This is a genomic window from Lewinella sp. IMCC34191, assembly GCF_003390935.1.
Taxonomy (GTDB): domain Bacteria; phylum Bacteroidota; class Bacteroidia; order Chitinophagales; family Saprospiraceae; genus Neolewinella.
Genome location: NZ_QNQZ01000013.1, coordinates 1 through 110,996, shown reverse-complemented (window position 1 = coordinate 110,996; position 110,996 = coordinate 1). Strand labels below are relative to the sequence as shown.

Below are 110,996 nucleotides of genomic sequence, written 5' to 3'. Positions count from 1 at the left end.
TGGCCACGCAGATCTCCGCCAGCAGCCCCGGTTCCGGGATGCCTTTATCGATCGGTCGGCTGGGTAAGTCGGCGATGATTACCGTCGTGGAGCCGTCGGCTTCCTCCCGGGCGTACTTCGGCCGGATGCGCCGGATGATGACCAACTTAGCCGGACGATAGTCGAGCGTATCGGTAACTTCCTGGCCGATGCACGCCAGCCCTTCGGTGTCCTGTCCCTCCGGTTCCAGAACGATCTCCTCCACGGGCAGGCCATCCGGCAGCGGATTGCGGCCTGGGTGGGACGGTTTACGTTTGCGCTGGTAAGCTATCCGCTGGGTGACGGCGGCCTCTCCGTCGGCTTCAGCCGGCTGATCCCACAGGGCCATTTGTTCGGGCGCAACCTGGGTGCCAACGAACCGCTCCGACTTGGCGGAGAAGATCATCTTCCTCAGCTGGTCGAACTCGTGGCGCAGGGCGTTATACCTACCCGCCAACTCGTCGTATTCCACCTGGAATACCATGGCTTCCACGGAGCACAAAATACGAAAAACCGCCCTGGATCAGGCCGCGGAAGCGTACCTTTTTACCTGCGCTGCTACTTCGTGGTCGCCGTTTGACGGAGGTGATTTCGATGCCCGCCAGCAGCAGTTGCAGATCGGTAAAGGAGAGCTCCAAACTGTCGCCCTCAGCCCGGGGCAACTCAAAGGTTCCCCGTTCCAGCACCTTATACCAGACCACCCAGCCGTCGCGATCCCAGACTAGCAGCTTGATGCGGTCGCGGCGCTTGTTCAGGAAAATGAAGACATCTCCGCTGAGTAGTGTACCCTGCTTCAGGTAGTGGCGTACCAGTCCGCTCAGCCCGTTGAACCCTTTGCGCATATCGGTGGCTCCCCGGTACAGGAATTACCGTTGGCGGGCGCTAAAACCCAGCATAGCGACGGTCCAGGCGCTCCAACAACTCGACGAGGTGCTCCGGGTTGGTGTCCGCGAACGACAGGCGTAAGCCGCCCGGCAGGCTGACTTCCAGGGCCGCGGACAGCGGACAGCGTAGGCTCACAAAGCCCTCACCGACCGGGGCGGAGTCCGGGCGAGGCCTGGACTTACGGCGCCAGTAGTGAAAGGTCGCGTAGCTGATCCCTTCGTCCGCGCAAAAATCCTTGATTGACTTGCCTGAGGTAGCTTGCCGATCCACCAGGCTGATCATACGGTTGGCTTTATCCATCATTACTTTTGCTGGCAAAGCTCTATTCTCTGATTCGTCCAATAAAGATGCACTTGCTCGGACGCTTACTTTTATCTCAATGCCGGCCAGTAGCAACTGTAGGTTGGTAATGGATAGCTCCGCACTATTCCCCGTGACTTGGGGCGGCTCGAAGGTTTCTCGCTCCAGCACCTTGTACCAGATCACCCAGAAATCACTGGCCCAGACCAGGAGTTTGATGCGGTCGCATCGCGTATTCTAAAAGAGGAAGATATTGCCACTCAGGACCTCATTCTGCCAGATGTGGCGACGACCAGCCGCTTAAACCGTTAAACCCTTTACGCATGTTGGTGGCGCCGCGGTAGAGAAAGTAACGTTAGCGGGTGTTAAAACTCGGCATAGCGGCATTCCAAGCGGGCAAGTAAATCGGCGAGCTGGTCCAGGTTATTACCAATCAGCTCCAACTGGAGACCGCCGGGCAGTTCAACGGTGAGCGTAGCGGCGGTTGTAGCTGAGGCGTCGAGCACTTGAGCGTGATGAAACCATCGCTTGCTTGCAATGTGGTTGATGGGGTGGCAGAGGCACGCCGCCGCGAGTAGTACAAAATGGCGTAGCTGAGGACTGCGTCGGCACAGAGGTCTTTGATCTTCTTTCCCGAGGTGGCTTGCCGGTCCAGTAAAGCATACATGTGGCTGTCTTTGTTCTTCATTGCTTTTTGTGGCAAAGGTCACAGCACGCAGTTGAGAAAACTAGATGCGGTTGCACAGACGCTTATCTTTTTAATACGGGCTGGATATTTGCCAAAACAATTCTGTGAACTATCGCTGGACCACTAGTCGACGATTAACAGTGGTCCCGCCATTAATAAATTGAAAAACGAAAACCCCAGGATATAAATGATCAATCGGAATTTGCTGCCCGTTATAAACTGAGGAGTACGATCCGATCTGCTTACCTGCAGAATCAAATACCTTTAATGAAACTGGGCGTGAATCAGGGTTGGTAAATTCGACAAAAACAGACTCAGAAGAGGGATTGGGATACAATTTATAGCCATCTGAGGTATTGGCTCCAGTTGGCATGCGCATTTCAAGCTCCGCCCTATTATTCGTGCCTTTTTCGTTGTAGATTGAGGTATCTCCAGACAAATATAGAAGCGCTCGTGCATAACTTGCAGCTCTGGAATCATTAACGGCCGCACCTAAAGTGCGGCGATCTGATAATGAGAATTGGAAAAGTTGTGTATTCTGAACTGCTGTCAAACGGGAGAGATTTATCTTTTGCACTTTAGTGAAGTGAAGGAACTCTGTGAAAGATTCTAAGGTGTGCAAAAGCTTTGTAGCCTCGTTGTATTTCCCGTATTTGACTAAAAGGCCATATCCCCGAATCAAAATATCTGGATCATTCATTTGAATGATTTTATTAACAAGCTTATCTAAGTCTGTCGGATTCTTAATATTATGGGATGCTGAATCTAAAGTATATGATATCTGTTTCGATAATAGATATCTATGATCGGATTCTTTTCCCGAACTTTTATTAAGCCAAGCAAGCTGGTCATGTATCTCTGCTATGTCGACCGCTATGCTTATATCTTCCATATTTTCTGATGTTTGCTGATTACAGTAGTCACTATTGTATGAAGTGGAAATAGCTGTGAATCCGGTTTGTGTTGATGGCACTTGGCAGATGGGGGAATTATTATAGTAGTAATAAAAGGGTTCAGTTGCATACGATGTTTCTATGTCTTTGTTGCTTTCGCTAAAGCAATTGTTAGCAGGATTGGTATAACTACCTTGGTATTGATCCACTTTGCCATAAACCCTCACATCGTAATGCGCTGAAACAGAAGTATTAAAGGCGTTGTTCCGGAAAATAGACCCATTGTTGTCATTTGCGTAGTAAATGCCCCTTTTTTGAAGGTAAAATGTATTACAACTTATGACGTTTCTACCAGTATATTGATTTTGGCCGGTTTTATAAACGTATATGGATGGTTCACCTGTTTCGAATAAATTGTTTTCTATAGTGTAACGGGAAGGACCAAGTAATTTTATAGGGTCAACCGCCCTGTTTCCATTGGATGTGAGAAATTCATTGTTATCGATAATTATACCTCCTTCTCCTCCATCAGTCGCATCGGAGTAAATGAAGTTATCGCCGGACACCGTAGATATAAACCTGTTGGGAAGCATACCGCCTGATGAACTTCCTATTTTTAAATAAGTAGCAAAGGGGGAGGTGCTTTTCGCTTCGATATGTTTGTGGCCCGATTTGTATTGGTCAAGTATAAAAGTGTTTCCTCCTAAAAAAGATACTCCCGCGTCCAAACCTCCATATGCTCCAAGGCGTAAATTTTCAAATACACATCCAGAAATCTCTATTCCGTCATTATCCCAGACGGTGATCCCAGCCCCTCCCAAGATCAAATCATTGATGTCGGTGTTTACGAAATAGCAATCAGTAAACTTACTTTTATTTATAAAAGAATAGTTTCCGGATGGATCAGGATACTTCATAAACGCGACTGCCTTCCAATTATCGATGAACTTTGCACGGTCAGCAATATACAACCCCCCCCATCTTGCTACTTGGTCGGCATAAGGAATCGCTGGAATTTCAGTCGAAAGACCTTGCGTTGCGTGTGATATAGTTGTGCCTTCAAGAAGCATTGCAACACCTGCATCCAACGAAGACAAAGATTTATTTGCATTAAGCGTACCGTTTGAATAGTACATATTAGGTTGCTCACGCTTGTTATTGCCGGCCACAAAAATCCCTTTCCATCGAGGATCCGCAGTGCAATAAGGATTTTTTACTCGAGTAATTGTTGAATTACGAACCAAAAGTTTTGCCCCCCTGTTCACGACTATTCTTCCTTCTTCATGCATAGAAAGAAAGCTGTTCGTGATCGTCAACATGCCACCAGTTTTTATCTCAATAGTTTTATAACTTGCGTGTAATTTTTGGTCAATAACGACAGACTGGCCACCATAAACGGTAAATTTCGGGGGCGATGTGTAATTTTGAGCTGCGATCACCGCTTTGTAGGCATTCATATATCCTACGCCATCAAGCAGGTGTGCCCAGTTTGGATCGTTGGCGTTTCTGATGCTATTAGTATTTGATTCTGCTGTCAGAAGATCCTCAATTTCCATAGGTGTAAGACAGGGATTTATATCTAGCATCAATGCCGCAACTCCTGCCACGTGCGGTGCCGCCATAGATGAATTTGCGGGTCCGATAGCGCATACTTGTCCATTTGGGTCCTGTAATCTAGATGAGTTGAGTATTGGTACAATTATCTCCATACCAATATCTTCAATGCCATAGTTGTAGGGTTTATAGGCCCCATCTTCCCATCCCTGACCTACCATTATAACTCCAGGAATGTCTACGAATGGTGTACCATTAGCACCGTTTACAGCAAAAGTTATTAACGAACCACCCCGAGTGATTTCTAGAGCCGCTTCCCTTGCTATTTTGCTGCCGTTTAACCAACTTGTATTAGATACACTAACGGTGATAATCGGATTACCGTCGTAGTGTGCCTGTAACATTTGCTCTACAATACCTGGAGCCCAGCCATAAAGATTAACGTGTGAATTGAATCCCGCTCCAGCGACGCACAGATTGTTGTTCACGATGCCAGCCGCGCCACCAGCTACGGCAGTTCCGTGATTATCACTACCCAAAAATGTGTTTCCGTAAACGCCGTCAATCTTTCCACTTAAGTCCGGATGAGTGGGATGAAAATAGTTGTCTACAACACCTATGGATATGGCTGGTGAACCCTGAGTTAGAGACCAAGCGCAAGGGAGCTGCATATAATCAATATGGTTAGTTGATATAGCTCCAGGATCGTTATAAGAGTATGGACTGCCGCATTCAGGAGTCGGAGGCAATGCACTTGATTCCTGTTTCCCCGATGGATTCCGAATCAAGGATGTAGTAGCGACCACGTTATTCCCTATTAGTTCGGTGGATTCAACTAAGGGGTTCGACTCTAATAGCGACTGGAGTAGAGGATAAATCTTGGGATTGCGTAGGTGGATTCTATTCGTTTTTCTAAGAATACCCCCTTTTGCCCTAGGGAAGGCGACAACTGTCGAATCAGTTTCAAATTTATTGGAAATCTGATTGAGTAATTGGGAGTACGCTGGCTTCGTTTGTAGTACCGCCGGTAAATCTTTAAAAGTGACATATATGCCGGTGTACTGGGGAAGATCAATTTGCGCTTGTACCTTATTAAAAGAAAGCAGGATAGCAATAAATAGGCAAGCCACACAGGAAATGCGGTTCATATGAGTGTAGGTGAGTGTTAGAACTAGGCAATTAGCCTTTTTGCAAGATATACATATTTTGGTTAATCCCGTTGTTCAAGCAATAATTTTTCAGGAAAATTTTGTCGAGTTATTATAGTCCAGTCTATCGTAGCTATAATAATAGCTGAACTGGTCGGCTTGCCCGCGCTGGTAGTGGAGATAGTGCACGTTGCCGGAGATCAAATCGTAGGTTTATTCCAACTTTTTAAGCGCTGCGCAAGGTATACCAGCTCCACGAATTCCTGGATCAGTTGGGATACATTTCCGGCGATGTCGTAGCCGTAGTGGCTGGCAAACGCATAGTCGTCATCCGCCCCCTGACCCGGGGAAAGCTGTTCTGCGTAGGTGTTTGCCGCCACCCGGTTACGTAGCGTAAGCTCCTGGATAGCTACGGGTAGACTCGTCAGGAGGCATTCGGTGTAGTAGGTTCGGATTACCCCGTAGCGCACCGCTCCACCAAAGAAAAAGGACAACCCTCCCGAACGAACAGAGTCCACACGTTCGGATAAGGTATTAGCAGTTACTCCAGCCAATTCACCCACTTCTACTGGGCGCCCCAAATCTTCGTAAAGGGTATAGCTGGCCCGCTCCAGTGAATCCTGCCGGCCGTCGCGGCTCAGCACCGGCCGGCCCAGCGCATCGTACCAGGTTTCCGCTACGTCGCGATCGGGAGCATCACTAAGCGTTACCTCATTGAAACTGTTGTATTGATAATGGGTCAGTAGTTAGTGCTGCGGTAGTATCGTAGTTAAAGCCCTGCTTGGGGGTAGGCTCTCGGTAATCGCTGCCCGGTACTGGCTCACCGCTACGGAATCATTGGCGGGATCCATTAGCGGGGCAACTCCGTGGGGAGGTACCGTCAGGGCGAGGTTGCTGGCCTGGTCGTAGTAGTAAAGGGTATAGTGGTAGGTGTAGGGCAGCCTCGTTACCGCACATCACTGGGCGCGAACTAAATTAGCACAATCTATTCCCACAAAATGGACAAAAGTTAATTCGTATTCTGCCAGATAAACTCACGTTAGTTAAGCCCGCGTTTGTTACTTCAGCACTGTTTCTTACGAGCGGGACAAATTTATTCATATCGGTTTCTAATAAAGATTTGAATTCTAATTCATACTTCTTATCTACATCATTTTTTCCAATAATAACAGAAAATCCACGGTCGTCCGCATTAGTAAGAAGTGAAACAAATCCGTCGCAGCAAACATCCCTGCCTTGGTAGTTATTATCCACTTAGTAATAGCAATTAATAAATTCTATTCTTCTTCAAGAAGGCTATTAAAACTCTTACGTAAAATGAGTGCTCCATCGCTATCCCATAATCGGGATTGCAGTACGGCGTCATCGGCCTCTTGTGTCGATAAATCCAGGTACCGTTTTAACACAAGGACTGCGGTTACTGCCGTAGCACCTTCAGCCTTCAATGCAGCCAAAGCAGAATGCATATCGTCATCTGACGCTTGAAAAGCCCTTTCAAACACCACTATATATTTTCCAATATCAAACATAGCTACTGGCTAATCCAATTTACGTACAATGTCAGCGGTGTGACCAGGGTTCGCTGAAGAGCTATTGGCTACTCTCGTACCGGTGATCCTTAACTCTGAAGCCCCCTCTTTTCTTGCATATTCTTCAAGTGTTCGAAGCAAGCTGACCACGTTCCTAGTCCCGACTTCATTCTTCGCTTCATTAGCAACTGCTCCAACCGGATATATAGCTAACTCTGATACAGTCATAACGCCATCTTTTAGATCAACGTTACCGAGAAACTCAACGGCATAATCACTACTCTCAGCTTTGAAAGTTCCAGCGATTTCATCTGCATTTCGGCCGATCTGACCTGCTATTTTATCGCCTGCAAAACTAAAAGCCTTTGACCCCTTTCCAAATGTCATAACATCAAGAGGAATGAATACCAAAGAAGCACTCATCGAAGCATACTCCCCTTCATCAGCGGCTATCGCTGCATCAAACATGCTGTTCATAACTGAAGCCGAAGAATGCATTAGCCCGATTACCTCGCGTGTAGGCTCAAGATGAACTCCCATTATCTCAGCTACTCCTGAGTTAAACTCAACTGAATGTAGAAGATCCTTAAAGTCCTGCGATAGCGGCAAGCTGTTATTTATAGCGTGGTTGCTTCCTTCATATCCACTCTTAGCTCTGCGGGTACCATGCGCAATTCGGTCTTCCCATGATTTCTTTTTGTTATCAAGTGCCGACTTGAACCAATCAACTATGTCATTGATCCATTGCATCTCCAACCCATCTACATCTATGGCAGCAATTGGTGTATTACTAGCAAATTGATACGGCGTCAGTTCCGGATAGTCCGGACTCAAGGGGTCCACGCTCAGGAACCGACCTAGTTGAGGATTATAGATCCTAAACCCGTAGTCGTAGGCGGTGGTACCGCTGCCCCACTCCCCGTCGCTATCGATTTCTTTTCCGTTGAACGCGTAACGGTAGTCGTCCAGTTGCAGCCTTGCGCTACCCTGGCCGGCGTGATTGGCTTCCCCCTGTCGGTTCAGCTCCATTCCAAAGGCAAAATAGTCCCGGTGACTCACCACGGCCGGTACTCGGTACGTCCGGTCCGTAATGTCAGTATAGTCAACCACCTCCTCGCCAAACGTGCTTACGACGTTGCCAAGGTGGTTGGTCAGTTCGTACCGGCGCAGGCCGAAGGCATCGGCTGGCGTATTGCCCTGTGTCAGCGGTAAATTGCGCACGACTTCCCCCAGGCGCGACGAGCCATAGAGGTAATTCGTCGCTAGCGTGAACGGGTTCACATCGGTGTAATTCCCACTTGCAGTATTGTAGGCTTGCTCACGGGCGTACGTGCTCAGAACCGACCCCTGCGCGTCGCGTACGTAGTAGGTAGTCGTAGCGTTTTCCGGCTCCCCTACTCCACCGTCCTGGCCGGTAAAGCGCCACTTCACCCACCGCTGCTGATCCGGACCGTAGGCAAAGCGGGTAAGGGAACCTGCTCCCTCAGTGTTCTGCTCGCCGGGCGTGATGGCAACCTCCGTTACCTTACCGTAGGCGTTCCAGTCGATGCGACTCTGCTGGTCGGGGTTGATTTCCTGGACCAGATTGCCGCTACGATCGTAAGCGTAAGCGTACTCCCCGTCCAGGAACGGGAAGGGCTGGTACGTTTCGGTTGGAGCACTGCCGGCCCGACTGGCCTGCACGGAGGTAAGTAGGTTAGTACCCGGCCGGTAACCGTAGTTCAAGCGATTGTGCGCTCCACTGACGGTGCCGCTGCCGTCCCCGGCCCGGTACCAGCGATCCAGGTAGCGAACGTTCCCGGCCCCATCGTACGCCGGCGCCTCCACCGCCTTTAGTAGGTGGGCGTAGGCGGGGGAGACAATCTCTTCCGGTCGCGTTTCCTGACCGTAAAACACCTGATTGCCGTAGCGCACACGGTTGAGCTGATCGTACTCGCCGACGAGGGCCGCGGTACGGAAACTATCCACCACCGTCGATTTATAGTGACGAACGATATTTCCGTTGAATAGCTCATGGTCCGGCGGCAGATCGGCATCGAAGGGCGAGTAGAGCCCTCCCCCGATCGGCTCATAGTCCCCGTGAAAGTACTGGTTAGCCCAGCGGTAAATGTCCCGATTATCTACCCAGTCCAGTACGTAACCGGGTTCGTTTCGGAAGCCGTCCATGTTCATATCCTGGCGGCTAGTTTCCTGGTAGTCATCACCCAGCGAACCGTTCAACCCCTTTATCCAACCCTGTAGCGTATAGGCGTAGTCCAATCCCTGAAGTCGGTCTTGTCCCAATACGGTTCTGCGCAGCGGGCCGTGGTCGTAGTACTGATAGGCCGCCTCCCGCTTCCACAGGTTGCTTCCGGTGTAGTTGGTCTCAATTTCGCTGCTGAAGGCCTCACTCAGGCGGTTCAGCTTGTCGTAGGTATAGTAGTAGCTGAACTGGTCGGCTTGCCCGCGCTGGTAGTGCAGATAGTGCACGTTGCCGGAGATCAGATCGTAGGTATACTCCAGTGTCTTAAAGCGCTGCGCCAGGTCCTCCAGCTCCACGAATTCCTGTATAAGCTGGGAGACATTTCCGGCGATGTCGTAGCCGTAGTGGCTGGCAAACGCATAGTCGTCATCCGCCCCCTGAGACGGGGAAAGCTGTTCTGCGTAGGTGGTTGCCGCCACGCGGTTACGGAGCGTAAGTTCCTGGGTAGCTACGGGTAGACTCGTCAGGGGGCTTTCGGTGTAGTAGGTTCGCGTGACCCCGTAGCGCGCCGCTCCACCAAAGAAAGCGGACAACCCTCCGGAACGAGCCGAGCCCACACGTTCGGATAAGGTAGTAGCAGTTACTCCAGCCAATTCACCCACTTCTACCGGGCGCCCTAAATTGTCATAAAGGGTATAGCTGGCCCGTTCCAGCGAATCCTGCCGGCCGTCGCGGCTCAGCACCGGCCGGCCCAGCGCATCGTACCAGGTTTCCGCTACGTCCCGATCGGGAGCATCGCTGAGCGTTACCTCATTGAAACTGTTGTATCGATAATGTGTCAGTAGTTGGTGCTGCGGTAGTATCGTAGTTAAAGCCCCGCTTGGGGGAAGGCTCTCGGTAATCGCTGCCCGGTACTGGCTCACCGCTACGGAATCATTGGCGGGATCCATCAGCGGGGCAACTCCGTGGGGCGGTACCGTCAGGGCCAGGTTGCCGGCCTGGTCGTAGTAGTAAAGGGTATAGTGGTAGGTATAGGGCACGTACCGCATCCGTAGCTTGTCCGTGATGCCCTCCAGGCACTGCCGGCGCAGGGCAAGTTCGAAGCTGTCGACCAGAGCAGCCGTGTACTGGGTGTAGTAAAAGCCGGCCTCTTCTTCGGCGCGGGTCAGCAGTTCCTGCCGACAATCATCCACCGGTGCAGACAGAGGGGGGATTTCGGCGGCCGGATCAGCGCAGATCAAACAGGTTTGCGAAGAATCAATCAGCCGAGCGTAGTCCACCCAGGTGCGGGACCAGCCAAAGGCAGCGTTGAGTTGCTGAGCCTGGAGGGCCGCTACGTCAACACTATCACCACCACAGACCGCGCTGGGCGAACTGCCCAGTTCCTGCAGCAACTCATCGCGCGTGGCACAGAAGCGGCCAGCGGGATTAAATTCTGCCGGAATCACCAGATCCTGCGTCGGGAAGAGACCGGCAGTTTGTCCTTCAATAAAATCACTGATGACTGAGAGCGTCTGCTCGAGGCGAGAGACCGGCATGCGATTGAGCGCCGCCATGGCAGCTATCTGATCCGTCGACAGATAGGTTGTACTTACCGAGGGAGCTTCACACTCGGAGCAAGCACAATCTTCCAGTAGGTAGTCCCACCGGGACTCCAGAAACGTACGGTTTAGCGAGAGCCACATGGGTACCTGCGCCGACCCAATGGTTAACGTGCCGGCGTATTCATCGTACTCTGATGGGGCCGGCGTCGAAATCAAATAGGGGTTGCAATCACCTGTGATGCAAACCGAATCATTGAAGTATGCGGTTACTACCTCCACAAAAGTTCGGTAAGCACCTGGGGAAGGAATGCCTTCCGGAACGGAGGATACCGCGCGCGGTTGCCCCCCGGTCCCAGATCCACAACCGGTAGCACAAATAGCCAGCAACTCATCGATGATGATTGGTATATCGGTTGAATCGATGCCCGAACAGCCACGGAGCTGTTCTTGCCAAATCGGTACGTAATCCGCACACGCGCTCTCACAGCGTTCGTTCTCCGTTTTCCTTAACTGCCCTTGTAGACCAATATAGGGTTCTTCGTTTAGGAGCTGATCTACGCTGCTGGGAACCCCGGCTTGCACTACCTCGGTTTGCGTGGTAAAAACAACCCGGGCGGTATACTGACCGTAGATATCCTGATCGGCAGCGGAGCATCCGCTGGGTGTGCTACAGGGAAAACCCTGGCACGCGGGTTGGTCTAGACACTGCCATTTGGTTCCGTGTATCGCAGTAGAGTTGTTCTGTCCGTAGGCATACTGCTGCTGTTCGATGAAGGTGCTTTTTCGGCTTAGGTACAAGTCGCGTAACATTTGCCAGGCAATGTCCCGCTGGTAGGCCTGTGCGGGATCGGTCGTGGGCCATACCCAATTATTTTGTCCGGTGGGATCGGAGGAAAACAGGGCATTGAGTTGACGCGGCAGTATATTATCCAAGTTGTTCTGCGGCGCACCAGTATGTCCGTACAGCGCAGCTTTAAATTCCGACTCCAAACTACTATTAGTATTAGGTACGAAAAATGCATCGTTTGCCACTAATCGATCCAATGCTGATTTGATGTCAGCTGAAGACATGAGGGAAGCAGACGAGGAAAATCCAAGCGCGGAACTGGCCGATTGATAAGTGTGTATTCCCCTGAGCAGATCATCGAATGCATAACTTGAAACCAGGGAAGATTGATTAGTAAAATCAACGCGCTCTTGGCAGAAGTCCAGGAGCCCGCGCTCTGGATGATACTCAAGCAGCACCCCAACCCAAGCGGTATCGAAGTTTTCTACAAATTGCTGGACGGTAAGATTTTCTACCATCAGGTTGTCCCCGTCAACCAAGACGGTTTCACCGTCCCAATCCAGCCCGGCAAAAAATGGTTTTGAAGTTGCTGGATCAGTTGTAAAAATTGATAGGGGGCTGTTGGGGTCTGCCGTGTAACCCAGCACATCTCCCAAACTGTTGGTTTGAACTACGTAGCGAGCGTACTGACCGGTCGGCTGAACATCACTCCGCATTTGTATAAGCAGAACGTCACAGGGTGAAAGGTAGGTGCAGAAGTCCGCGCAGCTATCCGGTTGCATACCGGCGGGAAGACTACAATCACATTCATAGCATCCACTAGTATCGATCTGGGCGATATAGGCCGCGGTGAATTCCTCGCTCGCTTGCACACAGGAGCCATCCGCTAAGAATTTTTGCCGGGCGGAATCAATCCGGCTTTCACTTAAGCGGACCGATTTGGTGATGTGGTATTCACCTACCCCCAGCAAGAGATTACTCATGTCAAGCTCGCTACCGGCAAAGCAATCACCGGAGTAGTCACCACTTGAACGTACACTATTCCTTTGAAACACGACGGGCAAGCTCGTAAACCCGCTCACCTCATCGGAGCATAGGCTGCTGGCTGAAATTTCCACCGTAATGTCGTAGTAACAGTCAAAACAGTCCTCGGGGGTTGAACAGCATTCGCTATAGGATTCAGCCTCCTCTAAGGCGTAACAAATATCGTAATAACCGTTAGCCGCAACGAGTAGACTAAAGCTAGATTCGACGCGATCGCCGTAGCGTACATTATTTAGTATGCTTACTTCAACCGCATTGCCTGTTAGAGGTGGGGCGGATTCTGACGGGCCACCAAGCGTATAATCATTCTCATCTTGGATACTCAAAATACTGCGATTCAGTGCGGTAGTGTCAATGCCCACATCGTACAATTCAAACCCCTCGTTGGCACCGATGCTGTCAAAATACTCCTCAGTATAGGGATCCGTCCAGGTCTGGCCGGGGACGCGTTCGGTGACGACAATTTCGTAGGCTTGACCATTGGTGGGTAGGAACGGTTGACCCGCAGGATCTAGATTAGGCCGGTAAGTATAGAAGCGCCCCGCATATCCGCGGGCAAACTCGAGCGTGCCGGGAGTCAAGAAGGATAGAAAATCAGCGGGAGTCGTTCGTAAGCGCGGTAAGTAAGTCAGTAAGTTGACCCCGGGGTACAATGTTGGTCGAAAGGTAGTATCGACTGCGATACCTTCCACTACTAAGGTGTCGAGCTGCTCAACACCGACCATGTACCCCCGGCCTACCTGAAGAGCTTTGAGTACGTTGTCCTCCTCGCTGATCTCGGGGATGTATAGCTCAAGTCCACCTAAAGTGTCTCGCCCCTGCACGTAAAGAAGATTATTATCGGCAATTACGGAGGCAAAGACCGAAGCTGGCCGGGCATCACGGGGGGCTACATCCAGTCCTACGAGGTTAAGACCGGGTTGCAAAATGATGGTGTCCCGTACCATCCGCGGTTGGGGGGTAGCCCTTACGTACTGACACGTTTGATCTGAGACCAAACCCTCGCTGTCCGTAGCCGTAAGGCAGACTACATAGGTTCCGGTTTCCGGAAAGGTATACACAGGGCTTTGCTCCGTAGTAGAGTCTAACTCCGCAAATTTCCATTTATAGGATGTTGCGGCAAGGGAAGTATTATTGAAAATAAAGGTTCTGCCGGTAGTGTCGGAGGCATCGACGGTGAAGCCGAAGCCAGCCTGAACTTGTTTGATGGGGATCAGGTTAGGGGGCGATTGCCCAGCCAGAGCGGTGGCAACTGTCCGTCCTTTAGCATCCAAATAACTTACGGTAGCCTGTCCGTTAGGGTCTATGACCATCGTCTTTTGGTAGTGGCTGGCTCTACCTACGTTCACTCCGAACAAACGGTCTAGTTCCCACTGGTTGGGCTTGCCGTAAAAGTAGCGTGTATCGTGTTCGCCAACTTGAAGCCGAGGCCCCACCCCACCCTGTGTCCGCACGCGTCCCGTATTGTCTGGCGTATAGCGGGTAACCGCAAAGGGGTACCCCTCACCATTCGGAACGAATGCGTTCGTACTATCTATACGGTCATTTTCTCGGCTGTAGAACCGGCCAGCACCGGCGTAAGGACTCATCGGTTCGGCACTGCATTCTTCCGTCGATTCTACCTCCTGCTTGCCGTAAACACGGTACGGGCCTTGCTCGGGTTCTCCAAGGGGACGGGCCAGAACGGACTCATCAAACTTCAGTGGATGATCAGCCGTACGTTCCGGATATATCGGGGCCGGCAGCACGGAAACAGCCGGACGTCCCATAGCGTCGTAGATTGTTTGTTGTCCTATCACGAATTCCGTTCTAGGATCCGGCGGTCCATTCGTTTCCCCGTACTGCAGCACTAGATTTTGCCTGCCGCGCATGGTGCCATCTAGATAGCTAACCGCCGGTAACTGTTTTGCATCCTCGGCAAAGTTCGTTGTGGCCTTCCAGTTATATTCCGACTGGTGTCCTACCTCAATGATGGCCGGGTTTAATGTTGTGCCTTCCCACGCCTGCTTTCCATAGCTGCTCCAGGGGGTATATATGCGCAGGCCATTTTCGTAGCTGACTCCGCGATATCTGCCAATAACATAACCTTCACGGTAAAGTCCAAATATCCGGAAAAATTGCGAGGTAGAAGTAAGGCGAGTAGCATTATTTCGGAAGAGATCATCCAGCGTTAAAGTTGTGCCGCCGGGCGAACTAAGAAGTTGGCCCTCCCGGCTGTCGGAGTCATAGAAAGTATATTCAAAGTCGTACTCATCGGCACAATCAATAAAGCTTACCATGGCTACGCTGTCCGGGTAAGGCGAGTTGGTAAAAAACGTTTCCTGGGGAATGGCAGTTACATCCAGACCGCACGGTACGGGGGGGATGGAAACTTCGCCCATAAGGCGCATCCGGGGTGAGGGTTGCGGTAGGGTTGGATCACCATTAAAGGTAAGATTTCGGATCTCAATCTCCATCCGCCGGCTGTCCTGAAATGCAGGAGCCAACAGCGGTGTTTTACCGCCCGCACTGTTGGCATCTACGGTAAGTTCGTAGATTTTCGATCGCGTGGCTGAATTGTGGTATGCATCCCCAATTTTCCAGAACCGGACCTCAATAGTTATCGTGTAAGCGCCAACCTCTACGGGATCTTGACCGTTACGTAATACCTCAAAAACAATCCGATTATCGATTGATGGTGGTTCCGACTGATGCGCATCCGGGCCCTCCAGTAACACATCCTGTACGGTAAAAACCTCCTGTACGGTAAGCGGGGTGCCCTCGATCTGATTGACGAAGGTTTGGCCTACAGCGTAGGGTAGGTAGGCAAAGATTACAGATGCAATTATTAGAAGTAAACGAGACATATTAATGGACGCTTAGGGAAGATAGTGGTAGTGAAAAGTTTAATTGCAATTGGTTGCAGGAGAGCCCATGCCTGAGGCAGGCATCAAACCTCCAATCGCGATGTACACTTTATCAATCTGAGCATTAGCCTCACGGTAGGCGATGTCTACGGTATTATACCCTTGCCGAAGTTCGTAGGAGTTTCCAACTACCTCCTTCCAGGCAAATGTGGAGGAAGCAACCCCCTGAAACCATCTTTGCCAAGCGCCCTGATTTACCCGTATCCAATATGAGTCCGAATCTCCCCCGTTTGGACTTCTAACTCTGGCAAAAAGATTATAAAAGCCCGGAAGTGCATTATCCAAGGTGAATCGGATGCGATTCTCTGGTACATCCGCCGGCGGTGTACTCATCGAGTTTTGCCCGATGTAAACCGAGAACTGCTGGTTCGAAGCCGCGTTATCCAATACGGTGCTGAAGTTATTGCCGACCTCGGCGCACTCAGCCTCAAGCCAGAATACTTCTTGGAGGGGCACATCCGGTGTACAAGAGTAGGCTGAGCCCCCCGGACCGTCGGTTGGTAAAGTACCACCAATAGACAAATAAATTTTTTCGAGATCTGTATTCGGTTCCCGGTACGCAAAATCTATGCTGTTTTCTCCGCTGATCAGATTGAAGGGACTACCACTTACTTCATTCCAGGCAAAAACGGAAGAACGTAAACCCTGATTCCAGTTCACCCAGGCACCGTTGTTGATACGAACCCAGTAAGAATCTGAAGTAGCCGTCGGGGCTCGAACGCGGGCGAATAAGGTATAGCTTCCTGCAATGGCATTGGGGATAATAAACCGCACGCGGTTCTCGGGTAAATCTGGAGGAGGATTGCCCGTCGAAACCGGCCCATTGTACCTTGCATAAATTTCTCCACCCCCGGCGGTGTCCACCCGAATAGTGAACTTGTCTCCAACCGTTGCACAATCCGCAGCCAAGAAAAATTCGTCTTCTTCTACATAATCCCCTTCACACACATCGCCAACACCATCACGATCACCGTCATTTTGGTTAGGGTTGTAATCATTTGGGCAATTATCGTAGCCGTCAGCTACGTAGTTATCGGGTGGGACCTCACCGTAGGCAAAAACGTCTGGGTCGCCATAGCCGTCGCCGTCAAAGTCTGCGTAGAAAATGGGAGGGGATAGTTCTAATGAACCGATCTCGCGGCGACCACCATAGATCGGCTTGTTTATTTGATCACGACTGTCGTCATTTGGATCACCCTGATCTATGATCGGATTACCAGCAACAGGTAGATGAGATAAAGTATATCCTCCATTATTGGCAAGCGGATGCCACTCACTTGGTAAACCCTCCAAGTCCGTTGCTCTTTGCAGAAATTGTCGAGCAGGATCCTTACCAATAAAGTTGTACCCGCCAGAGTTTTTCATTCCATCTGATACTAGGATATCGGGATTAGCGACTGGGCCAATGTTGTTCGCTATCACCGTCCCTGAAATATCTAAATTTGCGGCTGGCTCCTGTTGTGCATAACCGCCGCCATCTGCACTTTGGTTGTACATAATAGTACTCCTAAATATTTCCATTTCCTTACTATTATAAATACCTCCACCAACGACACCACTAGTGTTTCCTGATATTGTAGACCTATCAACTGAAATAGTACTATTATTTACGCCGTGAATGCCACCTCCGCGAGCCTCATTAAGGCCAAGAGCAGAGTTATGCGCTATTGTGGAAGAAGTTATTATTAGAATTCCTCCCGTATTATATAACCCTCCTCCGGCTGAGTAAGAATTTAAACCTGCCCCACCCTTAGTCAAAAAATTATTTGATATTTCACTCCTTTCAATTTGAACAAATGATTCAGATTGTTGAGATATAGCCCCACCAACCTTATTTGCAGAATTATAATTAATTTTGGAATTGTAAATATATAGTGTGTCAGATGGGCCAACGTAGATAGCACCTCCGGCGTCAGCTGCTTGATTGCCAGAAAGTCTGACTGAAGATAAAATAGCGCTTCCTTCGTCAATTAGTAGTGCTCCGCCTCCGGGAACAGAAGCATTCCCATCAATAACACTTAGATACTTAATTTCGACCTGTGCTCCTTGTGTTATCTCAAAAATTCGTGTTGTTGATCCACCACTTATAATTGTTACTTCGTATCCGTTGCCGACAATAAATAATTGTTTGTCGAGTATTATTGGTGATAAAAGATTAATGGAAAAAGAATTAATCATGTCTGAGAATAAGATACTATCTCCGGCATTAGCGCTGGCAACTGAGTTTCTCAATGAGCCCTCTCCTGAATCATTGATTGTAGTAACGACAACATTAGACGCGGAAACAATGCTGCTAATCACACAAATTATACCGACGGTTATTGATTTAATTGTTAATTTTCCTTTGTTCATTGTACGAGTTTGAGATTGATTGTATGATATATTGAGCTTCCGTACGGATCGAAGTACTGTATAAAATAGAGCCCGCGTGGGGCATCGGTTAGATCAAGAGTTATTTCACTAGTAGAATTTGTATAGTCAACAGTATATGTCTTGCCAAGATTATCTACCACACGTACAGCAATTTCACTGTAAGCGCAATTATTTATAGCTGGTATTGTAAAGTATCCACCAGTTACAATAGGTTGTGAAGTGCCACAAACACTAATAGAGTCAGGTGTGCATCTTGTAATGACAGAAGGTTTAAGCTTCCAATTCCCCCCCTCATTTGATGTGATACTTTGTACAAAAGCTTCGGAAGTCATTGATTTTGAAAACATCGAAAAGTCTGTGAAAGACTGTGGGTATAATTGCTTTCTTTTCAAGCAAGGAACATCTAGCCCTATAGGAATTTTTGCATGTAATATTTTAAAGATTCCAAAATTAGATATTACTGAAGCGTGTGTATAAAGCAGACTTTTCTTATCATTTGTATAAGCAATTTTTTGCTCCACCCCATTAGTCAGGGTATCAACTTGATGCGTACTTATAGGGCTGAAATAGTAGTCTGTAGGCGTGGAACGTATAGTGGCTCTAGATACTGTTTGATCGTATATTCCATTGATCTTTAGTTTCAAAATGAAAGCCTCTTGACGTGCACCTCGCGCCGCTGCGTATATTATGCTGGTATCTTGGTGCGTAGTTGATACAATATTGTTTACTGAATAAAGATCTTCAGGCCAAGAAATGTGATCGAGTGGAGTAAAATTAGCTGCCAGAAGCCATAACGATCCGACAAGAGTAGTATCAGAAACCATTGAAGATCCAGAAACAACTATGTTCCCGTTTTCCAAGATTGATAGGTCATGATAATCAACATTTTGTTCCGACACAGCGCACCGAAGAACATTACCAAAAGAATCGAACTCTGTTAATAGACCATGTTGCTTCTCATAGGTGACACTGCCGCAAGCTATAAAGTGCCCGTTAGTCAATTTAACAGAGTTATTGTAGTAAAATGCCGAAGCAGTCTTGCCATTGTGTGAAGCAATCCGATGCATTTTTGAATTCACAAGGCCTTGCTGCACATTGCTGAATCTTGACGTAGTAATGACTCTGGTGGAATCCGTGTCATTGTCAATTTGAGCGCCTAAAACTAGCGTATTCGTATCCTTCTTTGGAAGATATTCAGATTGAGCAATTGGACCAAAAGAAGTAGTATACTCTTCTTTGCTAAAAAGTCTTGTCCAATTTTCAGTACCATCCATTTCTGATACGCTTAATAATATAGGCTGTCCTATATCATCATCAAAGTAATTTGTTTTTCTACCACTTATCAGTATAGTATTATTCGGCATGACCTTGGCATCGTAGAAGTAGCTCCCATATTCTGTCTCATATCTCCAAATTTGTTTTCCACCCGGATGATATTTTACTAGCGCACCATATTGTGGAATGTAATCATGGAACGGTGGGGCTTCAGATGCTTTATTATGAGTACTGAGAATATAATAATACCCATTGCTCTCGAATACTTTTACTGGAATATCATATTCATTCGTTAAATCCATTTGAAAAACACCGCAACATTCATCGTAATTCATATATGCTATAGAATCCGAACTGTAACCCGTTTGAGTAGTGCTCATATTCATCTCTCGCTGATTTGCTGGGAAGTACTGATTCCTATAAATACGAGTGCCATATATTGTCGTCTCAACTTGGCCAATCAGCTTATTTTGGCCTAAAACAATGAGCAAGAATATTATTTTTAAAAAATGTTTCCAATTGTATTGATGGCACATAATTACAAGATTAGCGACTGGAACGATTCTGAGGGGCAATATTGCTGTGCTGTTCGGTAATGGTCATAATGCCTCGCTCCGTTTCCCTTTTTTGACGAATAAGCATACCTTCATCATCGTATTCGTAATACACTGCATAGCCGCGATCGTCCAGTTGAGCCATCAGGCGAAGTGTATGTGGATCATACACATAGCTTGTCATCTCTGATTGATAGGGTTGGACTCTAATGTCGTCGAAGTAGAAAACCTGTGTACCACTGCTACTTTGTGGCGGCTCTATGCGTATGGATATCTGTTCAGCGTTCGCCGGAATTGTTACCGGTACACTTATTTGCTGCCATCCATCAACGATGGGACCCTGCGCATAAGCCAACGCCACGTCAAATGTAGATCCTCCGATCGATGCGGTTACAGATAAATGAGCGGAAGCCGAAGGATTATTTATTCCCATAGCGGTGCCATCAAGGCTCGCAGGGCTACGACCGGACAGAATACTGGTAGATGATGCCACCCAGGCGGATACTAAATAGGTGCTGTCTGCCCGCGGAGCGAATTCTGCAATACAATCGCAATCTTGAAGACCGTCACACCCTCCGGTATCCGGATCACAGTAGTTGGTTGCGAAAGACTGTACAATCGCTGACCCCCCTCCCGTTACAGCAACCGAGTGCTTTCCAGTGTGCGCGACGGAATTCACCACCTGGTCTCGGTAGGCATCTACATCGAGCCTGCTTCCAAGCATCCCAAAATGACGCTCCCAACGTTCATCGCCGGCACCGGGGGTGTACAGGTAATCTTCAAAACCATCAAAACCAATGTCGCTAAATTTAGCGTTTTGCGCTACACTTACGGGAAGTTGTCTTCCGTGTGCATACTGCGCCCCACTATGAATGCCTAGCGCGTCCTGGGTGGAAATATCGTGTCCCTTTTCGTCATATTTGGTGACGCGGTTTTGCAATTGATGACTTGCTCCGTTTTGATATTTTTCACCCTTGAACCAAAATGGCAAGTATTCAACAAAGGTACCGTCGGTATAAATTAGTGGTTGAGTATAGTTGTTTCTAGAATCATCGATGGGAGATGGTCCACTTACTACCGTGGAGAAACCTCTTGGCGTCTCCTTATAGACGTAATTCGCTTGCGGACGCCAGTTGCCACGTTCGCCAAGTAGATAAGGATTTTGATCTCCTGGTTTCCAGTGAGCACATAAATCAGGTGTTTGCAGTTCGAGCCTCATTTCACTTGTCGATACCTGCCGTAGGCCACGCTGAGAACAGTCAATCACAATATCTCCTCCATCCGAACTACAAAGCATACCAGCGTTAGTTACGTGAATATCCTCTACGTGAGTAGTACCGCTATAGCTTCTCATGTGAATGTTGTTTCCATTGTCGAGAAACTCACAGCTTCTAATCTTTACCCATGTTTCGTCATTCTGATATACGCGATATGTATTACTCGATGTACACTCAATATACTCCCATATATCGGCTATCAATAAAAAATCTGCATATCGAAAAAACAGTTCTTCGCAATCCGAAGGGCAAAGTGAATCTTTCAACTCTGCCCAGTTATAGTTGTCGACCGTACATTCACCCTCGTCTACAATAGGATGCCTTTGCACTACATTACTAAATCCAGACTCACAGTTAGACGTAGTGTCTATTGGTGTTCCAGTACTGTAATCAGCGATACTGTCACAAATGAGTGCCCAATCATCTAAGTAAACGGTTGCATTGGAACTCAATACGGAGGTTGAGGGGAGATCAACTGACCACCATCCTTCATCTTGCGTAGGTGGGTTGAGAGAAACGGTTTGACCCGCTTTCGCGTTTACTTGGTTACGGTTCCCGCTAGATAAGATTTTACTGACGTAAGCGTCCGAATTTGTAGGTATCGCTACGGTATTTCCTAGTTTGCCTAGTTCATCTATAAGACGTATGGAATCTTTGTACATGGTCGCATAAAATCTATGGCGCTGCCTAGACGGTTCGCGTAAATAGCAAATGACCTCGTCACCCTCGATCAGATTAGCGACTTGAATGGTATCGGCTACCCATAATCTTCCATCCTTTACTATAGTATTCTGGAATTCTACCCCCTGATTTCGGTAAGCGGCTTGCATTCCACGGTGTGGTTCCATCCAATACGCAGGCAGATTCTGAGTATAGACTGGTTGGTCAAATTCGTTTTGGATACTACTCAAAAGTACTTGTCCAGTCAACCCATCCCAACGGTGGTTAACGGTTGCCAATGAAGATCCGTTGTTGGTGACCTCGACGCGATCGAGAATTCCGTAGCGCCTAATCAACTTAGTTGTCGTAGCCGTACGAACGGAGGTTTCCGCCCGGGTTATCTGGGGGTAGGAAAACACTCCAGCCAGGGGGAACGGAGGAAACGGCAATACGGAGGTCTCACCGTTTATTTGTACACCTCCGCCGAAAGAGTTAGACTCCACTTCGGTGGTTTCCGTCCAAACGTCAAGATCGATTCCCAATAGACCGGTTACGGCGTTGACACCACCCGATCCGGTTTGGTTAACCAAATCGACCTTGTTATTAAGTAAACGGGAGCCGACGCCCCCCGCCGACGGTTGTTCAAGGTAATGGTAAACCGTTGAACTGATTACGGATCCGCCAGCGTCGTATTCGTATGACGCTTTTTGCTTTCCGTGCATATCGTTCGTTTGTATAACAAACCCCTGCGCATAGGCTAGATAGTCTTTTACCCGAGATACAAAGGGCAAAAGCCGTGTGAAGGGATTGATCCGTTTGCGATCCGGCCGTGTCGCTTTGGCAACCACGGGGAAATCCCGTGTAGTAAAGTACTCAAACACCGTGGTTCCCGGCTGGCTTTGTTGGTAAACTTCCTCCAGTTCCGCCGTCACCGTAACCCGAGAATATCCTACTTGCGCGCCCGGATAAAACTGTAGTCCAAGTGGTGCTTCGCTGTAGTAGGTTTCATCGGGTGCTAAGAAGTTTCCCTCGACACTCTTTTCCTGGTTTACGTAAAGCATCTCCTCTTTGCCAATCATCGGTTCGTTAGAGGCCACTCCGCTGCTGATGATTTCCCCGGTGAGTTCATCCTCCCGGGTATAGGTATAGCGCTTTACGTAGCGAGTCTGATCGGGTGCCCAGGCATCATCCAGAATAATTCTACTGACTCTGGATCCATCGCCGTATTTACCAAAATCGGCGTCGGCCAAGCGAACGAAGGATGTCGGTAAGTCCACCGAGCGGGCGTTGTTTCGACCGGTGCGGCGGGCAAAATAATTTTGTAGAGACGTACCGACGTATTCAAATGCCGCGAATAGCTTGGCGGGAGTCCCGTAACCTTCCGTCGGCGCCTCTTCGTAGAGTAACCGAGGCATTTCTAGGCGCATCTTCTCGAGGGCTGCATAGGTAAAGGGATGGTAGGAATTGGACCGCTCGGTCTCGCGGTTGTTTTTAGTGAGTCCACGGAGCCTGAGTACGATCAGGTCTCCTCCGCTTGCGCCGCCTCCCGCTACTGCTTCCAGGAAATCTGGGTCAAAATCCGCATACCCAGTTACGCGTTCCGTCGTTTCTCGGTCGCGGAAAAGAGTCACTGCACTACTAAAATAGAGCTGTTCCACGTCTTCCAAATAAAGACGGCGCAGCTCGTCCCTATCGGGCAGTACACTACCCTCCCTGCCGGGTATGGTCCCAACGTCGATGTATGTATATAAATATGGGACCGTAGCTTTTACCGACTGGCGGTACAAGTCCTCCGAGATCCCGGCTGCGGACGGCTTAAAGCTTTCGCTGAAGCCCGCAATTTTATACATCTGGCCCGCCCGCGAAGCGTGCACGTAGGCGTAATCATCCGCCTCGTATTCAATCTCAATGTTGCCGCCGGAAGGCAGGAGAATTCGCTTAAGGTTCCCTAGGGAAGAATAGGTATCCGCAATCGCTTTATCCTGTACGGAATACGGATAAATTATCGGATCTAACCCCTCGGTTAAAGCCGGTCGTTGGGTACCCCACCGATCCACCAGAAACGGTTGGTAGGTAGCCTTCGTTGTATCCCCTCCAATAACGACATCGGTACGATAATCAAATAAATAAGGATGTTCCTTTCCCCGCTCGTTATCTGCATAGGTGAAGCTAATAGATTGCAGGGTGAGTTTGCCACCACCCGCTGTGGCGTTAGGAAGGTTACCACTGATTTGGCTTGCTGAGCCGGTCGGTGCGTAGGAAAAATGAACAGTCTTTAGGGCATCAGCCTCTACGTTGAACTCCCGGAGGGAGGCAAGGGTGAAGATCTTTATGGAGTCCAACTTTTGCAGTCTGGGCTTTCCCGCTGAGGTTTCTACAACCCCATGCCGGTTCACCGGCAGCGCATCATCCCGGTCACTGGTGAAGAACACCGCGCGATGGGTACGGGAATCCATATGGTGCACGTAGTATATTTCTTTTTCGCCGTACACAAAGCTTGCCTTATCGTCGTCGGGGTCCGCAGAGTTACCCTCGTGCAGTACGGCCCGGTATTCTCCCATGGGTGTTCGCCAGCCCACGTTTGCGTTCTGGTCGTTATTCGTAACCAGCGGGGTGTAGCCGATTTTGAGGTAATCCCCCCCATCGTCCTGCGTAGGACCGTCGTCCGTTCGATCTACGTAGTCCGGCGACAAGGCCGCCGTGAGCAAATGAGCGATGGGATGGGCTGGTGTTTCAATCTGGTCGAAGTAGTGATCGAAACCACGATCGTTGGCGACGGTAATGTCTTCCTCACTGCCCGCATAACTAATGGTGCCAAATTCCGGTGTGGTTTGTGCCCCTTCGGTACTTGCAAGGCTTGAGGTAGGATCCGTATTCTCTGCCGATACACTAAAGGTCACTTCCTCCTTTCGGGTATTGTATACCGGTAGCCCGTACACGAAACTCTGTCCCGAAGGGGAAGTGACGGATATCTCAGAAATGTGGTGCCCCTTTCTTCCCGCCGCCTCACTCCAACGATCAAGGGCGGAATAACTTGGCAAACTTCCAAAATCGCCACTACTTTCGGTCCAGGGGCGATACCGAACGATCCGCTCATGGAGTCCCATTTGCACCGCTTCGGCCGCGGTAAGGTAACTTACGTGGGTGGCGCGCGGGCGTCGGTTAGGTAGCTGGGTAAGGGAGGGGACGGGTTGAACGATGGGGGCACGCGTGGATGTCGACAAGGTCTTTTTGAGGTCTCCCTGTAGCCGTAATCCAAATGTTTTGGTGATGGGCGATAGAATTCCCCTTTCTAAACTGCCGGTGATGGGCTGATCTTCGCCAATGGCCGCATAGTACTCACTGGATAGATGATTGCTGGATTCGCCTACCAAGCGCAAGTATTTAAACTCATCCGCATCGCGGTTTCTTCGAAAGCTTAGTTGGTTGCGCAGACCATTGCCCGCAGTCCAGCCCCCACGGGTATCGGACACTACATTGGCCTCAACGTTGACCGCTGCGTGTACCAGGTTGCCGAACGCACCTTCTACGCCTGCGCTTCCCGATAGGGCACTATTCTGCGATCGGGATGGACGAAATTCGCCCAGGTCATTACGGGTGACTTCAATATTACCGGTTACGCCCATCCCCGATATCGCATACGCATCCGGTGTTCCAAAAGCAATGGGAAGTCGGTGGGTATTTTCATCCAATGCCCCCGCTTTTTCGACGTTGTAGTCCATTACCGCCGCTTCGTCCGTTGCATCTTCCAGGTATAGATAACCGAAAGAAGGTTGCCGGACCACGTTACGCGATAGACGCTGCTCTACGTAGTAACCGGCGAGCCGTGCCATCGTAGCGTCAGGCCAAAAGATTTTTAAGCCTCCACTTACTTCAAAGGTCACCGAGTTGGTTACTCGAGGAAGTTCTCCCACCGGGGTGTAGGTGAACCCACCAAAACCACGTGAAATACTGCTGGATAGTCTATCGAACCCCGTATTAAAGCTAACACTCTGCAATCCCGAGCGTGAGCTAAAGTTGGCCGAAAGACTACTGCTAAAACCCTCCTGCTGAGCCTTTTGCGCAAATGATTTTAAAGGCGTGGGCGATGCGTCATTTTTCTGTTTCCCCTTGCTAAACGGAGATGCAAATTCACCGTTTAAGGCTGCAAGGACATTAACCGAAGGACTTATACTGGTGGATAGGTTATATCCGGCGTAGTTGTTGTACGATAAGTTAATTCCCGGCGATATGCCAAATATGCCAAAAAGTTCAAACTTTATACTCGGAGAAACTCCCGTAGTAATGTTCGACCGCATGTTTCCACGGTGGACTACTTCTTCTCCCCTAAAGTCATCGGGCAGTCCACGCACCTGCCGACTAATCACCCCCGGATTAAGCGTCCACCCCGCACCCACCCAGCTGGCCTCGTCCTCCATCTTATGGTCGGAAGCATAAGTTAAATTGATGGGATATCCACCCATCTCAAATAGCGGAATAGAGTAATTAAAGTTTCCGGTAAATGCGTCGACCAGATTATCCGCCCCTACGATCTGATTATGGCGAAACTCAGGCTGGGTAGGTCCGCCGGATAGGCCATACGCCGGCGTTGCCAAAAACGATTGAAAAAGGAGCAGGGCGGAAAGGGATAGGGCCGTACGCCGCTTAAGTCCGTTATACATTAGGTGGGATGTTTCTGGAGCAGGTTACTTAGTAGATTCCGCGAAGCGAAACTTGATAAAATAGGTGAGCTTACGGGAGGTGTGCATCTCTAGTTGGTACACATTGCCCGGAATCAATGCGAGGTCCGCCGTGGGAATTGCAAAGACGTTTAGACCGGCAACGAGCGAACTAAGGGGGGGCAAATTGTCCATTTGCGCTCCGCCATTGGACAGATCGATAATGCGATAGCTCAAGGCTTTCACCCCTTCGTTGTTATCGAATCCAATGCGTATTGCTTCCGAGAATTGATGGAGCCGCCCGTTTGCCGTCGTTGTCGGCATGGCATAGGCACCGTTTGAAACGACGCGCTCTTCGCCCGCTGGGCGTTCCACGGCAAAGGACCAGACTTGAGAGGATAAAAGCGTCTGCTTGCCGCGGTACAGGGAAACTTTCCAGGCGTATGACTTGCCGAACTCTAAGTCACGATTGCCAATAGGGTAGTACAAAAAACTATGGCCCAAGCCACGGCGGTACAATAGCGGAGGATTGCGCTCAATCGCCTCCGCCGGGCTTTGGCCGTCAAATAGTTCGACCAGGCTTAGCTCGTACTTGAGACCGTTACTGGATAACGAAAATGATTGAATATGCTCCCAAATTAAGGTAGGCTTAATCGATTGAATAACGGCCCCGTCTATGGGAGATAATAAGGATAGCGAAGCGTTGAGAAACGTTTGTTTTTCGAAACAACTCCGCCCCAACCGAGTGCCGTCCAACGCGATAAATTCGTAACACACAACGAAAGCCCCGGAGGTTAGCCGACCGCGAGTAGCCAGGGTACGGGATGCCTCACTTTGGCCAAACTGCGGCTGTCTAATCCACGGAAGCTGCTGCGACATTCGCTGCTCACCGGCACCGAGGTCAAAGGGACGAGTTTGGACTTCAACTACTACCTCCCCGCCGGGCGTCATTAATACGGAATTGACTACTCCACTCACGGTCTGCCCAGAAATGTTGGTAATACCGGCCGCCGTGAGGATACCTACGGTGAGGGGGCCGGCCGGGGGTGAGAGATCTACGAAGGAGACCGTCTGACCGAAAAGAAGGGCCGGTAAACTAACGAGGCAGAGCATGTAATATATATGGGTCATTCCAGGTACTGGATTTACAGTAGAATTATCATAGGTGATTTCGCCAGCTTTGGTAACTATAGATCTGGTTTCGTTTCTCATCGCTGGGGTAAGAGCGGGTGGCTCGGTAGAGTAGGCTGACGGATAGGTAAGCAAACTTGCCGATGGCGAGTGACCAATCCAGTTCAACGCCCCAGGCGGGATGCGCCTCGTAGCTGAGTTTGTCGTACCGCAGATTTCCGCGCAGATTAAGTTTGCCGGATGTTCCCATCCCAACGGCGTAGTAAAATTCTGCCACGCCTGGCTGGTCGCTGAATTCGACCCGCTGCGAGGCGTCAAACTGTATGTGCAGTTGATCAGTAATGCTGGTCTCTCCCGATCCATTCACCGTTAGGCTATTGGTCCTAACGGTCGTAGTGTCCGACCACGTAATCCCCTGGTCTAGATTAGTTAGCCCCGCATAGATGTATCCCGCTTGCCCGAATAGGCCGCGGGATCGCTGGTAGAACACTTGGTAAATCGTATTCTCGGTGAACCCCTCTTTTCCAGTAATTTCGTATCGGTATACATTGGGGGAAACGACTATCTGTAGGGCATCCAGCGGACTAAAGGCGTAGCGTAGCAAGCCATTCGCCCTAAATCTCAAACGATCATCACTGCCCTGCTGCGTTCCAATACCTCCGGATACGGATAGGTTGGCGACCAACCTTCCCCCGAAGGAAGTAGTAGAAAGGACACTCTCAATTCCTTGATAGTCCGTATACAAGTAGGGATTGGCGGGAGAAAGATACCCATTCCCCGTCCGAAACGCCGCCAACTGAAATTCTACTCCGCCGTCATTTCCGTACGTACCTCCTATCCGAAGATTTGCCTGGTTCAGGATATTCTGTATTCTACTGGCTTCCGGTGATGATCCAGCAACAAAATTGTTTGTGGAATAACTGCCTTGAAAGGTGATCCCCGAATGCGTGGATAGTTTAGTTTCGGACGAGACGGAAACAACCGTACTTTGCTGCGCCGCGGACAGCGTTAAAGGTTGGGCAGATCCCTTTGCTCCATCAGCTTTAATCAGGGACATTTCGTACGAACTTCCGTGCTCGTTTCCGTAGCGCACAGCGACGCGACCTATACGTTGACCCGCCACTAAATCGTGATAGGCTACTCCTTCCTGAGGAGTGACCCGCAAAGTAGAAATGCGTTTCCCGACCTGAAATTCGGCTCCAAACGCACCTTTTTCAAAGGCGTAGTCAACGCCCTTAATGGGTAAACCAATACTAGTCGTTGCATCCTGACCAAGGCGTGTGTTCCCCACACTTAGCCGTCGGGTCGCGAGAAAGAGTTTTTGTAAACCTGAAAGCTGATCGGACTTTGCCATTTCTGCTTTGAGGTATGCGTCCCAGTTTTGAACTACCTCGGCATCTAATGAGTCAATCAACCGATCCCCGTCACTTAATGAGACGTTGGGAGTTTCCTGTACTTGCTTGAGGTAGTTATGGTAAATACTATCGAGCTTCACCAGCTGACGCTGTAGTGCTACCAGGCGCAGGCTCTCTTCGTCAAAGTCAATTGGGTCGTAACCGTAAAGTGAATCGGCTACATGATTGGCTTGCTGATGGAGATTCTTGTATTCATCGGTTGATATAAGCCTTAGATATTCGTCCACAAAGACTGACTCATAAGCCTTCTGAATACGGGCGGATGATTCAGCCAGGGCTAGCAGAACTGACTCCTTATTTGGTAGTTCTGCGCTTAGCTGCGACTTTAATTTTTCCGTAAAGGTGCGATGGTCAAAGGAAACTTCAATCCCCGATCTTGGCCTATCGATTCGCCAATCACCTAACAATAATCGTCCGTTGGCTATGAAATCAATGCCCAGTACTTCTTTCGATAATGATATCGATACCGCCGTTTGATTGGTGACATCCCCATAATTGGTTAGTGTGTCGGCTTTTTGATAATAATTATCAATTTGGACGCTACCTCTTGATGAGACTTCTAAAAGAGTACTTATGATAGGCGATGAATTACTGTCGGATTGGGTAGTATAGAGGAGTGACTGAACTTGTCGTAAAGTACCGAACGCCTCCGTGACCGAAGGGTCAGGGTAATCCTGCCCGAAGGAAGGTAAATGGCATAGGAGTATTACTCCCACTGCAATGGGTAGGCGAATAGTATCCAAGGTGTTTTCCCGGTATGGGCTTTATAACTGGTGAGTTTCATATTCAACTCTTAGGATGTGATCTAAGAATTGAATGATGACTCAATATATTTATACGATTTGGAAATTTGGCCGGATGGGCGATAAAATGCCAAACTTTAACATATTCGTTTCGAACATCCGCTCTAAGTCGGGTCTCTAGCGATTACCTGCGGCAGCATCTGTTTATTACCATAGAAAGTGACGTATCCCCAATAATTTAGACCAGTAAATGAGACATCGTTATAATCATCATATGAGAAATGAAGCGTCGTAAGTTCACTGCAGAGTTTAAGGTCGCCGTGGCGGCCATTTCGGAGCAATAAAGTTTAGCGGAGTTGGCTTTAAAGCACCAACTGGCGCCGGCCCAGATCAGTGCCTGGAAAAGAGAATTACTGGCTGGTGGCTCGCAGATTTTTGCCAAGCCCGGCAAGGTCGTCGGGCCGGATCCACAAACGCGCGAGGACGAGCTGCTGCGCATCATCGGTCAACTACAGGTGGAGAACAACTTTCTAAAAAAAACGCTGAAGTGAGCCTTTCCAGTGAGGTGCGCCGTCACTTGATCGATCCGCAGCACCGCCAACTGAGCGTAAGACGGCAGTGCGAGTTATTGTCCGTTTCCCGTGGCGTGCTCTACTTCGCGCCGCGCGGCGAGAGTGCCCTGAACCTGGAGTTGCTGCGCCTAATGGACGAGCATTACCTCGACCATTCCTACAAGGGAGCCCGGCGCATGCATGTCTGGTTGAACCGTGACCGGGGGTACGCGGTGAGTCGTAACCGCATCGATCGGTTGTATTACGGAATTCTAGGTCTACAGTCGCTTCTACCCGGTCCACATACCTCCAGGCGATGTAAGGATCATGCCGTTTTCCCTTACCTGCTACGGGATGTGAAGATTGACCGCAGCGATCAGGTCTGGGCTACCGATATCACCTACGTACCCATGCGCCGGGGAATTTTGTACCTGACGGCCATCATCGACCTGTATAGCCGCTTCGTTGTCCACTGGAAACTGTGTAACTCCATGGAGGCGATCTGGTGGCCGAAGCCCTGGATATGCACCAAGTTACCCCGGAGATCTTCAACACCGACCAGGGGGCGCAGTACACCTCACAGGCGTTCACCGAGTTCATCCTGAGCAAAGGAATTAAGTTGAGTATGGATGGCGAAGGCCGGGCTACGGACAATGCCTTCATCGAGCGACTGTGGCGCAGTATCAAGTACGAGCGGCTGTATCTTCACGAATACGAAACCGGAAAGGAGGTCTATGATATGGTAGATAACTACCTTACCTACTACAATAACCGCCCGTCGGCACTCCTCAATTGGGAACGGTTATCCAGCGGATCGGTACCGGGCCGGCAAAATTGAAAAACCGGCTTGAATGGCCCCCAAACATATATAACTATTAACCATACGTTTTCTTAACCTCTCCAAGCTCGTGGCTTAAGAATTAAGGGCACTTCAGTATCATTCATTTTTGTTGGTAAATGAAGTCTCCTTATATTTCGGGGTCGATAGAATAAGAATCACCCTACTACCGAAGTTGAATGTCTGCTTACAATTCATATTTTCTCAATCATATGCTAAGCTTATCTAGGAGCTCAAAACTTCTTCTATATATTTAGAAAATAACAATTGTGACAACTTGGTGCTGATCCGGTGTATATTCTTATTGGAATTCCCTACCATCAATGTAGCTATCCCATACGAGCAGCTCCTTTTTCCACTGGAGCACTATTTCGTGCTATTTGCCAAACACATTGTTACTTACTATGTACTTTCAAAAGCAATTGTATCATGATAATAGACTTGATTAAAAAATTTAACATCCCTGGATTCTTAGCTATTTGCCTATATGCTCTTTTACCGCATACGGTAGCTGGGCAAATATCCACAAGTAGTAGCGCAACTTTGCAATCCAATACTTCTTCAACAGTAGATTACGATTTTGGAGCATGTTGCGAAAATTTGTGGTTAAGCCTAGATACTACAAGTCAAAAACCAGTAGATATGCTAGATTATGGAGGCCATATTTATATCTTGGCAGAAACATTTGTATGGAACTCTCCTGGGAACTCTGGCAACCAAATTACTCTGACAAAATACACTCCAAATGGAACACCTGTTTGGAAATATAGAGCTGACTTTACGAGCGAAGCAACTGGCTTAACCTATAGTGATAGTGGAGCTATATTAATTAGTGGGAACACATACTCTTCAGATTATTCTACTGGCAAGTACGAGACCGAGTCGCTGGTTATTCGAGTAGATGCAGCGGATGGAAAGGCAGATTGGATTCGCGTTTACGACCAAAGCACTACAAACAATGAATTTACATCTATTATTCGCGGCCCATCTGTGGATAGTAATTCCCAAAGTTTCTATGTATTAGGCCAAGAAATAGTGATCGGAGGACCGAATACTGCCACCATTTATCACGTGGACGAAAATTTCAACTCAATTGACATTGGCCGGTATTACGCGATACCAAACTTAGACATCAATATTAGGTACGGTAAGTGGGAATCCTTGTCGTTACTTGGGAATGGAAATTTATTGTTAGTAGGTTGGATATCTATAAACGACAGTGACCGTACCAATAAAGGCATAATTGTCGAAATAAATCCAACAGGAAGCGTTCAGCGAACAGTGCTTTCAAACGATAATATTCGATTTGAAAATACTCAAATATTGGAAGATGGCAAGATAATTTTATCTGGTGCAAAAGGGGGCTTGTCAAATTTAGAGAATTGTGCACTTTGGCTCTTATCTAGTAGTTTAGAGCCTTATGATGAGATATCCTGGCCAACAACCCTGTTCTTGAATACCATGAATGTTGCCGCTCTAACTCAGAATGACGAGTCTTATGTGTACGTCGCCCTGCTATCCTACTTTGGCGATTTCGAAACCATAATATCAAGAATACGTATTAGGGAAGCTAATGAAAATGAATCATCATCAACTGATGTTCCCAAACCACTACCGAAGGCCATGGCGACTAACTATTTCTTCGATCCGGACATATCATACCAGATGGGTGCTAACCTCTCAAGATTTACAGAAATGGCTAATATTCAGGTTTCCCGTGATAAGCAGCATTTGGTTTACACGCACAGTGGTTTTCACACCCGCGCTGCCACTGACACTCTAATTCCTGAGGGAGATATTTTATGTGCCCGTCTGCCTCTTACTTTAGAACTTGACTGCTTAAAGCAAATCGAATTTAGTACTGAATCGGACAGTTTTATGGTACAGAACTATATAGCTAATACAGGTACAACTAGTTTAAAAAATCCGATCTTACTTCCGGGTCAATGGAATTCTGCAATATCGTTCACTTCTCGATGTTTGCCTGATTTAGTTCAATGTGCCGACGTTTATCCAATTAGAACTTCTGGTTATTTTGAAATACCGGCGTTGGCGAATTGTGATCTGGATACATTGAACGTGAGCGTGGTGGATAACCTTGGGCGCGTAATATCCACTCAACAGATAATGGCATCCGACACATTCGTGGCAGATATTAGAGATAAATCTAAAGGCCTCTATTTCATTCGCTTTTTAGACCCTGTTACTGGTCATATAATACATACGGCAAGCGTGCAACTTATTTATTAAAACACTATCACCACGTCTTTTTTAAAAATTATATGGTGTTGTACAACTACTGATAGGCTGTATAAGAACTAAATTTTGAAGGCTAAACGACCGTCGACTCGCTGCCAATTCAGTTGCATTTCCGCTTATGTACACCAGAAGCGGAAATAAGCTCTACCCTACCCTGCCCTTAAAGCACCCTTTTCCCTATCAATTGGCTTGTTTAGAAGGAGTTGATTTCCTACTTTGTATATGAAACAGGAAACATGCCCCTTTCTGCCGAACTTAAGGATCCCAAAACTGGTGAACGCAAGTACCTAGATCGCGAAGAGCGTCGCGCTTTCCTTGAAGCCACCCAGCAGCAGGAAGCGCGGAAGCAGTACTACTGCCAACTGCTCTACTACACCGGCTGTCGGCTGTCCGAAGCTTTAGCAGTCACCTACAACAGCTTTGACTTCAAGCGGGGCTACGTCATGATCCGGACGCTGAAGCAGGGAAGCCGCGACGGGAAGCCGGTCGATCGGTACCGGGATAACGAACTGCCGGAAAGCTACCTTAATGAGATCCACGGATTCTACGCAACGGTGCGGGGTCGCCGCTGTCGAACCGCTATGGTCGGTTTCCGATCGCATGGCCCGCAACTACGTTGCTGATGTTATGCGCGCTGCCGGCATCACCGGAAAAAAGGCCACCTCCCGCGGACTGCGGCACAGCATGGGCGTCATGCTGGCCATGGAGAAGGCGCCGGTCAGCGTCATCCAGAAGGTACTTGGCCATGCTTCCGTTAAGAACACCATGATTTATCTGGATATCCTAGATGATGAGCGCCGGCAGCTGATTAGCCAAGTTTGGTAATGTATAAACTGATACACCATGAGCACGACTACACAACGTGAGTACATAGGCAACATGATCGCCTTCGAATTCAGTGGGGGAAACAACCTCATCAATGCCACCCAGATGGCACATGCTTTCCCGGCAAAGAAGGTCAACGACTTCTTACGACTGAAGACCACTAAGGAGTTTGTAACGGCCACAATTCCCGTTACGGGAATTGTGGCCGTGAAGTCCTCCGAGTAGTTCAGGGTGGTACCTCTGAATTACAGAGTAACTGGATGGACGAACTTTTGGCCATCAAGTTTGCTGGTTGGCTCAGCCCGGAGTTCGAGATCTAAATGTATGAGCGTATCCGGGAATTGTTAGTCACTGGTCAAACGAGTATTGCTGGTGTAGTTCCGCAATGCAACGTCATCCGGGGCCTGCGCATGATCGTCTCCCAGCTGGAGGAGCAGGACATCTTCAATACTGAAATCCGGCAGGACGTCGACTTCATCCGTGACCGGGTGGATGAGCTCAAGGCCAAGGCGATGTCGGTGGATGATCACTACTATACGGTCGCCGGCTACTGCGGTTTGTATCGCATCCCCTGCCCCCTGCATAAGGCTAAGGAATGGGGAAAGGCGGCTACGTTCCTCAGCAGAAAGAACGGCGTGGAAACCGGAACCGCCCACGATGAACGCTTTGGAAAGGTGCGTACCTACCATGAAGATATTCTTCAAGAAGTTGTAAAATCTTGAGTGATAGTGTCGCTACGGTCGAAGCTACACTGTGGAGGTACTCAAAATAATGAACAGCAGCTTCGCTGGCTGCTTGTCTAGTTAAGGCGTTGTGTTATCCTCTCGTAGGCTTGTCGTACCGCTAGGCCTTACAGGGTAGTATGTATCTAGTTAGTTTCCTCCCCTATCCCTCAGCTCAGCGTTCCCATTTGCCAGACCGGCCGATCTTTGCAGCTTAAGCGCTATGTCATCACTTTAGAAAAATCCGCTATGGGGTTTACCCGACAGTGAGCGAGCCGTCTTAAAAGTGGTACAGGGCGGATCGTGAGAAGCAACAAACCAGGAAGGATAAGTTGCTACTCACCAAAATTGTCGCTGGGCTTTTTTACCGATTTTGAGATGTGAGTGTACAAGCGCAGCCCGGAAATGCTCTGCGATAGCCATTTCAGATTTTCCAGCCGAATCTGTCATTGCTATTAGTCTACCGCTTTATCATTCTTTTATCGGTAGTCAGATTTTTCCCTTTCTTTTCCAGGTATCCCATCCTTCACCACAAATATTTCTAGGAAACTCGAGAATCTTTCTACTAGCTCTGTATAGCGGGCACGTTATGCCTGGAAACAAGTCCAATTCCCTCATTTTACGTTAATTAGGGGATTGCGATCCCCTAATTAACGTTTTGGCATTCTGCTCACCCGTGACAGCGGCGTGGCGGGACCTCCTAAGAAAGCTTTTGCAGATTTACGCCATTGTTTTGGCAAGAAGAATGTCGGATGCTTCTAACCACTTGGTCGCCTCCAGCCAATAGGTTAGGCTCTAGCACCTGCCAAACGGGCCGGCGTGTTTTCCACATCCGATGCGATTCCATCGAGCGAATCGTACCCTTTCTTGGATCAGCTGCGGCCAGTTTCCCTGCAAAACGCGATCAAATGGTACGGTGAAAGTGCGATCAAATGGTACGGATTTGCGATTTATGATCGGATTCTCCATGTCCAATACGGAAGAGCGACTCAAAATGCGATCAAGCGGTAAGGAGTAAAGCCTCTTTTGCGATCACCTGGTTAGATGTTGAAAACTGCTCTTAGCCAGCGCGATCATATGGCACGTTCCAGTGCGACCAAATGGTAAGGTAAAACTTGAATCTGCGATCAGCCGGTAAGGCTTTTGCGATCATTTGGCACGACAACCCTATACACCCTTTATTTTCTTCTTTTAAAATCCTCTATTAGTGCTGTGGAAAAAAGAAAAAGCTAGCTGAGTAATAACTTCTGCACCTGCCATTTTGGCGGGAAGCTGGATTCGCATTTTGCGATCAAATGGTAAGGGCCCAGTCTTTTGCGATCATCTGGTACGGATCCATTTTGCGATCAAATGGTAAGGACTGAATGTTTTGCGATCATCTGGTAAGGCAGATACCATGTTTTGCGATCATCTGGTACGGATTAGAGCAAACCAGTGGGTTCAAGCAGGTTACATCCGTTATCTTTCGCTCGCTACCTGATGCCATCAACCACTAATTTTTGAAGTGCGATCATTTACTAATACTCCACTAATAGTTATAATTGATTGGCATTAATTGCTATTTTAGTGGTAGAGATTACAAAAATTACTGATATCAAACCCAAGTATAATGGCCAGTAGTTTAAAAGTAGCTAAGTACGGTGATGATTCCTCTCCAGTCGTGAGCCGCTACGCCGAGCAGCTGAGGAAAATGAACGATACCTATGGTGATTACGACATCACCTTTGCCCATGCGTCCATGTGCCAGGTATACTTGCCATACCAAGATCAAGACGCAGATCTGTACGAAGTTACCCAGGGTGACCTAACCATGCGTATTCAAGGAGCCCTCTACATGGATCAAGAGACTAAGCAAAGAATGTCACGCGGTGTTCCCTTCGGAACTCGTGCCAGGCTGCTGCTCTATTTGATCAATGAAATGGCCATCATGCGGCAGGAGCCTTCCTTCCAATTGGCCAAGAATTTTAGCGACCTATGCCGCAAGTTGCGACTTCCCCGTACGGGCCGCAGTATGGCCGAGGTTAAGAATCAGCTACACAGACTGTGTACAGCCTCCTTCTCTTTGGAATGGAAGGGAGCCGAATCGCACGGGATTCACAACTTCTTCATCGTCGAATCCATGGTGACGAACGGGAAGTACAAGGACATGGATTACGCCAAGGTGAGAGACAAAACCCGCGGATTCCATATTACGCTCAGCGATAAGTACTTCGACAGTGTAATCAAGCGTGGCGTACCGCTCGACAAGCGGACAATTACCGCTCTTCAGAATAACAGCATGTGCCTAGATATCTACAACTGGCTCACGCACCGCCTCCACCGAATTCCCAAAAATTCGACACCTTTCGTCACTTGGGAAGCAATGAGACAACAGTTTGGACACGGCTTTTCGGACATGTACAACTTCAAGCGCGATTTCCGGAAGAACCTAAAGAATGTAACACTTCAGTACAAAGAAGCCAAGATTGTGGAAGTACCTAACAAAGGGTTCCAGCTACACCAGTCCGATCCTCCGATCGGCCAGAAAATGTTATTTTAAGGGCCTGTCGCCTCACTCAAAGCATGGAACCACGCCGCTTGCGTGGTAGAGTAATTAAGATTTAGGATATGATAGTCCCGAAGCTACCTCATCTGATCGGGTAGCTTTTTTTATGCGTGGGTGTAGAAAAAGCCAATAACTAAGAAGGCTAAGCCCAGGGCCAATTGTAGAGATGCCTCGGAGAGATCACCGTGTAGCAGATCTTGAATACTCGGCCGACGCTGCAGTGATTTAAACTTCCCCAGCGATATTCCTAAAGTGACCCCTCCAACTATGGGGAGCAACCAGTAGGGAGTAAACCCAATGTCAAACACCGCCAGAAGCACGAATACAATCAGCGTGCAAGCGACCAAAGTAGCAGCGATAAGTTCGACTTGACGGGACATGATGGAAGGGGTTTAGTGATCTAGAGGTAATCGTACAACTCAGGTTACTAAAATAAGGAGTAGCTAAATGGGGAAGTTCGCGATCTGTGAGTTTAAACAATGGAACGATAAGGGATGGCGCCGTTATTGCCAATTACTTCTTAAGTCCAGGGGGGGCCTCCCCACTGGGCCGCGCTATCCACTACTCGCCGTGCAGCTCGAACCTGCGGTTTAACCGTTCCTGGCCTCTGGGCCTTCACGCTTGCCGTTCCTATCCCTAAGCCGACGTTGTAGACGCTCCCATTGTCGCTCTCGCTACCTACTCACCCACCCCCCTATACTGTCACGAGCTTTGGTCAAATCTCGCCGCCAGTCCAGGTACCAAGGGGTAGGATCGCAGGTAGACCGGGGCGTGGCGGATCTTCTAAGCCGCCAGCAGTAAATCCGGAGGGTGAGCAATCGAGATTGAAGTGTACTCCCTTTTGCACTTGCACGAAGTTACGGGGCGGCACGCTCCGGAAAGGGTCAGTCGATACCTCCTTCAGCCACCAATTTTTTCGGCTTCGTTCCTCCCCAAAATAATGGGCGGACTGCCCTTGCCTTCCACTCCAGCCGCCCCCGTGCGAAGTGCTGGACAAAAGGAGGACACCTCAATTAGAAATGCCGTCCGGCTCTCCAACAGCCGGCGGCCGAGAAGTCCTAACGCTCCCCTCGATGAGGGGAGTTTCCTTATTAGCAAATACAGTTCAATCACGTTTATCATGGGCTTTATTCCGACCACAGCTGATGTTTCTTTTTTTCTAGGCAAAGGCCAATCCGTTACCCTATCCACCGAGCAAGCCGAGGCAATACAGCACGATACCCTAATGCGAATTGTCGAGGGTGCAGAGGTGTATATAGCGGGCGGCAAGGTGCAGGCAACCTACGACTGGCACGGACGCGGCCAGTGGCAATTATCGCCGGAGTTCTATGAGCGGTACGTCTTCAGGGTCCAAGTAAAGGAAATCGAACGCGAGATAGACAGCGGTCTATACTACCTCAGCCAGCCGGAAGAAACCGCCTTTAAACTGACATGCGGCCTAGTTGGGGAGTACGACGAGCACGACGACTTCTGCTATGTATTACATGGCCACCAGGGCGGAGAGATTGACCGGTACGATAACGTACCCGACCTAGCAGCAGCCGTTGCCGACGAACTAGCAGAACAAAAAAAGTAGGGACCATGCAAGCTAGCTTTAAAATACTAGGAATAACCAACGAGCGAAGCGAGTGCGACCGGTGCGGTCGCACCGCTTTACAAAAGGTGTACGTAATCGAGACAGACACCGGTGAGGAGTTTTCACTAGGAAGCTCATGTATCCGCAAAGCATACCAGATGACTCAGCGAGAAGTCACTAGCAAAGCCAAACAAGACAGACAGCGGGCGGAAGAGGCCGCCAGAGCAGAGTTCAAAGCAACTGCGGCCTATCGAGCTCAGAAATCCTACCTGCACAGCCCACAGCACCACGAAGACATGAAGGCGCACGGTTTCAGCTACGTGAAAATGAAGCTAAAACCGTGGCAAGAAGTACGGCAAACGATAGCCGCAAAACATCGAGTTAATGTGGCGACGATCTAGGCCCTGACAATAAAATTATGGTCCATTATTATTGTAAATAGATTGTTTGTTACTTGAATAATTTGTAACTTAGTAAGGCAGTCAAATAACCCCCCTACCGTGCCAGCGGTAGCTAACCACAATAGCATAGCATCATGAAAACCTTAACGGTTACCTAGCGCATTCAGGAACTTCTACAGTATTCAATGTATGATTTCACCGGCACCGCCGAATTTTACGACCAGTTGCAAGAGGATCACGGGATCCAGACCCCGGGAAATCAGTTGTACCATAATCTCCTCATCGAGGAGATTGCCAAACTACCCGAGGCCGATCAGGTAGCCATCGCCGAGGAAATGCAGTATTGCATCAACGAGGACTACCAGATGTTAAGCGCTGAAGAAATTACGGAGGGACTAAATAACCAGGAAGCCTCCCCCAATACCATCACCTTCGCCCAGCTACTCAAACACGATTTGTACGATCCAGAAGGAACGGCGGAACTCTACGAGTATCTACAAGGACAGTACGGACTTGACACGCCCGATGGGAATCGATACCATTACCTGATCATAATGGCATTTGCGAAGCTGGCCGAATCCGACCAGCTGGAGATTATCGGTAACGTCCGTCACTGCATCGAGAAGGAGGGAATGGAAAAGGACTATCCCCTATGGGTCCGCAGTACAACATCACCCTTCCGGCCCTGCAGCCGTCGCAATACGAAGCAATCACGCTGGAACAGTTTTACCGGCGCCGGAGCCAACGCAAACGACGGGTAGCAAAACGACTATCTAAGAAGGCACCCCTATTTGCCGTCGAACTGATGCGCAGCGAGTTTCCGGAGGTAACTCTGGCAGAGGTTCAGGAAATCATTGCCCGGCCCACCCGCAAAAGCAAGTCCGTCCGAAGCAAGAAGATCGGCCTGAAGAAGTACGGCCGTTACCCTCTATACTTTGCCGCACTGGAACGATACCGTGAGAGCGGAGACGTAACCCATTTAGCCGAAGCCCAGGGTCTACGTAATCGAATGGCCAAAGACTTTCTGTTCGAGATGCGGTGCCAGGGCGAGCGAAGAACCTACCGTCTGCCGGCGACCGCATCACTGCGAACCGTGCGCCAGATTGCCGCACTCAAATTTTCCACTTTCGAGGATCTCGAAGCCCAGTGGGACGAAGTGAACAAGTACGGAATCTAAATCACCGCTGCCGCGGCCTTCCTTCACCTGCTGAGGGGTGAAGGAAGGTCCAAATGGATAATTCTAAAAGGGTCGAATTCGACCCTTTTAGAATTGCCCCAGCGGACAGTCAACCCCATCCAGGTAAAAAGCTAGACATGTCAATCAACCTACCAACCCTACAAGCACTCGCCCGTCCGGATGAAGTTCGGCGCATCATCGGTATTTACAATCAGACCCTAGCGGACTACGCAGAAATACAGCGGCGGGCCGATAGCATGGCCAAGGGCATTGCTTCAATCGGTATTGTAGGAGGTATCCGCCTGGGCTACCGAACGACAACGAACGATCTAAAAACCGGATCCACGAGCCCGATTTACGAGGAACTGAAGGCAAAGACGTGGCAGGCGCTGATTCAGCGAACGGGGTTGCTGGATCGGGTTAGTTCGAAGCGGCAAGAGAAGATGGAGAAGGAGATAATCAGTACACTTTCCCTGCCGGTCACCTACGAGAATGTTCTAGTCGTTCTGGAACAGATCGGCAAATCTTGGGTGGCGGTACACCAAGAGTTAATTCTAGATGCCTTCGGCCATCTAACCAGCAACGCTCGCAACCGAGTGGGCCGGCGCGGTAAGTACGCGACCAACGATGCATACGCCGTTGGCAAGAAAGTGATCCTGACCAGACCGGCGACCCTCAACTACGCCGCTGACCGGCTCCACGATATTGACAAAGCCCTGTGTTTCTTGACCGGTAAAACGTACTCCTACGCTGGCAGTACAGTGAATTGCATCGACAGAGTAGTTCGGTCAAGCTGCGAGGGTGAAAGTCAGTTTTTCACCTTTCGAATTTACTCCGAAACCGTTCATTTGACCTGGAAGAGCGAAGACACGCGGCAGCGATTCAATCGCATAGTATCCAAGCTGCGGCCGCAAACTTTGCCAGGAGAGATCAAAAGATAGTAACGTTTTTCTCTCCCTGAGCCTTTCCCTGAATATTTCAGGTGTCATATCGGCTGGTCCGAAGGAAGTTGCTACTTTAGATCGTTTTTTGAAAAATTCCTCACACGGAGGATAATCAATTCTTTTTGCTATCCGCGGTGGCCGAAACGCAGGGCAGATGCTTATGTGTCCGACGAAGCCGAAATTGAAGGTTGCTTTTGCCACCGATCACCTACCCGTAAATGGAAGCCCCTCACCTACCCGATTCGAATAAGAACAAGTCCCGCCTCACCGTTAGGCAACTCACGGCTGATTTTCTAAGGGACTTCACCGATACTGATCGAGGTGTCTTAGGAACTATCGTTCAACTCACTTTGCATCCTCGCCGAGTAGTGCAGGCTTACCTGAGTGGGGATCGAAGTCGTTTCATCCGGCCTACCCGATATCTTGGATTCGTATTATCAATTAGCGCAGCGGTGTTCTTCATCGTTCAGTACTGGTTCAGCGGTGCTGTGGCCGAAACCATTCTCAGCGGTCTCGAGACGGGTTTCGTTGAGGGCTTGGAGGAGGACTTAGCGGCACGTCAGGCCCGCTATTCGCTAAGTTCCGAGGAAGTAGATAAGTTACGGAAGAGCAACGCCAGAGTGGCCCATTTTTGGAGGACAGGTGTACGGCTGTCAATTAAATATTACTCGGCCGTATTTGTAGCCTCGATTCCACTAGCCGCCTTTGGCCACCGATGGTTTTATCCACGCAACACCTATAACCTTCCGGAGTCAATAGTTGCCTCACTTTACGTGTACAGCCATGCCACTATTCTGGCTATCTTCCTAACCCCACTATGGCTTATCCTTGCCGATAGCCCGATTGAATTGGTGAACCTTCTATGGATGGGTTCCGCTATTAGTTTTCTATATACGCTCTATGCCGTACAGTCAACGTACGGGCACCGATGGTGGGAGTTCTTCGTGCATTTGTTCTTCTGGATGCTACTGTTTGTTTTAATTGCTGTCTTCGCATACAGTGTTGGCTACGTTGGTAGTGCCCTGCGGCGTGAAGACGTTTTTACCTTCCTGCAGAATCATCCATTACGGTTCACGGTCGGACTGCTCCTAATTATTGGTAGCAGCCTATGGTTCTACTTACTCTACAAGTTTCGCCGTACTCCGATCCGTACTACAGATAGGCGAATCATCGCCCTGGGACTAGCCACTTTACCATTTGTTCTGTTAGCCATTCAAGCCTGGGCAACTGGAGGTCTTTAAGCTGGGGTTAGCTTTCACCCAGCACTGAATGACTTACATTCCAGAGTTCGTATAGACTACACCTACAACAAAACACCTTTCACCTATGCCAGAGCAGAAATCAGATACCGAATATGAACGTCTCTTTGCCCTTGACAACGCAGACGAACCCGGTGACCCCTGGAAGGTGGAGCGGTACGGAAAAGAAGGAGAGCCGATCGGTGAGATCCACATCGAGATTCAGATGCCAGTTCGCCGGCGACTAGTTGAACCACGGGTAGGTCAACTAGAGCGGGCAGTTAGAATCTGTCCTACTTGCTATCGGCGGTTGCCGGATGGCTGTATTTGCTTGGATTAGGAAAAGGAGACCGTCATAAAGTTGGCCCACTCTAAGAAGAATCTCGTAGCTCATGCCTTTCGCTCCAGAATTCAAAGTGCTCCCGGTTATATCGCTTCATGTAAACAGGGGCAGTTTTGTAAAGCGAATCGCTCAAAACGTCTTCATATTGTTTCCTTAAGCTATCAAGCAGGCGAATTCCAGGTATTGGAGCCTGCATAGAAGCTTCAAGCAATGACTCTACATCTAATCTTTTGGATTCAGTGAAGTCTATGTTTTCCAAGTTGGCGTTTAGGAACAGGTTTCTTCCTAAAAAGAACCTAGGATCTTTTTCATCCTTTCCATATCTAGGGTCAATAAATATCTGTGAAGATGATCCTTTGGCAGCTCTAAAATACGAATTCCAGGTACTGGCACCATCCATAGTCCTGTCGTATATCTCTTTTATTGATGAAACCTTCGTACTGGAGGTTAAGATATTAGGCTGAATGGACGTCTCCACTACCGAAGCTGCCTTTAAGTTAGCTTGTGTGAAATTAGAACCTTGAAACGTCGCAAAGTCCAAAATACACCGGCGAAGGTCAGCCTCCGTGAAGTTAGATCCAAAAAAATATGAGTGTCCCAAGTAGGAATCTGCTAAGTTAGCTTCCTCCAAGTTAGCATGGTTATGGATGCTTGGCTCAAGATAGCTACGCTCAAAATTTGGATTGGGCGTTAATGGGAATCTCACATTGAGTGCAATGAGAGAGGCTAGTAATTGTCCTCTTTCTCTACTAAGCCAATACTTAGTCTCCTTTATGACTGTGTCATTTTCCCATCGTTCATCAATAGGATACCAAGGCTCAATTATTGTGATAGAATCGTAGGGCTTTAAAGCGTTTGCAACCATAGCAATCCTGTTCAAAAGTACTATAGGTACATCCCACTCTGACTTTTCAGAAAGACGTTCAGCTTGCCTTGCCTCATATAGATCCGCTATCAAGGTACTAGCCAACTCACTGTTTGCCGCGATTATTTGTTGCAAGTTTTGTTGTCGGAATAACTCATTTTGCTCACTGAATCGCTCATTTTGCTCTTGCAACTCCCACAGAGTTTGAACTGCTACATACGTAGTAAACAATCCGCCCAGAGTAAGAATGATAGTTCCAGCTATTTTAGGGATTAACCAAGCATTCAAAACTCCTTTTAATGATGCGATAGCCCTGTCATAGCTGACCTTTGTCCCGTCGTAATCGTAAATATTCTTTACTGCTTTGTAGGCAGACGACATACGTCGGTGCTCTTGCTCGAGTAGGTTGAGTTCGAGTTGGTGTAGTTTGGATTCGATCTTATCTAATTTGTCGTCTTGTCCTGATGCAGAATGTTGGGAATCACGACTATTCATAAATCAACTTAATTGTTGGATGGTACAAGTTAGCTTTAGATAGTTAGATGCCTGAAACACTATTACCCAGTTTGTTTCGTGCTAACTCGGAAAGCTGTCTGGTAGGTTATTCCCAAAGAAGCCATGGCTGATCATTATCTTGCCCATATGCCTCCTGATTACACTTCTCCCAATCCGAAACCCGAGCAAGCAACTCGCACCTTTACGGATCGCAAAGCCTTTCAGTCAGCATTTTGGAACCGGTACAAGAACTTGGATCCAAAACTCCAGAGCGTACTCTCATTCTATGGATTGGGAGGCATTGGTAAGTCCGCTCTTCTAACGGAACTTCAAAAGCAGCTCAGGGATAAGAGGGCCATGATCCGGCCAGGGAGTGATGAGCTTGGGCCTGCGTGGGGGCAAGTCAATTTCCAGATTAGTGATGAGCTTCAGCCAGCCAATGCACTTCTTGCCCTACGAAATTCTTTGGTCGAATCAGGTGGTCTCACACTACCAACCTTTGACATTGCTTACGCACATTATTATGCGTGCCTAAATTTTCAAGAGCCCCCCGAGGTCCTCCGTAACCTGGCTGATCGATTTGCGGTGAAGGGGTTCAACCGAGAGATGTTTTTACCAGCTCTCGAGGAAATACCATACGTCGACAAGATCTTTAAGTTGGGAAACGTAGTATCACGAAATATGGATCTCCGTCGTAGGAGGACTATCGTTCAAAATACCCGTGATCTCCGTTTTTTTCTCTTTCAGAATGATCCGCTTAAAATGACGGATGGGTTGATTGGTTTCTTTGCAGCCGACCTAAGAGCTGCCGTAGAAAGTGGAAGGTCGGCGGTTCTGTTTTTTGATACTTATGAAGCTTTGGAAAGTTATGGTAGAGGTGAATATGCCGGTGCTAGGACAGATACATGGGTCCGGAATTTAGCTGGACAATTACCTGGTGTTCTCACTGTCATTGCGGGGAGGCGCAAGTTGGATTGGGCCGATCGAGATCCAGATTGGAGTGAGCGTAATTTATTGGAACAGCATCTTGTTGGTGAATTGGCTTTGGAAGATGCTCGTCTTTTTCTGGAATCGGCTCAACTACCTGAAGAGGTGATCTCTACAATCTTAGAGAATTACGAGGGACTCCCTTTTTTCCTCGACCTTACCGTAGACCTATATGAGGAGGGAGTACTGAATACTAAAGACCCAGTTGATAAGACCCTCTTTGCTGGTTCTATAGAAGAAATCGGGGAACGCCTTTTGGCCTATCTACAGCCGAATGAACGCTCAGCAGTGAAGGTGCTTAGTGCTACGCGTTTTTTTGATTATTCGCTGTTCCGAGAACTCATCCAGGAATTCGGGACCGCCTATCCGGTTGATCAAGATTCATTTTTTAAATTATTGCGATTTAGTCTCTTCACAACAGAGGACAGTAATAGCTATGTCCATGCCATCGCCCAAGATTTTCTTGCCGGGGCGACGCAAAAAAACGCAAGAAAGTACTTACTGAAGAAAGCTGAACATACATTACAAAACACTGAGGTAAAAGATTTTCGCTCTGAACTCCTTTCCGCGGCAGAGTCGGGTTTTTTTCAAGCTCGTAGGCTTTCTGGTTCCGAATTTGGATTCCAATGGCTGGTCAAACACTGTACACCCTTTGTTGACTCTGGCCAGCAAGGATTGTTAATAGATCTGTGGGGACAGAGTTACAATGATCTCCGGGCGATTCTTGGGGAGGAGCACCCTAATACGCTTACCTCCCTCAGTAACTATGCCCAATGCCTGGGAAGCGTGGGCCGGGCCGGTGAGGCACTGCCCCACCACGAACGGGCGCTGCAGCTTCGCAGGCAAGTTCTCGGGGAGGAGCATCCTAATACGCTTACCTCCCTCAACAACTACGCCCTCTGTCTGGGAAGCGTGGGCCGGGCCGGTGAGGCACTACCCCACTACGAACGGGCGCTGCAGCTTCGCAGGCAAGTTCTCGGGGAGGAGCACCCTAATACGCTTACCTCCCTCAACAACTACGCTCACTGCCTGGAAAGTGTGGGCCGGGCCGGTGAGGCACTACCCCACTACGAACGGGCGCTGCAGCTTAGCAGGCAAGTTCTCGGGGAGGAGCATCCTGAAACGCTTACCTCCCTCAACAACTACGCTCACTGCCTGGGAAGCGTGGGCCGGGCCGGTGAGGCACTACCCCACCACGAACGGGCGTTGCAGCTTCGCAGGCAAGTTCTCGGGGAGGACCACCCTGATACCATATCCTCTCTCAACAACTATGCCCAATGCCTGGAAAGCGTGGGCCGGGCCGGTGAGGCACTACTCCACCACGAACGGGCGCTGCAGCTTCGCAGGCAAGTTCTCGGGGAGGAGCACCCTAATACGCTTACCTCCCTCAACAATTACGCCCACTGCCTGGAAAGCGTGGGCCGGGCCGGTGAGGCACTACCCCACCACGAACGGGCGCTGCAGCTTCGCAGGCAAGTTCTCGGGGAGGAGCATCCTAATACGCTTACCTCCCTCAACAATTACGCCTACTGCCTGGAAAGCGTGGGCCGGACCGGTGAGGCACTACCCCACCACGAACGGGCGCTGCAGCTTCGCAGGCAAGTTCTCGGAGAGGAGCACCCTAATACGCTTACCTCCCTCGACAATTACGCCTACTGCCTGGGAAGCGTGGGCCGGGCCGGTGAGGCACTACCCCACCACGAACGGGCGCTGCAGCTTCGCAGGCAAGTTCTCGGGAAGGAGCACCCTGATACCATATCCTCACTCAACAACTATGCCCTATGCCTGGGAAGCGTGGGCCGTGCCGGTGAGGCACTACCCCACTATGAACGGGCGCTGCAGCTTAATAGGCAAGTTCTCGGAGAGGAGCACCCTAATACGCTTACCTCTCTCAACAACTACGCCCACTGCCTGGAAAGCGTGGGCCGGGCCGGTGAGGCGCTGCCCCACCACGAACGGGCGCTGCAGCTTAATAGGCAAGTTCTCGGAGAGGAGCACCCTGATACGCTTACCTCCCTCAACAATTACGCCCACTGCCTAAAGTCGTTGGGCAGGGCTGGCGATGCGCTGCCTCACTATGAAAAGGCATACTTCTTGTCTAAAAAAACACTCGGAGAGGAACATCCATATACGAAGGTGTTTTGCCAAAACTTCTTAGCATGTCAAGATCAGCTGAACTGACTCTTTGGTCGAATTCCTTTGGTGGATTTGCCTGCAACACTATTCCCATAAGTGTTTCAAACTTTGCAGCTGGTCTTAGCTAGAAATCAGTGAATCCGTTTGCAGGTCTGGCAAAAATCCGCTATTTTTGAAACACTACATTAGTAATGTTTAAGCAGCATGGCCAGCTTCGATTTTGACATTTTTGACCCTCAGGGCAACCGGAAATACCTGAACTTGGAAGAGCGCCAGGCATACTACCGGGCCATCGACTCGGCACTGGCCGGTGCGGACGATCGGAAGAAGCGCACCTTTGCCCTACTACTATACTACACCGGTTGTCGAGTTAGCGAGGGACTGGCCGTGACCCACGATAATATAGATTACTCCGGAAAGGCCGTCACCTTCCAAACGCTGAAGCGTCGAAAAACGACTTACCGGCAGGTTCCGCTACCGGATGCATTTCTTACCAAGCTTGACGATGTTCACCACGTCAAGGATCATCAGACGAGTAGAATCAAGTCCGATGGTCAACAGCGAATTTGGCCGTTCGGTCGTACGACCGCTTGGCGTGTCGTTTCGACCGTGATGGAGACAGCAGGTATTGAAGGCCCACAGGCCTCACCAAAGGGACTGCGGCACAGTTTCGTCATTCAGCATCAGGCGCTAGGTACTCCGACCCACATGATTCAGAATTGGGCCGGGTGGGCTTCGGCCGCCATGATGGAAGTCTACGGGCGGGCCCTCGGAAACGAGGCCAGAGATCTGGCCAAGCGATTATGGGAGTAGAGCAAACCACCTAAAAACACCTACCTATGCAAACCGATACGAATTGTACAACTAGACCCTACTTCCGAGCGAGGTTTACCTGGGGTGTTGATGGAAGTGTCTTGTGGCTGAAGGACACCGGCAGTGATTGCCGTTCCCTCACCAACGACATAGCAAACTGCCTCGTAGAAATATCCAGATACCTATCTCACGACACAAGTCTCACGGACTATCACATCATCTATCTCGATAGTGATGGCCAGTGGGACGGAGTGGCCATCACCAACTTGGGAAAGATCAACCTTGATCAGAAACTGCTCGACGGCTATACCCGAAGCGGTCGACCTTACCAAGTCGAACTGAGCATTCGGTTCTTCCCGATCAGCCTGCCTGCTTACGATGAAGCGGTACGCAGTATCGTAGGCAATCGGATGTACACCCATTTCAAGATTCCTACACCTAAATCACACAACCTAAACTAAATAAATCCAAGACCATGACTGACCACATCGGACCTGACAACAGATACGGAGTTGAGGCGATCCTAAATCCGGATCAGCCCAGCTTGTTCTACCTTCTATTTGAAGAGCTCGACGAAGCGAGGGGCTTCTATGAAACCCTGAAGCGCAGTATGACCGCTCACCGAATCACGGTCATGTTGAACGATCCTAAAGGGGAAACAATCGAAATGGTGGAACTGGGAGACGAACTCCGCCCAGCAAAAAAAGTGGAAAAAGTGGCGTACGATCAAATTATTGAGCCACTGGACCACAGCACCATGACTACGGGCGATCCGGATACCCTACTGATCGACTGACGGACGTAAAAGTCAAATACAGACGCTATGGCTTCCAACATAACAATAGCAGATACGAAGATTCGGATGGACAAAGACACCGGCTTTATCTGCGTGACCGACATTGGAAATGCGAAAGATCCCGGTGGGGGGGCAGACCATGTAGGTAACTGGCTGCGCAACGCCAACACAATCGACTTCATCGAGGCATGGGAGATGCGACACAACCCGAGTTTTAACTCCGTCGAATTCGACGGAGTTAAACGCAGAGCAGGTCGTAATGCCTTCCGTGTCAGTGTTTCGGAACTTAAGGAGGCCGGCACTACCGGTATCCTGGCCAAACAGGGCAGGTACGGCGGAACTTATTGTGCTATCGACTGGAGCATTCACTTTGCCAACTGGCTCGATCCTCATTTTTACGTAGAGACGATTGATATTTTCCGGAAGATGAACGACCGCCTATATGGGCGGGAAGATTTGTACCAACGATTCAGCCGGGAACTGGTCGCGGAAAACTATGGCCTTATCACCCAGGCGAACTCGCAACGTAAGATTCCGCAGCAGCCAAATTTGCTGACTTCCAATAAAAAATCAGGCAACCCGAAAGAGCAGGTTATCAACCACCTAAGTCAAGTCGATGCGGATATTGTCAACTTAGCCATGTGGGGACTGACAGCCAAACAGTGGAGGACGAAGTTTCCCAAGCTGTCGCGTAGTAAAAACATGCGGGATTACGCAACGGATATCGAACTGAAGGTGCTCAACGTCCTACAGATAATCATGCGTCAGCTGCAGGAGGACCAGTACTCAGGAGAGGAAAAACTGGACCGTTTGCACGAGAAGGCGGACGAAATGGTGAAGTTTTACTGTAAGACTCCAGAGCAAATGGAGCAGTTAAAGACTCACCGAAAAAAGAGGGGTTGGTAGCGGTCCTTACGATGGTGGAAGCAATAATACAAACAGGGAGAACTCCACCTAGCGTCCTCCCTGTTGGTCTTTTATTCTCGATTGAGAGCTACAATAGCTCCAAGTTGACCACTCCGTCTTTATTAGGTATGTGTAGCGTTACGTTTTCGTAAAAGGAGTACAAAAGCCGCCCGCGACGTATCACATTAAATTTTGCTCTTACTTCACCATGAGTCGGTGACGGATCGTCAGACCCAAAGCGTGCAAGGGCATGACTGGTCTGGTTGACATCAAAATTGAACAGGTGAAACAAAGTGGATTGTGTATGCTCACCATATTTGTTAATCCTGTTGAATGAAGCTTGTGTGACCTCGTAACCGTTGACTCTGAAGTTTTTGGTGTGGCCAAAAACACTACCTTCTCGTACAGCATATTTTTCGGGTTGCGGATAATAGCCAGCAGGTGTTTTGGTAGAGAAGTAGCCACGTTTCCGGAGTAAATAGGCTAGGTAGCCCGTATCTCCAAGAGTGGTACGAAGATTGGTAGTTCGATTTTTCCCCCTACGAATAGCTATTCCTGCCACCGTGCGATTGGACAGATCATTAACATTACCGTTAGCGTTATGGCTTTCAAAGGCCATTTCATAAGCTATAGGCAATTCTTTTGACCAAACGGAATAGGTAGCAACGTCTTCTAAGACCGAGCCATCAGGGGAGTATACAACGACGTAGAAGTATGTATCGCGTTCATTACAGCCATCTAGGATAATGCTTTTATCATAACCAATAGTTGTGGCCAGATGGACTGACATGAATCCACCAGTGGTGGATTCGTACCGAGGGCTAAGTTGAGCATAAATACCATTACCTGGAGCTGTTTCGAAGTTCCCGTCTTGATCGCGGAGGATTACTTCAATGTTTTGATAGCCTTTAGGAAGCGTGTTTTGAAAATCCGCTTTTGCGTCAATGCAAGCGAGTTCCTTTTGGGCAAAGTAAGTCCGCGCATCATCGTCCTTGGCAGTACCCGTGAGGATATAGTCATCGATGGATTCGCCGTAGAGTACATCCTTTTCCTCACAGGAGCAGAGCCAGCAAACGATAAGGGCGGAAAGAAGCAGGTGGAAGCAAATTCTACTGTACATCAGAGAAGAGATTATGGGTTAGAAAGGGATGTGAAGGGGCACCAAGACCCCGAGCCGTCTGGAGCGGGCAACTATCTTTTTACTATTCGAATGGTGGTTGGATCCGGCTGATCATCCCGGATGGTGATGGTGTAAAAGCCAGCGGTCATGCGGGACAAATCAATCCGAGGATCGACAGCAGTACCCGAGGCCACCTCTTGGCCAAGGGAATTGCTTACCACATATGTGGCACGATCCCGCAGACCGCTGAGCTGAACAACACCGTAAGTTGGATTGGGAAAGGCAGAGGGTAAACTGCGGCGATTGCTGCCTACAATTTGATCCCTCGGAAATCGCCTTCCGCCAAATGGAAGACCAGAGCGAGTTGGGCGACTGACGCCGATACCGGGAGATTCCGGCTCCGTTCCATGGTCTTCGATTAGGTCTGTAAATAAGAAATAGGGCTTGGTGCTGGATCTTTTGCCACGACTGCGTACCCGAACGAAGTAGGTGCCGGGAGCCACGGAGACAGAAGCCCTCAACTGGTAGTAGGTAGCCCCGAAGCCGTCAAGGTTGCCTGTAGTTAGAAACACCAGCCTACCCCAGGGATCGATGTTCACCACGTCGAGGTCGAGATCTAGATCGTTTGGTACGTTGTACAAGTCCACGAGTAACTTCCCGCCACTATGCAAGTCGAGGCAAAACCAATCCTGATCGAAGGGATTGGGGTTGTCCGGCGTGCTGTACCGGGTGTTTTCTCCCAGGATGTGTTCCGTGTACGAGCGCCCGGTTTCGATAAGCGCGGCTTCACCGTAGGACTGATTCGCCTCGTGCTGATTTTCGATGAAGTCAGCGATCAGGTAGTAGGGCTTCGTACTGGATCTGTTATCACGGCTGCGTACCTGGATGAAGTAGGTACCAGGAGAGACGTAAGCAGATGCCCGCAAACTATAGTAGGTCGCTCCGCGGCCATTGTTCCGGCCGATGGTCAGGACTCTCTGCTTACCCCAGGCATCGATACCCACCACATTGACTTCGAGGTCAAGATCATCCGGCACGTTGTACAAGTCCACAAGCACGGTTCCGCCACTGCGGAAGTCGAGACGAGACCAGTCCTGATCGAAGGGATTGGGGTTGTCCGGCGTGCTGTACCGGGTGTTTTCCCCCAGGATGTGTTCCGTGTACGAGCGTCCGGTTTCAATAAGCGCGGCTTCGTCGTAGGACTGATTCGCCTCGTGCTGATTTTCGATGAAGTCAGCGATCAGGTAGTAGGGTTTCGTACTGGATCTGTTGTCGCGGCTGCGTACCTGGATGAAGTAGGTACCAGGAGAAACGTAAGCAGATGCCCGCAAACTATAGTAGGTCGCTCCGCGGCCATTGTTCCGGCCGATGGTCAGGACTCTCTGCTTACCCCAGGCATCGATACCCACCACATTGACTTCGAGATCGAGATCATCCGGTACGTTGTACAAGTCCACGAGCACGGTTCCGCCACTGCGGAAGTCGAGGCGAAACCAGTCCTGATCGAAGGGATTGGGGTTGTCCGGCGTGCTGTATCGGGTGTTTTCCCCCAGGATGTGTTCCGTGTACGAGCGTCCGGTTTCAATAAGCGCGGCCTCCTCATATGATTGGTTCGCCTCGTTTTTGCTCTTGATGAAGTCAAGGCAGATCCGAACGGGCTGACCTCGATAATCATTAGTCGTCCACTCCAGGACAATGACCATGGAACCAGCGGACGCATAAATCGCCAGCGGTTGCGTTGGGAAGCCAACATTAATATTACCCGATTGACCCGCTACGGAAGCAAGCGAGCCATCGCCCTGGCGTTGGAAAACCTCAATAGTAAGCTCACGATACCTGCTGGTTTGGTCGATGATGATGGTGCCGGCAACGTCCAGATGGACATTGTATTCTAAATGCGGCCGTCCTCCAGTAGGTGAGCTTTCCAAAGAAGCCTCCGCGCAATCGTTAACACGAAGAAAACCAGATGATGTACCAATCACCTGGGCTCCCATTGGAAGCCAAGCGATCAATGCTAGAAGCAGAAAAATAGAGGTGTCGAAGTGTCTCATAACTATGGATTTCAGATTGGAAAAGACATGCAGCGGCCCACTACCTGCTGGGGGCAGATACCACTCAGTGAAGAAGATTTGCTATGGTTTTGCGCCCGAAAGCTGAAGGGTCCACCCCTTCTTTTCTCTTCCAGGTTAGTAGGAAATAGGTATCGTTTTTAGTTGGATGCGGCATGCAATAGCCCCTTACCTGCTGGGAGCAGATACCATCCATGAGGAGAATTTTCTATAGTTGATTGCCCAGAAAATGCAGGTAATTCGTCCCCTTTTCTTTTCTAGGCAGGTAGGTTATAGGAGTAGTTTTAGATTGGGCCGACAATGAAGTAGCCCGTTATCTGCTAGGGCAGATTTGACAAACTGTAAGGAAATCTAGTAAAGAGCGTGTATTTGGGAATCGAAGGGACTCCCATTCCACCCCTAGAAAATGAGGTTATTCTACGCGCTCGTACTCCACGCTCAACTGGTAGTCGATGTCGTCAAGAGTCTTGTCCACGCGGTACTTCAGAGATTCGCCCGTCACAACGCGGATGTCGTACCAAGTATCGGAAGTCGCACCGGTTTCCGTCTCAATACCGTAGAAGTAAAGCGATGCATCTTGGTCTACCAGGACGGTGGCGCTTTCGAACTCAGGGTCAGTTTCGATCGTGCTGAAAGAATCAGGGCAGGAATCAGTAGTGTTTCTGAATTCGTAGAAACCAGTTACCCCTTCCGTGGAGTTGCCGGCAAATGGACGAAAGTCAAGTAGGCTTTCTTGATAGCACTCTGGCCGAAACTCTAGCCAGTCGCGGGTAGTCCCACCTGCGTCGACTGGACGGGCCACGTCCGAGGTGACGGAAACCAAACGCCAAGTCCCTCCGACCTGACAGTTGAGTTGATCCGTGGGTGATCCATCGGTGCACTGTTCTGCTTCCGGTTCCTGCGTAGCGGAAGGGTTACATGAATAGACCAGCGGAAGGGACAGGAGAAAGAAGTAGAATAGGTGTTTCATCACCGTGCTTGTTTACTTGGGTTCTTAGATGCTATAAGTCGTGCCTCGACAATGTCTTTGTTCTTAATTCTTAGGCTGTGGTGACGACCACCATCCTGTTCAAAGACCTCCAGGACGAGACGTTTCTTGTCCGGAATGGTAAACTTGTTGACGGCTACTACAAAAGTCCGTTCATCGTGGCGTTCAACCCGGGAAGAATTTTCGCCACCGGAATATACCTCTATTAGATCCACGTCACGCTCCTGGACTGCAGTTCTCTTCCTTTGCTTGGTATCAATGACGTAGAACCGCCAAAAGTCAATGTCATAGCTGATGTTAGAATTGCACCCCAGCGTAAAACGGTAGTACATGATGTCGTCCCGGATCCAAATGTCATTAAGCTTCAGTTCCGAACCCTCCTGGCGATCGGTGGCCACCGGCCGACTGAGTTGTGCATCGTGAATCCGGTGACTAGCGTACCATACATCCTTGGTATTGATTACCGAACGACCATAGCTCATCCCCATCGGATTGTCTACTGAATCTGATAACTCAGCAAATCCACGGGGATACAGGGGAGTCCCGAATTCCAGCAAACCACCACTTTCGACGCCTTCGTTATGGGAAGGTAGATTTTCCGCAACGTAAGTAGCGGCCACCGTCAATGCGCCAGCGGGATAGTAGATGGCAGGAATGGTCGTCATAGGGCTACTAGTACGGGTCCCTGGAACCGTCGTCGATGGTGTGTTGGTCATCGGAACAGCCGTAGTCTTAGAGGAGGGCCGATGAGCGGCAGGCAACCGGAGGCTCGGAGACCGAATAGGGTCAAGATTGTACGTCAAGGTTGCCGGACTACGCTCGTAGGTGATCCGGAAAGTGTAGACCATTCCACCCGAGGTAATGACGGTAAGGGAACTTGGCTCCATCTGCTCACCAATGGTTTTGACTTTGACGATGTTGGTCACCTCGTCCAGCGTCTGGGTGAGTACATCCCCCGTTCCCCGGTCAACGCTCACCACATCATTCGGAAATATGAGCGTAGTGGTCTGTACGTCACTCACGCCAAGGTGCCAGTCGCTACCGTAAGTAGCTGCCGGAAGGCGTGACCCCGCCTGCCCAAAGAGGGAAAAGGAACTAATGCAGATCAACGCTAAGAAAACACAGCGATCAAGGAACATGATGGTGAAATTTTGAGGATTAGGAGAGGATTAACTACTTATTGCGAAGAATGACCCGGTGGCCAGCCTTTAGCTCCACCTTGATTACACTGAGTTTTCGGGAAGCGATCTCTTTGATCGTTTCGGTACCCTCCGCGGCTAATTGGGAGGTCAAGCTACCATTGCCAGCAGTAGCGCCGCCGAGTGACCGTGCCGCCGACGAAGCTTCCCGCTTGGCAATTTGCCGCTCGACCGATCCGGGAATAGCCAGGCCAAATTGACCATCCAAGTCGTAGACGTTCAGGCCGACGTCGTAAAGGTTGTTGCGGTAGGTGATAGTGCTTACGGACACCCTAAGTCGATCACCCTGGAGGCTGCCCTGGCCGTAAACGAAGGTGTTGGCCGGGATCCGCTGGCCGGCTACGTAAACATCCTCCAGGAGGCGCAGCTTGATGGTAGAACCATCCATCACTACGACCGAATTGTGCACCTGAGCCTGGACCGTCAGCTGAGTGAAATCGCCGTCCGGATCATCAGATTCATCGGTAAAGAATCCGCTCCGTCTGGCTACTGGGGCCGAAGCAGTGGGGAACGTATCACGTTGGGGTACTACCCCAAATATCTTGATGTCACCCGCAGCTGAGGGAGCCTCAGCAACCGGGTACAGGTGCTTCTCATTTCCTTTGGAACGCTTGCGCAATTCGTCTTCGGCCAGTTCGGGGTACTGCAAGTACGTAGCCCGTTCCATAATGCGGTCCAGTGTGGCTAACTGTTGATTGGCAATACTGTCCTCCGGACTCATGCTTAAGCTCTGGTCAGGGCTTGCCACTTCACCGGAGGGGTATGCCCCACCGGTGGGAGCAAAGGCGCCGTCATAACCGGACTGTACCGCACCACTACTATTCAGATTAGCGATCGCCCGTTCAATCTCGGCAACTTGCTCGTCTTCATTCTCAAAATCAAGAGCGGACGACTTAGGGGGGGAATTATACTGGCTCTTCCTGGCAGTCGATCTGGAACGCTGCCGGCGTTCGTTCGAAGTATTCCCTGCGGAAGAGGTAGGAGCAGGTGTCGCAGAGGGGTCAGCGACGGCCGTAAACTGATTAAGTTGCTCTTCGAGGTTACCGGTACGGGCAGTAAATTTTTTCTCCCAATCACTATATCCACTGGAGGGAGAAGAACCCAATTCCCCCTCGTCCGATTCTTCAAGAAGGACATCGGCGTAAGGATCACGTGCAAGGGCATAGGCACGGTTGTCGGCCTCCTTTGCTGCCTGACGGTAAGCATCGCGCTTGCTTTCTTCTTTCTCTACCATAACCGAGGGCAAGCCAGTATTAACCTGACCAACGGATGTACCGCTAACACCCATGGTGGCGGCATTACTGGAGCCTCCGCCCAAGCCCCAGAAAAGAAGGACTAGAATTGGGAGAACAAATAGTGGAAGGAACGTAAAGAGCTTCTTTTTACGCTCGAACTCAACGGGATCAACAGTATCATTCATGATTATGGGTTTTAAATTTTTCAGCGTAGATCTCTTCCATGCGCTCGATGCCTAGCTGATCTACACTGTCCAGAAAGGCCTGTGTGCGCTGAATGTCGTACAGCGTCTCCAGAGGTGTTTTACCGTCAAGTGCTCTATCCGTAGATCTAAGTACGGTGGGCGAACTGATCGAGCCTACGCCGGAAATTTGAGCGTCGGAGAGGAATAGAAAGGCTGCTACCGTGAGGGTGATTACGAAGCCAAGGGCGGCGAGAATTCCCGCGACGGCACGAGGTGACATATGTGAAAGACGCGAGTTCGCCCAACCTTCTGTACGCTGTACAGTAAGGTGTAGCAGGTCACTCATTTTTTCTTTTCCAGGCAGATTCACAGTACTGTTGTTGATACGTTGTGGACTAATTGTAGCGCTTTTCCACCCGGAGATCCTCGTTCTCGAGGATGCGGAATTGCTCGATTAAAAAGCCATGCGGATTGAGTTTACTGCGCTGCACGTTTCGGAAGTAGCCCTCTGAAACCAGCGACCGGGTAAGCGTGCTAGTTGGACGTGTAATGGTCAGTGTGCCGATGTACTTGAAGTAGTACGGGTCCAAGCTCATATCAAGCTGGATGGAGTCCGTTTCAATGGTCTGAGAAATATTTCCGGTGATGAGATTCCGATAGTACGAGTCCTCTTCGTAGGTGTCTACTATCGCTTGAACGCTGTTGTCCGATATGCTGAGCGCGGCGTTGATGTTGCGGTCGATCACTTCCCGATCGGGATCCAGCTGGAAAAGATGTCGATGGAATAACTTGACGTGACTGTGAGCCTCAACCGGCCGGTTGTCCAGTACATCAACCGCCCCCAGTTGAACAGCATCCTCTCCAATTAGCGCATAGACTACCTGAGATTGCTCCCGCATCCCACTGTACACGTAGCTCATACTGAAAAGAGAGACCGCCGCCATACCAATGACGCAGATAATAGTAAGCACGCGAGACTGCCGGAAAACTTTATCTCTATCGTTTAGGGAATGTAACATGACGTTGCTTTTTGAATTGAAAGGATTGAGCGAGGGTATGCAGTAGAAGCCCTATCAGGTATCTCTACCGGGGCGTCCACCCCCGATGCGCGGAACGTGCGCTGTGCCGTTGCCGGAAGACTTTGCATTAGACCCGCCACCAGTTGCAATAGAGGTATTGGAACTTTGGGAAGTACTGCTGCCGGCGACGAACCCGCCGATGGCAGCACCAGCCGTGGACATGGCGGCACTACCGGCCATCTTGCCAGCCCCTGCCGCCCCGGTAAGTAGCGATGAAGCACCGCTGGCGGTGATGATGTAGGCCGTGATGCTGGGTACGGCGATGTAGCCAACGATCCCAGTCACCAGCATGATGGCATACATGATGTCCAACGAGGAGAAAGCAACGTTGCTACCTCCCGCACGAACGGCCTCTAAGTGAACTAGATTGAATTCGGCCATCACCGTTGTAATCAGGAAACCGAAGATGTTGGCAACCGGCAACCACAGGTAGACGGCGATGTACCTTCCAAGCCAAGTGACGAACGAACGCGAGAAGGGAGACCATAGCGAGAAGCCCAGGGCCAGCGGACCGACAAGGGCAAGTACGGCGAGCGTGAACGTCCGGACCGCACTCAGACAAAAGACCACGGCGGTGTACAGGAAGCCCAAGACCCAAAAGAGTAGCATTCTGATCCCCCACCTGATCTGATACATCACGCTCTCGATCTTCCAGGACAGATACTGACCGATTCGATCCGTTCCAAACCAGCCAGATTCTTCTTCGAGGCCGTAGGCCTGGAGGTAGGCATCAAATTCGCCGTCACCCGAAGCACCTACGTAGGCCGCGTGCTGGCCACTACTCACATCGTTAGCCATCATTTCATCAAGCACGTTCTCCAGTACATCCCGTTCGCCATTCACCATAGCCTTGGTTGCGGTGACCGTGGGGCTCAAAGCCAAATTGACCGTCTGAACAAGGGGAGTGTAAAGGATTAGCGCGATCAGAATGATGATGGGACGAGCGACCGCACTAAGGTGAAGTGCTTTGCCCCTAATCATTCTACCGTAGATATGGGTGGAGATCATGACCATAGCCCCCATAGCACCGATCAGGCAAGCTATGTCTACGAAAATTCCCGCCCGCGCAAAAATGGTTTCGTAGACCCGTTCGAGCATAACATCAGCTCGCGTCAAATCCGTACTGGCAAACGTCTGCGCACCAGCGGAGGCGGTAGCCAGAATCAAGATTGAGAATATGCGGAGTATGGTAGTAAGCATGGGGGCTACAGTTAGTTGATACCGAGAATGGGGGAGACAGTAGCGCGGTCGATCGCTCCCGCTTGGCGGTAGAGCGTTGTTTGTTTAACCCTTTGGTGGAGGTTATCTAGTAGGAAGCGTAGCGTACGGAGATCGCTGTGCATACGTTCTAGATGTTGCATACGGTCAGCGGTACTAGCCCAGTACTTTTCCTCTACCGGCTCTACGCCGGCTTCCGCCACACCGTCCCACGAAGTGACATCAACGCCGGCGACCACCGGGACGTAGCGAAGTAGTAGTATGGCTTCCTGCTTGATCTCGCTGACGGCTCCGCGGATAAATTCAACCTGATCCCGGTCCGACCAGATGCGGCCGTCGGCGGTGGCCATGATCACGGCTGGAGCAATCTTTAGAATAGCCCGGAACTCCTTGCGAATGTCATCAACTAAGTAGTAGGAACTTACCAGCGCATCAGCTTGAGACAAGCCGTTGTAGTAGGCCGTGTGCTGACTGATCTCTGCTTCCATCAGACCACTCACCTGCCGGAATATCTCCTTCCAGTCGGCACCCTTCTTACGGGCGTAGTAGATCTGCCACACCTGCACGATAAGCTCGAACTGATTGTACTGCTTGCGCCACTTTCTGGTGTTGAAAGACTCTCTCCACCCCTGACCTTTGCGACTCAGTACACGCGGCTCGGCCGGGTTGAATGGAGGGGTGCTGAGGGTCTGGCCCACGAGGGGAAGCATGGCTAGAGTCAGCCACCCGAAACACCACCAGCGAAGTGATTTAGGGTACGACACGGAAGACATTTGCAAGGTTACTGACGCTGGTGTTCGTACGCTGGGAGGCAATGGTGAGCAGCAGGGTGCGGAACTCGCTGATGCTTTGGGTAATCTTGATGCTTTCTTTATAGAGCCGCTCCACGATTACCAGTCGTTCGCTATCCATCATTTCAAGGCCGTCGGAGCTTTCAAGGGCAACCAGGGCCAGTTCCTCGAAGGAGCCCTTAATCTTATCTAGCATCCCATCGAAGACCCGCATAATCTGCTCCAGCTCTTCGGCCGTAAAAGCATCGGTTCTCCGCAGTAGGGCGACTAATCTGGGTGCATCCTGTTTGATGTTCTTTATCTCCCGTCCATAGATCTGGACTGTTTGTAAAACACGATGGTAGTTTTTAACCACTGGATTGATGGAGGCCAGTTCATTGAAAAACTCCTCGTGTAGCTTATGATTGTCGCTAACTAATCCCCGCACAATACGGTAGCCGTCCCGCAGGATCACGTAGGTCTTACGGTACTCCTCCAGCTTTTGGGCGGCGGCCTGTTGCTGTAGCGTATTCAACGCCAAGTCCGCCGACCAAAAACCCACGTCGTCCCATCCCTGGGCAACGCTCCGGCTGGGTATGCCGAGCAGCAACACACTAATTGCCACTGAGCAGATCGCGAAGAATCTCCGCCTGCGGGACTTTGCCATTTTTCCGATTGTTTTGAATGTTGTTGAGAAAGACCACTACGTTTTGCAAGTCCGAGATGATTCGGGAGATCTCGCGGTCGATTAGATCTAGTTGTTCTGTACGGTCAATGGAGCGGAGTAAGACCATGAAATTGCCATGCTCTTCCCGTAGCTCGTCTAATTCTTCGGTCGGTACGTTGTTACCCAAAAGGACGAAGTTGGCACTCTTTAAAACCCGCTCGGTGCGGTTGACCATTGACGTCAGGATCTGCATCACGTAGTCACGCTCCTCGTCGCTGAATTCATCCAAGGCGGCAAGTTGGACGCGGAGTTGATCGAGAATATCCAAGATGGAGCGTACCCGCTTTCCAATCTTGAGAAAACCTTCGAGGGTCTGGACCGCGCCGCTTACTACCTGATACTTCTCGTAGTACTTCTGGAAAAGCTCTTTGGTCCGCCGTAGTCCATCGGCCAGCATCGCCAGTTGTTGCCGCTGAAGGTCTCGCTCCCTCCGCTTCGCCTCGGATTGCTGAATCGTCGAAGCGTACTTCTGCGATTTCAATCCCAGCGTAGCCCAACGGGATTGCTCGCCCCCCGCTTCACTAGCCTGAATCACCTTACTAATGGCATCGGGATCGAGACTTAAGGTTTCGGTGATGTACTGAGTCCCCCAGTCGTTAATCTGAGCAGACACCGGTTGTGCAATTGCTAGTAACCCACCAATAAGAACTATTCGTGCGGACATCCTTAGTGGGTTTCAGTTAATAGATTCGGTAACCCACTGTCCATCTGGACACCGCGATTGGTGTCCAGGTAGATGATGTAGCGGTTCAGCTGATCAACCGCCTGCAGGTTCTTCACCAGTCGCTCTTCAATGGTGGAGAGGACCTCAAATCGTTCCATATCGGTCAGGTTGGCCCTACTCGTCCCGCGAAAAAGGGTAACCAACAGATCGAAGTTGGCTCCAGTATCACGCATAACCAGTTCCAGGGTACCACTAAAGGATTCGAGCTCTTCGGCGGTGAAGAATTCGCTGTCCAGTAGTAGTTCACCCGTAGTGGCAAACTTGACAATCAATTTTCGCTGGAGCGCAATCACTGACTTGACCCGTTTACCGGTAGAGACAAATTGGTTTGCCGTTTTCAGGCCGGCGTAAATGCTCTCAAAGAGTTCGTGGTTTTTCTGGACAAACTCGATGATCTTATTAAAGGCGGAAGTACGTAGAAAGTCCTCGGCCTGTTGGGCCGCGACTGTGAGCCATTCGGTGCGAATAGCCCTGCGCTGCATGCGATTCGTTTGACCCTTCAGGACGTGAGCCGATACAATCGCGATGGGATCCACGTCGCCGCTGGGCGCGTCACCGCTACTCTGGGAGAAGACCGGCGTGCAAGCGAGTAGACAGACACCGAATGCCGCAATGTTGAGCTGCTTTTTCATCACGCGCGCCATTGATTAGCGAGAGCTACGATGCCGGCCTCGTACGACCCCATCCGCTCGGCCATGTCCTCGACCGCCTCCTTCTCTAGTTTTTCCGTGGTGTAGATCAGGTATTCCTCCAGTGGTACCTCCACTCCGTAGACGTTGGAGTAGGCACCGCCTAGAGCAATGAAGCACTCTTTGTACTTGCGTCGCGGGTCGAGGTTGCTGTTCACGCTCATTACCTGAGCCACGTCCTTTTCCGTTAGTCCGAGTAGGCCGGCGATATCATCAAACCGGGCAGCAAACTTCCGCTGATCCATGAGGATTTTGCAGTCACTATTGGCGACGATGGATTCCTTGACAACTGGTGAATTCAGGATATCGTCTACCTCCTGGGTCACCACCCAGGCTTCGCCGTAAAACTTGCGTACCGTCTTAAAGAGGTACTTGATAAAGTCGGCCATGCCTTCCTTGGCGATGGCCTTCCATGCTTCCTCGATGCAGATGATCTTGCGCTTACCCTTCAGCTTGCGCATCTTGGAAATAAAGACATCCATGATCACGATGGTGACCACCGGAAAGAGGACCGGATGGTCTTTGATGTTATCGAGTTCAAAGACGATGAAGGGTTCCTGCAGGAGATCGGCCTTACTATTTGAGTTCAGCAGGTAGTCAAATTCGCCTCCGCGGTAGAAAGGACTGAGCACGTAAAGGAAGTTCGTCATGTCAAACTCCCGTTCCCGCACATTTTTTTCTTCCAGGTAGGCACGGTAGTCACCACGCATGAATTCGTAGAAGCTGTCAAAACTGGGGTCAATGTGCGGGCAAGCGTCCAGGTGCTCGTAGTACATCGAAATGGCGGTTGAAAGGGCCACGTACTCCGCTTGCTCCACCGACTTATCCTGCGATTTCCAGATGGTAACGAGGAGCGTCTTCAGGCTTTCTTTTTTCTCGGTATCCAGTGTATCGCCTTCTCCAATCAGAAAAGGATTAAAGCTGATGGGATCGCTCTCGGTGTACTCGAAGTAAAGTCCACCAACGTATTTGCAGGTACCGTAATAGGAACCGCCCACATCAACCAGGACAACGTGACTACCCTGTTTGTAGTAGTTGTGCAGCAGATGGTTTACAATGAAGCTCTTACCGGATCCCGAGGGACCGAGAATGAACTTATTGCGGTTGGTCGTAAGTCCCTTGGTAATGGGCTCGTCGCTAATGTCGACGGCTACGGGATACCCCGTCAATCGGTCCACCAACCGAATGCCGTACGGACTGGCGCTCGACCGGTAATTCGTTTCCAGGTTAAATAGGCAGCTTGCCTGACCGGCAAACGTAGTGAAGTATTCTTCGCGGGGAAGATCGCCGGCGTTGCCGGGTATTCCGGCCCACCAAATCGTGGCCATTGAGAAACGCTCCTCTTTGGGGATGACATTCACCTTGGAAAAGCAGGACTGAACGACACCCGTTGACCGCTTCAGTTCTTCGTCCGTTTCCCCGAAAACCAACAGGTTAGCGTGGGCCTGGACAATGACTGCCTGAGCCGAAGCGGTTTCATTCAAAAAGGCGTTCACCTGCTCGGCGTAAATGCCGTTTGGACGGGAATAGGGAGCCAGCGACTCCATGCGCCGCTGGCGAGATTCGAGGGAAGCGATCACTTCCTTTTCGTTCTCAATGAGGATGTACTGATTGTAAATGTGGGGCGCATTGCAGTAAACGCCGAAGGCATTGCCCATCGACATGAATAGCTTGGAAGTATCGTTGGATACGCCCGAAACGATAACGCCGGGGGAAATGGCAGCGGGTAGGCAATCGGCATTGCTGACCGTGAAGAGTTTGCAGCGGTTATCGCCTATCTGAATGCCATTGCGAAAATCAATATCCCGCAGAATGGGCTCCTCCTGCGGGTTCAGGCTGAGGTACTTTTCCAATACACCAGCATCCGTGCTGGTACCAACAATTTCGTCAGTGGTCAAGCGGTGAAGCTTGATTTGACCACTATCCGCCAGGATGCGTTCCATCTGACCCACTACGGAGACAAACTGCTCGACTGCACCTGGATTAGTGATCCGTTTGGGAGCGAAAGAAAACCGATTGAGGCTGCTCCCCAGACTGTTTGGCTTACGTTTCGTGTTACTGAGAAAGGTCACGTAGAGGTAGCAGACGTGTTGAAGAATCGGTCGCTCGTTGAAGTGGCGTTCACTGGCGCGATCGCTCATTCTCATTTCCTCCGTATCATCAATATTGATCTCGTAGGCAGCATCGTAGTACCAGTCCTGTTTATGCACTACGGTACCGGGTCGCAGTACACTGAGTGCCTTGACCCAGTCCGAGTGCAGCTGGTCCAACTGCTCCGCCGAAAGGCTGTAGATCTCCGGCAGTTCCAACCGGTAGCCAATTGTCACTTCGGCATTCTTGCTTACAATGAGATCGTCCTCGACCGCCAGAATCGGCATGACGTCTTCGATCTTCCGGAAGCTGATTCGGCCACCAACGTTGCTAGCCATGGATTGCTACTTTTTTAGGGTGAGAAAAACAGATCGTGTACGAGCGACGAGGATGCGGGGTCGCTTTTGGTGAGCACTCTGCTTGGCCATTCCGTGCTCACCGTGCTTGACGGACATGCTCTGGCAGTAGAAAAAAGCTAGACCGATAATGAGGAAGAAGACCAGGATACCGATCAGGTTAGAGGACACCAGTACGCGACAGATGAAGAAGCCGATAAAGCCGAGGAGTAGGCCCAGGGCTAGGTAGCCTAGGTATTTTTCCGAAAGCCCGAAAATCTCGGGTGATTTCCCTACTCCTCGACTAACTCGATAATTCCGCATTAGGACATGGTCACACCGAAGAGGGAAGTGACGATGGTCGGAATGAGGATTAGAAACACAGCCCCGCCAAACCAAGTAGCCGCAGTCTTGCCGGCTCCTGGATCACCGCTGGTCATCTTGGAGTAGACCTGCACACCGCCGACAATGGCTACCAAAGCAGCGATGATGTAGCAGATGTTGGTGATGGGCTGGATGTAGGTCGTCAATCCTGTTTCCACGTCGGTCAGAGCAGTAGTTCCGCTAGCCAGCGTACGCTGGGCAAGGAGAGAAGAAGTACCCACCATGGCCAGGGCCAGGAGGGTAAAGAAGCGCCGCTGAACACGGCCATTGAATTTGAAAACAGAAGTCATGGGTAAAGGAGTTGTGGTAGTAAAGAGAATAGGCTGGCCCTTTCGGTCCGCTGCGAGAGACGGGCCGACCAGACATTTTATGTGAAAAGAGTCTCGGCTTTAGTAGCCGGTGAGCTTCCTAATTATGAAGGGAAAAACGATGAAGGCAATGCAGGACACAAACCAGTTGCGAACCCCAACGGTGAATTGCTCATCACCATCGATAAATTCAGTGTAGGTAACCACGCCACCAATGACCGCACAGATGGCTCCGATGATGAAGCAGATGTTTTCTATGCTTTTTAGCAGGGCGGGACCTCCGGTAAAGACTGATGAAGTCGACGGGTCGTTAAGAGTCGGATGCTGTGACCAAAGATTGAAACTTACGGTACACAAGACAGCCAGCAAAAGGGAAGATTTATGGGTCATTAGGCTGCTTTTAGGTTAGAAAGAGCATCGACCGCACTGTATCCGTCAGTGGGTGCCGAATGATCAAGTTGTAGCGCCAGTTGCGAGGCTACTTCACTGTTAAGCAGATCATCATGCTCGAAGAGTGCAAAGGCATCGGCTTTTTCAGCGGCAAGCAGTTCATCGGATACGCCACTATCGGCTGAGTAGGTAACCGCAGTTACCTTTTCCAGGGCGCTGGCCAAACTGGCTAGGTCCACCCCATCCTCCACCGGCTCAAACTCTACGGTAAGGGGCGTACTCGGAGATAGCGTTGGGGCAGGGAAATCATTGGAGATCGAGGTATCAATGGGTACGCCGTAGCTATTCTTCCGTGGCCGTTTAATCGTCGTTCCCTGAACATGACCACACGCTTCACACGGCGTCAGCGTACTTCCGTTGGTTAAGGTAGACTTCTGTTCGCGCGTCTTACCTAGAAGGTTTTCTCCAGAATGATTGGAAGCATCCGTTTCAGTTTTTCCTACCAGTTCAGCTGATGCAGCAGACTTGGAAGCGGAACCACGATAGAAGTAGTAGAGTACTCCGAAACCGTAGAGGATAAGTCCGGAGATTAGGAACATGAGGAATTGGTTCCAGCTAATGTCAGAGAACATCGCAACTGGTTTATGGATTTGTAATCAGGTGTTGTTAAAAGCGTAAAGCTATATTTTTATAGCATCCTAAAGCAAATATAAGTATAAAATATAATTCATGGCTATGTTTAACCACTAATGCGTAACAAATATAGCTAAATGAAGGGTCACGTAGGGCTGTTATAACGATAAGATGCCCTTGGGGGTGATAAATGTCATCTAGATGACAATGCAAATTTGAACAAGCACAATAGTGGTTGTGCAACAAAGTACCCGGAATATCTGGGTGGCGTGAGTTATGGGAAGAGTTTTCAGGGAACGGTAGTTAGTGAGCGGTCAATTAGCAAGATCACGTCACAGCGTGCTTTTGGATCTTACCCAAGGGTCGGGCCATCCACTATTCGCTATCCGCTCAGCCCTACGGGCCGCTACCGCTCCGTTACTACCCCTAAGCCGGAAAAATTGCCTGGAAAAGAAAGGAGAACCGCAGAGCCAAACAGCTCTAAACGGCAAGAATATTAGGTGTTTTTATTCTATTGTGTGTTTTTGTGTTTGTGTGTTTTTGTGTTTTATTGTATCTTAGTAAGGCGATCAAACGACCGCCTACCGTGCCAGCGGTAGCTCATTCACAATAGCATAGCACCGTGAAAAAGTACACTCTTAAGGAAATGACGGTCGGCACCCCGGCCGTGGCGGAGGTTAAACTGACCTATTCGTCAAACATCCACCCTAACGATCGCCGCATATGTTACACCGCCGACGACTGTCACGACGTCCTAGCCGAATGGTGGGACCGGGAAACGATTGAAGTTTACGAATCTTTTGCCGTCCTGTTTCTCGACCGGGGCAATCGGGTTATCGGTCTGTATGACCACAGTCGGGGAGGTAGTTCGGCAACCGTAGTAGACACTAAGCTGGTTATTGCCACCGCCCTCACTTGCCGGGCCGACAGTATCGTACTAGCCCACAATCACCCCAGCGGAGCACTAAAGCCATCGCAAGCAGATGTTACACTAACCAAGAAATTGGCCACCGCCGCCAAGTTTCACGACATGCGAGTGCTCGATCACTTACTGTTATCGCCGTGGGATGAGGGTTACTATAGCTTTGCGAATAGTATGCCGGAAGCAATAAGCGGCTACGACATTAACCGGCTGTAGGCAGAGGGCGACCCGTCTCCGGTGACCCTTCATGGGCCACCGGAGACGGGTTACTGGGCCACCGCATCCCCGACCACCACCCCTAAAACAAAGCACCCCAACTTCTGCCAGGAAGTTGGGGCCTATTATCCTTCCGGAAAGGAAGGCAATAGCATAGCAGGTGTAAAGATAATCCATCGTCCTAATCGAGACATACCAGCCCCGCTAAAGTAGATCCTCCCCTACCCTACCCCAGCAGCTGGCGAGCAGCATAGGTCCTAAACCGTAGCATCGACTGTGTACCCCAGTAGGCAAATAAAGCCTGCGAAGGGGCGTGATCGGGTCAGCCGGTAAATCGAGGGAGAGCCCCCATCTGTAAAGCCACAAAGAAACCGGCCTAACGGAAACGTCAAGGGTGCGCTGCGCCGGAAGCAACATTTTTTCTTCCAGGTCGCCTCGGCTCCCCCTCCATAAATAATGTTCTCCCCGCCCTTGTCTTACTTCCGCAGTACGGCCGGTGATCTGGTGGCAACAAGTGGGGGACACCTCCCCCCGAAAACACTTCAACCAGATCACCATGCCTCGTTTCTCGGATTATACCACCTACCATCAGTATCAGAAGGCCAATCAGTTTTGGTTAGAAGTCACGGTAGCCGAAATATTCACCAGTTCTCACGTCTTCGATACCGCCGAGGATCTAGAGGCAAACCAGGAGGAATGCTGCCGGGCTCACGAAGCTGATCTCGTACCGCCCGCATGGTTGCGTCCGGCCATCCAGTTAGAAACTGATTAAAGTCCATAACAGGAGCGGGAGCATCCGTGTGCAGGTTCTAACTACGTCCAATCCGACGTAGTTAGAAGTCAGGCTTGAATGCCGTTCGAGAAAGAAATAGGGTACGTTCGGAGTCAGCCGATCGTACCCAAAGATTTGCCTGGAAAGAAGAAGTTATGCGACTTCCCCGTACCTGAAAACAAATTCAGGAGGAACTAAAAAAAGAAGCATACAGGGTGTAAATATTTGTTTGTGTGTTTGTGTTTTTATGTTTTTTACCGTATCTTAGAAGGGCAGTCAAATGACCGCCTACCGTGCCAGCGGTAGCTAACCACAATAGCATAGCACATGCCAACCACGATCAGCCGCAAGGCCCGTAAAACCACCCCCGTAGACCGTTATCAGGAAATCACCAATAAGGTGATCGCCGCCCTCGAAAAGGGTTTGATTCCTTGGCAATCCCCCGTAGGAGCCGGCAAACGCTCATTTGCTTACAACTACGTAAGCGGCAAGCAGTACCGCGGAATAAATTTCTTCCTGCTGAATTTCATGCGCCCCCATCTACAAGGTGCCTACCTCACCTTTAAGCAAGCCCAAGCCCTGGGGGGCAAGGTCCGCAAAGGGGCCAAGTCAGAACGCGTTTACTTCTTCAAAATGTACTACCGCGACGCCAACGGTAAAGGCCTGAGCGAACAGCGGGCGGAGCAGCTACGCGACCAGGGCGTAAAGGTCGACTGTACGCCGTTCCTAAAATCCTTTCCCGTCTTCAATGTGGAAGACGTGGAAGGCGTAGATTTTGATCTGCCCGAAGTTGAAACGTTCGAGCACTCCCCCATTCAGGAGGCCGAGAAATTCGTGGCCAGCATCGAGGGCGGTCCCAATATCGAAACCCGGACCGGAAGCGCCAACTACTATACCCCGGCCACCGACACCATAACCATGTACCCCGTGGACCGCTACCGGACGCCCGAAGATTACTATTCTACCCTGTTCCACGAACTGACCCACAGTACCGGCCACGCTGACCGGTTGAGCCGCGAAGGAATTACCGACGAGATCCAAATGGGTAGCCCCAAGTACGCCCGCGAAGAACTGACGGCAGAAATGGGGGCCGCTTTTCTCTGCGCCGTCACTGGAGTAAATCCGCAAATTGAAAATTCCGCCGCCTACATTGGTAACTGGCTGCAGTGCCTGAAGAACGATAAAATGCTCGTTTATAGAGCCGCAGCCGAGGCACAAAAGGCCGTCGATTATCTGACCGGCAAAAGCTAATTAACCCGGCGGGCCGGGGCAGGTCAGTGACCTGTCCCGGCCACTCGCCGGATAGCCACCGCATCCCCGACCACCACCCCTATTCCCGCACCACCCCATTCAGGAGGCGATCAGCCGGTGGCTGCTCTCCACTCCCCTACCCTACTAGGGAAAGATGATATTCGAAACTCCCTAGTTTGCTACGAAGGGAGGTTACGGCTGGTACTGTAACGAAAATGGGGGAGTCCGACGTAAAACGGGCTCCTCCTTGCTTTTTTAGAGTAGATGTGGCTTGCCTTTCTGTAACAAATCCGGCGATACACCCATAAAAAGAAAACACCGCTATGAATACCTGCTTCAACAAATTATTTCTGATCGTATGCCTTGGCTACTTAAGTGGCTGTGTGACTAGAATACCGGTTAGTACGGATGATACTGTCCCTCCACGAGCTTCGCTCACCGTCATTAGTACAAGAGCCGCCCCGAACATAGTAACAGTAAGTAGCGAAGAGGGTGTAAATAAGTCTTACAAGGTAAGGAGTGGACAAAGAATCAATTTCGTCGCTTCTGGCTCCGATACTTTAGGAGGTATTAAGACAGTTGAAATGATTGCCGTGAGCGGGGGGATGCTAAGAGAGGCCAATGGGGGGCCTCTGCAACAGACGTTGACAGAGCAACCAGACACCTCAATGGGGCTGGCTGATGATTTAGCTCTGTTTTCTGGAGAAATCGTTCCCGATTCACCGCTTGGAAACGTAGTCGTTCGAGCCAAGTCCTACGACTTTGCGGGAAACGCTACAACTGCACCGACGATAACCATCACTCCTCTTCCGGCAGTAGTCGCTCGGCTTAGTGTAGACAGAGGAAGAATAGAAAGGGGGCAAAATATCCAACTGACGTACGAATCTGAAAATGCTGATCGGGCTTTCCTTGACGGAAATCCGCTGGCCACGGTCAACAGTGGCACTCTGACCCTGTCACCAACTCAAAATACTAGGTACATATTCACGGCGAGAAATGAAGTTTGGGCCGCTTCCGATACGGTAGATGTGCGAGTAGTCCAGCCCCCAGCGATGGCTACTATACAACGATTCAGCGCTTCTCCGCCGACGATTACTCGCGGGCAAAGTACCCAGTTGAACTGGGATGTTAGAAATGCATCCAGCGTGCGAATTGATCCGGGCGGACGCACTTTCACCAATAACTCCGGTAACCATCGAGTTAGTCCAACTTCAACCACGACTTACACTCTGACAGCTACGCAACAAGGCGGAACGGGAGCATTGTCACGTACTACAACGGTGACCGTGAATCCTCCATCGAGCATGGTCGAATGCTTCACAACGCCCCAAGCTTTTGCAGCCTTTTCCTTCCTTCAACGCACAGCCACAAACTCAGTCGTTTACAGAATGGATTTGAGTGGTTTTCTTGCAGATGGTCGAATCACTACGGTTACAAACAAGAATGGGAGTCCAATTAACCTTTTCGCAGCAGGAACTGAAGAGCGCATCGGACCAAACCAGAGGACCAGTGCATTCAATGGTTTTACACTGAATCAATTCTGGCTATTAGAGATTGTCAATCCAGGACTTAGTATTGCTGTCGAGTACTGTACTGAAAACCAGCCATAGAATCAATACGGTGTACTGGACATTTTTACTCCTACATATCCAGTCCGTCCAGCGTATTGCGATTCCGCGAGATCACCTTCTTGATATCATTCTTATGCGCTGCGAGAAACCAGCGCATAATATTATCGGCAAGGTGGCCTACTGGAATTCCGGCTGTCCTAGCTACTTGATGTAACACCTCCTTAGTGCTTTCCGCAACGTACAGCTGCTTTACCTTAGTGGTATCAGCCTCGTTGGCAAAAAACCAAGCTAAGCCTTCTCGAGAAATAGATCCCTCGGGAGCCTGGATAACAGAATCAGACGGTTCAGAAGACGGGGTACTGACCGCTGGCTTTTTCTTTCTTGGCGATGTCTTCTTGGCTGAAGTTGATTTTCTGGGTTTCTCATCACTCGGGGTTGTTGTATCCTTTGGTGCTTTATCATCATCGCCTCCCCTACCCTTTCCTGCATCTAGCTGGTTGAATACATCATCTAGATCCGATCCCCCAAAGTCCAGGTTTATGGGAGCTACTGCTTTCTTCTTTGCCATGGTCTTATTTATTGTACTACTGAATAGAGTTCGTTCATGAAGTCGTTGAGGTCGATGGCGGAGAAGTTCACCGGAAAAATCGTACTTCTGGTCTCGTTTCTTTTCATCTTCACACTGTACGGCACATGGTTTTCTAGTACATGGATTCCAGCTGCGCGAAAAACCTCATTCTGTACGTCGATTAGTTCTTGGTGACTCCCCTGCCGAACCTTGTTCCAAAAGGCAATAGGCTTCACCCCTCTTTCCTTAACGGCCTTCATGCGGGACAGTGCTGCGAGGAACTCCGAAGAACTGATGAGACTCATTTCTTCAGGTTCCAGGGGTACGATTACGTGGTCCACATTTTCCAAGATTGTCCCCAACCCTTCAATGGCTACCGACCCGGGGGTATCGATGATGATGGTATCCGCGCCAATTGCTGGTAAAGAAGCCTTTTCGTACGTCGAAGGCTGATCGGGTGAAGGACGCTGGAAGACATCCACCATTTTCGAATTGGCAATTGGATAGACCTGCTCCCTCCCGCTCTTCATAAATGCACGTTGCTGGTCCTCGTCTTCCTTCAATGACTCCATTTCCCGGTTACGAAGTTTTTTGATCGAGTGTTGGGGATGGTCAGCATCAATGACGACGACTTGATGATTCTGCCTGAAGTACATGTAACTGGCTAGCATCGTGGCCATCGTCGATTTTCCTACCCCACCCTTCTGGGTAGCAAATACGATTCGATTAATCTTTTTACTCATAGGAATATTTGTTTCCCTGTTTGTGTGTTAACGTAAATACGTTGTAACGTAAATTTGTGTTTACGCCTTTACATAAACACGCACAAAATAAATACTTTTTTACTTAAACACAAGAACACACACTTGTTTGTTTAATTTATTGTGTGGATGTGTGGATGTGTGGATGTGTGGATGTGTGGATGTGTGGATGTGTGGATGTGTGGATGTGTGGATGTGTGGATGTGTGGATGTGTGGATGTGTGGATGTGTGGATGTGTGGATGTGTGGATGTGTCAACTGGATCATAAATATATTTATTTGTGTATTTACGTGTTTATGTTTTTGCTTGTGGTAGGAGGTTGGTTATTCAGCTAGCGGGTCATCTTTATAGTTTGTGTATTTACGTAAATGTGTCCCCTATTTATTAGTCGGGGCTACCCTAAATGTTTTGGCACACAAATGTGTGTTTATGTTTTAGTAATCAGCCACTTGAGGCTGTTACAAGGGGGGAGAGTCCCCGATCAGGTAAGTTTACCAACCCGGTGGAATCCAGAGACCAGCTGGCGCAAACGCTTAGTCAGTGAGGGAGCAATGTAGAGGACAGAAAATGACAGCTATTGCGACGGCGGCCAAGGCAGCGGTCACGACGGGTATATACGTTAGTATATAGTAGCAAGATGTGACTTTAGGGCCAAAAGTTTCGCGTTCGCTACTTTTGCCACTAAAGACAATCTTGCTTTTTTACCCGGAAGGCTCGAAACTCGCCAACCTTAGATGGGCAAAAAAGCCCGCACAACCGCAAACTTGTAAACAACCATGACCAGAAGATCAAGAAAGGGGAAACCCCTTAAGAAGGCGGATGAGAAGTTGACCCAGCGCCTGCGCGTCAACCTTACGCTTGGTGAGCTTCGCCAAGTCATGGCAGATTTCGACCCCCTCACATACCCCACTAAGGCGGCGTATTTCCGTGCCCGGATGGTCGATCAATCCATCACTAAGCGCGTCGTCCATGCCAATCTAGAAGCCTTAGAAAAGGCACTCGTTGACAGTAATGAAGAGCTAAGCCGCATCGGCGTCAACATCAATCAGATCGCCAAACACCTGAATACTTACAAGAGTGTCGCCCTCAAAGATGAAGTTTTGATGCTCATTCAGTACTTCCTTTCCGCTCAAGAAACGATGAATAAGATGCAGAATACCATCCACGAAATTCACGAGAAGTGGTAGCGATCATCAAGACAGGGAAGTCTCTTTATGGTGCTTTAGCCTACAATGAGAAGAAGGTGGAACAGGGACAAGCCGTCCTGTTAGGGGCTATCAATAGTCTGGCCAGAGCAGAAAAGCAGACGCTGGCCGAGAAAGCAAAGTCTCTGCAGAGCATCGCCGATCGCAACCAGAGAACTAAGAGGAATAGCGTTCATATTGCCCTGAGCTTCGCCAAAGGCGACAATCTCGATGTGGATCAGTTGCGGCAGATTGCCAAGGACTACCTGAAGGGAATCGGGTTCGAGGGCCAGCCCGCATACATTTACCGTCACCACGACACCGCGAACGATCACATTCACATTGTTACCACGAACATTACCCGAGAGGGTAAGCGGATTAACGATTCCTTTGTCGGAGCGACTAAAAGCGAACCGACAAGGAAGGAAATCGAGATTGCCTATGGTTTGGTCAAAGCGGAAGAGCAGCAAACGCAAAGTGTAGCGGAGCGCCTCTCTCAGCTAAAGGCTCCCGCCGGAGAGGATGCAGCTGAACTTCGGTCGTTCGCCCGTCACACCATTCGCGACACCCTGAAGACTTACAGACCCACCGGGGTAGGGGAGTTAAATGCCCTCCTACGGGATAGGGATTTGAAGATTCGTCTAGAGAAAGGTCAACGCCCAGATGGGACAGACTGGCGGGGATATTCCGTGGTTCGCATCGACGGGCGTACCGGACAAGAAACCTCAGCTGCAATAAAGGCCTCTAAGGTGTTTGAGGCGGGATGGGCGGATAAACTGGACAAGCGCCTTGCCGACAACGTGAAAGGGGCCGAAAAGTCCCTACAACGGGTGAAAGCAGCGGTGCGGGACGCCTTTGCGGAGGAACGAGCTAGCGCGGAGGATGTGCGCGTTAAACTGAGTGGGGAGGGTGTACGCGCCATTCACCACCGCAATGCGGAAGGTAGACGCTTTGGCGTCCATTACGTAGACAAGCAAAGCGGTCATGTCTTCAAAGCAAGCCAGGTAGGACGGAAGCATTCCGCAACGGAATGGAATCGTCGTGAGGAGGCTAACACCCTCAACCACCGGGAATACAAGAATCTCGTTGGGGGTGTCAAAGCGTACTTGACCCAGCAGCGGGCTAGTACGGAATTTCAGTCGGTGGCCATCAAACTCCTGAATGGAAAGGACCTCCAGGGTGCGATGGTCAGGGCCGGTCACGACAGCCAGCGGATCGGGCCTTACCTCGCTGATCTAATCGCAGCGGAAAAGAAGGATTACGAGAAGGCACTAAAGTATGATCAAAAGCGACTGAAGGACCTCTATTGGGGACTGGCGCAGGTGAAAAAGGACTATCGAAAGCCGCTAATGAATAGCCTCGATCTAGTTCGCGCCGGCGAGACGATTACCGTACGCGGAAATAACGACCTGAGCGTGTCCGCGCAGGATCTTCCAATGGAGCAGGGTAGGGGAGTGAAAGACTTTGAAATGGGGCAGCTATCGGCCGAAGAACGACGCATGCTGGTCGGCGTAGGCCGGTACCGCGGCATTGGCGGAATACCCCTCGATGTAAATATGACAACCGTAGATTGGAAGTACTGGCAAGAGAAATTCAAACCGGCCACGGCGGAAAAGCTAGGTCAGCAACTTCACAACAACCATATCAAGAAGGAACTAACGCTACTCTTACGTGAGGCCCAACATGGAGCAGGTCGACAAAAATTTAACCCCCTGATCCACCTTGCTAGCAAGGGGATCCTCATTGAGCCAACCAAAGCAGGTACGTATCGCGCGCACATGGTCGGCATGGAAGATTACTCTACCCAGGTACATAGTAAATTCCATAGCGCGGTGCATCAGCCAGACTACGGGGATGAGCATTACCAGAAGATGAAAACCCTACTGATGGGGGAGGAAGCCAAGAAAGCAGTCGAAACGTTACAGCATGCCGAGGCTGTAAAGCTGAGAAGTAGGCTGGAACGGAAAGTTCCAAGTTCTTTAAGTCAGAAACTACGTAACTACCTAGCGTCAAACGGAGCGCAGGCGCAGCGGAGTGGGCTGTACAAGGTTCTTCAAACAATGGATGAGGATGAGAACCTGTCCCAGGAAGAACGCAAGCAGAACAGGACTCTACGGTTATGATACTCTATCATTACTCATCTAGGATTATCTGAATTTGCATTGGCATTTTGATACTTTGTAACTACTTAATTGGCTATCTTAGTGATCTAGTACACCACTATGGCCAAGGGGATCACATACTCGGATGTCAGAAGTCGAGAAGACGCAAAGGATTATCTGTTCAGCGCACGGATCATTGACCGTAACCCGCCAGCTGTACATTGATCGAAACCTTAGTGTGCGTCAGACCATCGAAGAAATGGCGCTTAGTGAGTGGTACGAGAATAACAAGGGCTACTTCGCCAGGGCCTTTTCCTACTATCTTCCAAAGGGTGGCAAAAACCAGGGGGGCGCAAGGCCGGGTTCGGGTAGACCAGTGGGTAGCCGCACGTGTACTGGCTGTGGTGAGCTTAGGAACGATTGCACCTGTCCGCAGCCAGGTTCTAATCAGATTAGCAATCAAATACTAGGTGTACTAAGTAGACCGTCGGGGAGAGGGGACGGAGTGTACACCGCCGCCGTAGTGGTCCAGGAAGGACCGGTAGTTTATGCCTACCAAAAAGAGGTAAATCGGTACCCAACCCACGCCGACGTGCAAAGGACAATCCACGCGGGAGAGAAAATCCCGCCATCCGAGACACAGAAGATCTTTGCGGATTTCCTCGACCACAGACAAACCGAATGATAACCGCGTTCAGCGGCCAATGCAAGATGGTTGTAAATTGGCTAGAACGAGTCATCACACCTATCTAAAACCCTTAATCCTTCCGTATGGCATCCAAAAATAGCACCCTGTTTCCCGACGAGCTGAGCGCGGAGCAAATCAGGCGGCACCGGGAGATCTATCAGACCCTACGTGCCTACGCAAAGGGGGAGGTTTCCATGGAAGCTGTGATGGCGATTCCAAAAGAGGAAATTTTGGCGACCCGCAAGTGGGTCAACGAAGTGTCCGTGGCAATGCTAGAGGCTGAACTTCCCGAATTTTCAGCCTACGAGGATGAAGCCGAGGATTGATCCTACTGACTTAGCAGAGTACAACATTCCATTCGCCGGCGACACACAGAACAAGCTGGCCCGCGCCCGACTGCGCTTTTTAAAGATGGAACTAATGGAAAACCCCAGGGTCAACAAGGCCTATATCCGGGGCGGCGTACGGGAGTTTCTACCGGCTCTCGAGAAGGTTATTGCCACTATTCCCAAGGGAAGCAGTCTAATCGTTATGCCATCAACAACGGGCCAGAACCGAATACCCGCGATGCTAGGAGACGGTATAGTAAAGCTTCGTCCGGACATCGAGTTGGTGAACGCAAAAGGTAGGTCGATCACGGTACAACACCTTACGGAGAGCAAATTCAAGGAAGGGGTAGTAGACCGGCTACGTGACCAACGAAACTTTGCAATAAAGCCAGAACTCATAGCCAAGCGCGGGCAGCTAAATAGATCCTCCTTTATCCTCGATGACTCAATTTCCACGGGGGATAGTGCTATTACATTACATCGCCAGCTTCTGAGGGAAGGTATCTATGCCAGAGGTATCATCGCCGCCGTATCGGGTAGCCGTTACCACGTCCGCCAGTCAGACGTGGATCGGCTGTACGAAAAGATCAAGGATCACCGGCCAGCGGACTACCGAGGTGATCAACTCAAACTGGATATGTACAACACCTTCATTGGATATCCGGAAGCGAAGGTGAAGCGGTTGGAACTTGGATTGACACGAGACCGGAGCAATCAGATTTACCAACGGCCAGATCTAGTAGTCCAAGTTATCCGTGCCACCTCGGCTTATTTGAACAAAGAAAAGCTAGGGGCCGGTCACATGCTCGAGATGAGAAAACAGGTGATGCCGGAATTAGGAAACAGGCAAACCAAAAAACCACAGTCCGATAACAAACTGAAGTTCTAATGAGCAAAGACGACAACAGTATTGTCATGGGGATTGTCCGGGCAGCATCGTTGATGCTGATCATTCTCCATACTTACCTCTACTACCATGACTGGTGGGCTCTCAAACACTTAACGCACCCGGTAATCGATAGTCTGCTGGCCCGATTCAACGGAACGCTGTACTTCAAGTCCTATGTCTTATCCTACTCCTTACCTCTGTTAGTGCTGGGGGTAGGGAGCATAGCGGACAAAGCAAAGAAGTCCGAAACGGTGACCTACAAGCAGGTCGTCATTACCCTAGTCCTCGGCGTATTGGTCTACCTCGCGGCCATGATTGCCTTTTCGATCAATGACCTGCAAACTGCAGGTATGATTTATCTAGGTACAATGGTCGCCGGTTGGGCGCTGGTCAGTACCGGTCTGATCAATCTGCGCAGGGTCCTTGGCTTCAACCTGTCAGAGGATATTTTCGGGGACGAGAACCGCAGCTTTCCCCAGGAAGAGCGCCTGATCGAAAACCAATATTCGGTTAACCTCCCCACTCGCTACCGACTGAAAAAGAAAGTGCGCAAGGGCTGGCTCAACGTAGTCAACCCTTTCCGGGGTACCATAATCCTGGGAACTCCGGGATCGGGAAAGTCATTTGCGTTCATCAAGCCCTTCATTCGCCAGATGATCGGCAAAGGATACACGATGTACGTCTATGACTACAAATTTCCAGAACTGACGACGGAGACGTACAACGCCCTGCTAAACAACGTCAATAAATACAGGGTGAAGCCGAGCTTCTACGTGATAAACTTTGATGATCTGCGCAGAAGTCACCGTTGCAACCCCCTGAATCCGAACCTACTCAACGACATCACCGATGCTACCGAGAGTGCAAAGACCATTCTGCTGAACCTGAACCGAAACTGGATCACTAAGCAGGGCGACTTTTTCGTCGAGTCGCCGGTCAATTTTTTTACGGCGGTAATCTGGTTCCTGCGACTGTACGAGGACGGGAAATACTGCACGCTGCCCCACGCCATCGAGTTCGTCAGCCGGGACTATGACGAAATGTTCCCCATCCTGTCCAGTCATCCCCAAATAGCTACGCTGATCAAACCCTTCTACAGTGCATATAAGAGTGGGGCCACCGATCAGCTGGAAGGGCAAATTGCCAGCGCGCGGATTCCGTTGTCGAGGCTTGCATCCCCCTCGCTTTACTGGGTGCTGTCAGGGGATGATTTCACCCTCGATCTGAATAATCCGGAAGAGCCAAAGGTGGTCTGCCTGGGAAACAACCCGGACCGGCAGGACATCTACGGCGCCGCGCTCGGGCTCTTCAACAGCCGAATTTCCCGACTCATCAATAAGCCGGGTAAACTGCCCTCCGCTATGCTCGTGGACGAGCTAGCCACGATCTACTTCCGCGGGCTCGATGATCTAATTGCAACGGCGAGATCCAACAAAGTAGCCGTCGTTCTATCGTTCCAGGACATGACCCAACTGATACGGGACTACGGAGACAAGGTGGCTATGGCCATATTCAATATCTGCGCCAATGTCTTTACCGGGCAGGTGAAGGGAACGACGGCAAAGGACTTAGCCGAGCGGTTCGGAAAGACCCAACAGATAAGAAAAGGCTACAGTCAGAACCGTATGGATACGAGCTTCAACCATAGTGTCGTGATGCAGGACCGGATACCGTCAAGCCGCATCGCATCCCTATCACAGGGTGAGTTTGTGGGTACGGTAGCCGATACACGGGAGCAGCCGATAGATCTAAAAACGTTTGACGCTCAGGTCCATCTGGATGTAGCCGCCATTAGCCGGGCGGAGAAGAACCACCTTCCGATTCCCTACATTCGCGACATTGACGATCACGAGGTTAACGCTAACTTTGAAAAGATAAGTTCGGACATCGACCACATCGTTGAAATGGAGTTGATGCGAATTCAAACGTAACGGGCTAGATGGCAAAGGATAAGGACAAATTAGAGGTAGACAGGCTCCGCGAAGAAGTAGGGGCTAGATTCAAGGAGATCCGCACGAAAGGTCTAAAACTAAGCCAGGATAAACTTGGCCAAAGCACCCCTCACCTGGAGGGAAATAATCTGCAGGTTAGAGTGGCATCCCTGGAAAAAGGGAACGGATCAACGGCGACCGTCTATACCGTGATGAAGTATCTATACGATAGGGGAGTGAATATCAACTACCTATTCGGAGAGGAAGAGAGTATGCTGCGCATCAGCAAACAGGTCAGTCTGTATCCGGAAAATATCATTGACTACCTGCAGGATGTGCTCATCAGTGCGGGTAACGTGGGAGCCATCGCGAACGAGATCGTAGAAAACACCAAGCGAGTCGAGAAATACGTAGAGAGCACCATCCAAATAGCGGAGCAGGACAGAAGCTCGGCCAAACAGGAAAGCTAGAAGGAATCCAGGAACAGACTTCGTAATTCTAGCGGGTCCAGGCTACCACTCACGCTATGGCGTACCGACCAATGGAGGTGGGGACCGGTGGTACGGCCGCTTTCGCCTACCGTACCGATCAGAGAGTCCGGATCGACGGATGCACCCAGAGAAACTAATATCTGATCCAAGTGACCGTAGGTGCTGGTAAAACCGTTGAGGTGATCTATGGTAACATAGTGACCTAGAACAGCATTAAAGCCCGTAGTAACCGTTCCCGAACCGGATGCCAGGATTGAACTGCCGAGTGGGGCTGCAATGTCTACACCACCGTGGAATTTTTGTTGGCCATCTATTGGGTGCACCCGGTAACCGTAGGTACTCGAAACCCGAGCGGCCTGTCGCAGGGGCAGTCGCCAGGGTATGCTTCGGTCCAGGCGTAGTGAAACATCCTTGGAGAGACCTACAACACAGCGCCAATTCAAACACGAGTCTAACCGCTGAAAAGCGGCGAATGACTGACCAATTATTGATGTGCAGACAAAAGATGCAAAGAAAGTAACCAGAATTAGGCGTGACATTTGCCAAAAGTATAGTAATTTCGTATAACTAGCATCCAATTATAACGGAAGTAGATAAATGTCCACCTCCCTCATTCCTATCTCTGATGAAAATTGAACAGACATCCACAAAGGATGACCTTAATTTGCGCGAAGTCACCCGCTTTCTAAACCTAGACTACAATAAGTTAGCTAGGGAAGGACAGGTGAAACAGCTATTTGAAACCGGGGTGTCGAAAGCTATGGCCGTGAAGATCCAGACCAGTGGACCCGAGGGGAAGTCCATTGATCTAAACACGACTGCAAGGCTGGCCGTGGGAACCAACCGGGAAGGGAAGCCAGAGATCAAAATGGTGTTCAAGAACGATACACCTAAGCTTGATCGGTACCAAAACATTGACCTCACCCCTAACCAGCAGAAGGAGCTGCAAAAGGGAAACACGCTAGTAGTGGGAGACAGCAGTGGACGAGAACACATCATCAAGTTTGACGAGCAGCTGAATCGAGTAGCCGGCATGAAGAAAAGTGCTTTCCTCGCTCCGGAACAGCTTGGATCACCGAAGACCGGCTACACCAGGTTGACCAACAGTCAGCAAGCGGAACTGAAAAAAGGCAACGCCATCGAGGTCGAAATAGGCGGAACGAAAGTCAAGGCCCAGTTAGATCCCATTGAGCGGAAGCTAAACATTGAGAAGAGCCCGAAGCAGAGCCTAGAAATCACTCCAGCGACCGAAAAAAAGATTAGTAAAGGCCCATCTCTCTAACATGAACATCGAGCAAGCACGGAGTCTTTCGCTGGAAGCATTTATCAAGCGCCTCGGTCACCAGGAGATCAGGAAGGGGAACGACCGGGAAGCATGGTTTCTCTCACCCCTGCGGAATGAAAAGACGGCGAGCTTCAAAGTAGATCGCCGGCACAACAAGTGGATAGACTTTGGTGACGGCGCAAAGGGCGATATTATAGACTTCGTTCAGGCCTATGGACCCCGGAGAGGGTGGGGGACCGTGGACGTCAGCGAAGCACTACAACGTATCGAAGGTATCGTAGGCGCGCTGCCAAGACAAGCTCCAACCAGTACCGATCGGGGTTTTCCCATTCGGGCAGCATCAAAACAGCCCAAGCAGGCAGAGGAAGTCGACACCTACCGGATAGACCGGATTGGCCCGGTTCAGGAGATGAAACTGATCGATTACCTCCGCAGCCGGAAGCTGCACGTCAATACCGCGAAGGAGTACCTGCAACAGATTCACTACACGCACCAGCCGACCAACCGTCAGTTTTACGGACTGACCTGGGGGAACGAGAGCGGTGGCCAGGAGGTACGCAGTCCGTACTTCAAGACGGCCATCGGCAAGAAGGATGTTAGTGTTGTCGAGATAAACCACCCCAAGCGGGTGCCGGGTACGGCCGTATTCGAGGGCATGACCGATTACCTTACCTATTTGCAGGTACCCAAACAGCAGGTCATGGCCAGGGCTATCATCATGAACAGTGCCTCAATGCACGAACGGGTGACCGAGATCCTACAAAAGCTCCCCAAGGACGAACCTAAGCTGGGCTACTTGCAGAATGACAAACCGGGCCTTAAGCTGGCGGTCAAGCTGAAGGAGAGCATACCGGAACTGCAGGTCATGAATGGGAAATACTCGGCCTACGCCGACCTTAACGATTACCTGACCGGTAAGCCGATGGTTCAGGCCGACAAGAAGCACGCTGAGACTGTGCTTAAGGGACTCGAGAAAGAGAATCACCCATTGCAGAAGAAGAGTAAGGGCCAGTCTGTCTGATAGTAAATTTTTTACTCAGAACTAAACTTTTTTGCCACCCAGAGCGTCATTTTTACGAAGCTCGGGAAACGTCCCTACTTTTTGATTTTGACATAGATGGCGATTGGCAGTACAATCAAGCTAACTGATTCTCCCTAAATATCGAACATTTATCGTTCGCGATAGATGAGGTACGTTTCCGACCTGAGCTTCCACCCTGCATTCTCCGTCGATTTTATTCACCTGTCCAGCAGATGCTGGCCAGATAACCGTTCATTGCGGTGAATAGAGTCGATGGTACTTTTGCATAGGATCAATCCTTCTTCCCGCAAGGTTCCAGGACTGTGTTCACCGCACTCAATGTGCATTATGAATACTAGTCGACGACTTCAAAAGTCTAACTTAAGGTTAAGTCATTCTAAGTCTAGGGAGACCTCAGATCAACAGAAACCTGATGACTCTGTAGACCAGCCCCTTGTGGTGAAGGGGAAAAATAGTAAGTTCAAGGGACCACCTGATTCGGTCTTGAAAGCTTTGTTGATTGACCGGCTTTCAAAACTTGGCATGTTACTTATAGCGCTATTGATAATAGCTAAATATGGGCTGTCGGGGGCGGTGGTGACCGCGGTCATTGGCTTGGTTACAGGGCGTTTTACTTCGTAAGTAGCACAGAGCATCATTCCTTCCGTAACAGGTCTTTTCTTTTCCAGGTTTCTAAAACTTTCTGGCGATTCAAGCATCGCAGAGAAAAGCGGCTGTACTAGCGCAATAGCTTATGCGATTATTCGCTGTGAGGCGTCCAAATTGATCTGTAGAGTGGTTTTGCTTAGTAATTAAGAGCGAGCCTACTTTCAAGGTGAAGTCGCAACGCATCTTGCAGTTTCTTGTGAGATCTGGTTCCTAGATACAGCTCCATGAACCAAAAACTCTCTTGTAAAGGGTTACCTTTTGATTGTTGGTCCATGGATTGTTAGAAAGTTACTCTTCTACACTATGAGCTTACTAGACGCCCGGTGGTTAATCATTTGTCTTTTACTGTTAACCGCCTGTGACGATGAGGACATTGCGAATCCTTTGGACGGACAGGTGACCACCATCCGAATCGCGAACCCAGAGGTCAGCACCTTTGAGTTTGTGACTCTAGACGCCACCACCAAGCTGACTAGCGAAACCTACGCGGCGGAGGTTGCCGGCCAGTCAGTTGAATTGCACCGGGCCTCCGATTCGACGCTCGTCTTCGTGGTCCCTGCAGTTGTTGAGGGGGATTATGTTCTTACTTCCGAAGAGCTCGGGACGGTCAATCTATACGTCGACGAAACAATTGTCGATGATTCACAAGCATTGTTGGGGTCCGTCTCCGCGAGCTTTCAGAGCGACCTGGCCGACCTGTCGAATGATACGCTGGTGCGAGCCGTGGAACTCGAATACGCGTCCGCTTACGGCAACCAGGTTACTGACCTATTGGGTTCGCTGACCCCCGAGCAACTTATCGAAGTGGGTCATTACTACGCCGCCAACCGTACACTCTTTGAGGATTTTCGCAATGACGTAGCTAAAACTTACAACGCACCGACGACCATGAAGAATCAGCAGTCCGACTGTCCCCGTACCGAATTCCGGGAATTCTACTTCTGTACGGCTGATAATCTGGGGCAATCAGCTAGGGAGCTATTAAAAAGCACCGTGAAATTGGCTAAGTACGCTGCAGTAATGGCGATTTTAGCCGGAGTCTCCTGGGCTGCGGCGGGGGGTGGACCAGGTGTATGGGGGTTAACTGCCGTTGGCTCAACTTTCTTGATTGGCACGGCTCTGTACGTACTTACCATGGAAACCCTTCCTGCATTTAACCGATTTAGGGCTAATCTCAGACCGTTTCTGCGAGCTAACTGGTTATTTGCTAAAGGTGCCGTGCAGATCGGTACAGAGTACTTCGTATCCGGGGTATCCAATTTGTTCGATGTCAGCGCGGAGTTTAGGACTTTGCGGAGTACCGACACCGATATCTCCGATCAGGTTTCCGCGTTCCTGGGAACCTTCGGCCGGCTTTCCCAGGCGTGGGTCCAATTCTCCGAGTTGCTCGGGGAGCTACCCGGCTTCTACAACGGCAGCGAGTGGGTGAACGTCGATGACGACGAGATCACAATCGGAAAGATCTCGCACCCCTCGGTGATTCTGGTCGAGCGCAATCCAAAGGAAATCACTTTTCGAACCGATGCCGAAGAACCAGTGACTTTTACTTACGAGGTAGAGGTACGGAAGCAAGGATTTACCCGCTCCGCCGAGCTTACCGCCACGCTGGAGCCACGGGCTGCACTGAGCCTAACTGCCCTGGCCATCCGCTCACGCGGTTTGATGCCGGGTTATGAGGAGTGTTACGATGGGCCCAATAAAGTCTACTATTTGGACCTTGGATATCAGGACGATGAGGGTCTAATTGCCGATGACCTGTCCAACCTTTCAATCACCTATGAATTTGAGAAGAACGGTTGTTTCGGTATCTGGTCCAATTCCACCGCCGGGTACTTCAGTGGCTTCCCGGCAGCGAAGACAGAGGAAAAAATTTCGGTTCCCGTGACTTGTAGCTTAGGAGACAACAATTCCTCCTATTGTTACTTCTTCGTCACCGTACTGGACCCGCAGACCGGCGAGCCACTGGTAGACTCCCCCCGTTTTGAGGTGCGGCGGGGCGTGAACTACTGATTAGCGCAACTTACGAGCTTTATGACAACTCGCTGCGGGTGTCTACCCTCGCCGCGACTCCTGCGGGACCAGATCGCCTGAGTAAGCCTTCGCAGAGGGATTGTTCCATTCTGCCTACGGGAAGAATGCCAGATGCTTTCAACCGCCTGGTCGCCGTCACCCGAAGGCTAAGTTCTAGCACCTGCCATATGGGCCTCTGCCTTTCACACTAGGACTGATTCTTTCGAGAGTATAACTGATTACCTTACCTGTTTGCAAATCTCTAAGCAGCAGATCATGGCCAGAGCCATCGTCATGAACAGCGCCTCAATGCATCAGCGCGTGACCGAAATACTGCAAACAGTTCCTAAAGGCGAACATAAAATGGGCTACCTACAGCATGACAAACCGGGCCAGAGGCTAGCGATTAAATTGAAGGAAAGCGTATCTTAACCACAGGTTATGAATATAAAGTACGCGGCCTACGTAAACCTCAACGATACCTGACCGGCAGACCGATGGTCGTGGCCGAAAAGAGGCGCGCTCAAATTATCTTAGATACCTTTGAGAAGGCATATAGACCACTGCAGGGTAGTAAGGGGCAATCTATAGCATAGCTATCCCATTGTCGTCCTCCGGTCGTCGGACAATCGCTTATAGTTGTGTGGGCCAACGAATTGGTTGGACTCCGGGGGCAACCGTGACCCTGCAACGCCTTCTGTGAATAGTGCTACATCGCCTCCATGACGGAGGGTCACGAAAGCCAATCACAGGAAGCAGTACCTAAACGTCAACTGACTAACTTGGCTCCGTGGTCTGAAAATCCGAGGTACTATAAAGTGCAACCTGTGACAGCAAATTCAGTCCTCCTATTTACCATTTGCCGACGTAAAAGTCGCGCTCAGCACACTCGCCTTCAGTTCTTATTGTCTCAGGTACCCTACTGTAGTTCTTCTAAATTTTTGACCACTATATCATAGTACGGGCGGTAAGCTTGGGGGTCATCCACGGCCAACTCGTGGTAGATGGCCAGGGCCTCGGCGTAGTTGGCCGCCGCCGCTGAGTAGTCGTCTTGATCGCTTTGCAGAATAGCCAGGTTGTTGAGTATACCGGCCACGTACGGGCGATAGACACGGGGATTGTCCACGGCCAGCTCGCGGTAGAGAATTAGGGCCTCGGAGTAATTGGCCACCGCAACCGCATAGTCCTTCTGATCACTTTGCAAATTAGCCAGATTGTTTAGTACCATGGCCAAGTATGATCGGTGGGTTTGGGGATTGTCCACGGCCAGGTCGCGGCGGATGGCCAAGGCCTCGGCGTAGTGGGCCGCCGCCGTGGAGTAGTCCTTCTGAGCTCGCCTTAGGTTAGCCAGATTATTGAGCGTTACGGCCACATCCGGGCGGTAGACACGGGGATTGTCCGCGGCCAGATCACGGCGGATGGCCAGGGCCTCGGTGTAGTTGGCCGCCGCCGCCGAGTAGTCCTTCTGAGCATGCTGGAGAAGAGCCAAGTTGTTGAGCGTTACGGCCACGTCCGGGCGGTAGGCACGTGGATTGTCCACGGCCAAATCACGGCGGATGGCCAGGGCCTCGGCGTAGTTGTCCGCCGCCGCCGCGTATTTATTCTGAGTCCGCTGAAGATTAGCCAGGTTGTCAAGCGTTCTGGCCACGCCAGATCGGTAGGCACGTGGATTATCCGCGGCAAGCTCGCGGCGGATGACCAGGGACTCGGCGTAGTTGTTCGCCGCCGCCGCGTAGTCGTTCTGATGCTTCTGTAGAAGAGCCAAGTTGTTGAGCGTTCTGGCCACGCCAGGTCGGTAGGCACGTGGATTGCCCGTGGCCAGCTCGCGGTAGATGGCCAGGGCCTCGGCGTAGTTGTCCGCCGCCGCCGCGTATTTATTCTGAGTCCGCTGAAGATTAGCCAGGTTGTTGAGCATTACGGCTATGCCCGGGCGGCAATCGCGGAGATTATCGGTGGCCAGGTCGCGGAGGATGAGCAAGGCCTCGGTGTAGTTGCCCGCCGCCGCCGCGTAGTCGTTTTGATCATTCTGCAGTAGAGCTAGGTTGTTGAGCATACTGGCCACGCCCGGGCGGTAATCGTGGGGATTGTCCGTGGCCAGGTCGCGGAGGATAAGCAAGGCCTCGGTGTAGTTGTCCGCCGCCGCCGCGTAGTCCTTCTGAGCCCACTGTAGGCTAGCCAAGTTGTTGAGAACACTAGCTTCTGAGCCTCTCGTGGGTGCAAGCGGAAGACATTTACTGTAGACTTGAATACCGGATGCGATTTGGCGATGCTCCGCTAAGAAAACCCCATACTCGTAAAACGAATCATAATGGTCCTGAATCTCTATAGCATCACGGTAATACTTGTCTGCAAGTTCATACCATCTATCGGGTCGGTTCACGATGACAACCTTTGCTTTTATGATTAGCTCAGCGGCATAATCCTTGCCCCTTTGCTTGTAATTTTCAAGGTCTGAATAGATGTCTCTCTCATTTAAAACTGCATCAACTTCTTCATACCTGCCAGCGGCAAACAACTCTTGAACCTGTTCAAGGCGGGGTGTCACGGGCGTATCCTCTCTATCCAGCTGCCGAGCTAGATCAAGTACCTCAGTAACGAATTCCTTCAATTCCTCTTCTGCTTCTAATCTTTCATCATGTACTGCAAGCAATTTGATCTGAGCAAGATTCAGACTTCGTGTGCGATGACTCAGGAAAGCTGAAGGAGCCCTTTGTACATCTAGCTCGCAAAAATTTACATACTCCTGTGCTTCTACTGCCTCTCCTTCGAGTTGCTGAACGCGACTGGTTAGCTTTTGATACTTTGCAGACAGGACAATTCCATGTGCATTTTCGACTACCAACTCTTGGGCTTTCCCTTGCTTTACCAGAGCAATTAGCTCATCCAACTTTACATTTTGGTGATCGGTAATTTCGCGAATTTGGCGTGTATCATTGCGAATTTCTAGTACCAAATCTAGTATCTCATCCACTCTAGCTTGCATGCCGTCATACTGCTCAGCAAAGCGTTCTAGTTCTGTCAAGACTTCATTCACATCAATAGAAACCGAGCTAAGGTCGTGGGATAATTCGACTAGATAGTTTTTCTGGATCAATCGAAGAAGTCGTCCGTTACCGGCTTTTAGTTCTTCCGTGAAGAAGGCACAAGTGAGTTCGTACCAGTCCATCTTCTTGCCGTGATCAAACCATCCACTAACGATGCTGGCAACTAACCGAGCATCCTCTCCCAGTTTCCAGCTTTTGCTTTCCAGTTCGGTTAAAACGGTTTGCTTTAGGGCAAGAACGTACTCACCCTGCCGCTGATCGGCGGAAACGTTTTTAGATTCCAGTAGATACTGGTACTGATTTGGCCAGGTGTCTTCCGGAAACTGAATCGTTGGTTGATCTAATAGGCGAAGCTGTTCCTTTAGGTAGTTCGTTAGTTTTCCTAGATCTGCCGCAGTTCTAGAGCCGAATTTACTTTCCTTAATATAGGCTTTTCGCACATGATCCGCGGCCAAGAGAGTTGCTTTCAGGTACGCGCGACGAGTGGCCCGCTGGATATCATGATTGACGGGTTCTCCCGCTTGCCTTTTGATTCGTGAATAAAGGCTGCTGGTTCCTTTGCACAACAGGCTGTCCGCACGGCTGCCAATGATTCCGCCGATAACGGTTCCAACTAAAGTAGCCATCTGGAATTGAGAAGCAATGGCTGCAGTAATCGTAAGGATAGGCATGTCAAAAGGAGCTGTCTACCAAATATACGTCGCTGTCTGTCGATCTTGCGCGTGCAAAAACTAGGTTATACTTTGTGTAGACGTGTAACCTAAAAACAGATAGATTCAGATCTACCAGAAATTCAAAAATGGGTTAGACTCTTTACTTCTGTACTCTGGTCTGTTGTTATCTTCCTTACGAAGCAACAAGGGTATGAGGAACAACCAAACTATAATTGCTAAGGGGACGATCTGGCTTTTACTGCTGACGTCACTTGCAGCCTGCCGAACGGAAGCGCCGTTTATAACCAATCAGTCTGACCTTACCGGACTCAATCTCGGGTTTGAGGATACTACTGCCGCCGGCCGTCCTGCCGAGTGGTTTTTGGCCGGTCAGGCCGGAACGGTAGAGTTGACTACTGAGGCAGACTACATCCATTCCGGGGAGCGTGCCGTGCTGTTCGTTTCCGACACTTCAACTGATGCCCGAATCAACTTAGTTTTTAATTCTGTACTCACCGACGTGGTGAGTGATCGCTTGACGTTAACCGTGAAGACCAAAATAGTCGGAGAGCAGGCCCCGCAATTCGGTTTTTATACACGCAAAATTACAGAGACCAGCCAGGGGGTCGCGGTTTTAGACACTCTGAGTAATCAACCTGTAACAACCGGGTGGCAATTACACCAACTGTCGTTTAGTGAGGCGCAATTGACTGGGTACATTCTCGAATTTGGTTTTTGGGTACGGGGCAAGGGAAAGTTGGCCCTGGACGACTTCACCGTGCATGTCGACGGCATGGATTACGCCGAAGCACTTCACCGGGCGATCCCCGCCGTACCGGACACGTTTATGCAGCAGGTTAAAAACGACCTGATTGAACTACCAAACGGCGAACCGGGTAACTACCCTTGGCTTCGCAGCGCTGTCGGGGATGCCAACATCGTCCTGCTGGGGGAGGGAACGCACGGCACGCACGAGTTTTTGGAGCAACGCCTGAATATCACCCGCTTCCTGATTGAGGAACTAGGATTTCGCGTAGTTGCGTTGGAGGCGAACATGCCAGAAGCCGATCTACTGAATGCGAACCTAGCCTCCGCAACCAGGCGCGATTCTTTGCAGGCATTGATTGATCAGCTCCACTTCTGGATGTACCGTAGTGAGGAATACCTCGACTTCTTCCGGTGGGTACAGCGTTACAACTCCCATCACGATCACTCGGTGGCCATCCGCGGCGTGGACATGCAGTCTGCCGAGGTAGCCTTGAACGAAATTGCCCGCTACGCTGATGACGCGCACGATCCTGTACTGCAGCGTTTGGTGGACAGCGTAACCATTAATGTTACGCGGGCTTCCCTACCCGTCGTCGCGCCGGCCCAGCGTCTGGTAGAATATCTAAGAGAGCACAACTACGGAAATGGCGGTGAATGGCTTCACCAGTACGCGCTAGTCGCCCTACACGCGTTGACCCTGAAGGGACTGCCTCCAGGAGCGAAATACCGGGATGAAAAAATGGCAGAACATGCCGTGTGGCTTGCCGAGCGGGCGGAGAACGAACGCATCGTGATCTGGGCACATAACGGGCATATACAGCTTACCCACGATGCCATGGGTGACTGGCTAAGCCGAGGAATCTACGGGAATCATCTGGTTAGTATCGGAATGACCACCGGCCGGGGAACCTACCGCGCCGTGGATCCATGGACTTGGAGTATGATCGATGAAGAACTGAAGCCGGCACCTCCGGAAACCTGGGAGCACTACCTTCAAGGAATGGGTATACAGGCGCTGTTTCTTGACCTACGTCCCCTTCGTTCGGCGCTGACTACCCAATCCCAACGACGGATGCGAACCCTCGGAGCTATAGCGACTCCCAAGCAGTTCTTTCCGGCTGATCTTGGTAGATCGTATGATGGGCTTATCTACATCGACAGTACCGTAGCTGCTACCCCTTATTAAAGTTGTATCGTAAAGATTCCCAGGTTGCACTTTGTGTATAAATGTAACCTAGCAAAAACACTTACTTCCTTGTAGGTCAGTCGGTTAAGTGAAACGACATCCGGCATTTTCGTTTTTAGGTTATATTTCCCTGCGCAGACGGCGGTTTTTGTAACCTCCCAGTCGTACCTTAAAGAGGATGGCAAAACCGAGACGCAAAAGCGCCACCGCCCCCCTGCGGTGGACCCAGGCCAACACCCTCATTAAGGGGCTTATGGCCGACCGCTGCTACAATACCGCCCTGTTGATCGGTGCCGGCATCTACTTCGGACTCCGCATCGGTGACATCCTCCAACTCCGGTGGGATCAGATTCAGGCGAACCAGTTCGTCATCAAGGAGGGTAAGACCGGGAAGGAAAGAACGGTTGACGTCCACGCTAACTTCTTGAAGCTGGCCAGGAGGGTAGGGGGGCAGCTGAAGATTTCCGCTGATCACCCCGGCTTGGTCTTCGTCCACCAGCGGAGTGACGGCAACCGCGAGAAGGCGATCTCGGTGACGGCGGCCAACAAGCGGATCCGGACGGCCTTCGCGACCTACGGAATTGACTCGCAAAACGCCAGTTCCCATACTCTGCGTAAGACCTTTGGCCGGCGCATCTACGAGAACAACGGGCGGAGCGAGCACGCGCTAATCCTGCTGTCCCACATCTTCGGACACCGGGATGTCGGGGTGACGCGGCGGTACATTGGGCTGACGCAGGAGACTATTTCTAGCGCTTACCTTTCATTGTGAACTGTTCCGCTGCTATTCCTACGACAGGGATTATACTAGCTTACACTACGTCCCCCTCAAAGTAATCGGTGTCTACTCGCTTAACGTGGTAAGTTTCACGGATTGAGACACCGACGTTGTAGTCAATCATCAACTGGGTGAGCTCGTTACCATCAATGAGTACGATACGGTAGTCAATCCGGTCGAGATAGTCACGCGCCGTACTCGCAAAGGTGGATGTGGTAATGAAAATACCTTTTCGCACACCATGGGGTGCAAGAGCACCGATGAATCGCTGGATTTCAGGACGACCGATCGCCGTAGTTTCGTAACGCTTGGCTTGGATGTATATGCTGTCGAGTCCAAGTTTATCCTGGTTTATCACCCCGTCGATACCCCCATCGCCGGTCGCCTGTGTCACCATGCCGTTTTCCGCCTTCGCGCCTCCGTAACCCATAGCGATTAGTAAATCGACGACCAGTTGCTCAAAGAACTGGAAGGTGTTGGCTTTGATTTTCTCTAAAAGCTCATCGGCAACGGCCTTGCGAATGCTTTTGTAAGCACTTGCTAAGCGAATTTCGGGAGTGTCCTGTTCGGCAGGCGCAAAGAAGCTAGGCGTCGAGGTAGTATCTGCTTCTGAACTTTCGCCATTTCCATCTACCGAGTGAAAGGCCTTAAACTCATCCGAGTACCCGCTCAAGAATTTCACGTCAAGCCTGCCCTTAACCGAACTGAGCACGCTCTTCCCTTTCTTAGTTATTTTGACGTACCCACGGGCGGGTTGCTCTACTAAACCTGCCTTCTTTAGGTAGGTCTTTGACCAGGCAATTCGGTTGTGGTAAGTCAGTTGCTTCCCACTCGGAATTTGCTCCTGTCGCGCAGCATCACTTAGGTCGAAATGATCGGCGAGTGATTCGTACAGATCGCGAACGTGGAACGTTTCTCCGTTGCTAATTGCTTCCAACAAAGGCCGGAAGAACGTCTGGAAATCGGGTACAGTATCGGTCATGATTCAAATCTATACTACATAGTGGGTCTAGGCTACGGTAGCCGTTACCGAGGTCAAATTATCAAATAGGTTCGGTTGGATAGGTACTAAGGCCGCTAGTTAGCTACAATTGCCGAGTAATTGCACATTGCTCTGGGTAACCACAACAGTACTGAGGGTGCATAAAATGTCGGACGGTGACTTCACCAAAAACCGACTACCGCACAATTACTAACTTGCCGCTAAGCCAATGGTGGGGTAGTTAGATACTTTGTTAGCCCCACGGAAAAGCCCTAGGAATCAAATGAGTGCAGTAGAAATAGAGGAAGCGGTAACCGAACTCGTCAATCAAGTCTTCGACGCGGCCGAGTTCCCTTTCGCGTTTTTGGAAGCCTACGGCAATAAGGCTACTACCATCAAGCGCCTTCGCCAAGGCAACTCCAACAAGTCAAGCCTGCCCGGCGGCGTACTGCAACGCAACAACATCCACCTCGCCGTTAGCGCCGACGGTGAGGTTACCGACACCCTGCGACAACTCTCCGACGCTCCGGAAACCACCAAGCAGAAGGCCAAATTCATCCTCGCCACCGACGGCCAGGAGATCCAAGCCGAAGACCTCGTCAACGGCGACACGCTGGCCTGTGCCTACGGCGACCTGGACCAGCACTTTACTTTCTTCTTCGAGCTGGCCGGGATCAGCACCGTCAAGGAGATCCGCGAGAGCACCTTCGACATCAAGGCCACCGGTCGCCTCACCAAGCTTTACCTCGAGCTGTTGCGCCACAACCCCGACTGGGCCGGCGCCGACCGCCGCACGGAGATGAACCACTTCATGGCTCGGCTCATCTTCTGCTTTTTTGCGGAAGACACGAGCATTTTCCGGAGCGATAACCTCTTCACCGGCACCATCGAGCAGATCAGCGACCCCGACGGCGGCAACGTCCACGAGATCATCGCCGAGTGCTTTCGCTCGATGGACACCCACTTCACCAAGAAAAACGAGGCGGACATCCGCGTCTGGGCCCGGTCCTTCCCCTACGTCAACGGGGAACTGTTCTCCGGCTCGCGGGACTGCCCCCGCTTCACCCGCATCGCCCGTACCTACCTGCTGCACGTAGGCCGGCTGAACTGGAAGCAGATCAATCCCGATATCTTCGGCTCTATGATCCAGGCTGTGGCTGACGAGGACGAGCGTAGTAGCCTGGGCATGCACTACACCTCGGTACCCAACATCCTCAAAGTCCTCAACCCGCTCTTCCTGGACGAGCTGCGGGAGCAACTAGAAGCGGCCGGCGACAACCGCCGCAAACTGGCCAACCTGCGCCGGCGCATCTCCCGTATCCGCGTTTTCGACCCGGCCTGCGGCAGCGGCAATTTCCTCGTCATCGCCTACAAGCAGCTTCGGGAGATCGAATACGCTATCAACCAACGGCGGGACGAAGCCGATCGCAAATCGGAGATACCGTTAACGAACTTCCGGGGTATCGAACTCAAGAGCTTCTCGGCCGAGATCGCTCGGCTGGCGCTCATCATCGCCGAGTACCAGTGCGACGTGCTTTACCTAGGGCAGCAGTTGGCGTTGGCGGAGTTTCTGCCGCTGGATTCGCAGAACTGGATCACCTGCGGCAACGCGCTGCGTATCGACTGGCTATCGGTCTGCCCGCCTGCGGGGGAGCGCGTAGAGATGCTGGGGGATGACCTCTTTAGCCGACCGACGGACCAGGCGGAGGTGGCGTTTGAGAATGAGGGTGGGGAGACATTTATTTGTGGGAATCCGCCTTATTTAGGTTTCACTTGGCAATCGAAAGAACAAAAAGCTGATCTCGAAAAAATTTTTGAGAGATACACGAAAACATGGAAATCTCTTGACTATGTGTCCGGGTGGTTTATGAAAGCGGCAGAGTATGGCACACAAACCAAAACAGTTGCAGCTTTTGTATCTACAAATTCAATATGCCAAGGACAACAAGTACCCATGCTTTGGCCATTGATTTTCAAGACTGGGAACGAGATATCATTTGCACACACTTCATTTAAATGGGCAAATCTAGCTAGCTATAATGCTGGGGTTACAGTTATTATCGTTGGTATTACATCTGAAGAAAGGGATACAAAATTCATCCTCTCAGAAACAGAAAATGGAGAGACAATTAGAACAGAAACTAATTATATTAATGCTTATTTAGTCCCTGGCTCTAGAGTCATAGTGTCTACAAGATCTAAGCCAGCAGGCGATAAATCAATTATGGAGTGGGGTAATAAGCCTACTGATGGAGGCAACTTATTTCTTACTTCAGATGAGAGAGATTATGTGTTGAGTAAGGCACCAACAGCTCAGAAATTTATCAAACGGTTTTTGGGAGCGCAAGAATTCATCAATGGACTGCAAAGATATTGCATTTGGATAAACGATGATGAGCGTGTTGAAGCGGAAGATATAGTAGAAATAAAAAAACGGATTGATGGAGTAGCTATGATGAGATCGGCAAGTAAAGCCGCGTCAACGAGACAGTCTGCAGCGTTTCCGCATAGATTTAGACAGATACAATCAATCGCTCGTGATCATTCGATAGTTGTAGCTAGAGTAAGTTCTGAAAACAGAGAATATCTACCTGTTGGTCTTGAATCTAAGTACGCTATCATCGGCGACCGAAACTTCGCCCTCTACGACGCCCCCCTTTGGAACCTAGCTCTCATCGCTTCCCGCCTCCACTGGGTCTGGATCGGCACTGTTTGCGTTCGTATGCGAACCGACTTCTCTTACTCCAATACCCTCGGCTGGAACACCTTCCCCCTTCCATCCCTTACCGCCACGAACAAGGCCGACCTGACCGCCTGCGCCGAAGAGATCCTACTGGCCCGCGAGCGCCACTTTCCGGCCACCATCGCCGACCTCTACGATCCGGAGAAGATGCCGGAAGACCTCAGACGCGCCCACGGCCGCAATGACGAAGTTTTGGAGCGTATATATATCGGCCGGCGCTTCAAGAACGATACAGAGCGACTGGAGAAACTTTTTGAACTGTATACGGAGATGACCGCTAGCAAGGCCTAAAACACTGCACCTGCGTCCCCGCCCTTAAATTTCGATCTTACGACCATGTCCGAAAGCAAGCAAAAAACCCGGTCCTCCCTCGCCGTCAACTACAGTTCCACGGGCAGTTCCGTCAAGTCCAACGAACTCGGCATGCGCGCCATGCAGGAACGCGCCTACGCGATGCGGGGCGAGCAGTACCTGCTCATCAAGTCCCCCCCGGCGTCGGGTAAGAGCCGGGCGCTGATGTTTATCGCCCTCGATAAGCTGAACAAGCAGGGCGTCAGGCAGGCCATCATCGCCGTACCGGAGAAGTCGATCGGCTCCAGTTTTGCCGACGAGCCGCTGAGCGAATTCGGCTTTTACTACGACTGGTCGGTGGAGCCGCGCTGGAATCTGTGTAACGCGCCGGGGGAAGACGGCAGCAAGGTGAAGTCGGTGCAATCCTTCCTGGAAAGCGACGACAAGGTGCTGGTATGCACCCACGCCACCTTCCGGTTTGCCGTGGAGCGCTTCGGGGTGGAGGTCTTGGACAACCGGCTGATCGCCATCGACGAATTCCACCACGTCAGCGCCGACGACAACAACGTACTCGGCAGTCAGCTGCAGGAGCTGATCGCACGCGACAAGGCCCACATTGCGGCCATGACCGGCTCCTACTTCCGCGGCGACGCCGTACCGGTACTGCTGCCGGAGGACGAGGCGAAATTCGAGACCGTCACCTACACCTACTACGAGCAGCTTAACGGGTACGAGCACCTCAAAACGCTTGATCTTGGCTACTACTTTTACCGGGGTGCCTACGCCGACGACATCCTCAAGGTGCTCGACCCCACCGAAAAGACCATCGTCCACATTCCCAACGTCAACTCTCGCGAGAGCATGGGCGACAAGATCAAGGAGGTGGAGCACATCATCCACGAACTGGGCGAGTGGCAGGGCGTGGACCCGACGACGGGCTTCCACCTCGTTCGTACCTCCGCCGGCAACATCCTCCGCATTGCCGACCTAGTAGACGACGATGCGAGCAAACGCAATAAGGTGGCCGCGGCCCTCAAGGCCCCGCAGGTGAAAACCGACCGCGACTACGTCGACATCATCATCGCCCTGGGCATGGCCAAGGAGGGCTTTGACTGGGTCTGGTGCGAGCACGCCCTCACGATCGGCTACCGGAGCAGCCTCACCGAGATCGTCCAGATTATCGGCCGCGCTACCCGCGATGCCAACGGTAAAGTCCGCGCCCGCTTCACCAACCTGATCGCCGAGCCGGACGCTTCCGATGAGGCCGTTACCGACGCCGTCAACGATACCCTCAAGGCTATTTCCGCCAGCCTGCTGATGGAGCAGGTGCTGGCCCCGCGCTTCAACTTCACGCCCAAGCAAACCGACAGTGGCCCAAAGGAAGGCTACGACTACGGTGAGCGGGGTTACCAAAAGGACGAAACCAATCTCGGCTACGATCCCAAAACCGGTCAGTTCGATATCGAAATCAAGGGCATTACCGAGCCGAAGACTCCACAGGGCAAACGCATCTGCCAGGAAGACCTCAACGAGGTCATCGCCGCCTTCGTGCAGGACAATCAGACGGCCGAGCGCGGTTTTTTCGACACCGAACTCATTCCCCAGGAACTCACCCAGGTACGGATGGGCAAGATCATCAAGGATAAGTATCCTACCCTCGATCCGGAAGACGTCGAGGCCGTACGTCAGCGGGCCGTAGCCGCCATCAATATTGTGCAGCAAGCAAAACGGGCAGCACAGGGAGAGAATTTAGGCGGGGACGCAGGAGCTAGCAACGTAGGAAACAGCAATAGCAGCGAACCGAAGGCCAATACCGCTTTGCTCGACGGCATCCGTAAGCTGGCTATGGACGTCCGCGAACTGGAGGTCGACTGGATCGACAGCATCAACCCCTTTGCGCAGGCGTACGCCATCATCAGTAAATCGATGGACGAAAAGAGCCTGCGGGCAATGGCGGAGGTAATCACCGCAAAGAAGCAGCGCATCGATATCGACGAAGCGCGCGAACTAGCAAAGCGGGCGGTCCAGTTCAAGCGGGAGCACGGCCGGCTTCCCGACCTGAAGTCTTCCGATCCCTGGGAGCAACGGATGGCGCAGGGCATTGCCGTACTGGCTCAACTAAAAGCAGCGCAGAATAATGGCTAATAGGAGAGAATTCACCGAGGAAGATGATGCCCTACTGGAGGAGCTGGGCGTAGAAGTTGAGGTTAAACAAACGAAGCAATATACTAACCGGGAGCAGCGCATCATCGCCGGCTTCGAGGAGATCCAACGGTTCGTGGAGGAACACGGCCGCCTGCCCCGCCACGGCGAAGACCACGATATCTTCGAGCGCCTGTACGCCGTGCGCCTAGACCGGATACGTAAGCAAAAGGATTGCCGGACGCTGCTGACGGATCTCGATCCGCAGGGCCTCCTGGCCGCAACGTACGACGCGGACCTCACGGTAGCCGACGACCTCGACGACGACCAATTGCTGGCTGAACTGGGCGTAACGCCCGACGCCGAATCATCGATCAAGACCCTCCGTCACGTCCGCTCCCAGGCCGAAAAACAGGCCGCCGAGGAGATTGCCAACCGGACGGTGTGTGAAGACTTTGAGGACTTTCGGCCGCTGTTTGAGCGGGTGCAAAAGGAGCTCGACGCGGGCATTCGGGAAACCATTCGCTTTCGCAAGGAGGCTGGGTTCACTAAAACTCAATTGAAAGCGGCTCAGTTTCTGATTGTCGGTGGTCAGGTAGCCCACATCGCGGAGGTAGGGGAAGCGTTTAAGGCCCCAAATGGGGAGGAGGATGCTCGTTTGAGGGTTATTTATTCAAATGCCACTGAAAGCAACATTCTCCTGCGGTCCCTCATACGCGCCATGTATAAGGACGAAACCAGTCGCTTCGTTACGGACCCCAATCAGGGGCCGCTTTTCTCTGGCGACCTAGCCGATGATGATCAGCAGAGTGGTACGGTATATGTACTGCGCAGCCTATCGGATCATCCGATGATTGTTGAGAATAGGGAGGTGGTACATAAGATCGGTGTAACTGGGGGGAAGGTCAAAAGTCGCATTGCGAATGCGGAAAACGAGGCGACTTTCTTACTGGCCGGGGTGGAGGTCATAGCCACCTACCGACTGGCAAATATCAACCGCTTCAAGCTCGAAAAACTGCTTCATAGCTTCCTCGAGCCCGCCAAACTAGAGATCAACATCAACGATCGCTTCGGTAAGTCCGTGACGGTGAGGGAATGGTTTTTGGTTCCTATTTTCATCGTTGAAGAGATGGTACAAAAAGTTATGGATGGTACTATCAAAGATTATTGTTATGACCCTGCGTCGGCAAGTGTCAAGCGCCGTAATTAGTCTAGTCCTCTTTCAATCTCAGGATGATCTTCCCCTCTGAGAAAATAACAGAGGAGATTTAGATATGGGTGCTAGTATACCTCTCAAGCAAGATCTGGATTATGCCACCTTCATTTAGTGAAAGAAATAACTACCAGGAGCCCGCCGTGCCAATTACTGTCAGGGAAGACGCACCTGAAGAACTGTGTAGTTTCGTGGTAAATTCCGCTTTACACTCCAGTCTTACACTAAAGCCGCTGCGAGCGCTAGTCTGCCATGCTGTGCATAGTGCCCCGTTCAGTGGTAATTGGCAAGAGAACGGTTGGATGCGACAGGAGATCGAGGGACATTTGCAGGGTAACTCTTGGTTTTATACCTATGATGCTATTGAGTTGATCGTGGACGCTTTGAAGGAAGAGGAAGCTGACGAATTTACTCGAAGTATCAATTCCTTCTTCTTGAGGAATGGCATAGGCTGGCAGCTAGAACAAGGGGAAATTATTTTCCGGGGGGATGATCAGTTTGAGGCTTTGAAGGTGCGGGCTGTCGATGCGCTTGCTGCAGCTAACAAGCCAACTGCAAAAGGCGAAATCCACGAGGCAATTAAGGACCTTTCACGACGGCCTAAACCTGACTTAACCGGTGGAATTCAGCATGCATTGGCGGGCCTAGAGTGTGTCATTAGAGACATCACTGGACAGGATAAAGCTACTCTGGGTCAACTAGTAAAGGAAAATCCAGATGTATTGCCTAGGCCATTAGGTGAGGTCGTTGCAAAGTTGTACGGCTACGCTAGCAATAATGGAAGACATCTTCAGGAGGGTATGCCACCTAGTATTGAAGAAGCTGAACTGTCAGTATCTATTTCCGCTAGTCTGATTACTTACTTGGCAAGGAAGAACTTTCTGGGGAAGGAAGCTGATGATTTTAAATGGTAGGATGACTGAGGAAAGGCTCAGATCGACTTTTCGCACTCTACTTAGCATAAAGAAACCTAGGGCTTCAAAATCCTTCACGGAAAAATTTAGAAGAGCCGTGAGTTACTGTAGAACCCGAGTTCCCGCACAAGTGTCTACAGCTTATTTGTTTTCAGTTTGAGCCGCAATTTACCTTAATCTAGACGGTGGATTTGAATGACATCTACCCAAAGTTGTTCCCGGTCGTGGCCGCGTTTAAAGCCCCCTAGTATCAGCTGCTTATCATAGCGTACGTCACTTTCCGCAGCGAGTGTTCCGTTTACATAAATCCTCACCGGAAGGTCCATGTCTACCATTTCGGGCGAAATACGGATGGTAAGGTCGCTGATGCGTGAAGTCTTGAGCCGAAAGGTATTGTCCGCGTACTCGGCGACGACCTTACCTGACCGGCGAGGAAAATCGAACGCTTCGCGGTCTACTACTTTGGTGACCAGACTATCTCGATCATCGTACTCCAACCATTCCGAAATAACGAAGTTGCGTGATGGCTGGTGCCACACCGCAGCTTCTGCCAGGGTGTCCAGCTTCATGTCGGCAAGCCAGTCAACCGTCCCATAGTAGTTATCATCGAACTCCCAGGTTAGTTTAGTGGGGTAGGGGTCGCGCTCTCGCCGAGCGAGGTCGGTAAAAAGCAGAGCAAAGGCTTCCTCAGATTCATCAAACCGGGGAAACCAGTGCGGAAACCCTGCAAAGCGCACGTCTCGGTAGTCAGCCCCTATTCGCTTCAGTAATAGGCTTAGACTATCGTGCGCCACAGCCGGATAGTAGTAGTCCTGGTCGGTAGAGAAATTCAGGAAGGGGCGGTTCAGGGCGTTCTCTAAGAACGTGCCCCCGGTGAATACCTTCGGATAGGTATTGAAGCCGTAGAACCCCGCAAACAGCGTAGGCTGCTTCATAAGGTAAGAGAATGATCCCGTTGCGCCATTCGAGTGCCCCGTAACAAAGACTTTATTATCATCTACGTTGAGCGACTGCTTGAGTTGGCGAACGAGCGTGGGTACCATAAAGAACCCCGCATCCGAAGTCATCCAGTTGTAATCCCGGCTACCCTTGGGAAACACGAGAATTACCCCGGCGGAGTCGGCGTACTCGGTGTAGAAGCGGTTGTCCCCCGTCAGTACGTACTTGCCCGTTTGGTACTCTACAAGGGCATTCCGCCGGACCGCCCCGTGCAGGAAAACTAGCACTGCATACTGCCTTTGCGGACTGTAGCCCGGTGGTAGGTGAACCAGGTAGGAAGTAGCGGTGCTGTCGTTGATGGGTAGGCTGACGGAATAGTCGCCGGCTTCTTTCGGCAGATAATTTTCGAACCTACTAAGCTGTTGGTAAAGCGCTGCGCCACTAAGGCTAGTGTCTGGAAGGAAAGCTGGCGCGGCAAGTAGTGCCTCTTCCCGGTCACGCAGGGCAGCGTAGAACGCATCCCTACGCTGTCCTTCCCGAGCTACTAAAGTCCGCCACCGCGGGTCGGGCAGTAAGTTCGAGTAATCCGATTCACCGTACTTACCAACGACAATCCGCCACCGTGTCCCTTCGGGATCGGGTAGGCTCAGTAACTGCTCCAGGTACAGAAACGCGGTATCAAGGGTTCCAAGCTCACCGGCAAGCACGGAAGCCTTATACAAGCCGCTCCATTCTATACTGTCTGGAAACTCGGTAAAGGCTTCCTGGTAACGGCGTAGTGCTAACCGATAACCCAGCGAATCAAACTTGGTAGTTTTGTTTCCCTGATATTCCCACATTGTTTCCAATGCGGTACGCGTCATGGTGGAGTATGTCTTCTGAGCGCGGGCGGTAACCGAAAAGGATAAGAGGACAAGCATTACAATTAGGGGGCGCATCGTCAGTGTTTTTACCCCAAGGTACTCTTGTGATGGCGCCGAGAATTGTACGATTGGGACACGCTCACCGCAGCCGGTGCCAAAAGAGACCCGCATTGCCGGGTTGCTCGCCCCGGGCAAAAAACTGCCGGGGAGCATTTTGGGTCAGTCCGCGAAAGAGTTTGATCATGTGAGCTTGGTCACTGAAGTTTGCGGCGTAGGCCAGCTGCGTCAAGTTGTTCTCGTCGCTGCCAGACAGCCTGCGATCCATCACACTTCGCAGGACGATGATTTTGTGAAATCTCTTCAGCGAGACTCCGATGGTATTCCGGAACACCCGCAGAAGGTGCCGGCGGCTAACTCCCAAATCCCTGGCCATCTCCGCTACAGAAAAATGGACGGGATGGTCGAATAGGTAATTTATGATGCTCGTAACCAAGTCCGGGGGGCGGGGTACGTAGCGACTCTTGAGAAACCCGTCCAGGTAGGACGACAACAGGCGGGTATCGTCGGTCTCCAGAATGTAGCTAAGCTCCCGGTCCGTGAAGAAGGGATAGGTGACTTGGTAGGTGGCAAAGTCTACGTTCCGCCAGAAGTGCTGGATTCCGAGAGCGTGAAAAACGATGACGACACGGTGTACCGCTCCGATCTGCCGAACACGCAGCACGGCATCGCGCACCGGAGTGAAGATTTGGGCCGGCGGCGCCGCAGGGTCATGTACGATCTGACCGACTCCGGGCATCCGGTGAGCGGCGTAGAGGGAAAGCGTATTGTTGTAGTGGGGAAAGCACTCAAAAGTAGTCACCGTGTTTTCCGGTTTCCGCTCCAGATAGTAATAATCAACGTGTTTGGCTACAGCAGCATCGAGCGGAGAAAAGGTTTGGAACGTGGTGGGCAGCATGTCGGCGCGGTGATCATCAGTAAGGACGAGTCAATCATCCTGGGAGTTGCGTGCGACGCCCCAGTATGAGCAAGCATGCCAATCAGAATACGTCAAAACGAGATTTCCCCCCCCGGTGGCTTTGGATGGAAAAATGCGATCAAATGGTACGGCGGGGGAGGCCCTCCAAACCCTCTACTTAACATAAGTATTATTATGGGCATGAAGTAAGTGGCTGATTTTCAAAGGAAAAATTGAAAAATTTAGTTATTATGTTAAGTAAAAGCAGATTTGTCGAAATGCTACTATGGCTTCTGCTGAAGTGGCGAGATCCAGTCCGTCTCCAGAAAAATCCGAGCCAAAAACGTTTAAGGCGATTATATACAACTATACACCGATAGGCTTGCATAAGTGTAAATAACTACTTATCTTTGATGTGCACCCAACGCACTAAAGATGATCAACACTGACTTCGACAGCCTTCTTTCCCTCATCAACACGTTCTCCGAGGAGCAGACGTGCATTGATCACTTAGAAGGTCTTCGCTGGAACGGTACGGTAGTTTCGCCTTTTGACGAAGCCAGCAAGGTCTACAACTGCAAGGGTAACCGTTACAAGTGCAAGAACACCGGCAAGTACTTCAATGTCAAGACCGGAACCATGTTTGACAACACCAAGATCAAGCTGCAAAAATGGTTTATGGCTATTTGGTTGATCACTTCCCATAAGAAGGGCGTCTCTTCCGTACAATTGGCTAAGGATATTAAGGTAACCCAAAAGACTGCATGGTTCATGTTGCAGCGCATCCGCGCTTGCTTCGGCATTGACGACAGCGACTTGCTAGACGGTGAAGTCGAGGTTGACGAAACCTATGTTGGTGGGAAGAACAAGAACAAGCAAACCAAAGGCTCCCAAGGGCGTAGCACGAAAGACAAGACGCCAGTGGTGGGTATGGTACAGCGTGGTGGCAAAGTCGTCGCTAAAGTCACCGAAGGCGTTGCAGGGAAGGATATAAAGCCGCTAATTGAGCAGCACGTGGATACTTCCGCGCAAGTCTATTCGGACGAGTGGGGCGCTTACAACGCTATCCGGGGAGCGTACAAGCTGCAAGTCGTAAAGCACGGCGAAAAGGAATACGTTGTCGGTTCCGCACACACGAATACCATTGAGTGCTTTTGGTCGGGGCTTAAGCGTAGCATCATCGGTGTTTACCACCATGTTTCTAAGAAGCACTTGCAGAAGTACGTTGACGCAAGCTCGTTCCGCTTCAACACACGTGACCTAGAAGAATCTGCCCGCATCAATCAGCTACTGGCTAATTGCGCAGTGCGCACCAAGTACCATGTACTTACCAGTGATCAACCTGCAAAGCAACTTCCCTTACCCTTTTAAACGAAAACTATGTCTAACACACCTTTGATTAAAGCAACTCACCAAGGCGAACTAGAGGTAAACGACCTTACAATTACCTGTGCCGTCCTAGAAGACGGTACGAGGGTCGTATCTGAAAGGAGCATTGCCGACTCTATTGGAGCGGTTGCGTCAGGCTCTTATTGGCGAAAAAGGAAAGAGGGGGGCGCCAGCAAGCCGCGCTACTTGTACGCTAGGTATTTAGACCCTTATATTTCGAAGGATTTGCGCGAAAAGGTCTCATTGTCAATCGATTACCTCTCGGTGAGCCAGGTTGAATCTACGGGGTTACCCGCTGAGTTGCTGCCGGAAATATGCGATGTGTGGGTAAAAGCGCACCAAAAGGGCGCCATCCCTGAATCACGGCGCGAAACGGCTGAGAACGCCTACAAGCTGCTTAAGGGTTTTGCGACAGTAGGCATTATAGCCTTAGTCGACGAAGCAACGGGATACCAGCACGAGAGAGAGCAAGATGAATTGCAACGAATCTTAAAAGCCTACATCAGTCCCGAACTGTTGCCGTGGCAAAAGCGGTTCCCGGATATTTTTTACAAAGAATTGTTCCGTCTAAATGGGTGGGACTATACAGTAAAAGGCATTAAAAAGAGGCCCGGCGTGGTCGGAAGATGGACAACGACTTTGGTCTACGACCAACTCCCCGACGGAGTTGTCGAGGAATTAAAATCCATGGTGCCTAAGAGCGAGGCCGGCAACTATACCGTAAGGTGGCACCAAGGGCTAACAGAAAATATCGGTAGCCCCCATCTAGCTGCTCAAATAAATCAAATCATTACTCTGTTCCAGCTATCTGACAACATGAAACACATGTGGCAGCAATTCGCAAAGCTTAAGTCAAGACAGGCGGGGCAACTTGAAATACCCTTTAGTTTTGACGATAAGGGGCGAACTGTTGAGCCAATTGACAAAGAGCAGTTAACTGATTTTGATAAAGGGCTTGTAAAAGCATTGCAATACAATCCAAAAGATAATTGATTTTAACCACATTATTTAACGCCTAAATACATAACACTATGGGCAGAGTAGCCGCTTACCACGGGAAAAATAGGGACGTGTACCATAATCATAGCGATTGCTGGGACGGTAATAACATTGAAAAACGGAACTTGGTGAAGGGGACCGGAGGCAAGAAACAATGCAGCACTTGCGCCAATCTTTTTAAAAAGTAAGCGCGGCGTCGTTTCGATAGAAGGTCTTATCGGGCCGATTGCACTGGTAGTCGAACACGGCTTCCCAAAACGGTGAGGAAACTTCTTTGTCTTGGTTGACCGTTATGGTCCGCCGAATCTGGCACAGGGGCACTTCGTTTGCTAGACATAGGTATGTCGCTTTTATCCCTTCGTATTTATCCCCATAGAACCTTATTGTAGGTTCTGGGAAAGAGTGCCCGGGCCCGCCCTCACACGATTCAAATGTTTCTACGCCGTTAGCCCGAAGAAACAAAACGTACTCTTTGATACCGGACTCAAGGCTATTTTCATCAATTGGTGGCAATTCCATTTTAATATATTTTAGTGTAGAATTGTATATAATCGCCACGTTTAAATGGGGTAAACACCGAAACAAGTAATCAAGTTACCCCCCCCCCCGAAATTGTGGATTCCAGGCTACCGGTGGCCACGTGGTTGCGCCGTTAAAAGTTAGCTTTCGGTTGCAGCTGTGGCAAGAACGCCGGTCGTTAAATTAATCATCATCCGTGAGGGCACCGGATCGGCGGGCACCGGGTGATTTCTGAGTCTGTTGAGCTGCCTTACGCAGACGGGATCTATAATACCTCGGGTCCTCAGACCACGGAGCCAAGTTAGTTAGTTAAAAGTTAGGCGGCGTTTTTGTACCGCTGGATTGGTTTTACCCGGCCGATACCTTGGTGATCCTGGTGATGGTAGCGGTGAAGCCACTCTTCGATTCCCTGATAGAGTTGGCGACCGTCGTCGGCCGGATTCAGGAAGATGTGTTAATACTTAATCCTACGCCAGAAGCGCTCGATGTAGATGCCTGCTAGTGCTCTGCCCTTGCCGTCCATGCTGATGGCGATGCCCTGGTCTTTGAGATAGTGGACGTACTCCACACAGGTAAACTGGCTGCCCTAGTCGGAGTTAAGTATCTCGGGCGCCCCGTACTTGGCCATGGTCTGGTAAATCACCCCCAGGCTGACTTCTGCCGCTAGCGTATTAGATAGCCCCCAGGGGTGCGTAGTACACACTGCCTCGGCTAACGCTGAGTAGTCCGCATTGCCGTCGCACGGGAAGGGGAACGGCCCGGTCTACTAGCGAGCGTTTTACTTCAGCTGGTCCCACTTGGCTAAGCTTTTTTTTTAGAAAGTCGCGCTCCATCTCCAGCTGGCCGATCTTGGCGTAGAGTTCCTTCGCTTCTGCTTCCGACACCTGGCCGGTCTCAGGGGGAGAGGTCGGAGTGCCTTTTCCCGGCTCGAAGACCTGTTCGGAGCCGGCGATGAACTCCTGCTTCCACTGACTGATCTGGTTGGGGTATAGCTCAAATTTCCCGGCCAGTTCGGCCCGCATCTGTCTTTATTTTAGGGCTTCAATGGCGACTTTGGCCTTGAAGGCAGTGGTGAATTTTCTTCTCGATCGCTTCATAATAAAAGTTAAGTTTTCAACTTAGCTCGTGGTCCAATTTTGTCGAGGTATTATAGTGTATTATAATCCACCGGCTGGTCCGCAGTTAATTCACGCTGAACTTACTTAATCGCTACGGGGTAAATCTCGGCGTAGCGGCGTGCGGAAAGATTAAATCGAGCCTAGGTAAAAACGGAGAGTTCAGCCGTGGCCAAGTTGCGATTCAGCTTGATGATCTCGAAAAAGGCCGCCTTCCAGTCCTCCTACTCCTACAACCGCCGCAGGGCCATTGTAATCTAAATCACCGCTCTGGACTTGTCAGCCCTGAGTGGTGGCTTATTTAATGATGATGGCTATCTTAGCGGATCAACTGCAGCAGGCCGCGAATCAGGCTTTCCGTATACTGCTTGGCAGGCTAAGGGCATAGGTGAACTGTGGAGTAGTCTGCGCACTGTCTAAACGTACCGCCACCAAATATGTAGGAGTTGCACGTCAATATTGCCGACATTCCAGTATCAGGCTGATCTGACCAATAGGTAGAACTGATACTTAGTATACCCATCTCGCACCCCTACCCATGAACGGAACGATTAGAGCTTAGCGCTGGCTACACCATCTGTACTTATACAACAGCGCCGAAAGGACTACCAATTTCTTAAAATGCTAATCAAAATGCACAAAATTTTTTGTTTTTGATGCCGTTGGGTAAATTGTAGTGTACAAGAAATACTTTCACACTCCGTAAAGACTTTATTATGCGCGTACTCAATATTTTTACATGGTTTCTGCTGGTATCAAACTACTGTTATGGACAATATTTGCCAATAGCGATTGAAAATACCCACTGGATTGTCTTTGATGGTAACGGTATTGATATCGACGGCAGTTTGAACAGACACTATGTGCTATCAATACGGGGAGATTCAGTTATAAACGATACACTTTACAAAAAATTAATTATTCGTGAGTACCTTCCTCCCAGTCAAAACATCCTTGATGCTGTTCCACCCTATCTCATCAGCGAAGACCCAACGTTGTATGCCCTGCTTCGCGATGATACAACTCTGCATAAATTGTTTGGCCGTGTTCCCCGCACTCTTTTCAAGGTGGATCATATATTGACAAGTGATACCCTCATCCATGACTTTTCAGGTAGTCAAGGCGATTCCATTAAGGGATACTATTTCCGTTCACCAATGCATATTGACTCTGTAGTCAATCGTTCTTTGTTTGGGAAAACACGTAGTACTCAAATAGCCGTGATGGGAGGTCCTCTAGACGAATTTTACGAGGGGTTTGGTATGATCGGTGGCGGACCCCTCACATATTATGACACCTTGCGAACAAACAGTGGGAATCCCGTAGTTATCGACTATTGCATTGGAACTGATGCACAATGTCACCTTGATGAGAGTACATCTCTATTGTCGTATCAAGAATCAGAAATTAAAGTTTTTCCATCTCCTGCTGATTCGTGGATTACTGTCAGAATACCAAGTCTAAGCGCATCTAAAGCCGAAGTGACTATTTTAACTATTGATGGAATATCAATAGAAACTGATGTTATACCCCCCAATGCAAAAGAAGTATCAATTTCCCTGCAAAACGTACCACCGGGGTGGTATTTCGTAGAAATTAGGCAGGGAAACGCGCGTTGGATGAAAAAAATGGTTCGTGAATAATGGATTTATATTTATATTTTTGGAAGATACTCACCAAAATGAACTGTGACCTCGGGTGAAAGTTTAGGCTATTCGCTTTATTCGATCCAATAAGTTCGTTTATCAACTACACCTGTAGTAGAATGTGTTAGGCCTAAGCTTGACTTTAGCCCTTTCGAGCGAACTCACGCGGCGGCATCGACCAGCAATTGCTCCAGGTAGTCAATCCTTGCTTTTAAATTTTGAACCTGACTGCTCTGCGGTGAAGTTGAATAATTGCCGGCCGCCCATATCTGCCTACGTACTGCAGCCAGGATCGTCGAGAAGGTAAAGGCCTGCTTTGGGTACCAAGCCGTGGTTGCCAATTTGATCTTTTGGGTTACAAATAGGGGCTTGGCCAGTAGGCAGATTACTGACTTGAGTCCCAATAGCAACGGCGTACTTCGCTCTACCGCCAGATCCGACCACTGCCGCTGGGTCTCCACCCCGAGGTGTCGGCGTACCTCCGCAAAAGTTACTTCCACGCGCCAGCGTCGCACAAAGAAGCCTACGATGTCGACGGCCGCAGCGTTTCGGTCCGTACACGCCAACAGCACCGGATCGAGCTTGCCCTCAGGATCTTTGATGAGCACCCAGCGTAAGGGCACTTTTTGATCGCTACGCCGTGACCAGATAGCATCACCAAAGGTGATGACCATCTGCTTATTGGCGTGGCCATACCACTCGGTAAATACTACTTCGCTCCATTTAATCCGCCGATCGGTGAGCCGCTTGGTCATACTCAATATCCGTCCGCCGATCTTTGGCTTGGGGCCTCTCTTGCCGGCTACCCGTGCGGGAGGAAAGTGAAAGAGCCGGGCGTCCAGGCGCATCCGGGTAATCAACCCTACCCCGCAGGCGGTAGCTCTGCCCATTAGCTCATACGTGGCGTAAGTACCGTCTCCAACCAGGTAAACCGGGCGGTGGAACGAAGGCGTGTACCGGGCTAGCCAGGCTAGAAGCTGGCCGGCCCAGTCCAAGAGGGTTTTGTGTTGGCGGGGTTCATCGCGCTGCTGCCAGTAGCGTTCGGAAGGGCACAGAGCGGTCAGTATGGGCAGGGCCCAGCAGCCCTTCGTCAACCAGGGTAGCGGAGCCAGTAGCATTAACGACATCCAGCGCAAACCGCTGCATTTGACAAAGTGGGAACCGGAAGACCGCACCGCATCCCGGTAGATACCCCGCTTGCGAAGCCGGCCACCCCAACGACGCTCGATCGTCTCGTCGATCCCGAAAACTAGCGGTATACCCGGCCCAATAAAAGCGTCTACCAAGCTAACCAGCAGCAACTCACTCAACCGCAGCGCGGACCACTTATCCTTACTCAAGAATCGATGGTACTTATGAAATCGTTTCTCCTGGGCCAAGCCGAGGCCGCGCAGGCAGTTGCAAACCGTCCGACTACCCGGGCAGCAGATGGCACCCAGTAGCAGCGTCTGGGCTTTTCGCCATACCCGGCTGCGGAAAGCAGGAGAAAATGCGGATATTACCGTCTGGAACTCTGGTGGAAAACGAAGCATAATTGGGGAGGTCAGATACCTCAATTTACTTCCCACCGGGGTTTCTTCAAATCCTAGCCCTTCGTTAGAAAAGGGCTAAAGTCAAGCTAAGGCCGTGTTGTTTGATCGTGAACTACCTGTTTAACCAGGGAAGCTGATGTATATTTAATATTTTAGACCGGTAAGTCAGACATCGTCATAATCGTCGTGTGACAAAATTAAGCTTCGTAATTTCACCTTATAGTTCAAGGTCGCCGTGGCGGCCACTTCGGAGCATTGTAGTCTAGTGGAGTTAGTTAAAAAACACCAGCTGGCTCCGGCCTAGATTAGTACCTGGAAACGAGAGCTACTGGCCGGTGGCTCGCAGATTTTTGCCAAGCCCGTCGGTCTGGATCCGCAAACGCGCGAGGACGAGCTGTTGAGCATCAGTAAGCGTCCGAGCAACCCCGTGTTGCTCACTTCACTCTTCTTCCGTACCGGCCTGCGCGTTAGCCATGGCCCACTGATGCGGCAGTAGCTCCTCCAGGCGGTTGACTGGATGGTCTGCGATGCGTTCTAAGACGTCCCGCAGCCAGTTGCAAGGGTTGACCCCCAGTCTTTTACAGCTGGCAAAGAAAGAGTACAGCATCGCCGCCCGCTGCGCCCCGGCGTGGGAGTCAGCGAAGAGGTAGTTTTTCCGGCCCAGCGCCAGCGGTCGGATCGAGTTTTCGATCAAGTTATTGTCCACTTCTATACGATCGTCGGCGAAGCAGGGCTTCAGACGGGGTAATTGATCTTTGGCATAGTGCAGGGCCTTGCCGATGGCCCCGCTCGATAGGTTGTTGCGCTGCTCGTATGCCGCCCAGTCCAGTAGGGCTTCGTAGACCGGCAGGCTCAGCCGCCGCCGCAGGGCCAGCCGTTCGGCTGCCGACCGGTTTTGGCGTCGGCAGTGGGCCTCCACGTGGTAGAGAAAGCCAATGGCCGCCAGCGCCAGTTCCGCTAGTTGCGGATGCTGCTCGCGGGCGTCGAAGAACTTGCGCCGGATGTGCGCCAGGCAGCTCACGCCCGTGACCCCCGGATGCTTGCGCAGGTAGGTCTCATAGGCCTTGTACCCATCCGTCTGCAGGTAGCCCGTAAAATCCGCCAGTCTTTCCATCACGCCGTGCACCCCGCGCCCTTTACGGTAGTCAAAGCGCACCAAGCCAGATCCAGGGTCCCGATACACCCACTGGTAGCCCAGGTGGGCTTTGCCTTTCTTTTCCGATGCCAGTACCTTGATCGTCGACTCATCTACCTGCAGGTAGTCCGCTTCCACTACCGTTGTGAGCAGCTTCCGATAAAGCGGCTCGAGCAGGCTGCAGGTGGCGGCGAACCAGTCATTGATCGTCGCCTTGTGCACCACCCAGCTGTGATCGCGCTCGAAGCGCTGGATCTGGCGGTAAAAGGGCAGATGATCGACGTACTTGGCCACGCAGATCTCCGCCAGCAGCCCCGGTTCCGGGATGCCTTTATCGATCGGTCGGCTGGGTAAGTCGGCGATGATTACCGTCGTGGAGCCGTCGGCTTCCTCCCGGGCGTACT

86 protein-coding genes and 2 pseudogenes are annotated in these 110,996 nt (G+C 50.6%); 45 read left to right on the top strand and 43 right to left on the bottom strand.

Translation table 11 applies throughout. The features are described 5' to 3' along the window. The 14 genes and pseudogenes from DRW39_RS20180 to DRW39_RS20125 all read right to left on the bottom strand — a co-directional run. The coding region (locus DRW39_RS20180; protein WP_410503606.1) for an IS66 family transposase zinc-finger binding domain-containing protein at nt 1-502 on the bottom strand (502 nt) is incomplete at its 3' end. Next, nucleotides 465-881: an IS66 family insertion sequence element accessory protein TnpB gene (gene tnpB, locus DRW39_RS20175; protein WP_255419268.1), complete on the bottom strand. Its 417-nt coding sequence runs from the start codon at nt 879-881 to the stop codon at nt 465-467. The genes tnpB (DRW39_RS20175) and DRW39_RS20180, both read right to left, overlap by 38 nt. A gap of 19 nt (nt 882-900) precedes the next feature. Beyond that, nucleotides 901-1,203: an IS66 family insertion sequence element accessory protein TnpA gene (tnpA, locus tag DRW39_RS22715; RefSeq protein ID WP_232830206.1), complete on the bottom strand. Its 303-nt coding sequence runs from the start codon at nt 1,201-1,203 to the stop codon at nt 901-903. An 81-nt stretch (nt 1,204-1,284) separates the two neighbouring features. After that, nucleotides 1,285-1,428: pseudogene (gene tnpB / locus DRW39_RS22960) on the bottom strand (IS66 family insertion sequence element accessory protein TnpB); the annotation flags it as partial. Between the two features lie 140 nt (nt 1,429-1,568). Further along, a complete protein-coding gene (locus tag DRW39_RS22390; RefSeq protein WP_157976261.1) occupies nt 1,569-1,709 on the bottom strand; it encodes a hypothetical protein in 141 nt (46 codons plus the stop codon). Nucleotides 1,710-2,000: 291 nt separating this feature from the next. After that, complete coding sequence (locus DRW39_RS20165) at nt 2,001-5,486, bottom strand: S8 family serine peptidase (RefSeq protein WP_116108899.1); 3,486 nt, start codon at nt 5,484-5,486, stop codon at nt 2,001-2,003. A 200-nt stretch (nt 5,487-5,686) separates the two neighbouring features. Beyond that, on the bottom strand, nt 5,687-6,004 hold the full coding sequence (locus DRW39_RS20160) for a hypothetical protein (protein ID WP_157976260.1): 318 nt from the start codon (nt 6,002-6,004) through the stop codon (nt 5,687-5,689). Between the two features lie 759 nt (nt 6,005-6,763). Then, a complete protein-coding gene (locus DRW39_RS20155) occupies nt 6,764-7,015 on the bottom strand; it encodes a hypothetical protein (RefSeq protein WP_116108897.1) in 252 nt (83 codons plus the stop codon). Between the two features lie 9 nt (nt 7,016-7,024). Beyond that, entirely contained in the window at nt 7,025-15,418 is an 8,394-nt protein-coding gene (locus DRW39_RS20150) for an RHS repeat-associated core domain-containing protein (RefSeq protein ID WP_116108896.1), read from the bottom strand. A gap of 39 nt (nt 15,419-15,457) precedes the next feature. Further along, nucleotides 15,458-17,830, bottom strand: coding sequence for a choice-of-anchor Q domain-containing protein (locus DRW39_RS22385; protein WP_157976259.1), 2,373 nt, complete (start codon nt 17,828-17,830; stop codon nt 15,458-15,460). Beyond that, on the bottom strand, nt 17,827-19,662 hold the full coding sequence (locus tag DRW39_RS22380) for a hypothetical protein (RefSeq protein ID WP_157976258.1): 1,836 nt from the start codon (nt 19,660-19,662) through the stop codon (nt 17,827-17,829). The genes DRW39_RS22385 and DRW39_RS22380 overlap by 4 nt, the downstream gene beginning before the upstream one ends. Before the next feature lie 10 nt (nt 19,663-19,672). Next, complete coding sequence (locus DRW39_RS20135) at nt 19,673-26,278, bottom strand: hypothetical protein (RefSeq protein ID WP_116108893.1); 6,606 nt, start codon at nt 26,276-26,278, stop codon at nt 19,673-19,675. A 24-nt stretch (nt 26,279-26,302) separates the two neighbouring features. After that, the gene (locus DRW39_RS20130) at nt 26,303-27,388 is read right to left on the bottom strand and encodes a hypothetical protein (RefSeq protein WP_116108892.1); all 1,086 of its coding nucleotides are present in this window, start codon (nt 27,386-27,388) and stop codon (nt 26,303-26,305) included. A gap of 46 nt (nt 27,389-27,434) precedes the next feature. Next, the gene (locus tag DRW39_RS20125; RefSeq protein ID WP_157976257.1) at nt 27,435-29,564 is read right to left on the bottom strand and encodes a hypothetical protein; all 2,130 of its coding nucleotides are present in this window, start codon (nt 29,562-29,564) and stop codon (nt 27,435-27,437) included. A gap of 356 nt (nt 29,565-29,920) precedes the next feature. Here DRW39_RS20125 and DRW39_RS20120 point away from each other — a divergent pair, with 356 nt between their 5' ends. The 9 genes from DRW39_RS20120 (at nt 29,921) to DRW39_RS20090 (ending at nt 37,298) form a co-directional block, all read left to right on the top strand. Then, nucleotides 29,921-30,115 (top strand): hypothetical protein, encoded by a 195-nt coding sequence (locus DRW39_RS20120; protein ID WP_116108890.1) that lies wholly within the window; start codon nt 29,921-29,923, stop codon nt 30,113-30,115. Continuing rightward, nucleotides 30,112-30,720, top strand: a complete 609-nt coding sequence (locus tag DRW39_RS20115) for an IS3 family transposase (RefSeq protein WP_116108889.1) — start codon at nt 30,112-30,114, stop codon at nt 30,718-30,720. Before DRW39_RS20120 ends, DRW39_RS20115 begins: the two co-directional genes overlap by 4 nt. Continuing rightward, a complete protein-coding gene (locus DRW39_RS20110) occupies nt 30,639-30,953 on the top strand; it encodes an integrase core domain-containing protein (protein WP_116108888.1) in 315 nt (104 codons plus the stop codon). The genes DRW39_RS20115 and DRW39_RS20110 overlap by 82 nt, the downstream gene beginning before the upstream one ends. Before the next feature lie 429 nt (nt 30,954-31,382). Continuing rightward, the gene (locus tag DRW39_RS22375) at nt 31,383-33,203 is read left to right on the top strand and encodes a hypothetical protein (protein WP_157976256.1); all 1,821 of its coding nucleotides are present in this window, start codon (nt 31,383-31,385) and stop codon (nt 33,201-33,203) included. 245 nt (nt 33,204-33,448) lie between these two features. Beyond that, a complete protein-coding gene (locus tag DRW39_RS20105; protein WP_116108887.1) occupies nt 33,449-33,835 on the top strand; it encodes a tyrosine-type recombinase/integrase in 387 nt (128 codons plus the stop codon). Further along, nucleotides 33,813-34,037 carry a tyrosine-type recombinase/integrase gene (locus DRW39_RS22795; RefSeq protein WP_157976255.1) on the top strand — a complete coding sequence of 75 codons (225 nt, stop codon included), beginning with the start codon at nt 33,813-33,815 and terminating at the stop codon, nt 34,035-34,037. The genes DRW39_RS20105 and DRW39_RS22795 overlap by 23 nt, the downstream gene beginning before the upstream one ends. An 18-nt stretch (nt 34,038-34,055) precedes the next feature. Continuing rightward, nucleotides 34,056-34,262 carry a KilA-N domain-containing protein gene (locus tag DRW39_RS22710; RefSeq protein ID WP_232830205.1) on the top strand — a complete coding sequence of 69 codons (207 nt, stop codon included), beginning with the start codon at nt 34,056-34,058 and terminating at the stop codon, nt 34,260-34,262. A 185-nt stretch (nt 34,263-34,447) separates the two neighbouring features. Beyond that, nucleotides 34,448-34,759: a hypothetical protein gene (locus DRW39_RS22705; protein ID WP_232830204.1), complete on the top strand. Its 312-nt coding sequence runs from the start codon at nt 34,448-34,450 to the stop codon at nt 34,757-34,759. Between the two features lie 1,609 nt (nt 34,760-36,368). After that, a complete protein-coding gene (locus DRW39_RS20090) occupies nt 36,369-37,298 on the top strand; it encodes a replication protein RepA (protein WP_116108885.1) in 930 nt (309 codons plus the stop codon). 110 nt (nt 37,299-37,408) lie between these two features. Here DRW39_RS20090 and DRW39_RS20085 read toward each other — a convergent pair whose 3' ends face one another. Beyond that, complete coding sequence (locus tag DRW39_RS20085; protein WP_116108884.1) at nt 37,409-37,684, bottom strand: hypothetical protein; 276 nt, start codon at nt 37,682-37,684, stop codon at nt 37,409-37,411. 740 nt (nt 37,685-38,424) lie between these two features. Between DRW39_RS20085 and DRW39_RS20080 the strand changes: the two genes are divergently transcribed. The 7 genes and pseudogenes from DRW39_RS20080 to DRW39_RS20055 all read left to right on the top strand — a co-directional run bounded on the left by DRW39_RS20080 (nt 38,425) and on the right by DRW39_RS20055 (nt 42,643). Continuing rightward, nucleotides 38,425-38,880: a hypothetical protein gene (locus DRW39_RS20080; RefSeq protein WP_157976254.1), complete on the top strand. Its 456-nt coding sequence runs from the start codon at nt 38,425-38,427 to the stop codon at nt 38,878-38,880. A gap of 5 nt (nt 38,881-38,885) precedes the next feature. Next, nucleotides 38,886-39,281, top strand: a complete 396-nt coding sequence (locus DRW39_RS20075; RefSeq protein ID WP_116108882.1) for a hypothetical protein — start codon at nt 38,886-38,888, stop codon at nt 39,279-39,281. Between the two features lie 185 nt (nt 39,282-39,466). After that, nucleotides 39,467-40,042, top strand: a complete 576-nt coding sequence (locus tag DRW39_RS20070) for a hypothetical protein (protein WP_116108881.1) — start codon at nt 39,467-39,469, stop codon at nt 40,040-40,042. A gap of 44 nt (nt 40,043-40,086) precedes the next feature. Further along, nucleotides 40,087-40,458 carry a hypothetical protein gene (locus DRW39_RS20065; protein WP_116108880.1) on the top strand — a complete coding sequence of 124 codons (372 nt, stop codon included), beginning with the start codon at nt 40,087-40,089 and terminating at the stop codon, nt 40,456-40,458. 137 nt (nt 40,459-40,595) lie between these two features. Further along, complete coding sequence (locus tag DRW39_RS20060; protein WP_157976252.1) at nt 40,596-41,399, top strand: DUF4942 domain-containing protein; 804 nt, start codon at nt 40,596-40,598, stop codon at nt 41,397-41,399. Nucleotides 41,400-41,620: 221 nt separating this feature from the next. After that, nucleotides 41,621-41,833 (top strand): annotated as a pseudogene (locus DRW39_RS22955) (DUF3667 domain-containing protein); the annotation flags it as partial. Nucleotides 41,834-41,854: 21 nt separating this feature from the next. Then, entirely contained in the window at nt 41,855-42,643 is a 789-nt protein-coding gene (locus DRW39_RS20055) for a hypothetical protein (RefSeq protein ID WP_232830203.1), read from the top strand. A gap of 368 nt (nt 42,644-43,011) precedes the next feature. On the opposite strand, the gene DRW39_RS20050 is transcribed toward DRW39_RS20055, so the two are convergent. Further along, a complete protein-coding gene (locus tag DRW39_RS20050) occupies nt 43,012-44,343 on the bottom strand; it encodes a pentapeptide repeat-containing protein (protein ID WP_116108877.1) in 1,332 nt (443 codons plus the stop codon). A gap of 1,662 nt (nt 44,344-46,005) precedes the next feature. On the opposite strand from DRW39_RS20050, the gene DRW39_RS22370 reads away from it, so the two are divergent. From DRW39_RS22370 to DRW39_RS20025, 5 genes are all read left to right on the top strand, one after another. Next, entirely contained in the window at nt 46,006-47,511 is a 1,506-nt protein-coding gene (locus tag DRW39_RS22370) for a tetratricopeptide repeat protein (RefSeq protein ID WP_157976251.1), read from the top strand. A gap of 159 nt (nt 47,512-47,670) precedes the next feature. Continuing rightward, a complete protein-coding gene (locus tag DRW39_RS20040; protein WP_116108875.1) occupies nt 47,671-48,279 on the top strand; it encodes a tyrosine-type recombinase/integrase in 609 nt (202 codons plus the stop codon). Nucleotides 48,280-48,305: 26 nt separating this feature from the next. Continuing rightward, on the top strand, nt 48,306-48,740 hold the full coding sequence (locus tag DRW39_RS20035; RefSeq protein WP_157976250.1) for a hypothetical protein: 435 nt from the start codon (nt 48,306-48,308) through the stop codon (nt 48,738-48,740). Nucleotides 48,741-48,754: 14 nt separating this feature from the next. Further along, the gene (locus tag DRW39_RS20030; RefSeq protein ID WP_116108873.1) at nt 48,755-49,075 is read left to right on the top strand and encodes a hypothetical protein; all 321 of its coding nucleotides are present in this window, start codon (nt 48,755-48,757) and stop codon (nt 49,073-49,075) included. Nucleotides 49,076-49,102: 27 nt separating this feature from the next. Continuing rightward, complete coding sequence (locus tag DRW39_RS20025) at nt 49,103-49,981, top strand: KilA-N domain-containing protein (protein WP_116108872.1); 879 nt, start codon at nt 49,103-49,105, stop codon at nt 49,979-49,981. A gap of 88 nt (nt 49,982-50,069) precedes the next feature. On the opposite strand, the gene DRW39_RS20020 is transcribed toward DRW39_RS20025, so the two are convergent. Both DRW39_RS20020 and DRW39_RS20015 read right to left on the bottom strand, forming a co-directional pair. Continuing rightward, a complete protein-coding gene (locus tag DRW39_RS20020; RefSeq protein ID WP_116108871.1) occupies nt 50,070-51,101 on the bottom strand; it encodes a hypothetical protein in 1,032 nt (343 codons plus the stop codon). Nucleotides 51,102-51,172: 71 nt separating this feature from the next. Next, nucleotides 51,173-52,804, bottom strand: coding sequence for a T9SS type A sorting domain-containing protein (locus DRW39_RS20015; protein WP_116108870.1), 1,632 nt, complete (start codon nt 52,802-52,804; stop codon nt 51,173-51,175). Between the two features lie 63 nt (nt 52,805-52,867). Here DRW39_RS20015 and DRW39_RS22790 point away from each other — a divergent pair, with 63 nt between their 5' ends. Then, on the top strand, nt 52,868-52,996 hold the full coding sequence (locus tag DRW39_RS22790) for a hypothetical protein (protein WP_255419267.1): 129 nt from the start codon (nt 52,868-52,870) through the stop codon (nt 52,994-52,996). A gap of 586 nt (nt 52,997-53,582) precedes the next feature. Here DRW39_RS22790 and DRW39_RS20010 read toward each other — a convergent pair. The 15 genes from DRW39_RS20010 to DRW39_RS19940 form a co-directional block, all read right to left on the bottom strand. Further along, nucleotides 53,583-54,140, bottom strand: a complete 558-nt coding sequence (locus tag DRW39_RS20010; RefSeq protein WP_116108869.1) for a hypothetical protein — start codon at nt 54,138-54,140, stop codon at nt 53,583-53,585. Then, complete coding sequence (locus tag DRW39_RS20005) at nt 54,140-55,297, bottom strand: DUF4138 domain-containing protein (protein WP_116108868.1); 1,158 nt, start codon at nt 55,295-55,297, stop codon at nt 54,140-54,142. The genes DRW39_RS20010 and DRW39_RS20005 overlap by 1 nt, the downstream gene beginning before the upstream one ends. 34 nt (nt 55,298-55,331) lie before the next feature. After that, nucleotides 55,332-56,777: a conjugative transposon protein TraM gene (gene traM / locus DRW39_RS20000; protein WP_116108867.1), complete on the bottom strand. Its 1,446-nt coding sequence runs from the start codon at nt 56,775-56,777 to the stop codon at nt 55,332-55,334. Then, nucleotides 56,770-57,147 (bottom strand): hypothetical protein, encoded by a 378-nt coding sequence (locus DRW39_RS19995; protein WP_198664962.1) that lies wholly within the window; start codon nt 57,145-57,147, stop codon nt 56,770-56,772. The genes traM and DRW39_RS19995 overlap by 8 nt, the downstream gene beginning before the upstream one ends. Nucleotides 57,148-57,172: 25 nt before the next feature. Further along, a complete protein-coding gene (gene traK, locus DRW39_RS19990) occupies nt 57,173-57,796 on the bottom strand; it encodes a conjugative transposon protein TraK (protein ID WP_116108865.1) in 624 nt (207 codons plus the stop codon). A gap of 54 nt (nt 57,797-57,850) precedes the next feature. Then, nucleotides 57,851-59,056 (bottom strand): type IV secretion system protein, encoded by a 1,206-nt coding sequence (locus tag DRW39_RS19985; protein WP_116108864.1) that lies wholly within the window; start codon nt 59,054-59,056, stop codon nt 57,851-57,853. 11 nt (nt 59,057-59,067) lie between these two features. Then, a complete protein-coding gene (locus tag DRW39_RS19980) occupies nt 59,068-59,784 on the bottom strand; it encodes a hypothetical protein (RefSeq protein ID WP_157976249.1) in 717 nt (238 codons plus the stop codon). Between the two features lie 40 nt (nt 59,785-59,824). After that, nucleotides 59,825-60,454 carry a hypothetical protein gene (locus tag DRW39_RS19975; protein ID WP_157976248.1) on the bottom strand — a complete coding sequence of 210 codons (630 nt, stop codon included), beginning with the start codon at nt 60,452-60,454 and terminating at the stop codon, nt 59,825-59,827. Nucleotides 60,455-60,458: 4 nt separating this feature from the next. Next, nucleotides 60,459-61,184 carry a hypothetical protein gene (locus DRW39_RS19970; RefSeq protein WP_157976247.1) on the bottom strand — a complete coding sequence of 242 codons (726 nt, stop codon included), beginning with the start codon at nt 61,182-61,184 and terminating at the stop codon, nt 60,459-60,461. Nucleotides 61,185-61,237: 53 nt separating this feature from the next. Further along, on the bottom strand, nt 61,238-61,927 hold the full coding sequence (locus DRW39_RS19965; RefSeq protein ID WP_116108860.1) for a hypothetical protein: 690 nt from the start codon (nt 61,925-61,927) through the stop codon (nt 61,238-61,240). Next, nucleotides 61,927-64,413, bottom strand: coding sequence for a TraG family conjugative transposon ATPase (locus tag DRW39_RS19960; RefSeq protein WP_116108859.1), 2,487 nt, complete (start codon nt 64,411-64,413; stop codon nt 61,927-61,929). Before DRW39_RS19960 ends, DRW39_RS19965 begins: the two co-directional genes overlap by 1 nt. Nucleotides 64,414-64,419: 6 nt before the next feature. Beyond that, nucleotides 64,420-64,734, bottom strand: a complete 315-nt coding sequence (locus tag DRW39_RS19955) for a DUF4133 domain-containing protein (RefSeq protein ID WP_116108858.1) — start codon at nt 64,732-64,734, stop codon at nt 64,420-64,422. Next, nucleotides 64,734-65,084 carry a DUF4134 domain-containing protein gene (locus tag DRW39_RS19950; RefSeq protein ID WP_116108857.1) on the bottom strand — a complete coding sequence of 117 codons (351 nt, stop codon included), beginning with the start codon at nt 65,082-65,084 and terminating at the stop codon, nt 64,734-64,736. The genes DRW39_RS19955 and DRW39_RS19950 overlap by 1 nt, the downstream gene beginning before the upstream one ends. A gap of 99 nt (nt 65,085-65,183) precedes the next feature. After that, nucleotides 65,184-65,492: a DUF4134 family protein gene (locus tag DRW39_RS22950; protein WP_116108856.1), complete on the bottom strand. Its 309-nt coding sequence runs from the start codon at nt 65,490-65,492 to the stop codon at nt 65,184-65,186. Then, nucleotides 65,492-66,091, bottom strand: coding sequence for a hypothetical protein (locus tag DRW39_RS19940; RefSeq protein WP_157976246.1), 600 nt, complete (start codon nt 66,089-66,091; stop codon nt 65,492-65,494). Before DRW39_RS19940 ends, DRW39_RS22950 begins: the two co-directional genes overlap by 1 nt. Before the next feature lie 656 nt (nt 66,092-66,747). Here DRW39_RS19940 and DRW39_RS19935 point away from each other — a divergent pair. From DRW39_RS19935 to DRW39_RS22365, 4 genes are all read left to right on the top strand, one after another. Then, nucleotides 66,748-67,263: a JAB domain-containing protein gene (locus tag DRW39_RS19935; protein ID WP_198664961.1), complete on the top strand. Its 516-nt coding sequence runs from the start codon at nt 66,748-66,750 to the stop codon at nt 67,261-67,263. Between the two features lie 556 nt (nt 67,264-67,819). After that, nucleotides 67,820-68,035 (top strand): hypothetical protein, encoded by a 216-nt coding sequence (locus DRW39_RS19930; RefSeq protein WP_157976245.1) that lies wholly within the window; start codon nt 67,820-67,822, stop codon nt 68,033-68,035. Nucleotides 68,036-68,362: 327 nt separating this feature from the next. Further along, complete coding sequence (locus tag DRW39_RS19925; RefSeq protein ID WP_116108852.1) at nt 68,363-69,286, top strand: ArdC family protein; 924 nt, start codon at nt 68,363-68,365, stop codon at nt 69,284-69,286. 323 nt (nt 69,287-69,609) lie between these two features. Next, nucleotides 69,610-70,896 carry a hypothetical protein gene (locus DRW39_RS22365; RefSeq protein WP_157976244.1) on the top strand — a complete coding sequence of 429 codons (1,287 nt, stop codon included), beginning with the start codon at nt 69,610-69,612 and terminating at the stop codon, nt 70,894-70,896. Nucleotides 70,897-70,927: 31 nt separating this feature from the next. Here the strand turns inward: DRW39_RS22365 and DRW39_RS19920 are convergent, their stop codons facing one another. Further along, nucleotides 70,928-71,425 carry a DUF3408 domain-containing protein gene (locus tag DRW39_RS19920; protein ID WP_116108851.1) on the bottom strand — a complete coding sequence of 166 codons (498 nt, stop codon included), beginning with the start codon at nt 71,423-71,425 and terminating at the stop codon, nt 70,928-70,930. Nucleotides 71,426-71,433: 8 nt separating this feature from the next. Further along, entirely contained in the window at nt 71,434-72,168 is a 735-nt protein-coding gene (locus tag DRW39_RS19915) for a ParA family protein (protein ID WP_116108850.1), read from the bottom strand. A gap of 795 nt (nt 72,169-72,963) precedes the next feature. Here DRW39_RS19915 and mobC point away from each other — a divergent pair. The 6 genes from mobC to DRW39_RS19875 all read left to right on the top strand — a co-directional run bounded on the left by mobC (nt 72,964) and on the right by DRW39_RS19875 (nt 79,780). Further along, the gene (gene mobC, locus DRW39_RS19905) at nt 72,964-73,374 is read left to right on the top strand and encodes a plasmid mobilization relaxosome protein MobC (RefSeq protein WP_116108849.1); all 411 of its coding nucleotides are present in this window, start codon (nt 72,964-72,966) and stop codon (nt 73,372-73,374) included. Further along, entirely contained in the window at nt 73,368-75,494 is a 2,127-nt protein-coding gene (locus DRW39_RS19900) for a relaxase/mobilization nuclease domain-containing protein (protein ID WP_116108848.1), read from the top strand. Before mobC ends, DRW39_RS19900 begins: the two co-directional genes overlap by 7 nt. 750 nt (nt 75,495-76,244) lie before the next feature. After that, nucleotides 76,245-76,487 (top strand): hypothetical protein, encoded by a 243-nt coding sequence (locus DRW39_RS19890; protein WP_116108846.1) that lies wholly within the window; start codon nt 76,245-76,247, stop codon nt 76,485-76,487. Further along, on the top strand, nt 76,471-77,379 hold the full coding sequence (locus DRW39_RS19885; RefSeq protein WP_116108845.1) for a hypothetical protein: 909 nt from the start codon (nt 76,471-76,473) through the stop codon (nt 77,377-77,379). The genes DRW39_RS19890 and DRW39_RS19885 overlap by 17 nt, the downstream gene beginning before the upstream one ends. Further along, nucleotides 77,379-79,310 (top strand): YWFCY domain-containing protein, encoded by a 1,932-nt coding sequence (locus DRW39_RS19880; protein WP_116108844.1) that lies wholly within the window; start codon nt 77,379-77,381, stop codon nt 79,308-79,310. Before DRW39_RS19885 ends, DRW39_RS19880 begins: the two co-directional genes overlap by 1 nt. 8 nt (nt 79,311-79,318) lie before the next feature. Then, nucleotides 79,319-79,780, top strand: coding sequence for a hypothetical protein (locus DRW39_RS19875; RefSeq protein ID WP_116108843.1), 462 nt, complete (start codon nt 79,319-79,321; stop codon nt 79,778-79,780). On the opposite strand, the gene DRW39_RS19870 is transcribed toward DRW39_RS19875, so the two are convergent. Next, nucleotides 79,777-80,340: a M23 family metallopeptidase gene (locus tag DRW39_RS19870; protein ID WP_116108842.1), complete on the bottom strand. Its 564-nt coding sequence runs from the start codon at nt 80,338-80,340 to the stop codon at nt 79,777-79,779. The genes DRW39_RS19875 and DRW39_RS19870 overlap by 4 nt on opposite strands. A gap of 86 nt (nt 80,341-80,426) precedes the next feature. Here DRW39_RS19870 and DRW39_RS19865 point away from each other — a divergent pair, with 86 nt between their 5' ends. The 4 genes from DRW39_RS19865 (at nt 80,427) to DRW39_RS19850 (ending at nt 85,218) form a co-directional block, all read left to right on the top strand. Further along, complete coding sequence (locus DRW39_RS19865) at nt 80,427-81,083, top strand: DUF3945 domain-containing protein (protein WP_116108841.1); 657 nt, start codon at nt 80,427-80,429, stop codon at nt 81,081-81,083. A 1-nt stretch (nt 81,084) separates the two neighbouring features. Next, nucleotides 81,085-82,107 (top strand): toprim domain-containing protein, encoded by a 1,023-nt coding sequence (locus tag DRW39_RS19860; protein ID WP_116108840.1) that lies wholly within the window; start codon nt 81,085-81,087, stop codon nt 82,105-82,107. 972 nt (nt 82,108-83,079) lie between these two features. Continuing rightward, a complete protein-coding gene (locus DRW39_RS19855; protein WP_157976242.1) occupies nt 83,080-84,786 on the top strand; it encodes a hypothetical protein in 1,707 nt (568 codons plus the stop codon). A gap of 252 nt (nt 84,787-85,038) precedes the next feature. Then, nucleotides 85,039-85,218, top strand: coding sequence for a hypothetical protein (locus DRW39_RS19850; protein WP_116108838.1), 180 nt, complete (start codon nt 85,039-85,041; stop codon nt 85,216-85,218). A gap of 487 nt (nt 85,219-85,705) precedes the next feature. Here DRW39_RS19850 and DRW39_RS19845 read toward each other — a convergent pair whose 3' ends face one another. After that, nucleotides 85,706-88,501, bottom strand: coding sequence for a tetratricopeptide repeat protein (locus DRW39_RS19845; protein ID WP_116108837.1), 2,796 nt, complete (start codon nt 88,499-88,501; stop codon nt 85,706-85,708). Between the two features lie 193 nt (nt 88,502-88,694). Here DRW39_RS19845 and DRW39_RS19840 point away from each other — a divergent pair, with 193 nt between their 5' ends. Next, nucleotides 88,695-90,437, top strand: a complete 1,743-nt coding sequence (locus tag DRW39_RS19840; RefSeq protein ID WP_116108836.1) for an erythromycin esterase family protein — start codon at nt 88,695-88,697, stop codon at nt 90,435-90,437. Nucleotides 90,438-90,615: 178 nt separating this feature from the next. After that, nucleotides 90,616-91,209, top strand: a complete 594-nt coding sequence (locus DRW39_RS19835) for a tyrosine-type recombinase/integrase (protein ID WP_116108835.1) — start codon at nt 90,616-90,618, stop codon at nt 91,207-91,209. Between the two features lie 40 nt (nt 91,210-91,249). Here DRW39_RS19835 and DRW39_RS19830 read toward each other — a convergent pair whose 3' ends face one another. Beyond that, entirely contained in the window at nt 91,250-92,197 is a 948-nt protein-coding gene (locus tag DRW39_RS19830) for a restriction endonuclease (protein ID WP_116108834.1), read from the bottom strand. A 283-nt stretch (nt 92,198-92,480) separates the two neighbouring features. Between DRW39_RS19830 and DRW39_RS22360 the strand changes: the two genes are divergently transcribed. From DRW39_RS22360 to DRW39_RS19810, 4 genes are all read left to right on the top strand, one after another. Then, entirely contained in the window at nt 92,481-95,231 is a 2,751-nt protein-coding gene (locus DRW39_RS22360; protein WP_157976241.1) for a class I SAM-dependent DNA methyltransferase, read from the top strand. A 45-nt stretch (nt 95,232-95,276) separates the two neighbouring features. Next, nucleotides 95,277-97,376, top strand: a complete 2,100-nt coding sequence (locus tag DRW39_RS19820; RefSeq protein ID WP_116108833.1) for a DEAD/DEAH box helicase — start codon at nt 95,277-95,279, stop codon at nt 97,374-97,376. Beyond that, the gene (locus DRW39_RS19815) at nt 97,369-98,583 is read left to right on the top strand and encodes a GIY-YIG nuclease family protein (protein WP_116108832.1); all 1,215 of its coding nucleotides are present in this window, start codon (nt 97,369-97,371) and stop codon (nt 98,581-98,583) included. Before DRW39_RS19820 ends, DRW39_RS19815 begins: the two co-directional genes overlap by 8 nt. Before the next feature lie 101 nt (nt 98,584-98,684). Beyond that, complete coding sequence (locus DRW39_RS19810) at nt 98,685-99,500, top strand: AbiJ-NTD4 domain-containing protein (RefSeq protein WP_157976240.1); 816 nt, start codon at nt 98,685-98,687, stop codon at nt 99,498-99,500. A 173-nt stretch (nt 99,501-99,673) separates the two neighbouring features. On the opposite strand, the gene DRW39_RS19805 is transcribed toward DRW39_RS19810, so the two are convergent. Continuing rightward, nucleotides 99,674-101,377, bottom strand: coding sequence for an alpha/beta hydrolase-fold protein (locus DRW39_RS19805; protein WP_198664960.1), 1,704 nt, complete (start codon nt 101,375-101,377; stop codon nt 99,674-99,676). 64 nt (nt 101,378-101,441) lie between these two features. After that, nucleotides 101,442-102,257: an AraC family transcriptional regulator gene (locus DRW39_RS19800; protein ID WP_116108829.1), complete on the bottom strand. Its 816-nt coding sequence runs from the start codon at nt 102,255-102,257 to the stop codon at nt 101,442-101,444. A 435-nt stretch (nt 102,258-102,692) separates the two neighbouring features. Between DRW39_RS19800 and DRW39_RS19795 the strand changes: the two genes are divergently transcribed. After that, complete coding sequence (locus tag DRW39_RS19795) at nt 102,693-103,628, top strand: IS1595 family transposase (RefSeq protein ID WP_116108828.1); 936 nt, start codon at nt 102,693-102,695, stop codon at nt 103,626-103,628. 9 nt (nt 103,629-103,637) lie between these two features. Next, nucleotides 103,638-104,639 carry a P63C domain-containing protein gene (locus DRW39_RS19790; protein WP_116108827.1) on the top strand — a complete coding sequence of 334 codons (1,002 nt, stop codon included), beginning with the start codon at nt 103,638-103,640 and terminating at the stop codon, nt 104,637-104,639. 1,196 nt (nt 104,640-105,835) lie between these two features. On the opposite strand, the gene DRW39_RS19780 is transcribed toward DRW39_RS19790, so the two are convergent. Then, nucleotides 105,836-106,186 (bottom strand): hypothetical protein, encoded by a 351-nt coding sequence (locus DRW39_RS19780; protein ID WP_116108825.1) that lies wholly within the window; start codon nt 106,184-106,186, stop codon nt 105,836-105,838. Nucleotides 106,187-106,995: 809 nt separating this feature from the next. Here DRW39_RS19780 and DRW39_RS19775 point away from each other — a divergent pair. Continuing rightward, on the top strand, nt 106,996-107,922 hold the full coding sequence (locus DRW39_RS19775) for a T9SS type A sorting domain-containing protein (protein WP_116108824.1): 927 nt from the start codon (nt 106,996-106,998) through the stop codon (nt 107,920-107,922). 164 nt (nt 107,923-108,086) lie between these two features. Here the strand turns inward: DRW39_RS19775 and DRW39_RS19770 are convergent, their stop codons facing one another. Both DRW39_RS19770 and tnpC read right to left on the bottom strand, forming a co-directional pair. Then, entirely contained in the window at nt 108,087-109,457 is a 1,371-nt protein-coding gene (locus tag DRW39_RS19770; RefSeq protein WP_116108823.1) for a transposase, read from the bottom strand. A 439-nt stretch (nt 109,458-109,896) separates the two neighbouring features. Further along, nucleotides 109,897-110,996 (bottom strand): IS66 family transposase (gene tnpC, locus DRW39_RS19765; RefSeq protein ID WP_116108822.1); only part of this gene is annotated, 1,100 nt, incomplete at its 5' end.

Coding starts and splice junctions, on each gene's coding strand:
- tnpA (WP_232830206.1), bottom strand. CDS start 1,203: ATGGATAAAGCCAACCGTATGATCAGCCTGGTGGATCGGCAAGCTACC.
- DRW39_RS20165 (WP_116108899.1), bottom strand. CDS start 5,486: ATGAACCGCATTTCCTGTGTGGCTTGCCTATTTATTGCTATCCTGCTT.
- DRW39_RS20155 (WP_116108897.1), bottom strand. CDS start 7,015: ATGTTTGATATTGGAAAATATATAGTGGTGTTTGAAAGGGCTTTTCAA.
- DRW39_RS20150 (WP_116108896.1), bottom strand. CDS start 15,418: ATGTCTCGTTTACTTCTAATAATTGCATCTGTAATCTTTGCCTACCTA.
- DRW39_RS22385 (WP_157976259.1), bottom strand. CDS start 17,830: ATGAACAAAGGAAAATTAACAATTAAATCAATAACCGTCGGTATAATT.
- DRW39_RS22380 (WP_157976258.1), bottom strand. CDS start 19,662: ATGTGCCATCAATACAATTGGAAACATTTTTTAAAAATAATATTCTTG.
- DRW39_RS20135 (WP_116108893.1), bottom strand. CDS start 26,278: ATGTATAACGGACTTAAGCGGCGTACGGCCCTATCCCTTTCCGCCCTG.
- DRW39_RS20130 (WP_116108892.1), bottom strand. CDS start 27,388: ATGCTCTGCCTCGTTAGTTTACCGGCCCTTCTTTTCGGTCAGACGGTC.
- DRW39_RS20110 (WP_116108888.1), top strand. CDS start 30,639: ATGCACCAAGTTACCCCGGAGATCTTCAACACCGACCAGGGGGCGCAG.
- DRW39_RS22375 (WP_157976256.1), top strand. CDS start 31,383: ATGATAATAGACTTGATTAAAAAATTTAACATCCCTGGATTCTTAGCT.
- DRW39_RS20105 (WP_116108887.1), top strand. CDS start 33,449: ATGCCCCTTTCTGCCGAACTTAAGGATCCCAAAACTGGTGAACGCAAG.
- DRW39_RS22795 (WP_157976255.1), top strand. CDS start 33,813: ATGGCCCGCAACTACGTTGCTGATGTTATGCGCGCTGCCGGCATCACC.
- DRW39_RS22710 (WP_232830205.1), top strand. CDS start 34,056: ATGAGCACGACTACACAACGTGAGTACATAGGCAACATGATCGCCTTC.
- DRW39_RS22705 (WP_232830204.1), top strand. CDS start 34,448: ATGATCGTCTCCCAGCTGGAGGAGCAGGACATCTTCAATACTGAAATC.
- DRW39_RS20090 (WP_116108885.1), top strand. CDS start 36,369: ATGGCCAGTAGTTTAAAAGTAGCTAAGTACGGTGATGATTCCTCTCCA.
- DRW39_RS20085 (WP_116108884.1), bottom strand. CDS start 37,684: ATGTCCCGTCAAGTCGAACTTATCGCTGCTACTTTGGTCGCTTGCACG.
- DRW39_RS20080 (WP_157976254.1), top strand. CDS start 38,425: ATGGGCTTTATTCCGACCACAGCTGATGTTTCTTTTTTTCTAGGCAAA.
- DRW39_RS20075 (WP_116108882.1), top strand. CDS start 38,886: ATGCAAGCTAGCTTTAAAATACTAGGAATAACCAACGAGCGAAGCGAG.
- DRW39_RS20070 (WP_116108881.1), top strand. CDS start 39,467: ATGTATGATTTCACCGGCACCGCCGAATTTTACGACCAGTTGCAAGAG.
- DRW39_RS20065 (WP_116108880.1), top strand. CDS start 40,087: ATGCGCAGCGAGTTTCCGGAGGTAACTCTGGCAGAGGTTCAGGAAATC.
- DRW39_RS20060 (WP_157976252.1), top strand. CDS start 40,596: ATGTCAATCAACCTACCAACCCTACAAGCACTCGCCCGTCCGGATGAA.
- DRW39_RS20050 (WP_116108877.1), bottom strand. CDS start 44,343: ATGAATAGTCGTGATTCCCAACATTCTGCATCAGGACAAGACGACAAA.
- DRW39_RS20040 (WP_116108875.1), top strand. CDS start 47,671: ATGGCCAGCTTCGATTTTGACATTTTTGACCCTCAGGGCAACCGGAAA.
- DRW39_RS20035 (WP_157976250.1), top strand. CDS start 48,306: ATGCAAACCGATACGAATTGTACAACTAGACCCTACTTCCGAGCGAGG.
- DRW39_RS20030 (WP_116108873.1), top strand. CDS start 48,755: ATGACTGACCACATCGGACCTGACAACAGATACGGAGTTGAGGCGATC.
- DRW39_RS20025 (WP_116108872.1), top strand. CDS start 49,103: ATGGCTTCCAACATAACAATAGCAGATACGAAGATTCGGATGGACAAA.
- DRW39_RS20020 (WP_116108871.1), bottom strand. CDS start 51,101: ATGTACAGTAGAATTTGCTTCCACCTGCTTCTTTCCGCCCTTATCGTT.
- DRW39_RS20015 (WP_116108870.1), bottom strand. CDS start 52,804: ATGGTCATTGTCCTGGAGTGGACGACTAATGATTATCGAGGTCAGCCC.
- DRW39_RS20010 (WP_116108869.1), bottom strand. CDS start 54,140: ATGAAACACCTATTCTACTTCTTTCTCCTGTCCCTTCCGCTGGTCTAT.
- DRW39_RS20005 (WP_116108868.1), bottom strand. CDS start 55,297: ATGTTCCTTGATCGCTGTGTTTTCTTAGCGTTGATCTGCATTAGTTCC.
- traM (WP_116108867.1), bottom strand. CDS start 56,777: ATGAATGATACTGTTGATCCCGTTGAGTTCGAGCGTAAAAAGAAGCTC.
- traK (WP_116108865.1), bottom strand. CDS start 57,796: ATGTTACATTCCCTAAACGATAGAGATAAAGTTTTCCGGCAGTCTCGC.
- DRW39_RS19985 (WP_116108864.1), bottom strand. CDS start 59,056: ATGCTTACTACCATACTCCGCATATTCTCAATCTTGATTCTGGCTACC.
- DRW39_RS19980 (WP_157976249.1), bottom strand. CDS start 59,784: ATGCTTCCCCTCGTGGGCCAGACCCTCAGCACCCCTCCATTCAACCCG.
- DRW39_RS19965 (WP_116108860.1), bottom strand. CDS start 61,927: ATGAAAAAGCAGCTCAACATTGCGGCATTCGGTGTCTGTCTACTCGCT.
- DRW39_RS19960 (WP_116108859.1), bottom strand. CDS start 64,413: ATGGCTAGCAACGTTGGTGGCCGAATCAGCTTCCGGAAGATCGAAGAC.
- DRW39_RS19955 (WP_116108858.1), bottom strand. CDS start 64,734: ATGCGGAATTATCGAGTTAGTCGAGGAGTAGGGAAATCACCCGAGATT.
- DRW39_RS19950 (WP_116108857.1), bottom strand. CDS start 65,084: ATGACTTCTGTTTTCAAATTCAATGGCCGTGTTCAGCGGCGCTTCTTT.
- DRW39_RS22950 (WP_116108856.1), bottom strand. CDS start 65,492: ATGACCCATAAATCTTCCCTTTTGCTGGCTGTCTTGTGTACCGTAAGT.
- DRW39_RS19940 (WP_157976246.1), bottom strand. CDS start 66,091: ATGTTCCTAATCTCCGGACTTATCCTCTACGGTTTCGGAGTACTCTAC.
- DRW39_RS19930 (WP_157976245.1), top strand. CDS start 67,820: ATGCCTCGTTTCTCGGATTATACCACCTACCATCAGTATCAGAAGGCC.
- DRW39_RS19925 (WP_116108852.1), top strand. CDS start 68,363: ATGCCAACCACGATCAGCCGCAAGGCCCGTAAAACCACCCCCGTAGAC.
- DRW39_RS22365 (WP_157976244.1), top strand. CDS start 69,610: ATGAATACCTGCTTCAACAAATTATTTCTGATCGTATGCCTTGGCTAC.
- DRW39_RS19920 (WP_116108851.1), bottom strand. CDS start 71,425: ATGGCAAAGAAGAAAGCAGTAGCTCCCATAAACCTGGACTTTGGGGGA.
- DRW39_RS19915 (WP_116108850.1), bottom strand. CDS start 72,168: ATGAGTAAAAAGATTAATCGAATCGTATTTGCTACCCAGAAGGGTGGG.
- mobC (WP_116108849.1), top strand. CDS start 72,964: ATGACCAGAAGATCAAGAAAGGGGAAACCCCTTAAGAAGGCGGATGAG.
- DRW39_RS19890 (WP_116108846.1), top strand. CDS start 76,245: ATGGCATCCAAAAATAGCACCCTGTTTCCCGACGAGCTGAGCGCGGAG.
- DRW39_RS19885 (WP_116108845.1), top strand. CDS start 76,471: ATGAAGCCGAGGATTGATCCTACTGACTTAGCAGAGTACAACATTCCA.
- DRW39_RS19880 (WP_116108844.1), top strand. CDS start 77,379: ATGAGCAAAGACGACAACAGTATTGTCATGGGGATTGTCCGGGCAGCA.
- DRW39_RS19875 (WP_116108843.1), top strand. CDS start 79,319: ATGGCAAAGGATAAGGACAAATTAGAGGTAGACAGGCTCCGCGAAGAA.
- DRW39_RS19870 (WP_116108842.1), bottom strand. CDS start 80,340: ATGTCACGCCTAATTCTGGTTACTTTCTTTGCATCTTTTGTCTGCACA.
- DRW39_RS19865 (WP_116108841.1), top strand. CDS start 80,427: ATGAAAATTGAACAGACATCCACAAAGGATGACCTTAATTTGCGCGAA.
- DRW39_RS19860 (WP_116108840.1), top strand. CDS start 81,085: ATGAACATCGAGCAAGCACGGAGTCTTTCGCTGGAAGCATTTATCAAG.
- DRW39_RS19855 (WP_157976242.1), top strand. CDS start 83,080: ATGAGCTTACTAGACGCCCGGTGGTTAATCATTTGTCTTTTACTGTTA.
- DRW39_RS19845 (WP_116108837.1), bottom strand. CDS start 88,501: ATGCCTATCCTTACGATTACTGCAGCCATTGCTTCTCAATTCCAGATG.
- DRW39_RS19840 (WP_116108836.1), top strand. CDS start 88,695: ATGAGGAACAACCAAACTATAATTGCTAAGGGGACGATCTGGCTTTTA.
- DRW39_RS19835 (WP_116108835.1), top strand. CDS start 90,616: ATGGCAAAACCGAGACGCAAAAGCGCCACCGCCCCCCTGCGGTGGACC.
- DRW39_RS19830 (WP_116108834.1), bottom strand. CDS start 92,197: ATGACCGATACTGTACCCGATTTCCAGACGTTCTTCCGGCCTTTGTTG.
- DRW39_RS22360 (WP_157976241.1), top strand. CDS start 92,481: ATGAGTGCAGTAGAAATAGAGGAAGCGGTAACCGAACTCGTCAATCAA.
- DRW39_RS19820 (WP_116108833.1), top strand. CDS start 95,277: ATGTCCGAAAGCAAGCAAAAAACCCGGTCCTCCCTCGCCGTCAACTAC.
- DRW39_RS19815 (WP_116108832.1), top strand. CDS start 97,369: ATGGCTAATAGGAGAGAATTCACCGAGGAAGATGATGCCCTACTGGAG.
- DRW39_RS19810 (WP_157976240.1), top strand. CDS start 98,685: ATGCCACCTTCATTTAGTGAAAGAAATAACTACCAGGAGCCCGCCGTG.
- DRW39_RS19805 (WP_198664960.1), bottom strand. CDS start 101,377: ATGCGCCCCCTAATTGTAATGCTTGTCCTCTTATCCTTTTCGGTTACC.
- DRW39_RS19800 (WP_116108829.1), bottom strand. CDS start 102,257: ATGCTGCCCACCACGTTCCAAACCTTTTCTCCGCTCGATGCTGCTGTA.
- DRW39_RS19795 (WP_116108828.1), top strand. CDS start 102,693: ATGATCAACACTGACTTCGACAGCCTTCTTTCCCTCATCAACACGTTC.
- DRW39_RS19790 (WP_116108827.1), top strand. CDS start 103,638: ATGTCTAACACACCTTTGATTAAAGCAACTCACCAAGGCGAACTAGAG.
- DRW39_RS19780 (WP_116108825.1), bottom strand. CDS start 106,186: ATGCGGGCCGAACTGGCCGGGAAATTTGAGCTATACCCCAACCAGATC.
- DRW39_RS19775 (WP_116108824.1), top strand. CDS start 106,996: ATGCGCGTACTCAATATTTTTACATGGTTTCTGCTGGTATCAAACTAC.
- DRW39_RS19770 (WP_116108823.1), bottom strand. CDS start 109,457: ATGCTTCGTTTTCCACCAGAGTTCCAGACGGTAATATCCGCATTTTCT.